Annotated in this window: 76 protein-coding genes and 1 pseudogene; 46 read left to right on the forward strand and 31 right to left on the reverse strand. The window is 56.1% G+C overall.

All coding sequences use genetic code 11. From position 1 onward, the window contains the following. Positions 1-283: 283 nt before the first annotated feature. From asnB to nagB, 5 genes are all read right to left on the reverse strand, one after another. Complete coding sequence (gene asnB / locus SIK97_RS10310; RefSeq protein WP_025106390.1) at positions 284-1,945, reverse strand: asparagine synthase B; 1,662 nt, start codon at positions 1,943-1,945, stop codon at positions 284-286. A gap of 278 nt (positions 1,946-2,223) precedes the next feature. Next, on the reverse strand, positions 2,224-2,976 hold the full coding sequence (locus SIK97_RS10315; protein ID WP_004100215.1) for an HAD-IIA family hydrolase: 753 nt from the start codon (positions 2,974-2,976) through the stop codon (positions 2,224-2,226). A 45-nt stretch (positions 2,977-3,021) separates the two neighbouring features. Further along, on the reverse strand, positions 3,022-4,242 hold the full coding sequence (nagC, locus tag SIK97_RS10320; protein ID WP_025106389.1) for a DNA-binding transcriptional regulator NagC: 1,221 nt from the start codon (positions 4,240-4,242) through the stop codon (positions 3,022-3,024). Between the two features lie 8 nt (positions 4,243-4,250). After that, entirely contained in the window at positions 4,251-5,399 is a 1,149-nt protein-coding gene (gene nagA / locus SIK97_RS10325) for an N-acetylglucosamine-6-phosphate deacetylase (protein ID WP_014228413.1), read from the reverse strand. A gap of 60 nt (positions 5,400-5,459) precedes the next feature. Further along, on the reverse strand, positions 5,460-6,260 hold the full coding sequence (nagB, locus tag SIK97_RS10330; RefSeq protein WP_004130458.1) for a glucosamine-6-phosphate deaminase: 801 nt from the start codon (positions 6,258-6,260) through the stop codon (positions 5,460-5,462). Between the two features lie 312 nt (positions 6,261-6,572). Here nagB and nagE point away from each other — a divergent pair, with 312 nt between their 5' ends. The 4 genes from nagE to chiQ all read left to right on the forward strand — a co-directional run bounded on the left by nagE (position 6,573) and on the right by chiQ (position 12,591). Then, entirely contained in the window at positions 6,573-8,525 is a 1,953-nt protein-coding gene (nagE, locus tag SIK97_RS10335) for a PTS N-acetyl glucosamine transporter subunit IIABC (protein ID WP_057173509.1), read from the forward strand. Between the two features lie 178 nt (positions 8,526-8,703). Continuing rightward, positions 8,704-10,371: a glutamine--tRNA ligase gene (glnS, locus tag SIK97_RS10340; RefSeq protein WP_004848839.1), complete on the forward strand. Its 1,668-nt coding sequence runs from the start codon at positions 8,704-8,706 to the stop codon at positions 10,369-10,371. Between the two features lie 437 nt (positions 10,372-10,808). Further along, entirely contained in the window at positions 10,809-12,212 is a 1,404-nt protein-coding gene (gene chiP / locus SIK97_RS10345; RefSeq protein WP_004130464.1) for a chitoporin ChiP, read from the forward strand. 46 nt (positions 12,213-12,258) lie between these two features. Next, complete coding sequence (gene chiQ, locus SIK97_RS10350) at positions 12,259-12,591, forward strand: ChiQ/YbfN family lipoprotein (RefSeq protein WP_004848843.1); 333 nt, start codon at positions 12,259-12,261, stop codon at positions 12,589-12,591. 52 nt (positions 12,592-12,643) lie between these two features. Here chiQ and SIK97_RS10355 read toward each other — a convergent pair whose 3' ends face one another. From SIK97_RS10355 to ybfF, 8 genes are all read right to left on the reverse strand, one after another. Beyond that, positions 12,644-13,939 carry an MFS transporter gene (locus tag SIK97_RS10355; RefSeq protein ID WP_049104006.1) on the reverse strand — a complete coding sequence of 432 codons (1,296 nt, stop codon included), beginning with the start codon at positions 13,937-13,939 and terminating at the stop codon, positions 12,644-12,646. Between the two features lie 54 nt (positions 13,940-13,993). Next, entirely contained in the window at positions 13,994-15,133 is a 1,140-nt protein-coding gene (gene tcuB / locus SIK97_RS10360; protein WP_014837817.1) for a tricarballylate utilization 4Fe-4S protein TcuB, read from the reverse strand. Further along, positions 15,120-16,523, reverse strand: coding sequence for an FAD-dependent tricarballylate dehydrogenase TcuA (tcuA, locus tag SIK97_RS10365; protein WP_057173511.1), 1,404 nt, complete (start codon positions 16,521-16,523; stop codon positions 15,120-15,122). The genes tcuB and tcuA overlap by 14 nt, the downstream gene beginning before the upstream one ends. 97 nt (positions 16,524-16,620) lie before the next feature. Continuing rightward, positions 16,621-17,547, reverse strand: coding sequence for a tricarballylate utilization LysR family transcriptional regulator TcuR (tcuR, locus tag SIK97_RS10370; protein WP_025106387.1), 927 nt, complete (start codon positions 17,545-17,547; stop codon positions 16,621-16,623). 129 nt (positions 17,548-17,676) lie between these two features. Then, entirely contained in the window at positions 17,677-18,129 is a 453-nt protein-coding gene (gene fur, locus SIK97_RS10375; protein ID WP_004130476.1) for a ferric iron uptake transcriptional regulator, read from the reverse strand. 291 nt (positions 18,130-18,420) lie between these two features. Then, positions 18,421-18,951: a flavodoxin FldA gene (gene fldA / locus SIK97_RS10380; protein ID WP_004100234.1), complete on the reverse strand. Its 531-nt coding sequence runs from the start codon at positions 18,949-18,951 to the stop codon at positions 18,421-18,423. A gap of 149 nt (positions 18,952-19,100) precedes the next feature. Further along, positions 19,101-19,394, reverse strand: coding sequence for a LexA regulated protein (gene ybfE, locus SIK97_RS10385; protein ID WP_004848855.1), 294 nt, complete (start codon positions 19,392-19,394; stop codon positions 19,101-19,103). 133 nt (positions 19,395-19,527) lie between these two features. Further along, positions 19,528-20,301 carry an esterase gene (gene ybfF, locus SIK97_RS10390; RefSeq protein WP_014837821.1) on the reverse strand — a complete coding sequence of 258 codons (774 nt, stop codon included), beginning with the start codon at positions 20,299-20,301 and terminating at the stop codon, positions 19,528-19,530. A 184-nt stretch (positions 20,302-20,485) separates the two neighbouring features. Between ybfF and seqA the strand changes: the two genes are divergently transcribed. The 11 genes from seqA to araD all read left to right on the forward strand — a co-directional run bounded on the left by seqA (position 20,486) and on the right by araD (position 32,313). Then, on the forward strand, positions 20,486-21,034 hold the full coding sequence (seqA, locus tag SIK97_RS10395) for a replication initiation negative regulator SeqA (RefSeq protein WP_057173513.1): 549 nt from the start codon (positions 20,486-20,488) through the stop codon (positions 21,032-21,034). 31 nt (positions 21,035-21,065) lie between these two features. Beyond that, positions 21,066-22,706, forward strand: coding sequence for a phosphoglucomutase (alpha-D-glucose-1,6-bisphosphate-dependent) (gene pgm / locus SIK97_RS10400; protein WP_014228422.1), 1,641 nt, complete (start codon positions 21,066-21,068; stop codon positions 22,704-22,706). Positions 22,707-22,762: 56 nt separating this feature from the next. Further along, positions 22,763-23,182 carry a hypothetical protein gene (locus SIK97_RS10405; protein ID WP_057173515.1) on the forward strand — a complete coding sequence of 140 codons (420 nt, stop codon included), beginning with the start codon at positions 22,763-22,765 and terminating at the stop codon, positions 23,180-23,182. A 322-nt stretch (positions 23,183-23,504) separates the two neighbouring features. Beyond that, entirely contained in the window at positions 23,505-24,302 is a 798-nt protein-coding gene (locus SIK97_RS10410; RefSeq protein WP_057173517.1) for a DeoR/GlpR family DNA-binding transcription regulator, read from the forward strand. Between the two features lie 116 nt (positions 24,303-24,418). Beyond that, on the forward strand, positions 24,419-25,492 hold the full coding sequence (locus SIK97_RS10415) for an alcohol dehydrogenase catalytic domain-containing protein (protein ID WP_049104015.1): 1,074 nt from the start codon (positions 24,419-24,421) through the stop codon (positions 25,490-25,492). 280 nt (positions 25,493-25,772) lie between these two features. Further along, on the forward strand, positions 25,773-26,639 hold the full coding sequence (locus tag SIK97_RS10420) for an ABC transporter substrate-binding protein (RefSeq protein ID WP_014228426.1): 867 nt from the start codon (positions 25,773-25,775) through the stop codon (positions 26,637-26,639). A 105-nt stretch (positions 26,640-26,744) separates the two neighbouring features. Then, positions 26,745-28,229 carry a sugar ABC transporter ATP-binding protein gene (locus SIK97_RS10425; protein ID WP_032750108.1) on the forward strand — a complete coding sequence of 495 codons (1,485 nt, stop codon included), beginning with the start codon at positions 26,745-26,747 and terminating at the stop codon, positions 28,227-28,229. 67 nt (positions 28,230-28,296) lie between these two features. Further along, positions 28,297-29,226 (forward strand): ABC transporter permease, encoded by a 930-nt coding sequence (locus SIK97_RS10430; RefSeq protein ID WP_046878552.1) that lies wholly within the window; start codon positions 28,297-28,299, stop codon positions 29,224-29,226. A 27-nt stretch (positions 29,227-29,253) separates the two neighbouring features. Beyond that, positions 29,254-30,732 (forward strand): FGGY-family carbohydrate kinase, encoded by a 1,479-nt coding sequence (locus tag SIK97_RS10435; RefSeq protein WP_032748732.1) that lies wholly within the window; start codon positions 29,254-29,256, stop codon positions 30,730-30,732. Continuing rightward, the gene (locus tag SIK97_RS10440) at positions 30,729-31,628 is read left to right on the forward strand and encodes an L-ribulose-5-phosphate 3-epimerase (RefSeq protein ID WP_032748734.1); all 900 of its coding nucleotides are present in this window, start codon (positions 30,729-30,731) and stop codon (positions 31,626-31,628) included. The genes SIK97_RS10435 and SIK97_RS10440 overlap by 4 nt, the downstream gene beginning before the upstream one ends. Beyond that, a complete protein-coding gene (gene araD, locus SIK97_RS10445) occupies positions 31,618-32,313 on the forward strand; it encodes an L-ribulose-5-phosphate 4-epimerase (RefSeq protein ID WP_032748736.1) in 696 nt (231 codons plus the stop codon). Before SIK97_RS10440 ends, araD begins: the two co-directional genes overlap by 11 nt. 109 nt (positions 32,314-32,422) lie before the next feature. Here the strand turns inward: araD and kdpE are convergent, their stop codons facing one another. The 6 genes from kdpE to kdpF are packed head-to-tail and all read right to left on the reverse strand — an operon-like array spanning position 32,423 to position 40,211. After that, positions 32,423-33,100 (reverse strand): two-component system response regulator KdpE, encoded by a 678-nt coding sequence (gene kdpE / locus SIK97_RS10450; RefSeq protein WP_014837830.1) that lies wholly within the window; start codon positions 33,098-33,100, stop codon positions 32,423-32,425. Beyond that, positions 33,097-35,784 carry a two-component system sensor histidine kinase KdpD gene (gene kdpD, locus SIK97_RS10455; RefSeq protein WP_032748737.1) on the reverse strand — a complete coding sequence of 896 codons (2,688 nt, stop codon included), beginning with the start codon at positions 35,782-35,784 and terminating at the stop codon, positions 33,097-33,099. The genes kdpE and kdpD overlap by 4 nt, the downstream gene beginning before the upstream one ends. Before the next feature lie 2 nt (positions 35,785-35,786). Then, a complete protein-coding gene (kdpC, locus tag SIK97_RS10460) occupies positions 35,787-36,362 on the reverse strand; it encodes a potassium-transporting ATPase subunit KdpC (RefSeq protein ID WP_025106377.1) in 576 nt (191 codons plus the stop codon). A gap of 10 nt (positions 36,363-36,372) precedes the next feature. Next, on the reverse strand, positions 36,373-38,421 hold the full coding sequence (kdpB, locus tag SIK97_RS10465) for a potassium-transporting ATPase subunit KdpB (protein WP_004848888.1): 2,049 nt from the start codon (positions 38,419-38,421) through the stop codon (positions 36,373-36,375). 21 nt (positions 38,422-38,442) lie between these two features. Further along, the gene (gene kdpA, locus SIK97_RS10470) at positions 38,443-40,122 is read right to left on the reverse strand and encodes a potassium-transporting ATPase subunit KdpA (RefSeq protein ID WP_032748739.1); all 1,680 of its coding nucleotides are present in this window, start codon (positions 40,120-40,122) and stop codon (positions 38,443-38,445) included. After that, positions 40,122-40,211, reverse strand: a complete 90-nt coding sequence (kdpF, locus tag SIK97_RS10475) for a K(+)-transporting ATPase subunit F (protein ID WP_077254487.1) — start codon at positions 40,209-40,211, stop codon at positions 40,122-40,124. Before kdpF ends, kdpA begins: the two co-directional genes overlap by 1 nt. A gap of 309 nt (positions 40,212-40,520) precedes the next feature. Between kdpF and SIK97_RS10480 the strand changes: the two genes are divergently transcribed. Together SIK97_RS10480 and phrB are read left to right on the forward strand one after the other, a co-directional pair. Next, positions 40,521-40,727 carry a DUF2517 family protein gene (locus SIK97_RS10480; RefSeq protein ID WP_004848892.1) on the forward strand — a complete coding sequence of 69 codons (207 nt, stop codon included), beginning with the start codon at positions 40,521-40,523 and terminating at the stop codon, positions 40,725-40,727. Between the two features lie 244 nt (positions 40,728-40,971). Continuing rightward, positions 40,972-42,420, forward strand: a complete 1,449-nt coding sequence (gene phrB, locus SIK97_RS10485; protein ID WP_032748743.1) for a deoxyribodipyrimidine photo-lyase — start codon at positions 40,972-40,974, stop codon at positions 42,418-42,420. On the opposite strand, the gene dtpD is transcribed toward phrB, so the two are convergent. Next, complete coding sequence (dtpD, locus tag SIK97_RS10490; protein ID WP_032694307.1) at positions 42,383-43,864, reverse strand: dipeptide permease DtpD; 1,482 nt, start codon at positions 43,862-43,864, stop codon at positions 42,383-42,385. The genes phrB and dtpD overlap by 38 nt on opposite strands. A 270-nt stretch (positions 43,865-44,134) precedes the next feature. Between dtpD and SIK97_RS10495 the strand changes: the two genes are divergently transcribed. The 8 genes from SIK97_RS10495 (at position 44,135) to nei (ending at position 50,453) form a co-directional block, all read left to right on the forward strand. Continuing rightward, positions 44,135-44,878: a type 2 GTP cyclohydrolase I gene (locus SIK97_RS10495; RefSeq protein ID WP_014228436.1), complete on the forward strand. Its 744-nt coding sequence runs from the start codon at positions 44,135-44,137 to the stop codon at positions 44,876-44,878. Positions 44,879-44,893: 15 nt separating this feature from the next. Beyond that, positions 44,894-45,550 carry a 5-oxoprolinase subunit PxpB gene (pxpB, locus tag SIK97_RS10500; RefSeq protein ID WP_004848901.1) on the forward strand — a complete coding sequence of 219 codons (657 nt, stop codon included), beginning with the start codon at positions 44,894-44,896 and terminating at the stop codon, positions 45,548-45,550. Further along, positions 45,544-46,476: a 5-oxoprolinase subunit PxpC gene (pxpC, locus tag SIK97_RS10505; protein WP_009651642.1), complete on the forward strand. Its 933-nt coding sequence runs from the start codon at positions 45,544-45,546 to the stop codon at positions 46,474-46,476. Before pxpB ends, pxpC begins: the two co-directional genes overlap by 7 nt. After that, the gene (gene pxpA, locus SIK97_RS10510) at positions 46,466-47,212 is read left to right on the forward strand and encodes a 5-oxoprolinase subunit PxpA (protein WP_004848906.1); all 747 of its coding nucleotides are present in this window, start codon (positions 46,466-46,468) and stop codon (positions 47,210-47,212) included. The genes pxpC and pxpA overlap by 11 nt, the downstream gene beginning before the upstream one ends. Positions 47,213-47,274: 62 nt before the next feature. Next, on the forward strand, positions 47,275-48,000 hold the full coding sequence (locus tag SIK97_RS10515; protein WP_004130515.1) for a DUF969 domain-containing protein: 726 nt from the start codon (positions 47,275-47,277) through the stop codon (positions 47,998-48,000). Next, on the forward strand, positions 47,997-48,992 hold the full coding sequence (locus SIK97_RS10520) for a DUF979 domain-containing protein (protein WP_025106370.1): 996 nt from the start codon (positions 47,997-47,999) through the stop codon (positions 48,990-48,992). Before SIK97_RS10515 ends, SIK97_RS10520 begins: the two co-directional genes overlap by 4 nt. Positions 48,993-49,001: 9 nt before the next feature. Continuing rightward, entirely contained in the window at positions 49,002-49,646 is a 645-nt protein-coding gene (pcp, locus tag SIK97_RS10525) for a pyroglutamyl-peptidase I (RefSeq protein ID WP_032748750.1), read from the forward strand. A 15-nt stretch (positions 49,647-49,661) separates the two neighbouring features. Then, positions 49,662-50,453, forward strand: coding sequence for an endonuclease VIII (nei, locus tag SIK97_RS10530; protein ID WP_025106369.1), 792 nt, complete (start codon positions 49,662-49,664; stop codon positions 50,451-50,453). A gap of 45 nt (positions 50,454-50,498) precedes the next feature. Here nei and gltA read toward each other — a convergent pair whose 3' ends face one another. Beyond that, entirely contained in the window at positions 50,499-51,782 is a 1,284-nt protein-coding gene (gene gltA, locus SIK97_RS10535) for a citrate synthase (RefSeq protein WP_004100276.1), read from the reverse strand. Positions 51,783-52,421: 639 nt separating this feature from the next. On the opposite strand from gltA, the gene sdhC reads away from it, so the two are divergent. The 10 genes from sdhC (at position 52,422) to SIK97_RS10585 (ending at position 64,458) form a co-directional block, all read left to right on the forward strand. Beyond that, complete coding sequence (gene sdhC / locus SIK97_RS10540; RefSeq protein ID WP_014837839.1) at positions 52,422-52,826, forward strand: succinate dehydrogenase cytochrome b556 subunit; 405 nt, start codon at positions 52,422-52,424, stop codon at positions 52,824-52,826. Then, the gene (sdhD, locus tag SIK97_RS10545) at positions 52,820-53,167 is read left to right on the forward strand and encodes a succinate dehydrogenase membrane anchor subunit (RefSeq protein WP_004100278.1); all 348 of its coding nucleotides are present in this window, start codon (positions 52,820-52,822) and stop codon (positions 53,165-53,167) included. The genes sdhC and sdhD overlap by 7 nt, the downstream gene beginning before the upstream one ends. Beyond that, complete coding sequence (gene sdhA, locus SIK97_RS10550) at positions 53,167-54,933, forward strand: succinate dehydrogenase flavoprotein subunit (RefSeq protein ID WP_025106368.1); 1,767 nt, start codon at positions 53,167-53,169, stop codon at positions 54,931-54,933. The genes sdhD and sdhA overlap by 1 nt, the downstream gene beginning before the upstream one ends. 15 nt (positions 54,934-54,948) lie before the next feature. Continuing rightward, the gene (gene sdhB, locus SIK97_RS10555; protein ID WP_004130526.1) at positions 54,949-55,665 is read left to right on the forward strand and encodes a succinate dehydrogenase iron-sulfur subunit SdhB; all 717 of its coding nucleotides are present in this window, start codon (positions 54,949-54,951) and stop codon (positions 55,663-55,665) included. 379 nt (positions 55,666-56,044) lie between these two features. Next, complete coding sequence (sucA, locus tag SIK97_RS10560; protein WP_004130528.1) at positions 56,045-58,852, forward strand: 2-oxoglutarate dehydrogenase E1 component; 2,808 nt, start codon at positions 56,045-56,047, stop codon at positions 58,850-58,852. Between the two features lie 14 nt (positions 58,853-58,866). Next, positions 58,867-60,090 carry a 2-oxoglutarate dehydrogenase complex dihydrolipoyllysine-residue succinyltransferase gene (gene odhB, locus SIK97_RS10565; protein WP_032748754.1) on the forward strand — a complete coding sequence of 408 codons (1,224 nt, stop codon included), beginning with the start codon at positions 58,867-58,869 and terminating at the stop codon, positions 60,088-60,090. A 99-nt stretch (positions 60,091-60,189) separates the two neighbouring features. After that, entirely contained in the window at positions 60,190-61,356 is a 1,167-nt protein-coding gene (gene sucC, locus SIK97_RS10570; RefSeq protein ID WP_004848923.1) for an ADP-forming succinate--CoA ligase subunit beta, read from the forward strand. Then, entirely contained in the window at positions 61,356-62,225 is an 870-nt protein-coding gene (gene sucD, locus SIK97_RS10575; RefSeq protein WP_004100288.1) for a succinate--CoA ligase subunit alpha, read from the forward strand. Before sucC ends, sucD begins: the two co-directional genes overlap by 1 nt. Before the next feature lie 164 nt (positions 62,226-62,389). Beyond that, positions 62,390-63,160 carry a helix-turn-helix transcriptional regulator gene (locus SIK97_RS10580; RefSeq protein ID WP_057173518.1) on the forward strand — a complete coding sequence of 257 codons (771 nt, stop codon included), beginning with the start codon at positions 62,390-62,392 and terminating at the stop codon, positions 63,158-63,160. A 395-nt stretch (positions 63,161-63,555) separates the two neighbouring features. Then, on the forward strand, positions 63,556-64,458 hold the full coding sequence (locus tag SIK97_RS10585) for a LysR family transcriptional regulator (protein WP_057173520.1): 903 nt from the start codon (positions 63,556-63,558) through the stop codon (positions 64,456-64,458). A 266-nt stretch (positions 64,459-64,724) separates the two neighbouring features. Here SIK97_RS10585 and cobO read toward each other — a convergent pair whose 3' ends face one another. The 10 genes and pseudogenes from cobO to glmS all read right to left on the reverse strand — a co-directional run bounded on the left by cobO (position 64,725) and on the right by glmS (position 75,781). After that, the gene (gene cobO, locus SIK97_RS10590; protein ID WP_032748761.1) at positions 64,725-65,327 is read right to left on the reverse strand and encodes a cob(I)yrinic acid a,c-diamide adenosyltransferase; all 603 of its coding nucleotides are present in this window, start codon (positions 65,325-65,327) and stop codon (positions 64,725-64,727) included. Between the two features lie 9 nt (positions 65,328-65,336). Further along, positions 65,337-66,989: a class I fumarate hydratase gene (locus tag SIK97_RS10595; protein WP_057173521.1), complete on the reverse strand. Its 1,653-nt coding sequence runs from the start codon at positions 66,987-66,989 to the stop codon at positions 65,337-65,339. 11 nt (positions 66,990-67,000) lie between these two features. Next, positions 67,001-68,002 (reverse strand): glutaminase A, encoded by a 1,002-nt coding sequence (gene glsA, locus SIK97_RS10600; protein WP_057173523.1) that lies wholly within the window; start codon positions 68,000-68,002, stop codon positions 67,001-67,003. 103 nt (positions 68,003-68,105) lie between these two features. Further along, positions 68,106-69,384, reverse strand: a pseudogene (locus SIK97_RS10605) (dicarboxylate/amino acid:cation symporter); the annotation flags it as partial. Positions 69,385-69,552: 168 nt separating this feature from the next. Then, positions 69,553-69,870 (reverse strand): DUF4387 domain-containing protein, encoded by a 318-nt coding sequence (locus SIK97_RS10610; RefSeq protein WP_025108137.1) that lies wholly within the window; start codon positions 69,868-69,870, stop codon positions 69,553-69,555. Beyond that, entirely contained in the window at positions 69,867-71,237 is a 1,371-nt protein-coding gene (locus tag SIK97_RS10615) for an acyclic terpene utilization AtuA family protein (RefSeq protein ID WP_057173527.1), read from the reverse strand. The genes SIK97_RS10610 and SIK97_RS10615 overlap by 4 nt, the downstream gene beginning before the upstream one ends. 3 nt (positions 71,238-71,240) lie before the next feature. Then, positions 71,241-72,482 (reverse strand): methylaspartate ammonia-lyase, encoded by a 1,242-nt coding sequence (locus SIK97_RS10620; RefSeq protein ID WP_025108135.1) that lies wholly within the window; start codon positions 72,480-72,482, stop codon positions 71,241-71,243. Then, positions 72,482-73,927 (reverse strand): methylaspartate mutase subunit E, encoded by a 1,446-nt coding sequence (locus tag SIK97_RS10625; protein WP_047724238.1) that lies wholly within the window; start codon positions 73,925-73,927, stop codon positions 72,482-72,484. The genes SIK97_RS10620 and SIK97_RS10625 overlap by 1 nt, the downstream gene beginning before the upstream one ends. A 16-nt stretch (positions 73,928-73,943) precedes the next feature. Beyond that, positions 73,944-75,332 carry a methylaspartate mutase accessory protein GlmL gene (glmL, locus tag SIK97_RS10630; RefSeq protein ID WP_032748772.1) on the reverse strand — a complete coding sequence of 463 codons (1,389 nt, stop codon included), beginning with the start codon at positions 75,330-75,332 and terminating at the stop codon, positions 73,944-73,946. Continuing rightward, entirely contained in the window at positions 75,332-75,781 is a 450-nt protein-coding gene (gene glmS, locus SIK97_RS10635) for a methylaspartate mutase subunit S (RefSeq protein WP_004848951.1), read from the reverse strand. The genes glmL and glmS overlap by 1 nt, the downstream gene beginning before the upstream one ends. A 1,225-nt stretch (positions 75,782-77,006) precedes the next feature. Here glmS and cydA point away from each other — a divergent pair. The 11 genes from cydA to cpoB all read left to right on the forward strand — a co-directional run bounded on the left by cydA (position 77,007) and on the right by cpoB (position 85,995). Beyond that, positions 77,007-78,575, forward strand: a complete 1,569-nt coding sequence (gene cydA, locus SIK97_RS10640; protein ID WP_004130574.1) for a cytochrome ubiquinol oxidase subunit I — start codon at positions 77,007-77,009, stop codon at positions 78,573-78,575. Between the two features lie 15 nt (positions 78,576-78,590). After that, a complete protein-coding gene (gene cydB / locus SIK97_RS10645; protein WP_004848954.1) occupies positions 78,591-79,730 on the forward strand; it encodes a cytochrome d ubiquinol oxidase subunit II in 1,140 nt (379 codons plus the stop codon). Between the two features lie 15 nt (positions 79,731-79,745). After that, on the forward strand, positions 79,746-79,859 hold the full coding sequence (gene cydX, locus SIK97_RS10650) for a cytochrome bd-I oxidase subunit CydX (RefSeq protein WP_004100325.1): 114 nt from the start codon (positions 79,746-79,748) through the stop codon (positions 79,857-79,859). Next, positions 79,859-80,149: a cyd operon protein YbgE gene (ybgE, locus tag SIK97_RS10655; protein WP_004100327.1), complete on the forward strand. Its 291-nt coding sequence runs from the start codon at positions 79,859-79,861 to the stop codon at positions 80,147-80,149. The genes cydX and ybgE overlap by 1 nt, the downstream gene beginning before the upstream one ends. 149 nt (positions 80,150-80,298) lie before the next feature. Further along, the gene (gene ybgC, locus SIK97_RS10660) at positions 80,299-80,703 is read left to right on the forward strand and encodes a tol-pal system-associated acyl-CoA thioesterase (RefSeq protein ID WP_004100330.1); all 405 of its coding nucleotides are present in this window, start codon (positions 80,299-80,301) and stop codon (positions 80,701-80,703) included. Continuing rightward, entirely contained in the window at positions 80,700-81,392 is a 693-nt protein-coding gene (tolQ, locus tag SIK97_RS10665) for a Tol-Pal system protein TolQ (RefSeq protein ID WP_014228456.1), read from the forward strand. Before ybgC ends, tolQ begins: the two co-directional genes overlap by 4 nt. A gap of 3 nt (positions 81,393-81,395) precedes the next feature. Next, positions 81,396-81,824, forward strand: a complete 429-nt coding sequence (tolR, locus tag SIK97_RS10670) for a colicin uptake protein TolR (protein ID WP_004130580.1) — start codon at positions 81,396-81,398, stop codon at positions 81,822-81,824. A 105-nt stretch (positions 81,825-81,929) separates the two neighbouring features. Next, a complete protein-coding gene (gene tolA, locus SIK97_RS10675) occupies positions 81,930-83,252 on the forward strand; it encodes a cell envelope integrity protein TolA (protein ID WP_057173529.1) in 1,323 nt (440 codons plus the stop codon). A gap of 90 nt (positions 83,253-83,342) precedes the next feature. Then, positions 83,343-84,635, forward strand: coding sequence for a Tol-Pal system beta propeller repeat protein TolB (tolB, locus tag SIK97_RS10680; RefSeq protein WP_004130584.1), 1,293 nt, complete (start codon positions 83,343-83,345; stop codon positions 84,633-84,635). A 34-nt stretch (positions 84,636-84,669) separates the two neighbouring features. Continuing rightward, a complete protein-coding gene (gene pal / locus SIK97_RS10685) occupies positions 84,670-85,194 on the forward strand; it encodes a peptidoglycan-associated lipoprotein Pal (RefSeq protein ID WP_004100337.1) in 525 nt (174 codons plus the stop codon). 9 nt (positions 85,195-85,203) lie between these two features. Next, entirely contained in the window at positions 85,204-85,995 is a 792-nt protein-coding gene (gene cpoB, locus SIK97_RS10690) for a cell division protein CpoB (RefSeq protein ID WP_032748780.1), read from the forward strand. Positions 85,996-86,212 lie beyond the last annotated feature (217 nt).

Consider the following 86,212-nt stretch of genomic DNA (forward strand, 5'->3'; position numbering starts at 1 on the left):
CCTGTGACCCCATCATTATGAGTGATGTGCTCTAACCAGCTGAGCTACGTAGCCATCTTTTTGCGCGTTACCTTATCGGCGTTGCGGGGCGCATTATGCGTATTGAGCCTTGAAGCGTCAACCCCTTTTTCATCGAAAATGGACTGAACGTAACTGTTTGGTTAGGTTGCGAACAGCGTGGTGCAATAATCGGCAATTATTGGTTATTTATCGTTTTTAACGGCTTAAATAAGGCACAAAACAAAAACGGACCCCGAAGAGTCCGTTTTGAAAACAGCGTCGGTTAGTAGGCCGACTGGTGTACGCCAACCGCGCGTCCCGACGGATCGTTCATTTTTTTGAAAGATTCGTCCCACTCAATCGCTTTTGCTGAAGAGCATGCGACGGAAGGGCCGCCAGGAACGCATTCGGCCGCGCTCGGTACCGGGAACAGCTCTTCGAAAATCTCACGGTACAGATACGCTTCTTTCGAGGAAGGCGTGTTGTACGGGAAGCGGAAGCTGGCGGTTTCCAGCTGCCGATCGGAAATCTGTTCAGCGGCCACTTCTTTTAAGGTGTCGATCCAGCTGTAACCAACGCCATCAGAGAACTGTTCTTTCTGGCGCCAGGCGACGCTCGCCGGCAGGTAAGATTCAAAACATTCACGCAAGACATGTTTTTCCATTTTACCGTTGCCGCACATTTTATCCTGCGGGTTGATACGCATCGCCACGTCGAGGAATTTCTTATCCAGGAACGGAACGCGCGCTTCAACGCCCCAGGCGGACATCGCTTTGTTGGCGCGAGCGCAGTCAAACATATGCAGCGCCTGCAGTTTGCGCACGGTCTCTTCGTGCAGCTCTTTGGCGTTGGGCGCTTTATGGAAATAGAGGTAGCCGCCAAATACTTCGTCAGAACCTTCGCCGGACAGCACCATTTTGATGCCCATGGCTTTGATTTTACGCGACATCAGATACATTGGCGTTGACGCGCGAATCGTCGTCACGTCGTAGGTTTCAATGTGATAGATAACATCGCGAATCGCGTCCAGGCCTTCCTGCACCGTAAAGTGGATCTCGTGGTGTACGGTACCCAGATGGTTAGCCACTTCCTGCGCGGCTTTCAGGTCGGGGGCGCCCTCCAGGCCGACGGCGAAGGAGTGCAGCTGCGGCCACCAGGCTTCTGATTTTTCCTGATCTTCGACGCGGCGCGCGGCATATTTTTTGGTGATGGCGGAAATCACCGATGAATCCAGGCCGCCGGAGAGCAGTACGCCGTACGGAACATCGGACATCAGGTGGCTTTTCACCGACTCTTCCAGCGCCTGACGCAGTTCGTTTTTGTCCGTGACGTTGTCTTTGACCGCGTCGTAGTCGAACCAGTCGCGCTGGTAGTACTCGCGGATTTCGCCATCTTTGCTCCACAGGTAGCTGCCTGCCGGGAACTCTTTAATCGTGCGGCAAACCGGAACCAGCGCTTTCATTTCAGAGGCAACGTAGAAGTTACCGTGTTCGTCGTGACCCATATACAGCGGGATGATGCCGATGTGGTCGCGACCAATCAGATACGCGTCTTTTTCGCTGTCGTAGAGAGCGAAAGCAAACATCCCCTGCAAATCGTCGAGGAAGTCCGGGCCTTTTTCCTGATACAGCGCGAGGATAACTTCGCAGTCGGAACCGGTCTGGAACGCATAGCGGTCGCCGTATTCCGCGCGCAGCGCCTGGTGGTTGTAGATTTCACCGTTGACGGCGAGAGCGTGAGTTTTAGCGGCGTTATACAGCGGCTGCGCGCCGGCGTTGACGTCGACGATCGACAGGCGTTCATGCGCCAGGATGGCTTTATCGCAGGCATAGACGCCGGACCAGTCCGGACCACGGTGGCGCATCAGTCGGGAAAGCTCCAGTGCCTTTTTACGCAGCTCACCCGCGTCAGTTTTAATATCCAGTACGCCAAAAATCGAACACATAGCCTTCTCCGTTACCCTGTCTTGTTTGATGTTGTGCAGACTTCGTCTTATTGCGAAGCCTCAGTGCATGCTTTAGAAAATGCCGCAAAGGCGCGGAGGGCGCAAGGGGTTTACGGCAGTAAAAGGAAATAATGCAATTGTGATTGTCGAATAGTGAAAAAAGAGTACGTTTTGAGCGCTTTTGTTGCTGAATATTTAGTGATGGCGCTTTTTTTTTAGATAAAAGCGTTCAGGAGAGGCTTAGAAATAAGAAACCACGTCGCAGGACGTGGTTTTATTTAGAAGATATCGATTTCCGCAACGGAGGGATAAATCCAGGAAGGGCGGAACGGCATGCTGTCGATATCATCGAGCGTGGCAACCCCGGAAAGTACCAGAATGGTTTCCAGACCGGCCTGGAAGCCTGCCAGAATATCCGTTCGCAGGTTATCGCCGACGATCACCGTCTGTTCCGAATGCGCCTGCATTTTATTGAGCGCGGAGCGGATAATCCACGGGCTCGGTTTCCCCACGTAGAACGGCTTACGACCGGAGATTTTTTCTATACCGGCGCACAGCGCCCCGCAGGCCGGGTAGTAGCCGCGACCGTGGGTATCCGGGTTAGTGGCGATAAAGCGCGCGCCGTTGGCGACAAAAAAAGCGGCCTTATGCATCATCTCCCAGTTAAAGGAGCGCGTCTCACCGACGATAACAAAATCCGGATTGACGTCGGTGATGGTAAAGCCGGCTTTGTACAGTTCGTGAATCAGCGCGCCTTCCCCGACCACATAGGCTTTTTTGCCTTCCTGGCGACGCAGAAAATCCGCCGTGGCCATTGCTGAGGTATAAAAGGCGGTATCAGGAACATCGATTCCCGCCGTCGCAAAGCGGTTTGCCAGATCCTGACCGGTTTGAGAAGGGTAGTTGGTCAGCATCACCAGCGGCATCTCTTTCTCGAGTATGCGTTTGATGAATTCAGCGGCGCCCGGCACGGCCACATTGTCGTGCATCAGCACGCCGTCAATATCACAAATTACGTTTTGAATGGTCATGAACTGTCCGACATCGTTGGAGAAAGGCGAAACTATAAAGCGGCTTTAGCTTTCCAGCAAACGCTGGAGCAGAGTCCCGTTGAGCATCGCACGCTTTACCAGGGCAAAAGCGCCAATGGCTGAGCGATGATCGAGCGTGGATCGCACTACCGGCAGGTTTTTGCGAAACGCCTTCAGCGCCTGGGTATTAATACAGCCTTCGATTGCCGGCAGAAGGACTTTTTCCGCTTCCACGATCTCCCCGGCAATCACCACTTTTTGCGGATTAAACAGGTTAATGGCGATAGCGATGGTTTTACCCAGATGGCGGCCAACGTGCTCGATCACCTCACAGGCCAGCGCATCGCCTTTATTCGCGGCTTTGCAGATCGTTTTGATCGAACAGTCATCGAGGGAGATTTTGCTCTGATAACCCTGTTCCAGCAGATGACGAACGCGATGTTCAATAGCGGCATTGGCGGCGACGGTTTCCAGACAGCCGAAGTTACCGCAGTGGCAGCGCTCGCCTAACGGGTCGACCTGGATATGGCCGATTTCCCCGACGTTACCGTTACGGCCAATAAAAATCCGCCCGTTGGAGATGATCCCTGCGCCGGTTCCGCGGTGTACGCGCACCAGAATGGAGTCTTCACAGTCGTGGCTCGCACCAAAATAGTGCTCCGCCAGCGCGAGGCTACGAATATCGTGGCCGACGTAGCAGGTAACTTTAAAGCGTTTTTCCAGCGCTTCAACCAGCCCCCAGTTTTCCACCTGAATGTGCGGCATATAGCGAATGACGCCGCTTTCCGGATCGACCAGCCCCGGCAGGATCACCGAAATAGCGATCAGCTCGCGGATTTTACGCTGACAGCTTTCCATAAAGGTGGCGATGATGTTAAGCAGGGCGTGTTCCAGCGTTTCCTGAGTTCTTTCCGGCAGCGGGTAGTGCTCTTCTTCAAGAGTCTTGCTGCTTAAATCATAGAGGGTCAGGGTGGCGTCGTAGCGGCCAAGGCGTACGCCGATGGCGTGGAAGCCGCGGGTTTCGGCAACAATGGAGATGGCGCGGCGGCCCCCGGTGGAGGCCTGCTGATCGACTTCTTTGATCAGTCCGCGTTCAATAAGCTGACGCGTAATTTTGGTTACGCTGGCAGGGGCAAGCTGGCTTTGTTCCGCAATCTGGATACGCGAGATGGGGCCGTGCTGATCGATGAGCCGATAGACGGCCGCGCTGTTCAGCTGTTTTACGAGATCGACGTTACCAATTTGAGCCTGTCCGCCTGCTGTCATACTTTTACTTACTCAGTGACGACCTCGTTACCATTAACGATGGTCTTGGTGATTTTATAATCACGGGTGAATGCGGTCAGGTTAGCGACCATCCCCGGGGCAATGCTGCCTAACTGTTTGTCTACGCCAATGGCGCGGGAAGGGTAGAGCGTCGCCATACGCAACACTTCATCCAGCGCGATGCCGCAATGCTCAACGAGGTTACGCACCCCTTCAATCATGGTCAATGAAGAGCCGCTGAGGGTACCGTTCTCATCTACGCACAGGCCGTTCCGGTAGTATATTGTTTTACCGGCAAAAATGAACTGCTCAATATTGGCACCCGCCGGCGCCGTCGCGTCGGTAACCAGACACAGCTTGTCGCCTTTCAAGCGTTTAGCGAGGCGCACGTTAGCGAAATCGACGTGCATACCATCGACGATGATGCCGCAGTAGACATCCGGCTCGTCGAAAATCGCGCCAGCCAGGCCCGGCTCACGGCCGGTAATATACGGCATGGCGTTAAACAGATGGGTAGCAAAGGTAATCCCGGCGCGGAAACCGATTTTCGCTTCTTTAAGCGTCGCGTTGGAGTGACCGGCGGAGACGATGATGCCGGCGGCCACCAGTTTGCGGATAACCTCCGGTTCCACCCGTTCCGGCGCAAGCGTGATTTTGGTTATCACGTCCGCGTTTTCGCACAGGAAATCCACCAGCGCGGCATCCGGTTTGCGTACGTAGTCCGGGTTGTGGGTGCCTTTTTTAACAATATTCAGCCACGGGCCTTCAAGATGCAGACCCAGCGCCTGGTTAGGATGTTTTTGCAGGTATTCGCGCATCACGCGTACGCCCTGTTTCATCAGGTCGTCGCTGGAGGTGATCAGCGTGGGCAGATAGCTGGTGCAGCCGGAGCGTTCATTGGCCTTCTGCATAATCTCCAGCGTTTCAACGGTGACCGCGTCCGCCGTGTCGTTGAACTGCACGCCGCCGCAGCCGTTAAGCTGGACGTCGATAAAACCGGGGGCAAGGATCGCGCCATCAACCGAGCGCTGTTCGATCCCGGTGGGCAGTTCAGTCTGAGGACAGATACGTTCGATAAGGCCATTGGCGATAACAATCGCATGGTCATCCAGAATTTCGTGACCGGTATAAATCCGGCCTTGGGTTAATGCATACATTACGACCCCCGGTTGTCAAAAATGGTTGTCCCGCGGGGGCAGCCGCGGGACGAGACTACATTACAGACCTTTGATATTTTCGGCTTCTAACTCGTTGAAATATTTCAGTGTCTTAACTTTCAGTTCCATGGTGGACGGCTCATCGCAGACCACCACCGCTTTCGGGTGCAGCTGCAGACAGGTAATGGTCCACATATGGTTTACGTTGCCTTCCACCGCCGCCTGCAGCGCCAGCGCTTTCTGATGACCCAGCACCAGAATCATCACTTCCTCCGCGTCCAGCAGCGTGCCCACGCCAACGGTCAGCGCGTACTTAGGCACCTGGTCAACGTCACCGTCGAAGAAACGGGAATTCGCTACGCGAGTATCATGGGTCAGGGTTTTGATGCGTGTGCGTGAAGCCAAAGAAGAGGCTGGTTCGTTAAAAGCGATGTGGCCATCGTTACCCACGCCGCCCATAAACAGGTGGATTTTACCGTAAGAACGAATTTTTTCTTCATAGCGACGGCATTCTGCATCAATATCCGGCGCGTTACCATTCAGCAGGTTAATATTTTCCGCCGGGATATCAACGTGATCAAAGAAGTTGCGATGCATAAAGCTATGATAGCTTTCCGGATGCTCTTTCGGCAGCCCAACGTACTCATCCATGTTGAAGGTGACAACATGCTTAAAGCTAACCTGGCCTGCTTTGTGCATCTCAACCAGGGCTTTATAAGCGGTCAGAGGCGTACCGCCGGTAGGCAGGCCCAGGACAAACGGACGGTCCGCAGTCGGTTTGAACGCATTGATGCGGTTAACGATATGCCGGGCAGCCCATTTACCGACTTGTTCAGCTGTTACCAGGGGGATCAGTCTCATTGTTCACCTCTATAGTTAAATTAGAACCTGGCGGATTGGCGCCAGCATACTATTAAGAGTATCGCAGCAACTGCGCCGAGCGGGGTCAATCCGTGTTGATTTTTTGAATGATAAAATAAGTTTTCGTTGTTAGCCAGTCAAAGGCGGAGGTGAATACGATATTTGGTGACTATTGTCACAAAAAATACCCATTTAATTTGCGAGACGAATTAATTTTTCAGACACTTTGCAGGTAAGTTAAAAATTTAACCAGGTTACACAATAATAAAGTGGCTTTAATGAGCCTTATCGGGGTCTCATAGGGGGAATAAGATGAATATTTTAGGTTTTTTTCAGCGACTCGGTAGGGCGTTACAGCTCCCTATCGCAGTGCTGCCGGTCGCGGCGCTGCTGCTGCGATTCGGTCAACCGGATCTGCTTAACATTTCGTTTATCGCCCAGGCGGGCGGGGCAATCTTTGACAACCTGGCGCTGATTTTCGCTATCGGCGTCGCATCCAGCTGGTCGAAAGACAGCGCCGGTGCCGCAGCGCTGGCGGGGGCGGTAGGTTACTTCGTGTTGACGAAAGCGATGGTCACCATCAACCCGGCCATCAACATGGGCGTCCTGGCGGGTATCATTACCGGTCTGGTTGGCGGTGCCGTCTATAACCGCTGGTCGGGTATCAAACTGCCTGACTTCCTGAGCTTCTTCGGCGGCAAACGCTTTGTACCTATCGCAACCGGCTTCATCTGCCTGGTGCTGGCAGCCATCTTCGGCTACGTCTGGCCGCCGGTGCAGAACGCCATCCATGCAGGTGGTGAATGGATTGTGGGCGCGGGCGCGCTCGGCTCCGGTATCTTTGGTTTCATCAACCGTCTGCTGATCCCGACGGGTCTGCATCAGGTGCTGAACACCATCGCCTGGTTCCAGATTGGTGAATTCACCAACGCTGCTGGCGCCGTGTTCCACGGTGATATCAACCGCTTCTATGCGGGTGACGGCACCGCGGGGATGTTCATGTCCGGCTTCTTCCCGATCATGATGTTCGGTCTGCCGGGTGCGGCGCTGGCGATGTATTTCGCGGCCCCGAAAGAGCGTCGTCCGATGGTCGGCGGTATGCTGCTGTCGGTTGCCATCACCGCATTCCTGACCGGTGTGACTGAGCCGCTGGAATTCCTGTTCATGTTCCTGGCGCCGCTGCTGTATCTCCTGCACGCCATCCTGACCGGTATCAGCCTGTTCGTTGCGACGGCGCTGGGTATCCACGCGGGCTTCTCTTTCTCCGCAGGCGCCATCGACTATGTGCTGATGTACAGCCTGCCGGCAGCCAGTAAAAACGTCTGGATGCTGATTGTGATGGGCGTTGTGTTCTTCGTTATCTACTTCCTGTTGTTCAGCGCGGTAATCCGCATGTTCAATCTGAAAACGCCGGGTCGTGAAGATAAAGTGGATGACGTGGTCACTGAAGAGGCCAACAGCAATACCGAAGAAGGTTTAACCCAGTTGGCGACCAACTACATCGCGGCGGTCGGCGGTACGGATAACCTGAAAGCGATTGATGCCTGTATTACCCGTCTGCGTCTGACCGTGGCGGACTCTGCGCTGGTTAACGACGCGGCCTGTAAGCGCCTCGGCGCTTCCGGTGTGGTTAAACTGAACAAGCAGACCATCCAGGTTATCGTGGGTGCGAAAGCCGAATCCGTCGGCGATGAAATGAAGAAAGTGGTTGCCCGTGGCCCGGTTGCCGCGGCGGCTGCAGCGTCTCACAGCGCACCCGTAGCCGCTCAGGCTGCTAAACCGCAGGCTGTTGCTAACGCGAAAACCGTCGAAGCGCTGGTTTCGCCGATTACCGGCGACATTGTAGCGCTGGAGCAGGTACCGGATGAAGCGTTCGCCAGCAAAGCCGTCGGCGACGGCGTGGCGGTGAAACCGACCGATAAGATTGTTGTTGCGCCGGCGGCAGGCACCGTGGTGAAGATTTTCAACACCAACCATGCTTTCTGTCTGGAAACTGAAAACGGTGCGGAAATCGTCGTCCATATGGGTATCGATACCGTCGCGCTTAACGGCCAGGGCTTTAAACGTCTGGTGGAAGAGGGCGCGGAAGTGAAAGCGGGTCAGCCGATTCTGGAACTGGATCTTGAGTTCCTGAACGCTAACGCGCGCTCGATGATTAGCCCGGTCGTATGCAGCAATAGCGACGACTACAGCGCGCTGGTTATCCAGGCAACCGGTAAAGTGGTTGCTGGCCAGACGCCGCTGTACGAAATTAAAGGCAAATAAGACTCCTGAGTGGCGTTTATGCCTCAGCGGCGCAGCGAAACCTGCGCCGCTTTTTTTTACCGCAAACACCCCCATAATCTCCTTCCGATCGCTATTTTGCGTAACTAATAGTTGTCTCTACGCCCTGCTTGTAAGATCATGTGCCGTTATACGTTGTTTACGCTTTGAGGAACCCACGATGAGTGAGGCAGAAGCCCGCCCGACTAACTTTATTCGTCAGATCATTGATGAAGATCTGGCTACTGGTAAGCACACCACCGTTCATACCCGTTTTCCACCGGAACCGAACGGCTATCTGCACATTGGCCACGCGAAGTCTATTTGCCTGAACTTTGGTATCGCTCAGGATTACCAGGGCCAATGCAACCTGCGTTTCGATGACACCAACCCGGTGAAGGAAGATATCGAATACGTTGAGTCGATTAAAAACGACGTGCAGTGGTTAGGTTTCCACTGGTCCGGGGATGTTTGCTACTCGTCTGATTATTTCGATCAGCTGCACCAGTATGCGGTTGAACTGATCAATAAAGGTCTGGCCTACGTTGACGAACTGTCAGCGGAAGAGATCCGTGAGTACCGCGGCACGCTGAAAGAGCCGGGTAAAAATAGCCCGTATCGCGATCGCAGCGTGGAAGAGAACCTGGCGCTGTTTGAAAAAATGCGCAGCGGTGGATTTGCCGAAGGTAAAGCCTGCCTGCGCGCGAAAATCGACATGGCCTCTCCGTTTATCGTGATGCGCGATCCGGTGCTGTACCGCATTAAGTTTGCCGACCATCACCAGACCGGAAGCAAGTGGTGCATCTACCCGATGTACGACTTTACCCACTGCATCAGCGATGCGCTGGAAGGGATTACCCACTCGCTGTGTACTCTCGAGTTCCAGGATAACCGCCGCCTGTACGATTGGGTGCTGGATAACATCAGCATCCCCGTGCATCCGCGCCAGTATGAATTCTCGCGCCTCAACCTCGAATACACCGTGATGTCCAAGCGTAAGCTGAATCAGCTGGTGACCGAGAAGCACGTTGAGGGCTGGGATGACCCGCGTATGCCGACCATTTCCGGTCTGCGCCGTCGCGGCTATACCGCTGAATCCATCCGCGAGTTCTGCAAACGCATCGGCGTGACCAAGCAGGACAACACTATCGAAATCGCTTCGCTGGAATCCTGCATCCGTGAAGATCTGAACGAAAACGCCCCGCGCGCGATGGCCGTTATCGACCCGGTTAAGCTGGTTATCGAAAACTATCCGCAGGGCGGCAGCGAAATCGTGACCATGCCGAATCATCCGAATAAACCGGAGATGGGCAGCCGCGAGGTGCCGTTCAGCGGCGAAATCTGGATCGATCGCGCCGACTTCCGCGAGGAAGCGAACAAGCAGTACAAGCGTCTGGTGCTGGGTAAAGAAGTTCGCCTGCGTAACGCTTACGTGATCAAAGCGGAGCGCGTGGAGAAAGATGCGGAAGGCAACATCACCACTATCTTCTGCACCTACGATGCCGATACCCTGAGCAAAGATCCGGCCGACGGCCGCAAGGTGAAGGGCGTGATTCACTGGGTGAGCGCGGCGCACGCGCTGCCGGTAGAAATCCGCCTGTACGATCGCCTGTTCAGCGTACCGAACCCGGGCGCGGCGGAGGACTTCCTCTCGGTGATGAATCCGGAGTCGCTGGTGATCAAGCAGGGTTTTGCCGAGCCGAGCCTGGCGCAGGCGCAGCCGGAAAAAGCGTATCAGTTCGAGCGCGAAGGTTATTTTTGCCTGGATAGCCGCTATGCAACCGCAACCCAGCTGGTGTTTAACCGCACCGTCGGTCTGCGCGACACATGGGCGAAAGTCGGCGCGTAGCTACCCGCCGTTATTGAGAACGCCGCTTACTGCGGCGTTTTTTTTATTCAGAATCAGAGAATTAAATCCTCATATTTTTTCGATGCGAATTAATCTTGTTTACAGATTGTAATAACCGCTTTTTTTAACCCTTTCCATCCATTGCATATAAATATGTAATCGCTTTCATTTCCCCTAATTTTCTCTTTTTTTGCAAGCACTTCACCCGAAAAAAGTGTGACATCTACGACTGAAACAAAAAGACATAAATTATGTGCGCTTTGTCATAATCTTCATCTTTGGTCGGCGAAAGAGATTGATAATTCGCGTCACGAAAAATAGTCTATACCTAGTGGTTATGCGAATTTTTACCGCACCACTTTTTAAGCAGTCTTATTTTATTTTTTTGCGCGTTGCCATTGGTAACCGCACTTTAAAACGTCAAAGAGGATATGCATATGCGTACGTTTAGTGGCAAACGTAGTACGCTGGCGCTGGCTATTGCCGGTGTCACAGCCCTGTCAGGATTTGCAATGGTGCCGGATGCAAAAGCAGAAGGGTTCATTGATGATTCAACGTTAACCGGCGGTATCTATTACTGGCAGCGTGAGCGCGACCGTAAAGATGTGACCGACGGCGATAAATATAAAACTAACCTGTCGCACTCCACCTGGAACGCCAACCTCGATTTCCAGTCCGGCTATGCCGCCGACATGTTCGGTATTGACGTTGCTGCCTTTACCGCCATCGAAATGGGCGAAAGCAGCGAGAGCGGTCACCCGAACGAAATCGCTTTCTCCTCGCGCAATAAAACCTACGATGAAGACTATTCCGGCGATAAGAGCGGGATCAGCCTGTATAAAGCAGCCGCAAAATTTAAATTTGGCCCGACCTGGGCGCGCGCGGGCTATATTCAGCCAACCGGCCAGACGCTGCTGGCGCCGCACTGGAGCTTTATGCCGGGTACCTATCAGGGGGCTGAAGCCGGTGCGAACTTTGACTACGGCGATGCGGGCGCGCTGAGTTTCTCCTATATGTGGACGAACGAATATAAAGCGCCGTGGCACATTGAGATGGATGAGTTCTACCAGAACGACAAGAAAACCAAGGTGGATTACCTTCACTCTCTTGGCGCCAAATATGATTTTAAAAACGACCTTGTGCTGGAAGCGGCGTTTGGTCAGGCACAGGGTTATATCGACCAGTATTTTGCCAAGGCCAGCTATAAGTTTGATGTTGCAGGCACGCCGTTAACCACCAGCTATCAGTTCTACGGCACCCGCGATAAGGTCAGCAACGGCGGGGTTAACGATATCTATGACGGCACCGCGTGGCTGCAGGCATTGACCTTTGGCTATAAGGTTGCCGACGTTCTGGACCTGCGTCTGGAAGGAACCTGGGTTAAAGCTGATGGTCAGCAGGGCTACTTCCTGCAGCGTATGACGCCAACTTACGCATCGTCTAACGGGCGACTGGATATCTGGTGGGATAACCGTTCGGACTTCAACGCCAACGGTGAAAAAGCGGTGTTCTTCGGCGCGATGTATGACATGAAGAACTGGAACATGCCGGGCTGGGCCTTCGGCGCCTCCTACGTTTATGCCTGGGATGCGAAGCCGGGGAGAATGTCCTCGCCTGATGCGTACTACAACCCGGATAAACGCCTGGAAGAGTCCGCCTATAGCCTGGATGCCATGTACACCGTTCAGGAAGGACGCGCTAAGGGCACGCTGTTCAAACTCCACTTTACGCAATACGACAACCACTCCGATATCCCAAGCTGGAGCGGTGGTTACGGCAACATCTTCCAGGATGAGCGCGACGTGAAGTTCATGGTTATCGCTCCGTTCACCATTTTCTGATGCCACTGCGGCGGGGGAAACCCGCCGCAATTTCCCGAGGTTCATGATGAAAAAGTTAATACTTGTCGCCATTATGGCAGCAGGTCTGGTTGCCTGTACCCAGTCGCCAGCGCCTAAGGAAGACTCAAAGTTAAAAGATGCCTACAGCGCCTGCATTAATACCGCAGAGGGCAATCCGGATAAAGTTGAAGCCTGTCAGAGCGTACTGAACGTGCTGAAGCAGGAGAAACAGCATCAGCAGTTCGCGACCCAGGAAAGCGTGCGGGTGCTGGATTATCAGCAGTGTATCCAGGCGCGCAAAACCGGGAACGATCAGGCTGTAGAGGCGCGCTGCGACCAGATCTGGAAAGAGATCCACAGCAACAATACGCCGCGTTAAGCCAGACGGCGGCAAGCAAACGGGCGGAGCGTCAACTCCGCCCGTTGCTATTTTAGCGGGGTATTTCTGCCGGCTGGTAGCCGCGGCTCAGGCGTACGAAGAGCATCGCGGTAGCGGCCAGGCCGCATAGCGCGGCGCACATCAGCCACCAGCCCGGCGAGCTTTTGTCGCCCGTTATCTCGACCAGCGCGGTGGAAATGGCTGGCGTCAGGCCGCCGAAGATCGCGGTGGCGAGGCTAAAGGCCAGTGAAAAGCCCACGGTGCGGACGTAGACCGGCATCACTTCCGTCAGAGCGGCCACCATCGCGCCGTTATACATACCAAAGAAGAACGAGAACCAGAGCAGGACCAGCGTCATGCGGGTGAAATCCGGCGCGGCGGTGAGCCAGTGCATGACCGGCCAGGTAGTGAGCAGCGCCAGCAGGGTTATGCCCATCAGCACCGGCCGACGGCCTATTCTGTCAGAAATTGCCCCGCCAATCGGTAACCAGATAAAGTTAGAGATGCCGACCAGCATGGTCACCAGCAGACTGTCGCGGGCGCTCAGATGCAGAACGGCTCTACCGTAGGTCGGCGTATAGACGGTAATAAAATAAAAGGTGGTGGTGGTCATCGCCACCAGCAAGGTCCCCGCCGTGATGATGCGCCAGTTTTTGGCAATCGTGCTCAGGATCTCCCGCGTGTCAGGGCGATGCTTGCGCTGCAGAAAGGCTTCGGTTTCCTGCAACGAACGCCGCAGCACAAAAATCAGCGGAATAATCATACAGCCAATAAAGAAGGGAATACGCCAGCCCCATTCGGCAATCTCATCGTGGCCGAGCGTTTCATTCAGCGCGTAGCCAATCAGCGCCGCGACGACGATAGCCACCTGCTGGCTGGCGGATTGCCAGCTGGTATAGAACCCTTTTTTCCCCGGCGTGGCGATTTCCGACAGATAGACCGACACGCCGCCGAGCTCGACGCCCGCCGAGAATCCCTGCAGCAGGCGACCCACTAATACCAGAACGGGGGCGAGAACGCCGATGGTTTGATAGCCGGGAACCAGCGCTATCAGCAGCGTCCCGCAGCCCATAATTGCCAGCGTCACCATCAGCCCTTTACGCCGTCCGATCCTGTCAATATAGGCCCCCAGCACTATCGCGCCGATGGGGCGCATCAGAAAGCCCGAACCAAACACAGCGAAGGTCAGCATTAACGCCGCAAACTCGCTCTCCGCCGGAAAGAACGTTCTGGCGATATAGGTGGCGTAAAAGCCAAACAGAAAAAAGTCGAATTGTTCGAGAAAATTACCGCTGGTCACGCGGAGAATGGCGCCAAAGGTACCGGCGCGCGATGAGGGTTGCGTCATAGGGGTTGCTCTCCATTGTCTTTATCTTGTTTTTATAGAGGTAAGAGGAGCGGACTAGTCGCCTGCGACTGCCGCCTGTTTTCCGCGTCGTTTCTCAATCGCCCACTTGAGTAACGCCGCACAGCGATAAAATCCGTGGGCGAATTTTCCGTATGGCAGGGTCAAAAACAGCGCCATCACCACGCCGAGGTGAATGGCAAGCAGAATGCCCATCCACGAGGTGTCTCGTCCCGCCAGCAGGGCGAGGCCGGTGAAGCTGGTCAGCAGCAGCAGCAGAATAAAGCCGCGATCCATCGGTTTTTGCCGCGGGTCGCCGTGCAGCGGCGAGCGGCGCAGGTTCAGCCATAGCAAACCCGCCGGGCCCACCAGCAGGCCGATGCCGCCGAGCGTGCCCAGCACAACCGGTACGCTGAAGAACGGGTAGGGGGCCTCCCAGCCGGCGATATAGTGATACCCCGTGGCCACCACGGTGGCGGCGAAACAGAGCAGAAACCCGTAGAAGGTAAAGTGATGGAAACGGCGGCGCAGCAGGGTAAACGCGTCATCGGCCTCGTTGCAGCCCTTACCGTGCCCGCCGTCGAGATACTTCAGCGTGAGCGCATTATGCGAGGCTTTAGCGATGTCGATGGCCTGAGGCTGACCCGGCGAGATCTCGCGCCAGAAGCGGATCACCCCGGCCATTAGTAACCCCATGGCCAGTATGAAGACCGTGCCAAACATCCACGCCAGCAGGTTATGGGGAAAAATCTGGTAGAAATCGCCGGCCAGCGGTGGATGAAGCAGGGAGCCTTTGAGCCCCATCGCCAGCAGCAGAAAGAGGATCAGCCCGCCGACCAGCGCCAGTACCGTGGTTACGCCGGCCCGACGATACAGGCTGCCGAAAGCCGCGGGCTGAGCATAGTGTTGATAGGTCTCCAGGCGCACTTCCGCCATCGCCTTCGGGACATTAATGGCAAACTCGTGCGGCGGCGCGTACTGGCAGGCATGCAGGCAGGCGCCGCAGTTATGGCACAGGTTGGCCAGGTAGTTTATATCCGCTTTGCCAAAAGCCAGGCGCTGGGTCATGGCCGGAAACACGGCGCAAAACCCTTCGCAATAGCGGCAGGCGTTACAGACCTGCATCACCCGTTCAACTTCCGCTTCCGACTCGGTGATGATTTGCGCGTCAATGATCAGCTTTTCAAGCGATTTCATGGTATGTCTCCTGCTGCGCCGCGCGGGCGGCCTGCTGGCCGGCAATGCGGCCGAACGTCGTACCGATGGACATGCCCACGCCGGCGGTATACCCCTTGCCCAGCACGTTGCCGGCCATCATTTCGCCGGCGACGAACAGGTTGCGGCTCGGCTTGCCCGCAAAATGGACGGCGGCGCGTTCATTGACGTACAGCCCAAGGTAGGTAAAGGTGATCCCCGGCCGTAGGGCATAGCCGTAGTAGGGCGGGGTATCGATGGGCCGCGCCCAGTGGGTTTTCGGCGGCGTCAGGCCGGATGTCGCGCAGTTATCAAGCCGGGTATGATCGAACTGGCCCGGCGTACAGGCGGCATTGTAGCGGGCGATGGTTTGCGCCAGGCGTTCCGCGTCCAGCCCCAGCTGGCGAGCCAGCTCTTCAATGGTATTAGCCTGGGCGCCGGGGAAAACGGGCGGCATAAAGTGGCCGATCGCTTTGCTGTCGATGATCGAGTAGCCGATTTGCCCCGGCTGGTGGGCGACCAGCCTGCCCCAGATGGCATAGCGTTTGGGCCAGAAATCTTCCCCTTCATCATAAAAGCGCCCGGCGTCGCGGTTGACGACCACCCCCAGCGACACGCAGTCCACGCGCGTGCAGATCCCGCCATCGTAGAGCGGCGCCCGGGCGTCAATGGCGACGCAGTGGGATTGCGAGGGGTCGCCAATAATGTCAGCCCCGGCGTCAATCATAAACTTGAGCAGCACGCCCTGATTGAAGCGGGTGCCGCGGATGAGAAAGTTATCGGCTGGCCATTCACCGCGCTCATTCTGTCCCCATGCTTCACGCAGCCACTCGCGGTTAGATTCAAATCCGCCGGCGGCGAGGACGCAGGTTTTGGCGACGATCCTCTCTTCGCCCGCCAGCGCGGCGACGAATTCGCCGTTATCTAATTCGAGCGCCTGTACCGGCGTGTTGTAGCGGATCTTTACGCCCATCTGCTCCGCGCTGCGGTAATAGGCATTTATAAGAGCCTTGCCGCCGCCCATAAAAAAGGCGTTGGTGCGGGCCACGTGCAGGGCGCCGGAGAGCGGCGGCTGAAAGTTAACCCCGTGCTGGCGCATCCAGTCCCGGCACTGCGATGAGGTGCGGATCACCAGGCGCGCCAGCGCTTCGTTGGTGTTGCCCTCGGTGACGCGCAGCAGGTCCTGCCAGTACTCTTCTTCCGGATAGCTGTCGACCAAAACATCCTGCGGAGCATCGTGCATACAGCGAAGATTCCGCGTGTGCTGAGAGTTGCCGCCTCGCCATTCCCGCGGCGCGGCCTCCAGCAGCAGTACGGACGCGCCAGCTTCCCGGGCGGTTAAGGCGGCGCATAGCGCGGCATTGCCGCCGCCAATGACCAGTACATCCACCATTTATGGCTCCATTACGCTTTGCTTGATTGTTAAATTTGTAATGGAAATGTATGCGTTACGGCCGGCTGGACGCTATGGCGTATTGCTAAAGGGGGGTTTAGTTTGCGTAAAGGCTGGCGCCGGGCCAGCGACCTGACTCAACCAGCTGACGCATGACTTTCGCCAGTATTACGCGGGCCGCAAGGCCTGCCGGAGTCAGTTCATCATCGGAAAGGCTGACGAGAAAATTAGGTCGACTGAGTATCGGATTGTCGACGCCGATCACTCTCAGGGACTCGCTGTCGAGATGGGAAATTGCCGCCCCCGGCTGCAAAGTGGCGCCGAGCCCGTCGCGGACGGCGCGCATCAGCAGGGCCAGGCCGTCGATTTCAGCCACCACATCGACGCTCAGGGCATGCTCCTGGCAGATCGCCTCCAGCCTGCCGCGCAGTCCATGCCCCAGGCTTGGCATAATAAGCGGGATAGCGGCCAGCTGGCCAGGCGAGATGCTCGCTTCGGGAAGGGGAGAGAGCACGTCATGGGTGCCAATCAGAAACAGACGCTCTTCGAGAATAGGCCTGGCGCTCCAGCGCACAAGCTTCTCCTTCTGGAACACGATAGCTAAATCAAGCTGGCGGGTGTTGATCATGCGTTCAAGGTTACCGGAGAGGCTCTCGACCAAATGCAGGCGGACGTCGGCATAGCTTTCGCGCATCGCGTGAATAAAAGGCACCCCGAGAACGGAGGCGGTGCTGGGGGCCATACCGACGCTGACGTGGCCGGAAAGGCGCGCCTCGCGCGCGGCGAGAACCGCATCATCGGCGTGACGCAGCGCGAGCTGCGCCTGGGAGTAGAAGGCGAGGCCGGCGCTGGTCGGCATGACGCCGCGAGACGTCCGCTGCAGCAGGCGAATGGCGAGTTCGTTCTCCAGGCGCGCCATCTGTTGGCTAAGCGCGGAGACGCCGATATCCAGGTCAAGCGCGGCGCGGCCCATACTGCCGGTTTCAATAATGCGCACAAAATAGCGTAGCTGGCGAAGCTCCATGTCGACTCTCCGTACACGTCAGGATGCACTGACAGTAAACGTATTGCAGCGCGAGAGAAAGAGGCGGCAGATTCCGGGCAAAAAAAAGCCAACCTTCAGGTTGGCTTTTGGCGGTATACGATGCGGTGATTATTTTTCTGCCGCGTCGTGGGCATGTTCATCTTCGCGGCAGTCGCCTTCTGCGCAGTGGCCGTACAGGTACAGGCTGTGGTTAGTCAGGCGAATACCGTGCCTTGCGGCAATTTCACGCTGGCGCGCTTCAATGGAATCATCGCTAAATTCGATCACTTTGCCGCAGTCGAGGCAAATCAGGTGATCGTGATGATGCTGCTGCGTCAGTTCAAAAACGGATTTACCGCCTTCGAAATTATGACGGGTGACGATGCCGGCGTCGTCGAACTGGTTCAGTACGCGGTAGACGGTGGCCAGGCCAATCTCTTCACCCATATCAATCAGGCGTTTGTATAAGTCTTCCGCACTGACATGATGGTTATCCGGTCCTTGCAGCACTTCCAGGATTTTTAATCTCGGAAGCGTCACTTTCAGGCCAGCTTTCTTTAATGCGGTATTGTTGTCAGTCATGCGGAATCTGTCCTGTTGCTAAACGATCTACTTCCTTCAGCGGAAGTAATACAGAGAATCACCCGATGTAATGCGTCTCATTATAGAACTGCCATGGTGAAATGAAAACTGCAAGCATCGGGCCTTGTATGCTGTCAAAAACGAGGCACTCGCTACAAAGTGCTTCACGCGACCCCGTTAAATCAGAGGACATTGTACAGATATGTGATTAAAAGTTAAAAACTTGTAGCTATAACTTTGATTGCTTTTATCTATCAATTCGGCGAAACCTGATGATTACGCCGTTCAGACTCAGGCATTCTTGATTTCTTCGAGGTGCAGCTCTTCAGAAATCTGTTTTACCCATTTTTCCACGCGTTCGTTAGTCAGCTCAGGCTGACGGTCTTCGTCAATGGCCAGGCCAACAAAGTGATCGTCATCGGCCAGGCCTTTAGAGGCTTCAAAATGGTAGCCGGCGGTCGGCCAATGGCCAACGATAGTTGCGCCGCGCGGTTCGATGATATCGCGGATAGTCCCCAGCGCATCACAGAAGTATTCAGCATAGTCCTCCTGATCGCCACAGCCAAACAGAGCCACCAGTTTGCCATTGAAATCGATCTCTTCCAGCGTCGGGAAAAAATCGTCCCAGTCGCACTGGGCTTCGCCGTAGTACCAGGTGGGAATGCCGAGCAGCAGGATATCGTGAGCTTCCAGATCCTCTTTGCTGCTTTTGGCAATGTCGTGAACATCAGCAACGTCTTTACCAAGCTGCTTTTGGATCATTTTTGCAATATTTTCGGTGTTGCCGGTGTCGCTGCCAAAAAAGATGCCGATGATTGCCATGAGTAAAATAACCTCTTGAAACTTAATGATGTGGTAGTGGCGTAATGCCCGCAGATAGGGGCAATGATAGCAGAACTGAGAAGGGCGCGGAAACAGCAATCACGCCCAACTGCACACTCTGCTACACGAAAGCTTATTTTTTGAGGGTTTTAGGCTTTATCCTGGCCGCGCAGGGCTGCCAGCTGGTTCATCAGCATCTCTTCGATGAGATCGCTGCGGTTCATGTTACGGGCTTCGGCCAGCTCATTAAGCGCATCGACAGCATCGGCATTGAGCTTTAGCTCCACGCGCTTCAGACCGCGACTCTTATCGCGTTTAAGCTGATTGCGTTTGTTGATGCGCAGCTGTTCATCGCGCGAAAGCGGATTCGTTTTCGGTCTACCCGGCCGACGCTCAGTTGCGAACAAATCTAATGTCGTACGGTCCGTTTGTTCTTTTGCCATGATTCAGAGTGACTTCGGGGGAAACAAGCTATCGGGCATAGCCGACGCAGACAGCGCGCCATAATACATCAGGCGACGGGCTGCGCCAACGGCCGCGGGCATTAAGCCGCGCGGTCGAGTATATTTTAGGCAGTTACGCGGCGATAGAGGTCAAATAACGACGGATCGCGCGGATAACGGCCTCCGGTTTTTCTGCATGCACCCAGTGCCCGGCGCCGGCGATAACGTGCGCGCGCGCCTGGGGAAACTGAGCTAATAAAGTCTCGCGGTAGGCATCGGTGACGTAGGGGGAGTTGCCGCCCGGAATAAACAGCGCCGGATGCGGCCAGGGCGGAACGGTTTGCCAGCCGACGATATTATCGTACTGCTCCCACAGCACCGGTACGTTAAACCGCCACTGGCCGTCCACGAAAGATTTTAACAGAAACTGAATCACGCCCTCTTCGTTAAGGTGCTGGCGCATGACCGTCGCCGCCTGCTGACGCGTAGCGGCCCCCGCGTCGGTGACGGCATTGATGGCGGCGAAGATTTCATCATGGCGGCGGACGTGATAATCCACCGGGGCGATATCAATGGCGACCAGGCCCGCGATGCGCTCCGGGGCCAGCGCGCTCAGCGCCATCACCGCTTTACCGCCCATTGAGTGACCAATAAAGGTGGCTTTCTCAATCTGTGATTCATTGAGAATATCAAGCAGATCCTGGGCCATCGCGGGATAGGTCATGTCAGGCGAGCGTGGCGAAAGGCCGTGGTTTCGCATGTCGACCTGGATAATATCGCGATCGAGAACCAGATCGCGGGCGAGGATCCCAAGATTATCCAGGCTGCCAAAAAGGCCGTGGACCAGGACGATAGGGGGATTATTGTGCGGATTCTGTGCAGATTGCGCTCGGCTATTTAATTTCATGGCAAAGTTCTTTTTTTCGCTCCGTCGGGTTAGGGTATTATGTTGGACATTCTGCCATCCGGCTGCAAGACCCGGAAGATATCCGAGTTTTACCGCCATCCTGGTTTGACGCTATCCGCGGTTGGGATTTGTCCCTATAATCCCGACAACTTGTATTCAGAAAAAGATATCGCACTGGATTAAGATGAAAACAATTGAAGTTGATGATGAACTCTATAGCTATATTGCCAGCCACACCAAGCATATTGGCGAGAGCGCATCCGACATTTTACGGCGCATGTTGAAGTTTTCCGCCGTTTCCCAGCCTGTCGTACCGGTAGCGAAAGCCGCTCCGGCCCCTGCGCCAACGCCTGTCGTTGAAGTGAAACCCGCTAATCCTCTGAAAGATAAAGTTCGCGCCATGCGTGAGCTGCTGTTATCTGATGAGTACGCTGAACAAAAGCGCGCGGTAAACCGTTTCATGCTGGTTCTGACCACCCTCTACGCCTTAGACAGCAAAGCGTTTGCCGAGGCGACCGAGTCCCTGCACGGGCGCACCCGCGTTTATTTCGCTGAGGATGAACGCACGCTGCAGAAAAACGGTAATCAGACGAAACCTAAGCAGGTACCGGGAACGCCGTGGTGGGTCATTACAAATACCAATACCGGTCGCAAATGCAGCATGATCGAACATATCATGCAGTCAATGCAGTTCCCTGCGGAATTGATCGAAAAGGTTTGCGGTACGATCTAGTTAGTTAACTTTGCACCAGAAGGATCAGGCAATGGCAATCGATAAGCGCGCGGGTCAACCTGCGCAACAGAGTGATTTGATTAACGTCGCCCAACTGACTGCCCAGTACTATGTGCTGAAGCCGGAAGTTGGCAACGCGGAACATGCAGTGAAGTTTGGCACCTCCGGTCACCGCGGCAGCGCGGCGCGCCACAACTTCAACGAGCAGCATATTCTGGCGATTGCTCAGGCAATTGCTGAAGATCGCGCGAAGAACGGGATCACCGGCCCATGCTATGTCGGTAAGGACACTCACGCACTCTCCGAACCGGCTTTCATTTCCGTACTGGAAGTGCTGGCGGCGAACGGCGTTGACGTCATCGTTCAGGAAAACAACGGCTTCACCCCGACGCCGGCGATTTCCAATGCGATTCTGGTGCACAACAAGAAGGGCGGCCCGCTGGCTGACGGTATTGTTATCACGCCGTCCCACAACCCGCCGGAAGACGGTGGTATCAAGTACAACCCGCCTAACGGTGGCCCGGCGGATACCAACGTGACTAAGGTAGTAGAGAATCGCGCCAACGAACTGCTGGCTGCCGGTCTGCAGGGCGTGAAGCGTATTTCTCTTGATGCGGCGCTGGCCTCCGGCCACGTCACAGAGCAGGATCTGGTGCAGCCGTTTATTGAAGGGCTGGCGGATATCGTCGATATGGCGGCGATCCAGAAAGCCGGACTAACGCTGGGCGTCGATCCGCTGGGCGGCTCCGGTATCGAATACTGGAAGCGTATCGCTGAGCATTACAATCTCAACCTGACCATCGTTAACGACCACGTCGATCAGACCTTCCGCTTTATGCACCTCGATAAAGACGGCGCAATCCGCATGGACTGCTCCTCCGAGTGCGCGATGGCGGGCTTGCTGGCGCTGCGCGACAAGTTTGACCTGGCCTTCGCCAATGACCCGGATTACGACCGTCACGGTATCGTCACGCCGGCCGGGTTAATGAACCCGAACCACTACCTGGCGGTGGCGATTAACTACCTGTTCCAGCATCGCCCGCAGTGGGGCAAAGATGTGGCTGTCGGTAAAACCCTGGTCTCCTCGGCGATGATTGACCGCGTAGTCAACGATCTGGGGCGCAAACTGGTGGAAGTACCGGTTGGCTTTAAGTGGTTTGTTGACGGCCTGTTTGACGGCAGCTTCGGCTTCGGCGGCGAAGAGAGCGCGGGGGCGTCGTTCCTGCGCTTTGACGGCACGCCGTGGTCTACCGACAAAGACGGCATCATCATGTGCCTGCTGGCGGCGGAAATCACCGCAGTCACCGGCAAAAACCCGCAGCAGCACTACGACGAGCTGGCAGAGCGCTTTGGCGCGCCAAGCTACAACCGTCTGCAGGCTTCCGCGACGTCTGCCCAGAAAGCGGCGCTGTCTAAGCTCTCTCCGGAAATGGTGAGCGCCAGCACCCTGGCAGGCGATCCGATTACCGCGCGTCTGACCGCGGCGCCGGGCAACGGGGCGGCGATTGGCGGTCTGAAGGTGATGACCGACAACGGCTGGTTCGCCGCGCGTCCGTCAGGTACCGAAGATGCCTATAAAATCTACTGCGAAAGCTTCCTCGGCGCTGAACATCGTCAGCAGATTGAGAAAGAAGCGGTAGAGATTGTCAGCGAAGTGTTGAAAAACGCGTAATTGACCGCACGATAAACAGGCCCTTTTCAGGGCCTGTTTTTTTCGCAGGGATAGCGATGAATCTGGAACGAAAGAAGGTTTTTTGGTTTTGGGGTGGGATGGATCTCTTTTATCTCTTGCAGTTTATTGGCTGGAACATCTACCGCCGGCGAGTACCGCTTTACGACGATATCCTCTCATTTTTACCGCTGCTGCAAACCTGGGGCTCCGCGGCCGCCTGGCTGTTTACCCTTCATTTTATTCTGACTATCAGCATTCCCGCGTCGATGATTCTCTTCTGGCGCCAGAGCCGCTATGCGCCGTGGCTGGCCTATGCGCAGACGCCGCTGCGTCTGGCCTTTATGCTCCCGTCGCTTTCGCTGGTGGTCTGGCTGGCGCAGGCGGTGGCGTTGAAAAGCGCGGCCTTCTTTATTGCTCTGCTGCTGGTCTCAGAGGCGGCAAAAGTCGTGACACTATGGCGATGCCGCAAGGTTTGACGTTATGTGTTATCCAGACGGCACAGGCCTGGCGGATATTACGCTGACTGAATCGGGCATAAACGGGTATTATTGCTTTGACCGGGTTTGCCCGTTTTAGCGAATATACGGCTAAAGCAAACGAACAATCACGGCTAATTCTGCGATTTTAATCACAAATTTATTCCATCCAAAATGAAAGTTGCCTCATATATATGATCAACTTCAAACTAAAAAAAGCTAAAAACTTGTTTTGATTTTGTATGATTTATGTCACTTACTGATATGGACGATTTTGTTATATTTATGTCATTAAATCCTGAATGCTTTCTTGAGAACGTCTATGTTACAAGTTAAACGTCATTCATTAATTGTGGAATATGTCGTAGAAAAAGGATGCGCCAGAGTTAATGAGCTCTCACAGATATTCGGTGTATCTCCAGAAACCATTCGCCGGGATTTAACCGCGCTGGCGAGAAATAAAAAAATAGTTCGCAGCTTTGGCGGTGCAATGATTTCTGAAAATAACGCATCATTTTTAGCTGCCGATACGCCGACAAATCACGGGAACTTTGTCGATAAAGCCGAGGCCTTTATTAAGCGCACCAAAGAGCAGCCGGAACGTAAGATGCGTATTGCTAAAGGCGCGCTGCAGTTTATTCATGAGCATGAGTGCATTATCATGGATAATAGCAGCTCCTGCTGGTTTTTAGCGCGCCAGCTGCCTGACATCGAGCTGACCGTGATTACCAATTCTTTGAATATTATTCAAACCTTAGCCTGTCGTAAGAAAATAAGAATAGTCAGCGTTGGGGGTGAATATTCTGAGCGCCACGGTGATTTTCACGGTCCGGTCGCCGAGTTCATTATCAACAACTTTAAGGTCAATAAGCTGTTTTTTTCTTGCCAGGGTCTCGACGTCGGGCTGGAAATAAAAGACAGCAATGAAGTCAACGTCCGGCTGAAGCAGGAGATGCTGAAAGTTGCCGATCAAAAAATCCTGATGGTCGATAGCAGTAAGTTTGAACGCTATTCACTCTATAAAATATGCGATCTGGCGGATATTGATGTGTTGATCACTAACGAATTACCAGCTGATACCTATCGCCAGCACCAGGTACATATTGTCGAGACTAAATAGCCGCTCTGCCAGATATTCTACCGGCATTACTATTGAATAGCCCTTGTGCCCGATGGAGGGGTATTGCGCCAGCAATACCATCCCTCTTCATTATTTATCCGAAAAAGAGGTTTACGATGGAACAATTACCTGAAGATATGAAAGCGGTTGTCTGCCATGGTCCCCAGGATTATCGCTTTGAGAAAATTCCCCGCCCGGTCGCCAAAGAAAAGGAAGTGGTCATTAAGGTTGACGGGTGTGGAATCTGCGCCGGCGACTGCAAGGCCCAGGACGGCGCGCCGATGTTCTGGGGCGATAATCCGTGGGTGAAAACGCCGGTGGTGCCCGGCCATGAGTTTTACGGTCGGGTTGCCGAATTAGGTCCGGGCTCCGCTGAAAAATATCAATTAAAAATTGGCGATCGCATCCTGGCTGAACAGATTGTCCCCTGCCATGAGTGCCGTTTCTGTAAAACCGGCAAATACTGGATGTGCGAAACCCATGATATTTACGGCTTTCAGAAAAATGTTGCCGATGGCGGTATGGCTGAATATATGCGTTTCTCCGAGCGCGCGATTATTCACAAAATTCCTGAATCATTAAGCGAAGAAGATGCCGCGCTGATCGAACCTATGGCCTGCGCAATCCACACGGTACGCCGCGGAGATATCGAACTGGATGATGTGGTTGTTATCGCCGGCGCCGGGCCGCTGGGGCTGTGTATGGTGCAGGTCGCTCATCTGAAAACGCCGAAGAAACTGGTGGTCATCGACACGATGGACGACCGCCTGGCGCTGGCGAAAGCGTTTGGCGCCGACGTGGTCATCAATGCGGCGCAAGAGGACGCCATCGCTATCGTAAAATCCATGACCGATGGCTACGGCTGCGATGTGTATATCGAAGCGACGGGCGCCCCTATCGGCGTGACCCAGGGTCTGGAGATGATTCGTAAGCTGGGACGCTTCGTTGAGTTCAGCGTGTTTGGTAAAGAAACGACCGCCGACTGGTCGATTATTGGCGACCGTAAAGAGCTGGATATCCGCGGCGCGCATCTGGGGCCTTACAGCTATGAAATCGCCATCGATCTCTTTGCGCGCGGTCTGCTGACCGCCAAAGGCGTGGTGACGCATTTCTATTCTATTGATGAGTGGAAAGCCGCTTTTGAGATGGCTAAATCGCTCGATTCGATTAAGGTCGTCATTAAGCCATAAATTTTTTAACTAGCTAAGTTCGCCATTTTTAATTATTACGCAAATGACCGCTGATGGCTGTTCATTAAATACTGGATTTCAATCATGGGGATAACTGAGAACAATATCAGTGGCTTCTGGCTATCTGCCAGCGGCGTATTTATTGCTCAGTATATCAGGCAGCATCCGTACCATGAAAACGCTGATAAATAAATTTTATTTCTCAGCGCATTACTCAATAAGGAGATAGTGAATGCCTGTAAAATTTAAGACTAAAGCAATACTCTCAGGACTTCTTGCGATGAGCATGGTTGCCTGCGTTAATGCCAAACCTTTGACTATCGGTATGTCGTTCCAGGAATTGAATAACGAATATTTCGTCACCATGAAAGAGTCGCTTGAGCAGTCGGCAAAAGATATTAACGCCACCGTCTATACAGCGGATGCGGCGCATGATGTTTCCAAGCAGATTAGCGACGTTGAGGATATGCTGCAAAAGAAAATAGATATTTTGCTGATTAACCCAGCTGATAGCGTCGGTGCGGAAACCGCCGTGCTGGCCGCTAAAAAAGCCGGCGTGGTGGTGGTGGCGATAGATGCTCAGGCTAATGGCCCGATAGATTCTTTTGTCGGCTCAAAAAACTATGATGCGGGCTTTATTGCCGGAGAACACTTAGCCAAAGCGCTGGGTGATAAAGGCAACGTAGCGATTCTCGACGGGATTCCGGTGGTACCTATTCTGGAGCGCGTGCGCGGCTTTGAAGATGCGATGAAAAAGCATCCCAATATTAAAGTGATTACCAAACTGAATGGTAAACAAGAGCGCGATACCTCCATGAGCGTGACGGAAAATATGCTGCAATCCAACCCGACGCTCAACGGTATTTTTAGCGTGAATGATGTTGGCTCACTCGGCGCTCTGGCGGCGATTCAGGCATCAGGGCGCGATGTGAAGCTGGTGAGCGTTGATGGTTCTCCGGAAGCGGTCGCTGAAATTGCTAAAGGTAATACGCCGTTTATTGCCACCGCCGCTCAGTTCCCGCGCGATCAGCTGCGTATTGGTTTAGGTATTGCCCTGGCCAAACATTGGGGGGCGAATATTCCTAAAGAGATCCCTGTTGATGTGAAGCTTATCGATAAAACCAACGCCAAAGATTTCCACTGGTAATCGCATTATTACGCCATAGCGGCTCTCGCTTATTCAGGTGAGCCGTGCCGGATTCTTATTAAAGTATGGCTCGCTATTTTATCGAGCCATTATGGAGCGATGTTTATGCCCAGCTTACTGGAAGTCAAAAACGTCAGTAAAAGCTTCCCCGGGGTCAAGGCGCTGGATAATGTCAATGTCACCCTTGGCCGAGGGGAGGTGCATGCTTTATTAGGTGAAAACGGTGCGGGTAAATCGACGTTAATGAAAATCCTTTGCGGGATATATCAACCTGACGCCGGTAATATTTTTATTGACGGTAAGCAGCAGCATTTTCATAACTATCGTGACGCGATTGCCTGCGGCGTAGGGATTATCTTTCAGGAGTTTTCTCTTATTCCCTATCTGAACGCTTATGAGAATATTTTCCTTAATCGCGAAAAGGTAAATCGTTTTGGCCTGCTAGATCGTAAAGCGATGCGCCGCGAGGCGTTACGCATTTTTAAAGATCTTGGCGTGACCCTCGATCCCGATGAGCAAATTTGCCATCTCAGCGTCGCCGAACAGCAGTTCGTGGAAATTGCCAAAGCGCTGTCGCTGGATGCGCGAATTCTCATTCTGGATGAACCCACCGCGACCTTAACCCCGAGCGAGGCGGAGCATCTTTTCCGCGTGATGCGCGATTTAAAGGCCAAAGGCGTCGGGATGTTCTTTATCTCACACCATCTTGAGGAGATATATGAGATCTGCGACAGCCTGAGCATTCTCCGCGACGGCAAATATATCGGGTCGGCAAAGGTCGACAATATCGACATCGCCGAGATGATCCAGATGATGGTCGGCCGTGAGGTGGAGAATATCTATCCCGAGCGGCGGACGCTGGCGCATGATGAGATACTGCTGGAGGCCGAAATTCAGCTTACCGAGAGTAGCCAGCTCAATCGGCTGACGCTGCGCAAAGGGGAGATCCTGGGCCTCGCCGGGCTGGTGGGGTCGGGGCGTTCCGAAGCGATCCTGGCCCTGACCGGCGCGGATAAATGCTTCAAAAAGCGCGTCCGCCTGGCCGGAAAAGAGGTGACGATAAAATCCACCGACCGGGCTCTGCGTTTGGGCATTGGTCTGTTGCCGGAAAGCCGCAAAACGCAGGGACTGGTGCTGCCTTTTTCGGTCAAAGACAATATCTGGCTTAACAAACACGCCTGCCAGTTCTCGCTTATCCGCGATAACGAAGAGCGCCTGACCGCCGAGCGCTTAATTAGTCACGTTGGCGTGAAAACGCCGGATGCCGGGACCGCGGTGGGGACGTTGAGCGGCGGTAACCAGCAGAAAGTCGTTATTTCCCGTTGGTTGAATCATGATGTCAATATTCTTATTTTTGACGAACCGACTCGCGGTATTGATGTCGGAGCGAAATCAGAAATCTATCAGATTATGCGCGACCTCACTGCCCAGGGTATTTCAATAATTATGATTTCATCTGAGCTACCAGAGGTGATTGGCGTTAGCGACCGGGTAATGGTTTTTCGCGACGGGAATATTGTTGCCGAACTCGAGAACGACCAAATCAATTCCACTGTGATTATGCTGCACGCTGCCGGTAATATTATTTAGGGAGTATTAAATGAGTAATGAAAACGTGTCATTAGCGCTCGCCGCATCTCCTGATAAAAATAAAAAGATGCTCCATGGTTTATTAAAAATGCCCGCGTTCCTGCCGTTTGTTGGTCTGGTACTCCTGTTCTCCTGTATGGCTATTTTTAATGACTACTTTTTAACGGTCGATAACTTATCGACCGTCGCTCGTCAGGTCTCGATTAATGCCATCATTGCCATTGGGATGACCTTTGCCATTCTGACCGGCGGGATCGACCTCTCCGTCGGCGCGGTCATGGCCCTGGCCGGTACCCTGATGGCGGGATTAATGAAGTACTATGGTTTAGATCCGTGGTTAGCCATTCTTATCGGTCTGTGCTCCGGCGTCGCCTTTGGCGCGCTGAACGGCTTTTTAACCGCCTACGGTAAAATGCCGCCGATTATCGTGACCCTCGGGGCAATGATTATTGCGAAGGGGCTGGCGCTGATCTATACCGGCGGCTACCCCATCTCCGGCTTACCGGATTCATTCGCTTTTTGGGGCCGTGAATATCTGTTCGGTATTCAGGTGCCTATTATTCTGATGGTGGTTTTATATCTCATCTTTTATATCGTCCTGAATCATATGCCGTTTGGTCGCTATGTTTATTCCCTCGGCGGTAATGAAGAAGCGGCGCGCCTGAGCGGCCTGCGGGTGAAATATTATAAATTGCTGGTTTACGTGATCAGCGGTTTTACCGCCAGTTTTGCCGGTCTTATTTTCACCTCGCGGGTGATGAGCGGCCAGCCGAATGCCGGCGTCGGATTTGAACTGGATGCCATTGCCGCCGTGGTGCTCGGCGGGGCATCCATTGCCGGCGGCCGCGGAATGATTATCGGCACCCTGATTGGCGCCATGATGCTCGGCGTACTGAATAATGGTTTAAACCTTCTGGGGATCTCACCTTACGTTCAGTACGTGGTGAAAGGGCTTATTATTTGGGGCGCCACCTTTATTAGCTCAGCCAGACGTTAACTTATTTTAAATATGAGGCGAAGGGATATGAATTTTATCGGGGTTGATATCGGTGGTACGGTCACCAAAGCCGGTATATATAATGAGTTAGGGCAAGAGATTCACGTGGCGTCGCAATATGCGCAGGTATTATCCGAACAGCCGGGCTTTACCGAGCGGAACATGCATGAGCTATGGGACACCGTTTGCAGCGTGATAAAAAAAGTGCTGTATGAAAGCCAGGTGCCGCCGCTAAGCATCGGCGGGATCGGTTTCTCCTCGCACGGCAAAGGGCTCTACGCGATTGACAAAAAAGGCGAGCCGGTGCGCAACGGGATTATCTCATCCGATACCCGGGCGCTGGCGTTTGTCAAAAAATGGTATCGCGAAGGTATAGACAAGCTGGCATACCCAAAAGGATTGCAGCAGCTGTGGACCGGACATCCGGTGTCGCTACTGGCGTGGCTGAAAGCGCATGAGCCGGCCAATTACGACAGGATCGACGCCGTTTTAATGGTGCACGACTACGTTCGTTTCCGCCTGACCGGCGAGGCGACGGCGGAGATCACCAATATTTCCGGCAGCAATTTTTATAACCAGTTTACCTCCCGCTATGACCGCGACATGATGGCGCTGTTTGGCATTGAGGAAGTGGCGGATAAAACCGCGCCGGTGGTGAACTCGACGGACTGCGTGGGCCACATTACCCTGCAGGCCTCGCTGGATTGCGGTTTGTGCCCGGGGACGCCGGTTTTCGGCGGCTTTTTCGACGTGGTGGCCTCCGCCGTCTCCTCGGGGATTGACCGGGCGGATACCCTGAGCGCGGTAGCCGGCACCTGGAGTATCGCCACCTCGGTGACGGATAGCATTATTGCCAGCGACTTTCCCTACATCTGGGGGAAATACTGCATTCCGGGCAAATACTTCGTTCACGAGGGCAGCCCCACTTCGGCGAGCAATCTCTCCTGGTTTGTGAAGCAGTTTTTCCCTGACGATGACCGCTGCTACGACCATTTCGAAAGCTGGATCGCGCAAGATACCGACAGCAGCCTCATTTTTTTACCCTATTTGTTCGGTTCCAATCTGGCGATGGATCTGCCCGGCGCGCTGGTGGGCCTCGCGGGGCATCATACGAAAAAGGATATTATTGCGGCTATCTATCGCGGCATCGTTTTTTCTCACCTGGTGCATCAGGACCGCATTATTGAACTCAATCGGGATATTCAAAAAATTCGCTTTACCGGCGGGCCGAGCCAGTCGAGAGGCTGGACGCAGATGTACGCCGATGCGGCCAATCTTCCGCTGGAAGTGGTGGATATCGAACAGGCCGGCTGTCGAGCCGCCGCGCTGTGCGCCGCGGCCGGCAGCGGCGCCTACGCTAACTTCAGCGAAGCGATTGCCGCCACGCAGCCCGAGGTGGTCTGCTATCAACCCGACAGCAATCGGCATCAGCAGCTGCGTGAAGGCTACGCCCGTTACTTAGCGGTCGCGCAAAGCCTCTCCAGGGCGACGGGAGCGGCGCAATGAAACCCAGACTTGGCATCTACGAAAAAGCGCTCCCCGCGGCGCTGGACTGGCCGAAACGCTTTGAAATGGCGGCGGGCCTGGCGTTTGATTTTATTGAAATCTCCGTTGACGAAAGCCCCGAGCGCCAGGCCAGGCTGCGCTGGAACCGGGGGCAGCGGCTGGCGTTCGTGGCCGACAAAATTAACAGCGGCATTGATGTGCCGAGCATGTGCCTCTCCGCGCACCGCAGCCATCCCTTTGGTAGCGTCAATCGCGATACCCGGCTTAAGGCGCGGGAACTGATGCTTGATGCGCTGGATTTTGCCAGCCACGTCGGCATTCGCAACATCCAGCTGGCAGGCTATGACGTCTATTACGAATCCTCTTCGGCGCAGACCCGGGAATACTTTATCGAGGGCATCAACTGGGCGGTGGCCGAAGCGGCGAAAGCGCAGGTGATGCTGTCAATGGAGATTATGGATACCGCCTTTATGAGCAATATCTCCCGCTGGCTGGATCTTGAACGGAAGGTTTGCAGCCCGTGGTTTTGCGTCTACCCGGACGTTGGCAACTTAAGCGCCTGGCAAAACGACGTTCCCGAAGAGTTGAGGAAGGGCATTCATAAAATCACCGCCATTCATTTGAAGGATACCCAGCCCGTTTCCCACGCTTCGCTGGGGCAGTTCCGCGATGTGCCATTCGGGACCGGCTGCGTCGATTTTACCGAGATATTTCGTACGCTCTCGGCGCTGAACTATCGCGGCGCCTGGCTGATTGAGATGTGGGCCAAAAATGACGGGCGGGACAGCGAGAGAATCGCCGACGCTAAAGCGTGGCTAACGGATAAATACCAGCAGGCGTTTCGCCCGCCTCAGTATGAAGGCATTGTGAATTCAGGAGTGAAGTATGTTGGATAACCTCAAGCAGGCGGTTCTTGACGCCAATCTGGCGCTGCCGAAATTTCATCTTGTGACCTTTACCTGGGGCAACGTCAGCGGTATCGATCGCGAGGCCGGGCTGGTGGTAATCAAACCCTCCGGCGTGGAATACGCCGTGATGACGGCCGAGGATATGGTGGTGGTGGAGCTGGCGACCGGCAGGGTGGTGGAGGGGCGCTATAAGCCCTCGTCGGATACGCCGACCCATCTGGAGCTGTATAAGGCGTTTAGCGGCGTGGGCGGAATTGTGCACACCCATTCGCGCCACGCGACGATTTGGGCGCAGTCGGGCAGGCCGCTGCTGGCGATGGGCACCACTCACGCCGACTATTTTTATGGGCCGATCCCCTGTACCCGCCCGCTCAGCGATGTTGAAATCCGCGGTGATTATGAAACCAATACCGGTCACGTGATTATTGAAACGCTGGGCGCGCAGCATACCGATCCGCTCAGCGTGCCCGCCGCGCTGGTCCACGGCCACGGCCCGTTTGCATGGGGAAAAGATCCGGCGAACGCGGTGCATAATGCGGTGGTGCTGGAGGAGATTGCCTATATGAATATGTGGACCCGTCAGCTGAGCATTGACGAACAGCCGGTCTCTGCCACGCTGCTGGATAAACACTATTTGCGTAAACACGGGGCAGGGGCCTACTACGGACAATAATCGCCTGCCTTCCCCGGATTGCGGCGTAAACGCCTTATCCGGGCTACCGGCCCGCAGTCGACGGTGAACACGTAGCCCGGCTAAGCGAAGCGCGAGCCGGGGACAACGGCTAGGGCATAAACCGATAGCCGATCCCCGTTTCGGTCAGCAAATGCTGCGGACGCGCCGGATCGGCCTCCAGCTTTTGCCGCAGGTGCCCCATATAAATGCGCAGATAGTGGCTGTGCTCCACCGCATTCGGCCCCCAGACCTGATTGAGCAGCTGCCGCTGGGTCAGCACCTTGCCGGGATTATTGAGCAGTACCGCCAGCAGGCGAAATTCAATCGGCGTCAGGTGGATCTCCTGATCGCCGCGTACGATGCGGCGGGCGGGGATATCAACATCAATATCGGCAAAACGCACCTGCGGTTCGTCGGCCTGGGCGCCGGCATGGCGGCGCATCGCCACCCTCAGCCGCGCCTGCAGCTCGCCAATACCAAAGGGTTTACTGAGATAGTCATCGGCACCAGCGTCAAGCGCGGCGATTTTGTCCTGCTCCTCGGTGCGCGCCGACAGCACGATAATCGGCATCTGGCTCCACTGGCGAACCTCGCGAATAAACGCGTTGCCGTCACCATCGGGTAGTCCAAGATCGAGAATGGTTAAATCCGGCTTGCGGGTCGCGGCTTCGATCAGCCCGCGCTGCAGGGTCTCCGCTTCAAATACGCGCATGCCGTCGGCTTCCAGCGCGGTGCGCAGAAAGCGGCGGATAGCATTTTCGTCTTCAACGATCAGAACGTTAATCACATTTCCTCGGCTAACTCTTCCAGTTCAGGGGGCGTTTCCCTCGGCAGTGTAACACGGAAGCAGGCGCCGCCCTGCGGGCGCGTCGCGGCGCTAATGGTCCCGCCGTGCACCTCAACGATCGCCTGGCAAATGGCCAGCCCCAGCCCGACGCCGGGGATCGCCGACTCTTTATTGCCGCGAGCGAATTTATCAAAGATAGCCTGTTCTTGCCCGGTGGGGATACCCGGTCCGTTATCCCATACCTCAAGCACTAAAGTGTGCGGATCGACGTCCGCGGTAATGCCGATTTGCGCCTGTGCTCCCGCGTATTTCACCGCATTTTCCAGAAGATTAATCAGTACCCGCTCAAAAAGCGGACCGTCGACGTGAACCAGCAGTAGCGGGTCCGGCAGCGCAAGCTGAATATGCCGCCCGCCGAGCCCCGGCTCCAGCATACGCAGCGCGCTGCCGACGACCTCTTCCAGGGTTAGCCACTCTTTATGCAAATTAAAGCCGCCGGACTGGATCCGCGCCATATCCAGCAGATTATTCACCAGGCGGGTGGTATTGAGCACGTGCTGGCGTATCTCGTTGGCCTGCGGCGCGTGCTTCGATCCTTCGCTGGCGAGATCGAGCGTCAGGATTTCCGCCTGGCCAAACAGCACCGTAAGCGGAGTCCGTAGATCGTGGGACAGCGCCGCCAGCAGCGAGTTGCGCAGGCTTTCCCGTTCGCTGTTCAGCCGGGCCTGCTCTTCGCTGGCGGTGAGCGCCAGCCGTTCCAGAGCGCTGGCGACCAGCAGGGTGAAGGTTTCCAGCAGGCGCTGCTGTTCGGGGATCATCAGCTGGCGCAGGTTGGCCGGCTCCACGACCAGCAGTCCCCAGGTGCGGGTGGCGCTTTTCAGCGGCAGGATCTGGTAGGGCACTCCGGGAAGCGTATCGGTGCCCGCACCGGCGGGTTGTCCTTTATCAAAGCTCCAGCGGGCAATCGCGTCATCCCAGGTGATTGCCGCCGCGGGCTTTGTCAGCGGCGTGAGTCTTAATGTTTCATCGGGCAGCAGCAGCTGGCTGCGCGCCTGAAACGTTGAGGCGATAAACCGCTCGCTGGTGGCGGCGATATCTTCACGACTGCGGCCCACCGCCAGCGCTTTTGACATTTCGTACAGATGCCGGGTGCGCTGTTCACGATAGCGCGCCACCCGCGCCTGGTAGCGTACGCCGGCGGTGAGGTTGCCGATAAGCAGCCCGACGGTCAACATCACGCCAAAGGTCAGCAGATACTGCACGTCAGAAACCGCCAGCGTGCCGCGCGGCGCGACAAAAAACAGGTCGAAGCTGACCACGTTAATCACCGTCGCCAGTACCGACGGCCAGCGGCCGTACAGAAGGGCGATAATCACCACGCCGAGCAGGTACAGCATCACCAGGTTGGCGGCCTCAAAGGCCATCAGCCACTGCATGGCGACGACGGTAATAACCGCGCACAGGGCGATGGCGACGACGCACCCCTGGAGCTGCAAACGCCATTTTTCCATCGCCGACCGGCTATCGCTGGCGCGCGCCGGCAGGGAGGCGGCCTTTTCATCCAGCGCGATCACCACCAGGTCGAGATCCGGCGCGTGACGGGCCAGGCGATCGGCGAAGCCACTGCGATCCCACCAGCGCCTTTTCTGCTGGCGGCCAATCACTATCTTGCCGAGATTATGTTCGCGGGCGTAGTGGAGAACGGCCTTCTCTTCAGAAGGATCGGCGAGGGTGGCGGTTTCCGCGCCCAGCTCCTGCGCCAGCCTGAGCGCGGCGAGAATCGCCCGCCGTTTCGCCTCCGGCAGGCGGTGCAGAGAGGGGGTTTCAACATACACCGCATGCCAGACGCTCCCCAGCCGGGCCGCCAGCCGGGCGGCGGCGCGGACCAGCTTTTCGCTGCCGGTGTTATGGCCGATGCACAGCAAAATGGCGTCGCGGGTATGCCAGACCTTTTCCTGGCCCTGACGGTCGCGCCAGGCGCGCATCTGCTCATCGACCCGATCGGCGGTACGGCGCAGCGCCAGCTCGCGCAGGGCGATGAGGTTGCCCTTGCGAAAGAAGTTCTCGATGGCCCGCTCGGCCTGGCCGCCGATATAGACTTTTCCCTCATTGAGCCGCTGACGCAGATCGTCGGGGGGCAGGTCCACCAGCACCACATCGTCGGCGGCGTCGAAAAACGGATCCGGGACGGTTTCGCGAACCTGCACGCCGGTGATGCCGCTGACGACATCGTTCAGGCTCTCGAGGTGCTGGACGTTAACGGTGGTAAATACGTCAATGCCGGCTTCCAGCAGCTCTTCGACGTCCTGCCAGCGTTTAGGATGACGCGAGCCGGGCGCGTTGCTGTGCGCCAGCTCATCGACCAGAATCAGCGCCGGGCGACGGGCCAGCGCGCCGTCAAGGTCAAACTCCTTTACGTAGCGCCCGCGGTGGGAAAGGCGGCGCTGGGGCAGGGTACTGAGCCCCTCAAGCATTGCGGCCGTCTCTTTGCGTCCGTGGGTTTCCGCCACGCCAATCAGAATATCCAGCCCCTGGGCGCGCAGCCGCTGCGCTTCCGCCAGCATCGCCCAGGTTTTACCGACCCCGGCGCAGGCGCCAAAAAATATCTTTAGCTTACCGCGATGCGGGGCGGCGGCGTGTTGCAGCAGACGGTCAGGGTCCGGACGCAGCGGCTCGTCACTCATTTTTACTTATCCTTCAGGGCATCCAGCGACATATTCAGCTGCAGTATATTTACCACAGGTTGGCCGAGAAAACTGAGCAACGGTTTTTGCGTTGCCTCGTTCACCAACTGCGTGACTTGCTCCACGCTAAGCTGGCGCGCTTTGGCGACGCGCGGCGCCTGCCACAGAGCGGCGGCAGGCGTCAGACTGTAATCCAGTCCGCTCGCCGAGGCGGTCACCAGCTCCACCGGAACCGTTGCGCTGGCGTCCGGATTGGCGGCGCGCAGGGTCTGCACCCGTTCGCTGATGGCTTTGTCCAGCGCCGGATTGCTGGCGGCGAGGTTGCTGCCGCCGGACGCCAGCGGGTTATCAGGCATCTCCGCCGTCGCGGAAGGGCGGCCCTGGAAGTAGCCCGGCGCGGTAAAGTTCTGCCCGATAAGGCGGGAACCGCGCACTTCGCCGTCAATCCGCACCAGCGAGCCGTTGGCCTGCTGCGGGAACCACCACTGTCCCAGCGCGGTGGTTAACAGCGGATAGACGCCGCCGGTGAGCAGCGTTAACAGAATAAACAGCACAACAGCAGGACGAATGAATGACATGGTTTTTTCCTCACAGCAGCCCGGTCAGGGTCAATAACAGGTCGATCGCTTTGATACCGATAAAGGGCACCAGCAGTCCGCCCAGGCCGTAGACCCACAGGTTGCGGCGCAGCATCGCCGAGGCCGTCAGCGGCTTATAGCTCACGCCCTTCAGCGCTAGCGGGATCAGGAAGATGATAATCAGCGCATTAAAAATCACCGCGCTCAGGATCGCCGAAGAAGGCGAGTGCAGATGCATCACGTTAAGCATCGCCAGCGGCGGATAGACGGCGGCAAAGGCGGCCGGAATGATGGCAAAGTACTTCGCCACGTCGTTGGCGATACTGAAAGTGGTTAACGAACCGCGGGTCATCAGCATCTGTTTACCGATATGTACGACCTCGATCAGTTTGGTGGGGTTAGAGTCGAGATCCACCATATTGCCCGCCTCTTTCGCCGCCTGGGTACCGGAGTTCATCGCAACCGCCACGTCGGCCTGCGCCAGCGCCGGGGCGTCGTTGGTACCGTCGCCGGTCATCGCCACCAGCCGTCCTTCCGCTTGATACTGGCGGATCAACGCCAGCTTGGCCTCCGGCGTCGCTTCGGCGAGAAAGTCGTCCACGCCCGCTTCCGCGGCAATAGCGGCGGCGGTCAGGCGGTTATCGCCGGTGATCATCACCGTCTTAATCCCCATTTTACGCAGCTGGGCAAAACGCTCTTTGATGCCGCCTTTGACGATATCTTTCAGCGAGATAATCCCCAACACGCGTTCGCCTTCGGCGACCACCAGCGGCGTAGCGCCAAGACGCGCCACGTCTTCAACCTGTTTATCGACGTCGGCCGGGAAGTGGCCGCCGTTGGCCTCAACGTGGCGGCGAATGGCATCCACGGAACCTTTGCGGATCATCCGCTGGTCGATGTTGATGCCGCTCATCCGGGTCTGGGCGGTAAACGGCACGAAGGTGGCATGCAGCGATTGCAGATCGCGCTCGCGCAGATTAAAGCGCTGTTTTGCCAGCACCACGATGCTGCGGCCTTCCGGCGTTTCGTCGGCCAGCGACGACAGTTGGGCGGCATCGGCAAGGGTTTTCTCTTCCACGCCCTGCGCAGGCAGGAATGCCGAAGCCTGGCGGTTGCCGAGGGTAATGGTGCCGGTTTTGTCCAGCAGCAGGACGTCGACGTCGCCCGCCGCTTCAACCGCGCGGCCGCTGGTGGCGATCACGTTCGCGCCGAGCATGCGGCTCATCCCGGCGACGCCGATGGCCGACAGCAGGCCGCCGATAGTGGTGGGGATCAGGCACACCAGCAGCGCCACCAGCACCGTGACGCTGACCGCGTTACCGCTCCAGGCGGAGAAGGGCCAGATGGTGGCGGTGGCCAGCAGGAACACCAGGGTCAGGGCGATAAGCAGGATAGTCAGCGCGATTTCGTTCGGCGTCTTGCGGCGCTGGGCGCCTTCAACCATGGCGATCATCCGGTCAAGGAAGGTTTCGCCGGGGTTGACGCTGCAGCGGATCACCAGCCAGTCGGAGAGAATACGCGTCCCGCCGGTCACCGAGGCGAAGTCGCCGCCGGACTCGCGGATAACCGGCGCGGATTCACCGGTAATGGCGCTCTCATCCACCGACGCGCCGCCTTCGATAACTTCGCCATCGCAGGGAATAATATCCCCCGCTTCGACCAGCACCACGTCGCCTTTACGCAGCTCTTCGGCGGGGACGTGGTCAATTTGCGCATCGTGCTGCGGCGCGCGCAGCTTACGGGCAAAGGCGGTCTTTTTGACCCCTTTGAGGCTGTTAGCCTGCGCTTTACTGCGGCCTTCCGCCATCGCTTCGGCGAAGTTGGCGAACAGGACGGTGAACCACAGCCAGAGACTCACGGCGGCGGTAAATCCGGCGCTGCCGGCGATCTGCCCGCTTGCCATGGCAAGAGCCAGCAGGGTGGTGAGCAGACTGCCAATCCAGACGATAAACATCACCGGGTTACGCCACTGTACGGCAGGGCTCAGTTTTTTCACGGCGTCCAGCAGGGCCTGACGCACCAGCGTCGGCTCCAGCAGGGCTAATGATTTGCGACTCATAACAGGTTGCTCCGCAATCGCTTAAAGTAAGGAAAAGTGTTCCGCCAGCGGGCCGAGCGCCAGCGCGGGAATAAAGGTCAGGGCGCCAACCAACAGCACGGTGCCGATCAGCAGGCCGATAAACAGCGCGTCATGGGTGGCTAGCGTGCCGCTGCCGGCGGGCTGAATTTTCTTCGTTACCAGCGAACCGGCAATCGCCATCACCGGGATAATGACCGCGAAGCGGCCAACCAGCATGCAGAACGCCAGCAGCAGGTTCCAGAACGGCGTCGCCGCGCTGAGGCCGCCAAAGGCGCTGCCGTTGTTGTTGGCCGCCGAGGTGACGGCGTACAGCACTTCGCTGAAGCCGTGCGGCCCGGGGTTGAACATGCCCGCGCGACCGGCTTCGGTCATCATCGCCAGCGCCGTGCCGAGGAGCACCAGCGTCGGGGTCACGAGGATCGCCAGCGCAATCATTTTCATTTCGCGGACGTCAATTTTCTTCCCGAGGTACTCCGGGGTGCGGCCAATCATCAGCCCGGCGATAAATACCGCCAGCATCACGAACAGCAGCATGCCATACAGACCCGAGCCGACGCCGCCGAAGACCACTTCGCCTATCTGCATCAGCCACATGGGGACCATTCCGCCCAGCGCGGTAAAGGAGTCGTGCATGGCGTTGACCGCCCCGCAGGACGCGGCGGTGGTGACCACGGCAAACAGGCTGCTGGCGAGAATACCGAACCGGCTCTCTTTGCCTTCCATATTGATACTGCTGTCGGCGCCAAGGCTCAGCAGATGCGGGTTACCGCGGGTTTCCGCCCACATCACCACCGCCACGCAGACGATGAAGATGAGCGTCATCGCCCATAGAATGGCCCGTCCCTGACGGCGATCGCCCACCACCTCGCCGAAAGCGAAGCACAGCGCCGCCGGGATGAGAAAGATCGCCAGCATCTGCACCAGGTTGGTCAGCGCGGTCGGGTTTTCAAACGGATGCGCTGAGTTGGCGTTAAAGAAGCCGCCGCCGTTAGTACCCAGCATTTTGATCGCTTCCTGTGAAGCCACCGGCCCCATCGGCAGCATCTGGCGTACCCCTTCAAGCGAGGTAAAGCCCTGATTCGGGGCAAAACTCTGCGGCACTCCCTGCTGAATAAAGAACAGCGCGATGAGCAGCGAAATGGGCAGCAGCAGCCAGAGGGTGATGCGGGTCAGATCGACCCAGGCGTTGCCCAGGGTGCTGACTTTCTGCCGGGCGTAAGCGCGGGTAAGGGCAAAGATCACCGCGATGCCGGTGGCGGCGGAGAGGAAGTTTTGCACCGCCAGCCCGGCCATCTGGCTAAGGCTACTCATGGTGGTTTCACCGGCATAGGCCTGCCAGTTGGTGTTGCTGACAAAGCTCACCGCCGTATTCAGCGCCAGGTCCCACGACAGGCCGGGCAGGTGCTGCGGATTGAGCGGCAGCGAGCCCTGGAACATCAGCAGCGTGAACAGGACCAGCAGACCCAGCGCGTTAAACAGCAGAATAGCGAATAAATATTGATACCAGTTCATCTCCTGCGAACGAATGCCCGCCGCCCGCCATAAACCGCGTTCGATACCGGCCAGGCCCGGTAGCGGGGCATCATTGATCATCGTCGCCAGCGCCGTGCCCAGCGGACGAGCCAGGATCATCAGCAGCAGAATAAAGCTCGCGATGAGTAAAAATCCTTGAGCGGCCATCAGAATGCCTCCGCGTGCATCAGGGCATAAACCAGATAAACCAGCAACAGGAACACCAGCGCTACGCCAGCGATTACGCCTGCACTCACAATCCACCTCCGGGTGTCTTTTTGATTTACGAGGAGAATAGGCAGTCGGGCGCAAAGATTTCGCAAAAATCAGCGGCGGGGGTGTAAAAAAAATATAAAAATCGCCAAGACCACAATTTAACTAATGATTAGTATTAATTTAACCTTTTTGTAACTAAGTTACCGGTTGAATGTAAATAAAGGCTAAATACGTGCTTTTTAGTGGTCGGATGAGTAGTAAAATTACAGCCAAAGCGGTACTATTTTAAGCAGAGAAACAGATTAACTTTACCGGCTTTGCTTGCCGGCCTGACAAAGGGGAGAGAAATTATGGCGTTGTACAAAACTTATCCTGCTCATATCATCTTTGCGCGTCGCGCTTTCGCCGTGGCGGCTGGCGTGCTGGCGCTGCCGGTAATGCTGTTCTGGAAAGATCGCGCCCGTTTTTACAGCTGGCTGCACCGCGTGTGGGCGAAAACCAGCGAACAGCCGGTATGGCTGGCGCAGGCTGAAAAAGTCTCCGCAGATTTTTATTAATAACGGTTTATGGCTCAGCGGGCGCGCGCTGCGAAAACGGGCTAATGGCTTGATATCCTGGTTTATTTACCCTGTTTTCCCCGGCACAGCGTGCCAACAGATTACCTTATCATCATGCCGCCGGTTTACCCGGCGGTTTTTTTTTGCCATGAGTGGCTTACACTTATTCACTCCCCGAAGGTTAAGCCTGCGGGAGGGTTAAATATAAGTCGAACTTATCAATTTTCATGATGAAAGGAATGCTATGGCCACCCATCTGGTCTGGTTTCGCGCGGATTTGCGCATCCACGATAACCTGGCGCTCGCCGCCGCCTGCCGCGATCCCCATGCCGAGGTGCTGGGATTATTTATCGCCACGCCAGGGCAATGGCGCCAGCACGGTATGGCGCCGCGCCAGGCGGCGTTTATGGTCAGCCACCTTCACAGCCTGCAAGCGGCGCTGGCCGAAAAGGGGATCCCGCTGCAGATTGAACATGCCGCAGATTTCACCGCCAGCGTGGCGCTGCTCGCCAGCATTTGCCGGCAGCGGCAGGTGACCCATCTGTTTTACAACTACCAGTACGAAATCAATGAACGCCAGCGCGATGCGGCGGTGGAGAAATCCTTAGCGGAGGTGACCTGTCAGGGCTTTGATGACAGCGTTCTGCTGCCGCCGGGCAGCGTACTGACAGGCAGTCGTGAAATGTATAAGGTCTTTACGCCGTTTAAAAATGCCTTTATTCGCCGTTTGCAGGAAGCGCTGCCGGAGTGCGTCGCCGCGCCGAAAGTCCGCGCGGGCGGCCCCATCGCTGCGGCGTCTGAAGTGAAAATAGATTATCCGCAGACGCCATTTGATAGCGAGCTGTTCGCCGCGGATGAAAAAAGCGCCATCGCCCGGCTTCGCGGCTTCTGCCAGCAAAAGGCCGCCGACTATGAGCAGCAGCGCGATCTTCCCGCCATCGAGGGGACCAGCCGACTGTCGCCGTGCCTGGCGGTGGGCGCGCTCTCACCGCGCCAGTGCCTGCACCGTTTGCGGGTTGAGCAGCCGCGGGCGCTGGATGGCGAAGCCGGATCGGTATGGCTCAACGAGCTTATCTGGCGCGAGTTTTATCGTCACCTGATGGTTTACTACCCAAACTTGTGTAAGGGGCGGCCTTTTATCGACTGGACCGATAACGTGGCGTGGCTGGACGATAAATCCGCGCTTCAGGCCTGGCAGCGCGGGCAAACCGGCTTCCCGATTGTCGACGCCGCGATGCGTCAGCTTAATGCGACCGGCTGGATGCATAACCGCCTGCGAATGATTGTCGCCAGTTTTCTGGTGAAAGACCTGCGCATCGACTGGCGGCTGGGCGAGCGCTACTTTATCGAACAGCTTATTGATGGCGATCTGGCGGCGAATAACGGCGGCTGGCAGTGGGCGGCTTCAACGGGTACCGATGCCGCGCCCTATTTTCGTATTTTTAACCCGACGACCCAGGGAGAGCGCTTCGACAAAGCGGGGCAGTTTATTCGTCAATGGCTGCCGGAACTGGCCGGGGTACCTGAAAAAGCGGTGCATCAACCGTGGCTGTGGGCGGAGAAACAGGGCGTAACGCTGGATTATCCGCGCCCGATTGTTGACCACAAGCAGGCGCGGCTGGCGACGCTGGCGGCCTGGGAAGCCGCCAGAGAGCTTAAGACTCCATCGCCAGGCGACGAGTCCGGATCTTAACGGCGTGATACAGCCAGATAGCCAGCACCAGGCCGACGCAGGCCAGCGCGCCCCAGGTTATCTGGCTGAATACCTCAATGTAGGCGTTGATCGAGTAGTTGACGGCCCCGGCGGCATCGAACGACCCCTGCGAGGTTTGATCGGCAATCACGCCTGCCAGATAGTTAGCGATAGCGCCGGAGAGCAGCATATAAATACCGGTCAGCACCCCGGTCACGCCGGGGATCTCAATACGGGTAATCTGCGACATCGCCACCGGGTCGATAAACAGCTCGGCGAAGCCCATCACCGCCAGGCCCAGCACCATCAGCGGCATTGAAGATTGTCCGTAAGCCGCCGACCAGCGTGCGCTGAGGGTCAGGATACAGAAACCGGCGCTCATCAGGCCGAGGCCCAGCGCGAATTTGCCCCAGATACGCACGGTACGGTTGCCGTTAATATTCTCCTTCACCAGCCACGCCAGCACCACCCCACAGAGCATCACTGCAAAGGCGTTCACCGACTGGAACATCGCGGTCGGTATCTCATAGCCCATAAAATGACGATTAACAAAACGGTCGATATAGAGGCTGATGGAGCTGCCGCCCTGCTGCGCAAAGGCCCAGAACAGCAGGCTGAAGCAGGTGAGCACCATAATCAGCCGCAGCTCTTTACGCTGCCTGGCGGTCTCCGCCCGCAGGTAGATCCGCGTCAGTACCGCCAGGCCGATAACCGTCGCCACAATCAGCGCGTAAACCGACCACTCCTGCCAGAACAGCACGGTGATCAGCAGCGGCGCGGCGATCAGCAGCACCAGCAGCCAGCCCCAGTTTGGTAAGACGAAACTCCGCGCCCGCAGCGCTTCGCGATTGACGCCCCGGGTGTGGCGGAAATGGTGATTGCCGCTGAGGAAAATCACCAGCCCGGCGATCATGCCGACGGCCGCCAGCGCGAAGCCCATCGCCCAGCTGTACTCCTCCTGCACGTAGCCGCAGGCGATTGGCGCAACGATAGACCCGACGTTACCCGCCGCGTACATCAGCGAAAAACCGCCGTCGCGGCGCGGGTCGGTGGGTTCATACAGCTCGCCGAGCAGGCAGCTGACGTTGGATTTAAACAGCCCGTAGCCGCAGACAATAATCGCCAGCGACAGATAGAGGAAGGTAGGGGCGATTTCGCTGGCGCCGAGCACCAGATGGCCGATGGCCATCAGCAACGCGCCGAGCATCACCGCCATGCGGTTGCCCAGCAGCTTATCGGCCAGGAAGCCGCCGAGAATCGGCGTGACGTAGACTAAAGAACAGTAGGCGCTGAACAGCGCATAAGCATGATTATCGTCATACTTGAGCTGGTTGGTGAGATAAAGAATCAGCAGCGCGCGCATGCCGTAAAAACTGAAATATTCCCAGATTTGCAGCGCGACGACGTAATAAATCGCCCGCGGCTGTGAGGATTGTGTGTTCATGTAATGCCTTGTCCTGCCGTAAAAAAGAAAGTCGATCTTTCTGCATGAATAGCCATTAACTAGCGATATTCATGGCCTTATGGGCTTTCTGGTTATTTAATATGCTGTAATAGTGCATAAATATACACGAATGCGCGAACGAGGGAGTAGACAAATTGCGGGATTTCGCGAAAAGTCAAAATGGACGGCGAAGCGGCAGAACTATCGACTGACCGGACGGATACCGTTATGTTATTCCTCTGCATAGAACGATGACCTGGTGGAACGGCAATGAAAAATAGTGAACTGGAACAACTGATTAATGAAAAACTCAATAGCGCGGCCATCAGTGATTACGCCCCCAACGGGCTCCAGGTGGAAGGGCGCGAAACGATACAAAAAGTCGTCACCGGCGTGACCGCCAGCCAGGCGCTACTGGATGAAGCCGTCCGCCTGGAGGCCGATGCGGTGATCGTCCATCACGGTTACTTCTGGAAAGGCGAATCGCCGGTCATTCGCGGCATGAAGCGCAATCGCCTCAAAACGCTGCTGGCTAACGACATTAACCTCTATGGCTGGCACCTGCCGCTAGACGCTCACCCGGAACTGGGCAATAACGCTCAGCTGGCGTCGCTGCTCGGCATTAATGTGATGGGGGAAATTGAACCGCTGGTACCGTGGGGCGAACTGTCGATGGCGGTATCGGGCCTGGAGCTGGCTTCATGGATTGAAGCGCGGCTGGGTCGCAAACCGCTGTGGTGCGGCGACACCGGGCCGGATAAAGTCGCCCGCGTGGCCTGGTGCACCGGCGGTGGGCAAAGCTTTATCGACAGCGCGGCCCGCTTTGGCGTCGATGCGTTTATTACCGGTGAAGTTTCAGAGCAAACCATACACTCGGCGCGCGAGCAGGGGCTGCATTTCTACGCCGCCGGGCACCATGCCACCGAGCGCGGCGGCATTCGCGCGTTAAGCGAATGGCTGACGGAAAATACCGAACTGGACGTCACGTTTATTGATATCCCGAACCCGGCCTGATGAACGGAGGCAAAAGTGCAGCGAGCGCGTTGTTATTTATTAGGTGAAACGGCAGTCGTACTAGAGCTTGAGCCTCCGGTGACGCTGGAAAGCCAGAAGCGGATCTGGCGGTTAGCCCAGCGGCTGGTAGGCCATACCGAGGTGGTGGAAGCCATCCCGGGCATGAACAACATTACCGTGATATTGCGCAACCCGCAGCAGACGGCGTGGGACGCGATTGAACGCCTGCAGCTCTGGTGGGAGGAGTGCGATACGCTCGAACCGGAATCGCGGGAGGTCTCGGTCCCGGTAGTTTATGGCGGCGAATACGGACCGGATCTGGGAGAAATTGCCCGCCACAGCGGCCTGAGCGAAAAGCAGGTGGTTGAGCTGCATTCGTCGGTGGAGTACGTGGTGTGGTTCCTCGGCTTCCAGCCGGGGTTCCCGTACTTCGGCGGCCTGCCGGAGCAGCTGGCGATGCCGCGACGGGCGGAGCCGCGCCTGCTGGTGCCCGCCGGGTCCGTCGGTATTGGCGGGGCGCAAACCGGGATCTATCCGCTGGCGACGCCGGGGGGATGGCAGCTGCTGGGGCGTACGCCGCTGGCGCTGTTTGATCCGAAGCGCAAGGAGCCGGTGCTGCTGCGTTCCGGCGACAGAGTGCGTTTCGTGCCGCAAAAGGAGGGCGTATGTTAAAAATTATCCGCGCCGGAATGTATACCTCGGTGCAGGACGGCGGGCGTGAAGGGCTGCGTCAGCTGGGCATCAGCCGCTGTGGCGCTATGGATAAGCCGGCGCTGGTCACCGCTAATCTGCTGGTGGGTAACGGTGCCAACGCCGCGGCGCTGGAGATAACGCTGGGCCAGGTGGATATTCAGTTTGAACGCAGCGGCTGGTTTGCGCTGACCGGCGCCGCCTGCGAGGCGAAGCTAGATGGCGAGCCGGTATGGGTGGGCTGGCGAACGGCGGTCAAGGCCGGGCAGCATCTGGTGCTCAAGAATCCGCAGCACGGCGTGCGCAGCTACCTGGCGGTGGCGGGGGGGATTGCGGTACCGAAGGTGCTGGGTTCGCGCAGCACCGATCTGAAAGTGGGGATTGGCGGTCTGGAAGGTCGACGTTTGCAGGACGGAGACCGACTGAAGCTGGGGAAATCGGATAAGCAGTTCCGCGGGCCGCGCGGCGTGAAGCAGCTCCCCATCGGTAACCGCATCCGCGCGCTGCCCGGGCCCGAATACCAGGAGTTTGATAGCGTGTCGCAGGACACGTTCTGGCGCTCGCCGTGGCAGCTTAGCCCGCAGAGCAATCGTATGGGCTATCGCCTGCAGGGGCAACCGCTGAAGCGGACGACCGACCGCGAGATGCTTTCGCACGGCCTGCTGCCCGGCGTGGTACAGGTTCCGCATAATGGCCAGCCCATCGTACTGATGAACGACGCGCAGACCACCGGCGGCTATCCGCGGATTGCGACCATTATCGAAGCCGACATGTACCAGCTGGCGCAGATCCCGCTGGGACAGCCGATCCACTTTGTTCCCTGCTCCCTGGAGGAGGCGCTGAAGGCGCGCGCCGACAGACAACGTTATTTTGAACAGCTGGCATGGAGACTGAACGATGAAGATTGATTTAAACGCCGACCTGGGCGAAGGCTGCGCCAACGATAGCGCGCTGCTGCAGCTGGTCTCTTCCGCCAATATCGCCTGCGGTTTCCATGCGGGCGATGCGGTGATGATGCTGCAGTGCGTCCGCGAAGCGCTAAAATATGGCGTCGCGGTGGGCGCGCATCCCAGCTTTCCTGACCGGGAAAATTTTGGCCGTACGGCGATGCAGCTGCCGCCGGAAACGGTTTATGCGCAAACGCTGTATCAGGTCGGCGCGCTGGCGGCGCTGGTGCGCGCGCAGGGCGGCGAGCTGCAGCACGTCAAGCCGCACGGCATGCTCTATAACCAGGCGGCAAAAGATCCGCAGCTTGCTGACGCTATCGCCAAAGCGGTATATGACGTTGACGCGGGTCTGGTGCTGGTAGGCCTGGCGGGCAGCGAGCTGATTCGCGCCGGGCAGCGTTATCAGCTGACCACCCGCCAGGAGGTCTTCGCCGACCGCGGCTATCTGGCGGACGGCAGCCTGGTGCCGCGCACCCAGCCCGGCGCGCTGATCGAGAGCGAAGAGCAGTCGCTGGCGCAAACCCTGGAAATGGTGCAGCACAGCCGGGTGCGCAGCATCACCGGCGAATGGGCGCACGTGGTGGCGGAAACCGTCTGCCTGCACGGCGACGGCGAGCACGCGCTGGATTTTGCGCGCCGCTTGCGCGCGGCGTTTGCCGGGCGCAATATACAGGTCAGTGCGGAAGTAGAAGAATAAAAACAATATTATCAAGCAATTAACATTAGACAACAATTCACAACAACATACAGGATGTAACTATGGGAGAGTCATTATCTCTCTGGCCACTGATCGGCATTGCTGCGATCGTGGTCGGATTTGTTCTGCGTTTTAACCCGGTACTGGTGGTTATTGTGTCCGGGATCATCACGGGTCTGACGGCGCATATGCCGATCGCGACCATTCTGGAAAAGCTGGGAGAAGGATTTCTTAATACCCGCAACCTGCCGTTTATTCTGCTGCTGCCGCTGGCGGTGATTGGCCTGCTGGAGCGGCACGGTCTGAAAGAGCGCGCGCAGACGTGGATCGCGAAGATCCGCAGCGCCACCGCCGGTCGTCTGCTTATCGTCTATCTGTTCGTTCGTGAAGTGACCGCGGCGATGGGCCTCACCAGCCTGGGTGGTCATCCGCAGATGGTGCGCCCGCTGCTGGCGCCGATGGCGGAAGGGGCGGCGGAGAAAAACTTCGGCGCCTTGCCCGGCGAGGTGCGCTATCGTCTGCGCGCGATGTCGGCGGCGACCGACAACGTGGGCCTGTTCTTCGGGGAAGATATTTTCGTTGCCTTCGGGGCGATTATCTTTATGCATAACTTTATGCTGGAGTCGGGCGGCATTCAGACCGAGCCGCTGCATATCGCCCTGTGGGGGATCCCAACGGCGGTCTGCGCCTTCCTGATCCACTCCGCCCGCCTGTGGCGCCTCGACCGCCATCTCCAGCGCGAGCTGGACAAGGTTAACGCCGGGCAGGCGAAAGGCGGTGCCGCATGAATTTTCAGCAAACCTGGCTGTACTGGCTGGCGGGCGCGGTTCTGCTGGTGGTGGCGGTGATGTCATGGCGCGATAAGGCCAACCCGCGCAGGCTGACAACCGGCCTGTTCTGGGGGCTGTATGGCCTGGTGTTTCTGTTTGGCGACTGGACCTATGAGCTGGTCGGCGACAAGCGGGCCGTTAATATCGGCGTTGGCGTGGTGGTGGTGGTGCTGGCGCTGATCGCCGGTTTTGGCGGCGTGCGCCTCGGTCGCTATCATCAGCGCTCGCAGGAAGAACGTACCGCCAGCGCCGCGCGTCTTGGCAACCGGCTGTTTTTCCCGGCGCTGGCGATCCCGGTGGTGACGGTGATCGGCGTGCTGCTGTTTAATAATCTCCCCTCGCTGCAGGTCGCTATCTTTGGCCCGGGCAATCACGCCACGCTGATCACGCTGTTTTCGATGACCGCGGGCACGCTGCTCGGTCTGGTGATGGCTATCCGCATGACCCATGAAACGGCGGCGCAGCCGTTACAGGAAGCCCGCCGCCTGCTGGATTCGGTGGGCTGGGCGTTTATTTTGCCGCAGATCCTCGCGGTGCTCGGGCTGCTGTTTACCGCCGCCGGCGTTGGCAACAGCATCTCCCTGCTGACGCAGCACTACCTGGCGGTAGACAGCCGGTTTATCGCCGTTGCCGTCTATACCCTGGGAATGGCGCTGCTGACGATGGTGATGGGCAACGCTTTCGCCGCGTTTCCTATCGTGACGGCGGGAGTCGGGATCCCGATTCTGGTGCTGCAGCACGGGGGGAACCCGGCGGTGATGGCGGCCATTGGCATGTTCTCCGGCTACTGCGGAACGCTGATGACGCCTATGGCGGCGAACTTCAATATCGTGCCGGCTGCGCTGCTGGAGCTGCCGGATAAAAACGCGGTCATAAAAGCCCAGGTGCCGACCGGCGTTATGCTGCTTATCGTGAACGTATTTTTGCTCTATTTCCTGATGTTCCTGTAAGGAGGGATCATGGCTGGCGTGTTAATTACCGGTTTTGAGCCGTTCGGCGGCGAAGCGGTTAACCCTTCGTGGGAAGTGGTAAAGCGGCTGGATGGCGCTATTATCGGCGGACAGCCGGTGGCGGCGCGGCAGCTGCCGTGCGTCTTTGGCGACGCCCTGACGGCGCTGAACGCCGCGCTGGATGAGCTGGATCCCGTCCTGACCCTGGCGATTGGCCAGGCGGGCGGTCGCGTCGACATCACCGTTGAGCGGGTGGCGATCAACGTCGATGATGCGCGGATCCCGGACAATAAAGGCCTGCAGCCGATCGACGTACCGATCGCTGCCGGCGGGCCGGCGGCGTACTTCAGCACGCTGCCGATCAAAGCGATCGTAACCGCCCTGCGCAGCCGGGGGATCCCGGCGTCGGTGTCGCAGACGGCGGGGACGTTTGTCTGTAATCACGTGATGTACGGCCTGCTGCACAGCCTGCGTCATCTCAGCGGCGCGAAGGGCGGGTTTATCCATATTCCGTATTTGCCGGAGCAGGCCGCGGCTCACCCCGGCGAAGCCAGTATGGCGGTAGAGACGGTGCAGGCCGCGCTGGAGACGGCCATCGCCGTTGCCCTGCAGCAGGATGGCGATGTGAAAGTCGGCGGTGGGGCAACGCATTAACACAAGGACAAGATTATGCCGGAAGGTCCGGAAATTCGCCGCGCGGCGGATAGCCTGGAAGCGGCGATTAAAGGCGAACCCCTGACCGGGGCGTGGTTCGCCTTCCCGCAGTTACAACATTACCAATCTCAGTTGGTCGGCCAGCGAGTGACGCACATTGAAACTCGCGGTAAGGCGCTGCTGACCCACTTCTCCGGCGGGTTAACGCTGTATAGCCACAATCAGCTGTACGGCGTCTGGCGAGTGGTGGACGCGGGGGAGCAGCCTGAAACGACGCGCGTTCTGCGCGTTCGGCTGCAGACCGCGCGCAGGGCGATTTTGCTCTACAGCGCCTCTGATATTGAGATGCTGACGCCCGAGCAGCTCGCCCGCCATCCGTTTTTGCTGCGGGTCGGGCCGGATGTGCTCGATATGCGCCTTAGCGTTGAACAGGTCAAAGCGCGGCTGCTGTCGGCGAAATTCCGCAACCGCCAGTTCTCCGGTCTGCTGCTGGATCAGGCGTTTCTTGCCGGATTAGGCAACTATCTGCGCGTGGAGATCCTCTGGCAGGTGGGGCTGACCGGGCGGCATAAAGCCTCTGAACTGGATGAAAAACAGCTCGATGCGCTGGCGCATGCGCTGCTGGAGATCCCGCGCTTGTCCTACAACACCCGCGGTCTGGTGGACGAGAATAAGCACCACGGCGCGCTGTTTCGCTTTAAGGTTTTTCATCGCGAAGGGGAGGCCTGCGAGCGCTGCGGCGGAATAATCGAGAGAACGATGCTATCGTCGCGGCCGTTTTACTGGTGCCCGGGATGTCAGCAATAAAAAAACGCGCCTTCAGGCGCGTTTTTTGTCGCTGCGATAGCCCTCTTAACGGGCGATATCGTTTTTGAAATCGCGCTTTTCGTAGCCGGTATACAGCTGACGCGGACGGGCGATTTTCATGCCGTCGCTGTGCATTTCGTTCCAGTGCGCAATCCAGCCCACGGTACGCGCCATCGCGAAGATAACGGTAAACATAGAAGACGGAATGCCCATCGCTTTGAGGATGATACCGGAGTAGAAATCGACGTTCGGGTAGAGTTTCTTCTCGATGAAGTACGGGTCGTTGAGCGCGATGTGCTCAAGCTCCATGGCCACTTCCAGCAGATCGTCTTTGGTACCGAGCTCTTTCAGCACTTCGTGGCAGGTCTCACGCATCACGGTGGCGCGCGGGTCGTAGTTTTTGTACACGCGGTGGCCAAAGCCCATCAGGCGGAAAGAGTCGTTTTTGTCTTTCGCGCGACGGACGAATTCCGGAATGTGTTCAACGGAGCTGATCTCTTCGAGCATCTTCAGCGCCGCTTCGTTGGCGCCGCCGTGTGCCGGTCCCCACAGGGAGGCAATACCCGCAGCGATGCAGGCAAACGGGTTCGCGCCGGAAGAGCCGGCGGTACGTACGGTGGACGTTGAAGCGTTCTGTTCGTGGTCGGCGTGCAGGATCAGGATACGGTCCATGGCGCGTTCCAGAATCGGATTCACTTCATATTTTTCACACGGCGTGGAGAACATCATATTCAGGAAGTTACCCGCGTAGGAGAGGTCGTTGCGCGGATAAACGAAAGGCTGGCCGATAGAGTACTTGTAACACATTGCCGCCATCGTCGGCATTTTGGAGAGCAGGCGGAATGCGGCGATATCGCGGTGGCGTGGGTTATTCACATCCAGCGAATCGTGATAGAACGCGGCCAGCGCACCGGTGATACCGCACATGACGGCCATCGGGTGAGAATCGCGGCGGAACGCGTGGAACAGACGGGTAATCTGTTCGTGAATCATGGTGTGGCGGGTAACGATGGTTTTGAATTCGTCGTACTGGGCCTGGGTCGGCTTCTCACCGTTCAGCAGGATGTAGCATACTTCCAGATAGTTGGAGTCGGTTGCTAACTGATCGATCGGGAAACCGCGGTGCAGCAGGATACCTTCATCACCGTCGATAAAGGTGATTTTAGATTCGCAGGATGCGGTGGAGGTAAAACCAGGGTCAAAAGTAAACACGCCTTTTGAACCAAGACTACGAATATCAATAACATCCTGACCGAGCGTGCCCTTTAGCACATCCAGTTCGATAGCAGTATCACCACCCAGGGTGATTTTTGCTTTAGCATCAGACATTTATGGTCTCCTTAGCGCCTTTATTGCTTAAGGCTGCCGGGTGGTGGATTTGCATTCAGCCCGTAGCAGATGACATTACCAGTTTGTTATGTTGCACATCGCTCTGCGTCGCGAAAAGGGCAGGGTACAGAGCAAGGGCGCTTGATGGTACGTCTTCAGCCTACGACGAAACAACAGCAAATCAGCGTTTTAGCAGCCCGAATATTATAAAACTATATACCACTAATAACTGTCCTGATTACATCGGTCAATACTCTCTCACTGTTGCATAACTTATTCTCAGGTAAAAGAGTGACCCCATAACTTTTGCGTATTATTGCATTTATCTGGTAATGGTTGTAACAATAATGTTTAATATTTGTCAAATCAGATGATTAAAAATTAAAAATATGTTGTTATCGTGACATGGATCACTGTTCGGGAGAAAACCCGACAAACTATATGTAGGTTAATTGTAATGATTTTGTGAACGGCCTATACTGCCGCCAGGTCTCCGGAACACCCTGCAATCCCGAGCCACCCAGCGTTATTTTGTCACGCTTTAACTCCTGGAAAGGCGTTTTAACATGACTTTTAGTTATAGATAAGGACGCTGTCTGACCCGCAAGCAGACCGGAGGAAGGAAACAATAAGAACAGCATGTGGGCGTTATTCATGGTAAGAAATGTGAAAAAACAAAGACCTGTCAATCTGGATCTGCAAACGATCCGGTTCCCAATCACGGCGATAGCGTCCATTCTCCATCGCGTATCCGGAGTGATCACCTTCGTGGCGATCGGGATTCTGCTTTGGCTGCTGGGCACCAGCCTTTCCTCTCCCGAAGGTTTTCTCACTGCGGCATCCATTATGGATAGCTTCTTTGTGAAGTTCATCATGTGGGGCATCCTGACCGCGCTGGCGTATCACGCGGTGGTCGGTATTCGCCACCTGCTGATGGATTTTGGCTACCTTGAAGAAACCCTCGAAGTAGGGACACGCTCCGCCAAAATTTCTTTTGTTATTACTGTCGTGCTTTCACTTCTCGCAGGAGTCCTCGTATGGTAAGCAACGCCTCAGCACTAGGACGCAACGGCGTACATGACTTTATTCTGGTCCGTGCTACCGCTATCGTTCTGACCCTCTACATCATCTATATGGTTGGCTTCTTTGCCACCACCGGTGAAATTTCATGGGAAGTCTGGACGGGCTTTTTCTCCTCCGCGTTCACTAAAGTCTTCACCCTGCTGGCTCTCGTTTCCATTCTGATCCACGCCTGGATCGGGATGTGGCAGGTATTAACGGACTACGTTAAACCACTGGCCGTGCGCTTAATTCTGCAACTGCTGATCGTTGTTGCGCTGGTGGCTTACGTTCTTTATGGATTTGTTGTGGTGTGGGGTGTGTAATGAAATTGCCTGTCAGAGAATTTGATGCTGTTGTCATTGGTGCCGGCGGCGCAGGTATGCGCGCGGCGCTGCAGATTTCCCAGAGCGGCCAGACCTGTGCGCTGCTCTCTAAAGTTTTTCCGACCCGTTCCCATACCGTTTCCGCGCAGGGTGGTATCACCGTCGCGCTCGGTAATACCCATGAAGATAACTGGGAATGGCATATGTACGACACCGTTAAGGGGTCGGACTACATTGGCGATCAGGACGCCATCGAATACATGTGTAAAACCGGCCCGGAAGCGATTCTGGAGCTGGATCATATGGGTCTGCCGTTCTCGCGCCTCGAAAATGGCACGATTTATCAGCGTCCGTTCGGCGGCCAGTCGAAAAACTTCGGCGGCGAGCAGGCGGCACGTACCGCTGCGGCGGCTGACCGTACCGGTCACGCCCTGCTGCACACCCTCTATCAGCAGAACCTGAAGAATCACACCACTATTTTCTCCGAGTGGTACGCGCTGGATCTGGTGAAAAACGCCGATGGCGCGGTGGTCGGTTGTACCGCCCTGTGTATCGAAACCGGTGAAGTGGTTTACTTCAAGGCTCGCGCCACCGTGCTGGCTACCGGCGGCGCCGGTCGTATCTACCAGTCCACCACCAATGCCCATATCAATACCGGCGACGGCGTTGGTATGGCGATCCGCGCCGGCGTGCCGGTGCAGGATATGGAAATGTGGCAGTTCCACCCGACCGGTATCGCCGGGGCGGGCGTTCTGGTGACAGAAGGCTGCCGTGGTGAAGGCGGCTACCTGCTGAACAAACACGGCGAACGTTTCATGGAACGTTATGCCCCGAATGCGAAAGACCTGGCGGGTCGCGACGTGGTGGCGCGTTCCATCATGATCGAAATCCGTGAAGGTCGCGGCTGCGATGGTCCGTGGGGCCCGCACGCCAAGCTGAAGCTCGATCACCTCGGTAAAGAAGTGCTGGAATCCCGCCTGCCGGGTATCCTGGAGCTCTCCCGCACCTTTGCCCACGTCGACCCGGTAAAAGAGCCGATTCCGGTTATCCCAACCTGCCACTATATGATGGGCGGTATTCCGACCAAAGTGAGCGGACAGGCGCTGACCGTCAACGAGCAGGGCGAAGATGTGGTTATTCCGGGACTGTTCGCGGTAGGCGAAATCGCCTGCGTATCGGTACACGGCGCGAACCGTCTGGGCGGCAACTCGCTGCTTGACCTGGTGGTCTTTGGCCGCGCGGTGGGTCTGCACCTGCAAGAGTCTATCGCCGAGCAGGGCGTACTGCGCGACGCGACGGATGAAGAGATCGACGCTTCTCTGGAACGTTTGAACCGCTGGAACGGCAACCGGAATGGTGAAGACCCGGTCGAAATCCGCAAAGCGCTGCAAGAGTGTATGCAGCATAACTTCTCGGTCTTCCGCGAAGGGGATGCAATGGCGAAGGGCCTTGAGCAGCTGAAAGCCATCCGCGAGCGTCTGAAAAACGCCCGCCTGGATGATACTTCCAGCGAGTTCAACACCCAGCGCGTTGAGTGCCTGGAGCTGGATAACCTGATGGAAACCGCTTACGCCACCGCGATGTCTGCGAACTACCGTACCGAAAGCCGCGGCGCGCATAGCCGCTTCGACTTCCCGGATCGTGATGATGAAAACTGGCTGTGCCATTCCCTGTATCTGCCAGAGTCGGAATCCATGACGCGTCGTAGCGTCAATATGGAACCGAAGCTGCGTCCGGCATTCCCGCCGAAGATTCGTACTTATTAATGCGGAGACAGGAATATGAAACTCGAGTTTTCAGTTTATCGTTATAACCCGGACGTAGACGATGCTCCGCGCATGCAGGATTACACCCTGGAAGCGGAAGAGGGTCGCGACATGATGCTGCTGGACGCGTTAATCCAGCTGAAAGAGAAAGACCCGTCGCTGTCGTTCCGCCGCTCCTGCCGTGAAGGGGTTTGTGGCTCCGACGGTCTGAACATGAACGGGAAAAATGGTCTGGCGTGCATCACGCCGATCTCCGCGCTGAATCAGCCGGGTAAGAAAATTGTTATCCGTCCGCTGCCAGGATTACCGGTTATCCGTGATTTGGTGGTAGACATGGGGCAATTCTATGCACAATATGAGAAGATTAAGCCTTACTTGTTGAATAATGGGCAAAATCCTCCGGCTCGCGAGCATCTACAGTCGCCAGAGCAGCGTGAGAAACTCGATGGTTTGTACGAGTGTATTCTCTGCGCATGTTGTTCAACGTCTTGCCCGTCGTTCTGGTGGAACCCGGACAAGTTTATCGGCCCGGCCGGCCTGCTGGCCGCGTATCGCTTCCTGATCGACAGCCGCGATACCGAAACCAGCGAGCGCCTCGAAGGGCTGAGCGATGCTTTCAGCGTATTCCGCTGTCACAGCATTATGAACTGCGTCAGTGTGTGTCCTAAGGGGCTGAACCCGACGCGCGCCATCGGCCATATTAAGTCGATGCTGCTGCAGCGCAGTGCGTAAGTAACCCGGTCTGCCCCGGATGGCGCTAGAGCTTATCCGGGCTACCAAAAGCAGTCGCCCCGGCAGCGTTCGCGCCGCCGGGGGATATAGCAGGAAATCTTTAAAAACCGCCAAATATGTACCAGTAATCAAGGCGTTCAGAGCGAGGTAAGGCGGCAACTGAACGCATCTCCGGGAGCATAGTGAACTATGTGACCGGGGTAAGTGAAGGCAGCTGACGCAACCGCAGCCTGAACGCCGAAGATTAATGGCAGTTTTTAAAGGTTCCTTAGCGGACGAAACCACAACTCATCCGCAACAAGTGAACCCCGGCACGTACAACTTCTGTGCGTGGTAGTTTCTACGGCGAAATAAGCATATAAATGCTTAAGGGATCACGATGCAGAACGGCGCAATGAAAGCCTGGCTGGACTCTTCTTACCTCTCTGGTTCGAACCAGAGCTGGATAGAACAGCTCTATGAAGACTTCTTAACCGATCCTGACTCTGTTGACGCCAACTGGCGTTCTATGTTCCAGCAGTTACCTGGCACCGGAGTCAAACCGGATCAATTTCATTCCAAAACGCGTGATTATTTCCGCCGCCTGGCGAAGGATGCCTCGCGTTACACTTCTTCGATTTCCGACCCTGACACCAATGTGAAGCAGGTTAAAGTCCTGCAGCTCATCAACGCATACCGCTTCCGTGGTCACCAGCATGCGAATCTCGATCCGCTGGGACTGTGGCAGCAAGAGAGAGTGGCGGATCTCGATCCGGCTTACCACGATCTGACCGAGGCCGATTTCCAGGAGATCTATAACGTAGGTTCTTTTGCCATCGGTAAAGACACGATGAAGCTGGGCGATCTGATCTCTGCCCTGAAGCAAACCTATTGCGGCTCCATCGGCGCGGAATATATGCACATTACTTCTACCGAAGAAAAACGCTGGATCCAGCAGCGTATCGAGTCGGTAGCAGGCAAAGCGAGCTTTAGCGCCGAAGAGAAAAAACGCTTCCTGAGCGAGCTGACCGCGGCGGAAGGCCTCGAACGCTACCTCGGGGCGAAATTCCCGGGCGCAAAACGCTTCTCGCTGGAAGGCGGCGATGCGCTGATCCCGATGCTCAAAGAGATTATCCGCCACGCGGGTAAGAGCGGCACCCGCGAAGTGGTGCTGGGCATGGCGCACCGCGGTCGTCTGAACGTACTGGTCAACGTGCTGGGTAAAAAACCGCAGGACCTGTTCGACGAATTTGCCGGTAAACATAAAGAACACCTCGGTACCGGTGACGTGAAGTACCACATGGGCTTCTCGTCCGACATGGAAACCGAAGGCGGCCTGGTGCACCTGGCGCTGGCGTTTAACCCGTCGCACCTGGAAATCGTCAGCCCGGTGGTTATCGGCTCCGTACGCGCTCGCCTCGATCGTCTCGACGAACCGAGCAGCAACAAAGTTCTGCCGATCACCATTCACGGCGACGCCGCGGTCACCGGCCAGGGCGTGGTTCAGGAAACCCTGAACATGTCCAAAGCGCGCGGTTACGAAGTGGGCGGTACCGTACGCATCGTGATTAACAACCAGGTGGGATTCACCACGTCTAACCCGCTGGATGCGCGTTCTACCCCGTACTGCACCGACATCGGTAAGATGGTGCAGTCGCCGATTTTCCACGTCAACGCCGATGACCCGGAAGCGGTCGCTTTCGTGACCCGCCTGGCGCTGGATTTCCGTAATACCTTCAAACGTGATGTCTTCATCGACCTGGTGTGCTACCGCCGTCACGGCCACAACGAAGCCGACGAGCCGAGCGCAACCCAGCCGCTGATGTATCAGAAAATCAAAAAGCATCCGACCCCGCGCAAAATCTACGCTGACAAGCTGGAAGCCGATAAGGTCGCGACGCTGGAAGACGCTACCGAGCAGGTTAACCTCTACCGCGACGCGCTGGATGCCGGCGAATGCGTGGTGCAGGAGTGGCGTCCGATGAACATGCACTCCTTTACCTGGTCCCCGTACCTCAACCACGAGTGGGATGAGAGCTATCCGGACAAAGTTGAACCTAAGCGTCTGCAGGAGCTGGCGAAACGCATCAGTACGGTGCCGGAAGCCGTTGAGATGCAGTCGCGCGTCGCGAAAATCTATGGCGATCGTCAGGCAATGGCCGCCGGCGAGAAGCTGTTCGACTGGGGCGGCGCGGAAAACCTCGCCTACGCCACGCTGGTCGATGAAGGTATTTCGGTGCGTCTGTCCGGCGAAGACTCCGGGCGCGGGACCTTCTTCCACCGCCACGCGGTGATCCATAACCAGAAAAATGGTTCAACCTATACGCCGCTGCAGCACGTCCACAACGGTCAGGGCCATTTTAAAGTCTGGGACTCCGTGCTGTCAGAAGAAGCGGTCCTGGCGTTTGAATACGGCTATGCCACCGCAGAGCCGCGTACCCTGACCATCTGGGAAGCGCAGTTCGGCGACTTCGCCAACGGCGCGCAGGTGGTTATCGACCAGTTCATCAGCTCCGGCGAGCAGAAGTGGGGCCGTATGTGCGGTCTGGTGATGCTGCTGCCGCACGGCTACGAAGGCCAGGGGCCGGAGCACTCCTCCGCGCGTCTGGAACGCTATCTGCAGCTCTGCGCCGAGCAGAACATGCAGGTTTGCGTACCGTCCACGCCGGCGCAGGTTTACCATATGCTGCGTCGTCAGGCGCTGCGCGGTATGCGTCGCCCGCTGATCGTGATGTCGCCGAAATCGCTGCTGCGTCACCCGCTGGCGGTATCGAGCATGGACGAACTGGCTAACGGCACCTTCCAGCCGGCAATCGGTGAAATCGACGATCTCGACCCGAAAGCCGTGAAGCGTGTTGTGCTGTGCTCTGGTAAGGTTTATTACGACCTGCTGGAACAGCGCCGCAAGAAAGAGCAAAAAGATGTCGCTATCGTTCGCATAGAGCAGCTCTACCCATTCCCGCACCAGGCGGTACAGGAAGCGCTGAAACCGTATGCGCACGTGCATGATTTTGTCTGGTGTCAGGAAGAACCGCTCAACCAGGGCGCGTGGTACTGCAGCCAGCATCACTTCCGTGAAGTGATTCCGTTTGGGGCCTCTCTGCGTTATGCAGGCCGCCCGGCCTCCGCCTCTCCGGCGGTAGGATACCTGTCCGTTCACCAGAAACAGCAACAAGATCTGGTCAATGACGCGCTGAACGTCGATTAATTAAAGGATACATAATGAGTAGCGTAGATATTCTGGTTCCCGACCTGCCTGAGTCCGTAGCTGACGCAACGGTTGCCACCTGGCATAAAAAACCGGGCGATGCGGTTGTTCGTGACGAAGTGCTGGTAGAAATCGAAACTGACAAAGTGGTACTGGAAGTACCGGCTTCAGCGGATGGCATTCTGGACGCGGTCATTGAAGACGAAGGCGCCACCGTGCTCTCTCGTCAGATCCTCGGCCGCCTGCGTGAAGGCAACAGCGCGGGCAAAGAGTCCGGCGCGAAAGCCGATGCCAAAGAGTCTACTCCGGCCCAGCGCCAGCAGGCTTCTCTGGAAGAACAAAACAACGATGCGCTGAGCCCGGCGATTCGCCGTCTTCTTGCGGAACACAGCCTCGACGCGGCGGCCATTAAAGGCACCGGCGTTGGCGGCCGCCTGACCCGCGAAGACGTGGAGAAGCATCTGGCGAGCGTTCCGGCTAAAGCTCAAGCCCCGGCGGCTGCGCCCGCTGCAGCTGCTCCGGCTCCGCAGCTGGGCCACCGCTCGGAAAAACGCGTGCCGATGACCCGTCTGCGCAAACGCGTTGCCGAGCGTCTGCTGGAAGCGAAAAACTCCACCGCCATGCTGACGACCTTCAACGAAGTCAACATGAAGCCGATTATGGATCTGCGTAAGCAGTACGGTGACGCGTTTGAAAAACGTCACGGTATCCGCCTGGGCTTCATGTCCTTCTACGTGAAGGCGGTCGTGGAAGCGCTGAAACGCTATCCGGAAGTGAACGCCTCTATCGATGGCGACGACGTGGTGTACCACAACTATTTCGACGTCAGCATGGCGGTCTCCACGCCTCGCGGCCTGGTCACCCCGGTTCTGCGCGACGTCGATCTGCTGGGCATGGCGGATATCGAGAAGAAAATTAAAGAGCTGGCAGTAAAAGGCCGCGACGGCAAGCTGACCGTAGACGACCTGACCGGCGGTAACTTCACCATTACCAACGGCGGCGTATTCGGTTCTCTGATGTCCACGCCGATCATCAACCCGCCGCAGAGCGCGATTCTGGGTATGCATGCCATCAAAGATCGTCCGATGGCGGTGAATGGTAAAGTGGAAATTCTGCCGATGATGTACCTGGCGCTCTCCTACGACCATCGTCTGATCGACGGACGTGAGTCGGTTGGCTACCTGGTTGCGATTAAAGAGCTGCTGGAAGACCCGACTCGTCTGCTGCTGGACGTGTAGTCAGCAAGAGTATGACCTACCGTAGGCCGGGTAAAGCGCGCGAGCGCCGTTATCAGGCCTACAGGTTTATAATTATTCCCTGAAGGATGGACTGAACACATGAACTTACATGAATATCAGGCAAAACAACTCTTTGCCCGCTATGGCTTACCGGCGCCGGTGGGTTATGCCTGTACTACTCCGCGTGAAGCAGAAGAAGCCGCTTCAAAAATCGGCGCGGGTCCGTGGGTAGTGAAATGTCAGGTTCACGCTGGTGGCCGCGGCAAAGCGGGCGGTGTGAAAGTAGTGAAGAGCAAAGAAGACATTCGCGCATTTGCTGAACACTGGCTGGGCAAACGCCTCGTCACCTATCAAACAGATGCGAACGGCCAGCCGGTTAACCAGATTCTGGTTGAAGCGGCGACCGATATTGATAAAGAGCTGTACCTGGGCGCGGTTGTTGACCGTAGCTCCCGTCGCGTGGTCTTTATGGCCTCTACCGAAGGCGGCGTGGAAATCGAAAAAGTGGCGGAAGAGACCCCGCACCTGATCCACAAAATCGCCATCGATCCGCTGGCGGGTCCGATGCCTTACCAGGGCCGCGAACTGGCGTTCAAACTGGGTCTGGAAGGTAAACAGGTTCAGCAGTTCACCAAAATCTTTATGGGCCTGGCGACCATTTTCCTTGAGCGCGACCTGGCGCTGATCGAAATCAACCCGCTGGTGATCACTAAGCAGGGCGACCTGATCTGTCTCGACGGTAAACTGGGCGCTGATGGCAACGCGCTGTTCCGCCAGCCGGATCTGCGCGAAATGCGCGACCAGTCGCAGGAAGACCCGCGCGAAGCTCAGGCGGCGCAGTGGGAGCTGAACTACGTCGCGCTGGACGGCAACATCGGCTGCATGGTGAACGGCGCGGGCCTGGCCATGGGCACCATGGACATCGTTAAGCTGCACGGCGGCGAACCGGCTAACTTCCTCGACGTTGGCGGCGGCGCAACCAAAGAGCGCGTCACCGAAGCGTTTAAAATCATCCTCTCTGACGACAACGTAAAAGCGGTTCTGGTTAACATTTTCGGCGGTATCGTACGCTGCGATCTGATTGCCGACGGCATCATCGGCGCGGTAGCCGAAGTGGGCGTTAACGTCCCGGTAGTGGTTCGTCTGGAAGGTAACAACGCCGAACTGGGCGCGAAGAAACTGGCTGACAGCGGCCTGAATATTATTGCAGCGAAAAGTCTGACGGATGCAGCTCAGCAGGTTGTTGCCGCAGTGGAGGGGAAATAATGTCCGTTTTAATTAATAAAGATACCAAGGTTATCTGCCAGGGCTTCACCGGTAGCCAGGGTACATTCCACTCTGAACAAGCCATCGCTTACGGTACGCAAATGGTTGGCGGCGTAACGCCGGGCAAAGGCGGCACCACCCATCTGGGCCTGCCGGTGTTCAACACCGTGCGCGAAGCGGTAGAAGCGACCGGCGCAACCGCATCCGTTATCTACGTTCCGGCGCCGTTCTGCAAAGACTCCATCCTGGAAGCTATCGATGCAGGCATTAAGCTGATTATCACCATCACCGAAGGCATCCCGACGCTGGATATGCTGACTGTGAAGGTGAAGCTGGATGAAGCGGGCGTGCGCATGATCGGGCCAAACTGCCCGGGCGTGATCACCCCAGGCGAATGCAAAATCGGCATCATGCCGGGCCACATTCACCAGCCGGGTAAAGTGGGCATCGTTTCCCGTTCCGGTACCCTGACCTATGAAGCGGTTAAGCAGACCACTGATTACGGCTTCGGCCAGTCCACCTGCGTGGGCATCGGCGGCGACCCGATCCCGGGCTCTAACTTCATCGATATCCTGAAGCTGTTCCAGGAAGATCCGCAGACCGAAGCGATCGTCATGATCGGTGAGATCGGCGGTAGCGCGGAAGAAGAAGCGGCCGCTTACATCAAAGATCACGTGACCAAACCGGTTGTCGGCTACATCGCCGGCGTGACCGCGCCGAAAGGCAAACGTATGGGTCACGCGGGCGCCATCATTGCCGGTGGTAAAGGGACGGCGGATGAGAAATTCGCCGCGCTGGAAGCCGCTGGCGTGAAGACCGTTCGCAGCCTGGCCGATATCGGCGAAGCGCTGAAAACCGTAATTAAGTAATAAGTAAAAAAACAGCCCTGACGTTCTGCATGGTTAAGGGCTGGTCCAATTTCGACATGGTTGGCCATCTGATGATGGCCTTTTTTTGCCTGCCGCTGCGCCATCAGGCGTTACGCCGTTTTCGCCCGCGATTTCATGCCGTTTAATCATATTCATCTGCGCAAATGAGATTATTTTTTGCGTCCGGCATCATCCTTTTTATCCGCGCTATTTTGCATATTAAGTGCTTGCAAAAGGCGGTGGGGAATAATGTGGTGCGAAAGAAAATGCATGAACAATGGGAGAGCTTTAGCTCGCTGGCAGCGCTTTTTTCGCGGGCTACCGGGCTGGAGACCACGGTGATTGAGGCGAATGACAATCGATTACCTGCTGGCTATGGTGGGTTAAATTTCTTTGCCTTACCGCTGATTCAGGACAATACATTATCCGGTTATATTATTTGCGACCATCATAACGCGACCGACAACCAGCATCGGGCGGCGGCGATACGATTACTGCATTTTATCGTTAATAATATGTCTGCGATTGCAGAAAACAGTGAAGTGGACGAGAAACCGTTGTGGCATAAGAGAGAGTTTTATTATTCGCAAAAATCGTCGCATGAAATAAAACTGCTGTCGGCATTACGCTATATTGATGAAAATTTATATGGTGAGCTGTCTTTAGAGGCCGTCGCCGCTCACGTTTGTTTAAGCGCAAATTATTTTAGTCGTTTTTTTAAAAAACGCCAGGGGGTGAATTTTAAAGTCTGGGTTAATCAGCGCAAAATGCAGCGTGCCGGAGAACTGCTTGGCGATCCGTCATATTCGGTAGACAGCGTAGCGCGTAAGCTTCAGTTTGCGCAAACCAGCTACTTTTGTCGGGTGTTTCGCGCCGCTCATCGCACCAGCCCGCAGTCGTTCCGCGATCGGCATCTCGCAGCCGCTTCACGGTAAGTCGATTAGCCGCCGTTTTATCGTTAATACAGATTTTTCCTGGAGCGCTCATAATGTGTGGCCGATCGCGGAAAAATTTTCATTTATGCTCACCAGCGGGCAATTAAATTTCATCGTCTCATCGACTGACTTCGCAAATAAACAAGTTAATGTGAAAAAATATTGACAACTTATTGCTGTTATTTGCATGGCAATCACATTGTTTAAATTGTGTTTATTGTAGTGCCTGGGTATTATTGGTTATTATTTGATCAATAACAGTGTGCATTTATCATGGAATAGATCAATGACATCTGAAGGTAAAATAAAATATAACACCCGGGGCTAATCTGATGTCCTTGCGCGCTTTTTTTATCTATTAAACAATTTTTTGCACGCCGTAAATGGAAGACGTTATGAGAGGAAAAATCCCCAAAACTGAATTACTGGTGACCTTTGAGGTTGTGGCTCGCCACGAAAGTTATACTCGAGCAGCGGAAGAGTTGGCTTTAACACAAAGCGCCGTGTTCCGACAGGTCACGGCGCTGGAGGATTTCCTCCATACGTCATTATTTAATCATGCTAAAAAAAGGATTTTTTTAAATGCGGCTGGCAAGCATTATTTGACTATCGTTAAGGAAACGCTTAACAAACTGGAACGTGATACCAACTCCATTATGACATGGCAACCGACGGTGCAGGTGCTTGAGCTGGCCGTCAATCCTACCTTTAGCACCCACTGGCTGATCCCCAACCTGCGCGAGTTTAATAAATTACATCCGGGCATTATCGTTAATATTCATTCGCTGGCTAATATTGGCGATTTTCTTAGCCGCGAGTACGATGCCGCCATTATGCGCGAGGATTTTTGCTCGCCGTGGGCGGAGGTTGAGTATCTGTTCGAAGAGGAAATTCTGCCGGTGTGCGGCTGCGGGCTGCTGTCCGAACCCGGGCAGAAGCTGGCGGTCGAGGAGCTGCTGGGCGAGTTTCCGCTGCTGCATCAAAGCACGCGAATTCACGGCTGGCAGGAGTGGTTTGCGCTGTCGAATATCACCAGCCCGCAGATCAACATCGGTCCGCGTTTTGACCTGCTCTCAATGCTGATTGTGGCGGTGCGTTCGAACCTGGGGGTGGCGCTGCTGCCGCGTTTTGCCATTCAGCATGACCTGGATAGCGGTGAGATGGTGATCCCCTGCGATGTGCCGATTCGCACCGGCAACCGCTTCATTATGACGTGGCAGGAGGATAAAGCGGAATCCCGACATTTACAGGTATTCCGCGAGTGGCTGCTGCAAAAATCGGTGGTCTCGGCAGCCTGACGGCGCGTTATCCGGGCCGCAGACGGCGGTGCCGGGCGCAGAACGGCATCATTTCCCGGAGGCGATGCTGCGCATCTGTCCGGGCTACCGGCCCGCAGACGGCGGTGAACCCGTAGCCCGGGCAAGGCGCGTCGAGCGCCGCCCCCGGGAGCATAGCGCAGAGTGGCTGAGTTTCCCGGAGGCGATGCTGCGCATCTGTCCGGCTACTGGCCCGCAGAACGCTGTGAACCCGTAGCCCGGCTAAGCGCAGCGCGAGCCGGGTAAAACTACCAGTCGATTCCCACCTGCGCCTGAATACCGCTGTCAAAGGCGTGCTTCACCGGACGCAGCTCACTAACCGTATCGGCAAGCTCCAGCAGCCGGGCGTGGCAGCCGCGGCCGGTGACAATCACGTTCTGCCGCGGCGGACGATTCTCTATCGCCGCGATCACTTCCTGAGTATCCAGATAGTGATACGCCAGCATATAGGTAAGTTCATCCAGCACCACCAGATCGTAGCTCGGGTCGGCCAGCATGCGCTTGCACTCCTGCCATACGGCCGACGCCGCCTCGATATCTGCCTCCCGGTTTTGCGTTTCCCAGGTAAAGCCGGTGCCCATAATGTGAAACTCAACGCCGAGCGGATGCAGCGTGTTGTACTCTCCATTATCCCACTGACCTTTGATGAACTGGGCAGCACCGACGCGCTTACCGTGGCCGACGGCGCGCGTTGCCGTACCGAAGGCGGCGGTGGATTTACCTTTGCCGTTGCCGGTGAAGACGATCAGAATGCCTTTTTGCTCCGTTGCCGCCGCCACGCGGGTAGCCACCTGCGTTTTCAGCTTCTGCTGGCGCTGACGATGGCGGTCGGGATTGCCTCGCGCGTGCATAAATGCTCCTTAGTGTCCTGCCGGACAGGTGGCGCAGCGGTGCTGCTGCTCGAACTGGCTAAAGAAGTTGTTGCCTTTGTCGTCAACCAGTACAAACGCGGGCAGATTTTCGACTTCCATCATCCATACCGCTTCCATGCCCAGCTCCGGATACTCCAGGCAGCGCAAACTTTTCACATACTGCTGCGCCAGCAGGGCCGCCGCGCCGCCGATGCTGCCGAGATTAAAGCCGCCGTGTTTATGGCAGGCCTCGGTCACCTGCTGGCTGCGGTTGCCTTTGGAAAGCATGATCAGACTGCCGCCCGCCGCCTGGAAAGCGTCAACATACCCATCCATGCGTCCGCCGGTGGTGGGGCCCAGCGAGCCGCAGGCCAGATTATTCGGCGTTTTCGCCGGGCCGGCATAGTAGACAATATGCTTGCGCATATACTCCGGCATCGGTTCGCCGTTATCCAGACGCGCTTTGATTTGGGCATGGGCGATGTCGCGGGCGACGACAATCGGACCGCTCAGCGACAGTCGGGTGCCCACGGGCAGGGCTGACAGGTCGTGGAGGATGTCGCGCAGCGGCCGGTTCAGATCGAGCTGGACGGTCTGCGCCCCGTTTTCTATGCGCTGAGAATCAGGGATAAACTTGCCCGGGTTATGTTCCAGCTTCTCCAGCCAGATGCCGTGTTTGTTGATTTTGGCTTTGATGTTTCGGTCGGCGGAGCAGGAAAGCGCCATTGCGATAGGGCAGGAGCCGCCGTGCCGCGGCAGGCGAATCACGCGAATGTCGTGGGCGAAGTATTTGCCGCCAAACTGTGCGCCGATGCCGAACTCGCGGCTGGCTTTGAGCAGCGCCGCTTCCAGCGACGTATCGCGAAACGCCTGGCCCAGTTCGTTTCCGCTGGTGGGCAGATTGTCGTAATATTTTGTCGAAGCCAGCTTCGCCACCTTCAACGCCTGGTCCGCCGACAGGCCCCCCACGACAAAGGCGATGTGGTACGGCGGGCAGGCGGCGGTGCCCAGCGCCTTCATTTTTTCAATCAGGAAGGCGGTGAGTTTTTCCGGCTGCAGAATAGATTTTGTTTCCTGAAATAGCGCGGCTTTGTTCGCCGAACCGCCGCCTTTATTGACGAAGAGGAAGCGGTATTCACTGCCCGGCACCGCGCTGATATCAATCTGCGCGGGCAGGTTGGTCTCGGTGTTGACCTCGGTATACATATCAAGGGGAGCATTTTGCGAATAGCGTAAATTGTTGTCCTGAAAGGTGGTGTAGATGCCCTGACTCAGAGCTTCCGCGTCGTTACCGCCGGTCCAGACGTTCTGGCCTTTGCTCGCGACGATGGTGGCGGTCCCGGTATCCTGGCAGTTTGGCAGCACGCCTTTTGCCGAGACTTCGGCGTTGCGCAGCAGCTGTAGCGCAACGTATTTATCGTTGCCGCTGGCCTGCGGGTCGTGCAGGATGCTGGCGATCTGCTTTAAGTGCCCGGCGCGCAGGAAAAACGACGCCTCATAAAATGCCTGCTGAGCCAGCAATGTTAACGCTTCCGGCGCAACCTTGATGACCTCTTCTCCATCTAACTCTGTCACCTTAACATGTTGATTCGTTAGCAGTTCATATTCGGTATTATCGTTGCTCTGAACAAAAAGTTCCTGCCAGACAAAGGGTTTCGACATTTTACTTCTCACTATTTCGCTAAAAAGAGATTGGCCCGCGTCGCATTCGCGACGTACTCGATGGTCTGCTGGGCGCGGACGCTGTTGCCGGCTGCATCCAGCGGAGGGGAGTAGACGGCGATAGCGTATTGCCCGGGAACGACGGCGACTATTCCGCCGCCAACGCCGGATTTTGCCGGGATACCGACGGTGTACAGCCATTTGCCGCTGCCGTCGTACAGCCCGGCGATCGCCATTTCCGCCAGCACCTGCGGGACGTAGCTGGCGGTGAGCAGCTGCTTGCCGTTGAACGGTGATCTGCCATTGTTGGCGAGTACGGCCCCCATTTTGGCGAGCTGCTCAACGGTGATATCCACCGAACACTGACGGGTGTAGATTTCGACGGCTTCCTGAGGGTCGCCATAGAAGCTGCGGTATGAATTCATCAGCATCGCCAGCGCCTGGTTATGCTGATTGGTCTCCATTTCGGATTGAAATACCGGCTCGTTAACGCTCAGGGAGCTGTCGGCCCAGGCGTTGAGGTTGTTGAGAATGTTGTTCCAGCGGTCGGTTTTGTCTTTCGCCGCAATCAGGCTCACGGTGCTCATGGCGCCGGCGTTGACTAACGGGTTCTCCGGCGCGCCTTGCGTGAGCTCCACGGCTAAGCCGGAATTGAAGGGCAGGCCGGTCGCGTTCGCGCCGAGTTTATCCAGCACCTCCTGCGGCCCGCGCTGCTCCATCGCCAGCGCCAGGGTGAAAACTTTACTTAAGGATTCCATCGGAAAGGCTTTTGTCACGTCGCCGGTCTGGTAAATTTTGCCTTCGACCGTCGCGAGCGTAATGGCGAAATTATTCGGGCTATAGCTCGCCAGGGCAGGGATATAATCGGCGACTTTACCGTCGTGATTACTCTTATATTTCTGATGCGCCTGCTCGATGATGCTGGCGTAGTCCGGCGCGTTTTGCGCCTGCGCGGCGGCGCTAAACAGTAAGCTGGCGGTTAAGATGCAGGTGCCAAGAAATTTCACGTTCATGGGGTGTCCCGTTGGGATGATTGGAGGGAACCGGGCCGGACGTATCCGGCCTGGGGCTCATAGCCATTTTGCTGTCAGGACATCGCCACTTCGGACGTTTCGCTGGCAGGGCGCTCCTGCTCCGGTTTTTTGACCGGGGCGGTGCCGCGGCAGCCTTCTCCGTAATGCTCGCCTTCCCAACGGCCAACGATGGCGGCGCCCATGGCGTTACTCATCACGTTGGTGGCGGAGCGACCCATATCGAGGAACGGGTCGACGCCCATCAGCAGGATCAGGCCCGCTTCCGGAATGTTGAACTGGTTCAGCGTCGCGGCGATAACCACCATTGAGGCGCGCGGCACGCCCGCCATCCCTTTGGAGGTCAGCATCAGGATCAGCAGCATGGTGATCTGCTCGCCCATGCTGAGGTGGACGTTACAGGCCTGGGCGATAAACACCGTGGCGAACGAGCAGTAGGCCATGGAGCCGACCAGGTTAAAGGAGTAACCGATGGGCAGAACGAAGCTGGCGATTTTGGAAGAGACGCCGAATTTTTCCAGCTTATCGAGGGTTCCTGGGAAGGCGGCTTCTGAGCTGGATGTGGTGAAGGCCAGCAGCGCGGGCTCGAAGATCGCTTTGGTCAGGCGGCTGATACATGGGCCGACAATCACCATCGACAGGCCAATCAGGATTGCCCACAGCATGCCCAGCGTCAGGTAGAACTCACCCATAAAGATCCCGGCGCTGACCATCACGCCCAGACCGCGCTCGGCAATCAGCCCGGAGATGGCGGCGAAAACGGTCAGCGGCGCGAACAGCATGACGTACCCTGTGAGCTTCAGCATCACGTGGACCAGCGAATCGAGCACCTTCACAATGGGCTCGGCTTTTTCGCCGATCGCCGCCAGGCTGCAGCCGAGGAAAATAGAGAACACCACGATTTGCAGAATTTCGTTGCGCGCCATCGCATCAACGATGCTGGTGGGTACCGCGTGCGAGATAAACACTTTCAGGGTGAAGGGCTCGGACTGAACGGCGGCCACGGCTCCGGCATCGTGGGGGACAAAGTTGATGCCCGCGCCTGGCTGGAACAGATTGACGATCACCAGACCCAGCGCAATCGACAGCAGCGAGGCGCAAATAAACAGGAAAAAGGTTTTAGAGAATATACGCCCGAGCGTTTTCGCATCGCCCATTTTGGCAATGCCGACCACCAGCGTTGATATTACCAGCGGGGCGATAATCATTTTTACCAGGCGTAAAAATATGGTGGTAAAAATGGAGATATCCTGCGCATAGGATTTTGCTGTATCTGCTGATGCCATATTATTAATGATCACCCCGGCAATCATGCCGAGTATCAGGCCTAATATGATCATTTTGGTTAAACTTATTTTTTTCATATTTACTCCATCGGAACAGGGTTAGTCGTGAAGTGGTGTAGGGCGGCGTACGCCTGCGCCAGGCAGCAGCGCAGACGTACCCCTGTGGTGACCAACCGCATAAATTGTCTGGAATACAGTGATACAGCGAAATCCTGTATACCAATGGATGTTGTTGTATTTTAGAAATTACAGGTCGAACTCAATACTTAATAACGGCGCATGCTGCTGAGCGCCATAAACATCATTGTCTCCGACGTTGCCGGAAATAATATCCCGCGGCATGACGATTTTTACCGCGTTGGCCGGATCGAACCAGATTATGCGATGAATAAAATCAGGCTTTACGTTATATAAGCCGGCAATAAGCTGCGGGGTTAATTGCTCAGAACGTTTGACCCGCTGATAATCTTCCCGGGTTTTAAATAAAATATCTAAAACCAGTTCATACGGTCCGGCGTTTTTGGAGCGGATCACCTGCGCCAGTGAGCATAGAGATTGTTTCATGCCTGAACTCCTTCTGGCGTCACCTGTTCGATATGGAAGTCAAAGCGCAGCGCGTCGCTGGCTTCGATCAGGTGATAGATTGAGAACTCATACACCGGACCGCTCTGAATATCGGAAGGTGAGAACGGGAAGGCGAGGTTGCCCGCGGTGGCAATGCGGTTTTCATAGCCGTAGTGCAGCAGGGTAGAGCGCACCAGCGAACAGACGCTGTTGGCGATATCCTGGGTTGGCGCAACGACATCAAGCAGGATACCCAGTTCGTGCCCGGCGGTTTTCATTGGTTCGTGATTGCCCATCACGCCGTTCTTTCCATACAGATGGAAGGTCATGCGGATGCTGTCATCGTTCAGGGAGAGGTTGCGTGCGACGCTGGTCTGTACCTCTTCAAGAATATTATCGATTCCGGCAATCATGATCGGGTCGCGCGTTCCGGCAATGGTCAGGCAGCGGAAGCCGACCCGCCGCGCGCCTTCCAGCTTCAGCGCGTACGGCGTCGCTTCATGACGAGAACCGCTGACGTAAACCTCGCCTTCGTTGACGGCTTTGAAGGTGCATCCTTTCAGGTTAAGCACGCCGCCCGGACCGGGCAGGAAATACGGATCGGACTTCTCGTACAGCGTATGCGCCGCCGCAGAGGTTTCGGTAAACTTACGCTTTGGATTAAACGCTTTCAGCGTAAAGCCGCTGTCGTCGATAATCCCCATGGCGCAGTCGGAACCGGAGCCCGGCGTGGCGGCAATGGCCGCGCATTCGAGGATCTTGCCGCAGTGCAGGGCGAGCCCCTCATCAAAGCCCTGCATAATCGGCAGCGCCGCGAAGCAGGCCGGATCGTACGCCCGGCCGCCAAGCACCACCTGGGCGCCGGCGGCGAGCGCCCGCTGAAAGGTTTCGATCCCCATCTGGGCGACGATATAGGTACTCTCTTCAATGGCCTCGTGGGTCAGTTCAGGCACAAAGTCCAGGGCGGTGATTTTGCCGTTATCCAGCGCCTGATGAATGATGGCTTTATCAACATCAGACGGGATCAGTGCCATGGAGAACGACAGTTTTTCTTCCTGCGCAATCTCATGGATAATCTGCCGACACCACTCCAGATGCGGCGCGGCGCCGGATCCTCCAGCGGTGCCGATCACCACCGGTATGTTGTTCTTCACGCCGGCGACGATCATATAGCGCAGATCGCGTTTCACCCCGGCCCGGTCGGTAAAAGGTTTGCCTGCCCCCAGATAGTGGGGGCCGGGATCGGATGAACCGGCGTCAACGGCAATCAGATCCGGGGACTCCGCCATGGCTTTAAGAAAGCTCTCTTCCGGGAAGCCATAGCCGAGGATTGCCGTCGGCGATAAGATCTTAAAGGTACGAGCCATCTCTTAATCCTTAGTCTGCAACAGCGCGATGGTGCGGTTCATTTCGTTAAACACGATGTTAAGACCTTCGTCGAAGCCCATGCCCGGCTTGATCAACATGCGCATCGGACGCGCGGCCAGCGCGACGTGAACGCAGGTGCGGGCGCTGATCTCGGTTTCGTTACAGGTACCGCCCTGATAGGCTTCCATCGCGTGTTTGTTGCAGTACAGCACCGCGTCCACGATGTTATGAATGCCGCCGAGATCCGGGGTTTTGATCTGCACCATGTGGCAGCTGCCGGCATCGGTAAAGTCAACGATATCCTGGTAGGTGTTACACCACTCGTCGGCGACAATTTTTACGCCGGAACCGAGGCGGGTCAGCTCTTTGGTAATGGCCGTGAGCATACGGATCTGGTCCGGTTTATTACCCGCATCCACCGGGCCTTCTATGTAGAGCGGCAGGCCCTGCGCCTCTTGCTCCAGGCTGGCGATATAGTCGGCGCAGCGAACCGGATCCATATCGAAAATCAGGCCGATGGTGCCGTACACGTCGATATGCAGCGTGGGGCGATAGCGGGGGCTGGTGCGCAGGCTTAAGATGCGGTCGGACAGCCAGCGGACATACTCACGCAGTTTTTCCCCTTTCAGACCCAGCTTCTCTTCGACGTTGTTAATGAGCGCATGCGGCAGGACGTCAACGCCTTTGAGGATCATTTTGTCCACGGCGATGTAGCGGTCGTCGCCGCTCTGACCAAATAACGGAATCGCTTCCGGTATGCAGGGCAGCTGCCATTCGTCGCAAACCACCTCCGCCTTCAGGCGGCCGCTGGCCAGCGCGGTGGCGTCGAGCAGCGCCTGGGAAAGACCGTAGCGGACGGCGGTATGCAGCAGATGACCGTCGATGCGCAGCTTGTCGAAGAAGCGGGCGTTCGGCAGGAAGGTATCGACATCGCGGCCCTCCAGCAGCGGTTTGATATGATCGTTGAGGAACGGGATAAAGTTCTCCGCCAGGAACAGCGGGTCGCGGCCGCCCGCGCCGGAGTACTGTACGGCGGCACAGTCACCGACCGCCACCGCGCCGTTTTCCAGAATCAGCTGGACGGATACGCATTCACCCGCCTGGCGTACCGAGGTGAAGCCTGGCGTTACCGGAGCACCGGTATAAATGAACCCATCATGACCCGCGCCGTTTTTGATCGCCTGCTGATCGTCAAAATAGAATGAAGAGTAGCCAGCGGTGAAAAGGGCCTGTTTAATTTTCATTATGGTCTTCCTATTAATTTACTGTGGGATACCGCGTTGATGTCATCAACAACCATCTGGAATGAGGGTTTGCGTCCTTCAAATTGCGCACGTTCAGCGACGTAATCGTGGTGCAGGGCGAGGATGTCCTTCGGCAGCGGAACCGCGCCGGCTTCAAGCACGCGAATGGCGCCGGCATTGTCGCGAACCGGCAAAATTTTGCCCGCGTTGCAGGATGCGGGGGCAAAAGGCACGTCCAGGACGCCCGCTTCAAAGGCCAGCACCGTACCGCGGGCGATGTCGCCGTTGCCCAGCTCGAATACTTTCTTCAGCACCGCGCGAACCTCGCTTTTTATCAGCTCCACTTCCTGCTCAACCGCGGCGCAGGGCGGGAACTTCTGATCGCTGACCATATTGAGCATCTGGCGGGATGCCCTCAGCCCCTGCGCGTTGGCCGCCGCGGTGGGAATACCGAACGCTTCATGCGGGCTCTTGGTGATCACTTTGGTGGCGCCGGACATCCCGGCTACCGCCGCGCCCCAGGAGATAATGGCAAAGGCTTTTGATTCATCTTCCGGAAAGCCGCCCATCCACTGGTGGAAGACGGTACTCAGCTCATAATCGTCGAATCCGTAATTGCCAAAGTATTCGTGGGAGAGTTCGCGAAGAGATTTAATCGCCGCGATGTCCTGGGTGAGGCTGCCGACCTGGCCGTAGCCGACGGTGATTGACTTGACGCCCTGTTCCAGCGCCAGCAGACCTTCGATAATGGCCACCGCGTGGGACATAAACGGTGGGATCAGGGTGCCGGTCAGCGGGCCGAACGGTTCGCGGTTAATACGAATGCCGTGTTCTTCATACAGGCCCATCAGGCGGTCGCAGTACTGCCAGTCGCGAATCGACTTCTCCAGGGTGACGCGCTTGGCGTAGGGAATGTTGTAGGAGATACCGCCGCCTTCGTAGCTAGTAAAGCCGCTGGCCATGGAGATTTCCGCCAGCAGGCGCGCGTCTGGCGTACCGTGACGTACCTGGACCGGTTTTTCCAGCGCTTCGGTCATCCGGCGGCAGGCGGCGACGCCGTGGTTAACCACCGGCAAACCATTCAGTTTGGAGGTTCCCGCCTCGATGGATTTCTGTATGCCGACCGCCGCTTCTTCGTAACGGTTGAGGCGGGTATAGGCATCGATGGTGCTGGGCAGCAGATCGCACTCTTCCTGCAGGGTTTTGAGCAGCGCAATATGTTCATCCATCAGCGCCACGCCCGCGCGCGGCTGGCTCAGGGTTTTACCCTCCTGGTCGGCCTTAAGCAGAGCGTGAGAAAAGCGTTTTTTCTCAGGAATGGTTTGCTGGTACTTCACGCCATCTTCGAAGTGCTCAACGTCCTTGCCGGTATGCCAGGTCTGCAATACCTGATGCCGCTCGGTCATGAATTCGTCGTGGGTTAATTTTTTATTTCGAAGTTCCATTCGTAGCTGCCTTCATTTATAGGGTTAAACAGTGAATGCTGGTGCGAGCGGCGAGCTCGGGGTAGAGCCTGGCAACGTTTGCCAGCAGCGGAAGCAGGCCTTTTGCATCGCGGTAATAATCAAACCGGGTTGGCAGAAGAATGCGTCTGCCGTCGTCATCCAGTTCGCGGTATTTCAGCCAGCGGTGGATGTCGAAGCCGCTGGCGCGGGAGAGCCATCCACCGGAACCGACGACTTTGCGCACGGGGGTCAGATCGCGGCCCATCTGTAAATCGACGTTGCCCACGCAGGTGCAGACCTGCTTTTTCGTGCCCGCGTGGCGTTCGCTGGCGTAGCCGACGCACAGCCCGGCCAGCACGGTGTCGAAATATTTTTCTTCCTCGTTGAGCGGCAGATAATCCGGCTGAGCGACCAGATGGCGCAGGTAGCGGTAAAAGGCCTCCTGATGCTGCGGCTGGTGGGCAAACACCACGTTCACCAGCTCCTGAGTACTTTCACCGACCACGACAGCTGAAACGCGCATGCCGAGATCGCCTTCTACCGTACGTTTAACAAACGGTTCCGGAACCCCGTGCAGAACGGTATCCGGAGAGAGCGTGTTGGCGCTGGCGGAGTAGACGTCGGTGGTGGCGCCGCCCATATCGATCAGCATGAACTCTTTCCACGCGCTGTCGTAATGGCTGATGGTTTTTACCAGCTCGTAGACGGTCCACGGCGTTGGCATCGGCTCTTCGCCGGTTTCCGCGACAATCACGTCCAGCCCTTTACCTTTGACGATTCGGGATAAGAAGACATCGCAAATCGCCTTGCGGGCAGCGTAGGGATTAGGGTGATCGAGATCGGGCAGAATGTTGTCTACCGTGGTCAAATCTTTGTGGCCAAGGATGGCCTGAACCTCGTCCTGAATATCCCGGTTTCCGGCATAGATAATGGCGCAGTCGAGCGTTGACTCCGCCAGCGCATGGGCGTTGGCCAGGCCGTAGCTCTCCTCGCCGCCGTCGGTTCCGCCGGTAAACAGCAGGATATCCGGCGGCGTGGCTTCCAGCGCCTGGATATCGTGGCGGTTGAGTTTGTAGGCGTAGTATTGGGCGATTTTGGCCCCCGCCGAGTGGGCGGTGACTTTTGCTGATTCCAGGGTGATGGACGGCACCAGACCCATCGCGGCAACGGCAAGACCGCCTTTTGCCGATGAAGAGTATTTCAGCGTGACGTCACCGCGGTGCAGCAACGGGCGCGCATCGGCAACGTTAAGCACCCGGTTCAGGCTGGCAAAAAAGCCTTCCGCCAGGTGATGGGTAGTGGTCGGGGTCAGAACGTGGTTTACCAGCGTCAGCTCATCCCCCTCCTGTGCGAAGAGGGCCGCTTTGGTCCACGTCGAGCCGATATCGACAGAGACGGTTTGCATCAGATAGCCTCTTCCAGACACTGCTGTTCAACGCCGTGGCGCTGGTTGATATCGTTCGCCATCAGCCTGCAGACGTCTTCCAGATCGTGGCTTGGGGCAAAGACGCGATTGAAGCCCATCTCTTTGAATTTGGCCTCGACGTCGGCAAAATCATGCTTACCGACCACCAGGTTGCCGCCAACGTAAAGAAGAATATCGCCGATACCCCGTTCGATGCAGCGTTCGCGCAGTCCCAGGCAGTCGATATCGCCGTGGCCGTAAATAGACGACACAACGATGGCGTCCGCGCCGGTTTCGATAGCGGCATCGATATATTCATCCTGACTGACCATCACCCCCAGATTGATTACGCGAAAATCATGGGCAGTAAAAACGCGGTCCAGGACTTTGTTGCCTACTGCATGGCAGTCAGCACCAATGACGCCAATAACAAGTGTTGATTTCTTCATGGGTAATCCTCTGTAAGGCTGATGGTATAAAAATAAAAACGACTTTCTAATATTTGCAGCGTTGATGATGGCCGCCTGTTAATAGGGCTGGAGTGTCTGTGGTTCGAAGGGGGGAAGCAATTGATCTATTTTCAGAATATCTTTCAAAAAAGTCTTGTTTTTGATTTTTCTTTAAAAAATCCTTTTGTATCATGATGTTGTTAGTTTTTTTTATTGTCTGGGGTTATTTCTGTTCAGATCTTTTTAATAAATAGATTGCGATGTTTGTGAGCAAGGTCTTATTTTATATTTTGCGTTTACTTTGCCTTGATAATAAGCGGTAAATACAATTCTTTAAATTTTTCTGTGAGCATAGTAACGGTATTTATGTGCTGTTTTTTATATGCGTCTCGGCGAATTTGTTAGATTAAAGATATAAAATGGTGATTTGTTTATTTAATATTTCATTTTTGTTGATGGCGGAGTGGGGCAGGAGAGCAGCTGTCCGGCGTGGATAAAAGCGCAGGAGAAAAGCCTGCTGCAGAAGAGCAGGGTGCGTTGCGTCACAAAACGACGAGAAAGAGAATGTACGCCGCATTTACTTGATAATGAGATAGTTACGCATCTGTGTTAATTGAAAGTAAAAGCAATGATAAATGTAATAAGCAAAAAAATTTAGGGCATTAACTTGATAAAAAAAATCTGTGAGCTACACGACATTGTCAGCTGGTGCCCGGATTAATGCGCCCAGCGCTCATCCCATTAAATTCCCCTCCGCGGCGAAATAAATGGACTATCATTTTCAGTAACCGTTGATACTCTTGAAAAACATATTGTTAACCTAGTGTTTACCTGTACGGTACACGGTATACATAATTAACATTTAAAATGAAAATTGATTTAAATCAATGTTTAAAACTTGGAAAAGGTCACGAAATGGAGTTAAATTGTCGCGGATCAAATTGACCGAAATCTGGTATTTTCGCTATAAATTGATCGCTGTCGAAAACTGCAAATTTATCACAATAAAAACCTATTTATTGTAAGGGTTTTGCAGCGTAATATAATCACGGGATCAATTTGGGTGTTTTGTTAACATGTTTGTAACTTCTCATTACTATCGTTTTCTTGCATGAGAAAACGGGCGTGACGAGAAGAAGCAAATAAATTTGTATTGGGGCATGCGTGTGACCCTTTCTAACGGGGTTCACTCTCGGAGTCTTCATGCGATGAGCAAGGAGTCATGATGTTAGATATAGTCGAACTGTCGCGCTTACAGTTTGCCTTGACCGCGATGTACCACTTCCTGTTTGTGCCGCTGACGCTAGGTATGGCGTTCCTGCTGGCCATCATGGAAACGGTCTACGTCCTTTCCGGCAAACAGATTTATAAAGATATGACCAAGTTCTGGGGCAAGTTGTTTGGTATCAACTTCGCGCTGGGTGTGGCAACCGGTCTGACCATGGAGTTCCAGTTCGGGACTAACTGGTCTTACTACTCTCACTATGTGGGCGATATCTTCGGTGCGCCGCTGGCCATTGAAGGTTTGATGGCCTTCTTCCTCGAATCTACCTTTGTCGGTCTGTTCTTCTTCGGTTGGGATCGTCTGGGCAAAGTTCAGCACATGGCCGTGACCTGGCTGGTGGCGCTGGGCTCCAACCTGTCGGCGCTGTGGATCCTCGTCGCTAACGGCTGGATGCAGAACCCGATTGCGTCGGACTTCAACTTTGAAACCATGCGTATGGAGATGGTCAGCTTCTCTGAGCTGGTCCTGAACCCGGTTGCTCAGGTTAAGTTCGTTCATACCGTGGCGTCAGGCTACGTGACCGGCGCGATGTTCATTCTTGCCATCAGCTCTTGGTATATGCTCAAAGGCCGCGACTTCGCTTTTGCAAAGCGCTCCTTCGCTATCGCAGCCAGCTTCGGTATGGCGGCGATTCTCTCCGTTATCGTTCTCGGTGATGAATCCGGCTACGAAATGGGCGACGTGCAGAAAACCAAACTGGCGGCTATCGAAGCTGAATGGGAAACTCAGCCTGCTCCGGCGGCCTTTACCCTGTTTGGTATTCCCGATCAGAAGGCGCAGGAGAACCGCTTCGCGATTCAAATTCCTTACGCGCTGGGCATCATTGCGACTCGCTCCGTGGATAAACAGGTTACCGGCCTGAAAGACCTCATGGTTCAGCACGAAGAGCGTATCCGTAACGGGATGAAAGCTTACGCGCTGCTGGAACAGCTGCGTGCCGGTTCAACCGACCAGGCCGTGCGCGATCGCTTTAACGACGTGAAGAAAGATCTGGGCTACGGTCTGCTGCTGAAACGCTATACCGACAACGTCTCTGACGCGACGGAAGAGCAGATTGCTCTGGCGACCAAGGACTCTATTCCTGCCGTGGCGCCGCTCTACTTCGCCTTCCGTATCATGGTAGCGTGCGGCGTGCTGATGCTGTTGATTATCGGCGCCTCCTTCTGGAGCGTGATTCGCAACCGCATCGGTGAGAAAAAATGGCTGCTGCGCGCCGCGTTCTATGGCCTGCCGCTGCCGTGGATTGCCGTTGAATCGGGCTGGTTTGTCGCCGAATATGGCCGTCAGCCGTGGGCTATTGGTGAGGTGCTGCCGACGGCCGTCGCGAACTCGTCGCTGACCGCGGGCGACCTGATCTTCTCTATGGTGCTGATTTGTGGCCTGTACACGCTGTTCCTGGTGGCTGAACTGTTCCTCATGTTCAAGTTTGCCCGTAAAGGACCAAGCAGCCTGAAAACCGGTCGCTATCACTTTGAACAGTCCTCTGCGGCTATTCAGTCGGCACGCTAAGACAGGAGTCGTCAAATGATCGATTATGAAGTATTGCGTTTTATCTGGTGGCTGCTGATTGGCATTTTGCTTATTGGTTTTGCCGTCGCCGATGGCTTCGACATGGGGGTGGGGATGCTCACCCGTTTCCTCGGTCGTAACGACACCGAGCGTCGAATTATGATTAACGCCATTGCCCCGCACTGGGACGGAAACCAGGTGTGGCTGATCACCGCCGGCGGCGCGCTGTTTGCCGCCTGGCCAATGGTCTACGCCGCCGCGTTTTCCGGCTTCTATGTGGCCATGATCCTGGTGCTGGCGTCTTTATTCTTCCGTCCGGTGGGTTTCGACTACCGCTCGAAGATTGAGGATAACCGCTGGCGTAACATGTGGGACTGGGGCATCTTCGTCGGCAGCTTCGTGCCGCCGCTGGTGATTGGCGTGGCGTTCGGCAACCTGCTGCAGGGCGTACCGTTCCACGTTGATGAATATCTGCGCCTGTACTACACCGGTAACTTCTTCCAGCTGCTGAATCCGTTTGGCCTGCTGGCCGGTATTGTTAGCGTGGCGATGATCCTGACGCAGGGCGCGACCTATCTGCAGATGCGTACCGTGGGTGAACTGCACCTGCGCACCCGCTCCGTGTCTACGGTGGCGGCGCTGGTGACGCTGGTCTGCTTCGCGCTGGCGGGCGTTTGGGTCTACTACGGTATCGACGGTTATGTTGTGAAATCGGTGATGGATCATACCGGCCCGTCTAACCCGCTGACCAAAGAAGTCGCGCGTGAAGCCGGCGCGTGGATGGTGAACTTTAATAACATGCCGGCGCTGTGGGCGATTCCTGCTCTGGGCGTGGCGCTGCCGCTGCTGACCGTCATCTCGACAAAAGCGGATAAAGGCGCATGGGCGTTTCTGTTCTCCTCGCTGACGCTGGCGTGCATCATTCTGACTGCCGGTATCGCCATGTTCCCGTTCATTATGCCATCAAGCACGGCGATGAACGCGAGCCTGACCATGTGGGATGCGACCTCCAGCCAGCTGACGCTGAACCTGATGACTTACGTGGCGATTGTCTTCGTACCGATTATTCTGGCCTACACCGCCTGGTGTTACTGGAAAATGTTCGGTCGCATCACTCGCGAAGACATCGAAAAGAACACCCACTCGCTGTACTAAGGTAAGGAGCTATATATGTGGTATTTCGCATGGATTTTGGGAACGCTTCTTGCCTGTGCTTTTGGGGTGATTACCGCGCTGGCGCTTGAGCACGTGGAAGCCACCAAAGCAGGTAAAGAAGAACACTGATGAGTATTATCGCGACTCTTTACGCGATAATGGACAAGCGCCCGTTAAGGGCGCTTTCCTTATTGATGGCGCTGGCGCTAGCGGGCTGCATCTTCTGGGATCCGTCGCGCTTTGCGGCCAAAACCAGCGAGCTGGAAATCTGGCACGGCTTCCTGCTGATGTGGGCGGTTTGTACCGGCGTTATCCACGGCGTGGGCTTCCGCCCGCGCGCCATTCACTGGCAGGGAATTTTTTGTCCGCTTATCGCTGATATTGTGCTCGTTTTGGGCCTGTTCTTTTTCTTCTTTTGAATAAGAAATCTCTGTTAACTATATGGGCTTGCATAAGCCCATAAAAATTTACTCCTCGTTTACTTTCTCCCATTCCAAACCACGATTCCCGCGCGTATAGTAGCGAAGTTTGAAAGCACTAACCTTTTGTTGCATTACCGGGATGTAAAGTGAATACAACGCTGTTTCGATGGCCGGTTCGGGTCTATTACGAAGACACCGACGCCGGTGGTGTGGTTTACCACGCCAGCTACGTCGCTTTCTATGAAAGAGCACGCACAGAGATGCTGCGCCATCATCACTTCAGCCAACAGGTTTTGCTGGCTGAACGAGTTGCCTTTGTGGTTCGCAAAATGACGCTGGAGTATTTTGCGCCCGCCAGACTCGACGACATGCTCGAAATCCAGACGGAGATAACCTCAATGCGAGGAGCTACCCTGGTTTTCACGCAGCGAATCGTCAACGCCGAGAACGTCGTTTTGAATGAAGCTGAGGTTCTTATCGTGTGCGTTGATCCACTCTTAATGAAGCCTCGTGCGCTTCCCAAGTCTATTGTCGCGGAGTTTAAGCAGTGACTGAGATGAATATCCTTGATTTGTTCCTGAAGGCGAGCCTTCTGGTTAAACTTATCATGTTGATTTTAGTTTGTTTTTCCATCGCCTCCTGGGCCATCATTATTCAGAGAACGCGTATCCTCAATTCGGCGTCACGTGAGGCCGAAGCGTTTGAAGATAAGTTCTGGTCCGGTATCGAGCTTTCTCGTTTGTACCAGGAAAGCCAGGGTCGTCGCGATAATCTGACCGGTTCGGAACAAATCTTCTACAGCGGCTTCAAAGAGTTTGCGCGTCTGCATCGTGCGAACAGCCATGCGCCGGAAGCGATTGTCGAAGGGGCGTCGCGCGCCATGCGTATTTCGATGAACCGCGAGCTGGAAACCCTGGAAACCCACATCCCGTTCCTCGGTACGGTGGGTTCTATCAGCCCATATATCGGTCTGTTTGGTACCGTATGGGGGATCATGCATGCCTTTATCGCGCTGGGCGCGGTAAAACAGGCGACGCTGCAAATGGTCGCGCCGGGTATCGCAGAAGCGCTCATCGCGACGGCAATTGGTCTTTTTGCCGCTATCCCGGCGGTTATGGCCTATAACCGTCTGAACCAGCGCGTGAACAAACTTGAGCTGAACTACGACAACTTTATGGAAGAGTTCACCGCCATTCTGCACCGTCAGGCGTTTACCAGCAGCGAAAGCAATAAGGGGTAAGCCATGGCCAGAGCACGTGGACGCGGACGTCGCGAACTGAAGTCCGAGATCAACATCGTTCCGCTGCTGGATGTCCTGTTGGTGCTGTTGCTGATCTTTATGGCGACAGCGCCGATCATTACGCAGAGCGTAGAGGTCGACCTACCGGACGCAACGGAGTCGCAGGCGGTGAAAAGCAACGATGAGCCGCCGGTGATCGTTGAAGTCTCCGGCGTCGGGCAGTACAGCGTGAAAGTTGGCCCGGAAACGTTATCGCAGCTGCCGCCGGAACAGGTTATTGCGGAAGCCAGGCGTCGACTTGAGGCGAATGAGAAAACGGTGTTCCTGATCGGCGGTGCTAAAGAGGTGCCATACGATGAGATTATTAAAGCGCTTAACCTGTTGCACAGCGCAGGGGTTAAATCGGTTGGCTTGATGACCAAGCCGATCTAATCGCTCGCAATATGCACGCCCGTCAGCACGTCGGCTTTGGGACAACAGCGTCTCGTGGCCGACGTCATATAACGGGAACAGGCGAACAGTTTTTGGGAACCGATAGTGTCAAAGGCAACCGAACAAAACGACAAGCTTAAACGAGCGATCATAGTATCAGTCGCGCTGCACATCGTATTGATAGCGCTGCTGATCTGGAGTTCGTTTGACGAGCATCTGGATGCTTCTGCCGGGGGTGGCGGAGGTTCCTCTATCGATGCGGTAATGGTCGATCCGGGGGCGGTTGTGAAGAATTATGACCGCCAACAGCAGCAGCAGGCCAGCGCCCGCCGCGCCGCCGAGCAGCGTGAAAAGCAGGCTCAGCAGCAGGCGGAAGAGCTACGTGAAAAACAGGCCGCCGAGCAGGAACGGCTGAAACAGCTGGAACAGGATCGTCTACAGGCGCAGGAAGCGGCTAAAGAGGCGAAAGAACAGCAGAAACAGGCGGAAGAAGCCGCGGCGAAAGCCGCCGCAGCGGCAAAAGCCAAAGCGGACGCACAGGCGAAAGAGGCGCAGGAAGCTGCCGCCAAAGCCGCCGCTGATGCAAAAGCGAAGGCCGATGCGCAGGCGAAAGCAGCCGAAGCCGCCGCGGCGAAAGCGGCGGCGGATGCGAAGAAACAGGCGGAAGCAGAAGCCGCGAAAGCGGCCGCGGACGCGCAGAAAAAAGCCGAAGCCGATGCGGCGAAGAAAGCTCAGCAGGACGCCGAGAAGAAAGCGCAGCAGCAGGCAGAGAAAAAAGCGCAGCAGGAAGCGGCGAAACAGGCCGCTGCTGAAAAAGCTGCCGCCGAAAAAGCGGCAGAAAAAGCCGCCGCGCAGAAAGCCGCTGCTGAGAAAGCGGCAGCCGAGAAAGCCGCCGCAGCGGAAAAAGCCGCCGCCGAGAAAGCCGCGGCAGCCAAAGCAGCAGCAGCAGAGAAGGCCGCCGCAGACAAAGCGGCGAAAGCCGCCGCCGCTAAGGCAGCAGCCGCGAAGAAAGCCGCTGCGGCCAAAGAGGCCAACGGCGTTGACGATCTGCTCGGCGACCTGAGCTCCGGTAAGAATGCTCCGAAAACCGGAAACCCATCAAAAGGGAGTGGTGCTAATTCAGGCAAATCCTCTTCGGCTGGGGCGGCAACTGGTGCAGAACTTAGTGGGTATGCAAGCCAAATTACGGGGGCAATATCCAGGAATTTCCATGACTACAAGTCATATATCGGAAAGCAGTGTGTTCTTAGATTGAATCTAAATCCCGATGGATCGCTGATTGGTATCACATCCGAAGGTGGGGATGAGGCTCTATGTACAGCAGCTAAAACTGCGGCAAGGTTAGCTAATTTACCTAAGCCCCCAAGTGATGCGGTCTATAATGCAGTAAAAAATAATCAGCTTGTTGTGAAATTTATTCCGCAATAGAGCATGGTTTAACAAGTAGTTTTGTGTATTTGAGTTTGTTAACATTCTGCTAAATTATCGTGGGCTTTTCGCCTGGATAAGGGAGATATGATGAAGCAGGCATTACGAGTAGCATTTGGTTTTTTAATGCTGTGGGCGGCAGTGCTGCACGCAGAAGTACGCATCGAGATTACCCAAGGGGTCGACTCGGCACGCCCAATCGGCGTTGTGCCGTTCCAGTGGGCGGGGCAGGGTGCTGCTCCGGAAGATGTGGGCGGTATCGTGGCGGCTGACCTGCGCAACAGCGGCAAGTTTAACCCGCTCGATCGCTCTCGCCTGCCTCAGCAGCCAGGTAGCGCTCAGGAAGTGCAGCCGGCGGCATGGTCTGCGCTGGGCATTGACGCCGTCGTGGTTGGTCAGGTGACGCAAAACCCTGACGGTTCCTACAACGTGGCGTACCAGCTGGTTGATACCGGCGGCGCGCCGGGTACCGTACTTGCGCAGAACTCCTTTAAAGTCACGAAACAGTATCTGCGCTATGCCGCACATGCTGCCAGCGACGCCGTATTTGAGAAGCTGACCGGTATTAAGGGCGCCTTCCGTACCCGTATCGCCTACGTGGTACAGACCAACGGCGGTCAGTTCCCGTACGAGCTGCGCGTGTCCGACTACGACGGCTACAATCAGTTCCTCGTTCACCGTTCAACCCAGCCGCTGATGTCTCCGGCATGGTCTCCGGACGGCGCGAAGCTGGCCTACGTGACCTTTGAAAGCGGACGCTCTGCGCTGGTTGTGCAGACGCTGGCTAACGGCTCCGTTCGTCAGATTGCTTCGTTCCCGCAGCATAACGGCGCGCCGGCGTTCTCGCCGGACGGCAGCAAACTGGCTTTCGCTCTGTCGAAAACCGGTAGCCTGAACCTGTACGTGATGGACCTGGGATCTGGCCAGATTCGTCAGGTGACCAACGGTCGCAGCAATAACACCGAACCAAGCTGGTTCCCGGATAGCCAGAACCTGGCCTTTACTTCCGACCAGGCCGGTCGTCCGCAGGTGTATAAAGTCAATATTAATGGCGGCACGCCGCAGCGTATTACCTGGGAAGGTTCACAAAACCAGGACGCTGACGTGAGCGCTGATGGTAAAACTATGGTAATGGTAAGCTCGGCCGGTGGTCAGCAGCACATTGCCAAACAAGATCTGGAAGCGGGTGGTGTGCAGGTTCTGTCATCAACGTTTTTAGATGAAACGCCAAGTCTGGCACCTAACGGCACTATGGTAATCTACAGCTCTTCTCAGGGGATGGGATCCGTGCTGAATCTGGTTTCTACAGATGGGCGTTTCAAAGCGCGTCTTCCGGCAACTGATGGACAGGTAAAATCACCTGCCTGGTCGCCGTATCTGTGATAATAAATAATTGATTATTAAAGGAATCAAAGAAATGCAACTGAACAAAGTGCTGAAAGGGCTGTTGATCGCTCTGCCGGTTATGGCAATCGCGGCGTGTTCGTCTAACAAGAACGCCAGCAACGACCAGAGCGGTGAAGGCATGCTGGGTGCCGGCACTGGTATGGACGGTAACGCTAACGGCGGCAACATGTCTTCCGAAGAGCAGGCTCGTCTGCAGATGCAACAGCTGCAGCAGAACAATATCGTTTACTTCGATCTGGACAAATACGATATCCGTTCTGACTTCGCTGCCATGCTGGACGCGCACGCAAACTTCCTGCGCAGCAACCCGTCCTACAAAGTGACCGTAGAAGGTCATGCGGATGAGCGTGGTACGCCGGAATACAACATCGCTCTGGGTGAGCGTCGTGCTAACGCCGTTAAGATGTATCTGCAGGGCAAAGGTGTTTCTGCTGACCAGATCTCCATCGTTTCTTACGGTAAAGAAAAACCTGCAGTACTGGGCCACGACGAAGCGGCTTACGCCAAAAACCGTCGCGCCGTACTGGTTTACTAAGAGAATTGCATGAGCAGTAACTTCAGACATCATCTATTGAGTCTGTCGTTACTGGTTGGCATAGCGGCCCCCTGGGCCGCTTTTGCTCAGGCGCCAATCAGTAGTGTCGGCTCAGGCTCGGTCGAAGACCGCGTCACTCAACTCGAGCGTATTTCCAATGCGCACAGCCAGCTTTTAACCCAACTCCAGCAACAACTCTCCGATAATCAGTCCGATATTGATTCCCTGCGCGGTCAAATTCAGGAAAGCCAGTATCAGCTGAATCAGGTTGTTGAGCGCCAGAAGCAGATCCTGCTGCAGATCGACGGTCTGAGCAGCGGTGGCGGCGCAGCGGGAGCGCAAACCCAGACGCCAGCGGGCGATCAGGGCGCTGCGGCTAGCGGGACGGCGCCAGCGGCCTCGTCAGGCGCCCCGGCGCAGACCGGTGATGCCAATACCGATTACAACGCGGCTATCGCGCTGGTGAAGGATCCCTCTCGCCAGGACGATGCGATGACGGCTTTCCAGAACTTCGTCAAAAAGTACCCCGATTCAACGTATCAGCCGAACGCCAACTACTGGCTTGGTCAGCTGAATTACAACAAGGGTAAAAAGGACGATGCGGCGTACTATTTCGCTTCCGTGGTGAAAAACTACCCTAAATCCCCGAAGGCGCCCGACGCAATGTTTAAAGTCGGCGTGATCATGCAGGACAAAGGCGATACCGCAAAAGCGAAGGCGGTTTACCAGCAGGTGGTCAGTAAATTTCCTGGCACCGACGGGGCCAAACAAGCGCAAAAACGCCTTAACGCACTCGGATGATTATGGCATGACCAGAAATCGCATCATTTCTGGTCTTGTCGCATGAATCCTAAGCAGTTAAGCAATCTTTATCTAAATTGTTGTTGCGCTGAATTCTGAAATCAGTAATATATGCCGCCGTTGCCAAGGGATATCGAACAAGCCCAAAGCGGCGAAAATAGTGGGTCGTTAGCTCAGTTGGTAGAGCAGTTGACTTTTAATCAATTGGTCGCAGGTT

Origin of the sequence: Klebsiella sp. JN_Kp126 (genome assembly GCF_033843325.1) — a bacterium.
In the GTDB taxonomy this organism is placed as follows: Bacteria; Pseudomonadota; Gammaproteobacteria; order Enterobacterales; family Enterobacteriaceae; genus Klebsiella; species Klebsiella michiganensis.

Bases quoted from the DNA above. Each gene is read 5' to 3' on its own strand.
- odhB (WP_032748754.1), top strand. From the start codon at position 58,867: ATGAGTAGCGTAGATATTCTGGTTCCCGACCTGCCTGAGTCCGTAGCT.
- cobO (WP_032748761.1), bottom strand. From the start codon at position 65,327: ATGCACGCGCGAGGCAATCCCGACCGCCATCGTCAGCGCCAGCAGAAG.
- pxpC (WP_009651642.1), top strand. From the start codon at position 45,544: ATGTTAAAAATTATCCGCGCCGGAATGTATACCTCGGTGCAGGACGGC.
- glnS (WP_004848839.1), top strand. From the start codon at position 8,704: ATGAGTGAGGCAGAAGCCCGCCCGACTAACTTTATTCGTCAGATCATT.
- SIK97_RS10610 (WP_025108137.1), bottom strand. From the start codon at position 69,870: ATGAAACAATCTCTATGCTCACTGGCGCAGGTGATCCGCTCCAAAAAC.
- kdpA (WP_032748739.1), bottom strand. From the start codon at position 40,122: ATGGCCGCTCAAGGATTTTTACTCATCGCGAGCTTTATTCTGCTGCTG.
- SIK97_RS10355 (WP_049104006.1), bottom strand. From the start codon at position 13,939: ATGACGCAACCCTCATCGCGCGCCGGTACCTTTGGCGCCATTCTCCGC.
- nagB (WP_004130458.1), bottom strand. From the start codon at position 6,260: ATGAGACTGATCCCCCTGGTAACAGCTGAACAAGTCGGTAAATGGGCT.
- cpoB (WP_032748780.1), top strand. From the start codon at position 85,204: ATGAGCAGTAACTTCAGACATCATCTATTGAGTCTGTCGTTACTGGTT.
- cydA (WP_004130574.1), top strand. From the start codon at position 77,007: ATGTTAGATATAGTCGAACTGTCGCGCTTACAGTTTGCCTTGACCGCG.
- kdpD (WP_032748737.1), bottom strand. From the start codon at position 35,784: ATGAGTGACGAGCCGCTGCGTCCGGACCCTGACCGTCTGCTGCAACAC.
- dtpD (WP_032694307.1), bottom strand. From the start codon at position 43,864: ATGAACACACAATCCTCACAGCCGCGGGCGATTTATTACGTCGTCGCG.
- SIK97_RS10430 (WP_046878552.1), top strand. From the start codon at position 28,297: ATGCTCCATGGTTTATTAAAAATGCCCGCGTTCCTGCCGTTTGTTGGT.
- sdhD (WP_004100278.1), top strand. From the start codon at position 52,820: ATGGTAAGCAACGCCTCAGCACTAGGACGCAACGGCGTACATGACTTT.
- SIK97_RS10520 (WP_025106370.1), top strand. From the start codon at position 47,997: ATGAATTTTCAGCAAACCTGGCTGTACTGGCTGGCGGGCGCGGTTCTG.
- ybgE (WP_004100327.1), top strand. From the start codon at position 79,859: ATGAGTATTATCGCGACTCTTTACGCGATAATGGACAAGCGCCCGTTA.
- tcuR (WP_025106387.1), bottom strand. From the start codon at position 17,547: ATGGAGCTTCGCCAGCTACGCTATTTTGTGCGCATTATTGAAACCGGC.
- nagA (WP_014228413.1), bottom strand. From the start codon at position 5,399: ATGTATGCATTAACCCAAGGCCGGATTTATACCGGTCACGAAATTCTG.
- SIK97_RS10580 (WP_057173518.1), top strand. From the start codon at position 62,390: ATGAGATTATTTTTTGCGTCCGGCATCATCCTTTTTATCCGCGCTATT.
- glmS (WP_004848951.1), bottom strand. From the start codon at position 75,781: ATGAAGAAATCAACACTTGTTATTGGCGTCATTGGTGCTGACTGCCAT.
- cydB (WP_004848954.1), top strand. From the start codon at position 78,591: ATGATCGATTATGAAGTATTGCGTTTTATCTGGTGGCTGCTGATTGGC.
- glsA (WP_057173523.1), bottom strand. From the start codon at position 68,002: ATGAACGTGAAATTTCTTGGCACCTGCATCTTAACCGCCAGCTTACTG.
- SIK97_RS10480 (WP_004848892.1), top strand. From the start codon at position 40,521: ATGGCGTTGTACAAAACTTATCCTGCTCATATCATCTTTGCGCGTCGC.
- phrB (WP_032748743.1), top strand. From the start codon at position 40,972: ATGGCCACCCATCTGGTCTGGTTTCGCGCGGATTTGCGCATCCACGAT.
- sucD (WP_004100288.1), top strand. From the start codon at position 61,356: ATGTCCGTTTTAATTAATAAAGATACCAAGGTTATCTGCCAGGGCTTC.
- SIK97_RS10495 (WP_014228436.1), top strand. From the start codon at position 44,135: ATGAAAAATAGTGAACTGGAACAACTGATTAATGAAAAACTCAATAGC.
- SIK97_RS10620 (WP_025108135.1), bottom strand. From the start codon at position 72,482: ATGAAAATTAAACAGGCCCTTTTCACCGCTGGCTACTCTTCATTCTAT.
- SIK97_RS10420 (WP_014228426.1), top strand. From the start codon at position 25,773: ATGAGCATGGTTGCCTGCGTTAATGCCAAACCTTTGACTATCGGTATG.
- pxpA (WP_004848906.1), top strand. From the start codon at position 46,466: ATGAAGATTGATTTAAACGCCGACCTGGGCGAAGGCTGCGCCAACGAT.
- araD (WP_032748736.1), top strand. From the start codon at position 31,618: ATGTTGGATAACCTCAAGCAGGCGGTTCTTGACGCCAATCTGGCGCTG.
- SIK97_RS10435 (WP_032748732.1), top strand. From the start codon at position 29,254: ATGAATTTTATCGGGGTTGATATCGGTGGTACGGTCACCAAAGCCGGT.
- sucC (WP_004848923.1), top strand. From the start codon at position 60,190: ATGAACTTACATGAATATCAGGCAAAACAACTCTTTGCCCGCTATGGC.
- SIK97_RS10315 (WP_004100215.1), bottom strand. From the start codon at position 2,976: ATGACCATTCAAAACGTAATTTGTGATATTGACGGCGTGCTGATGCAC.
- SIK97_RS10405 (WP_057173515.1), top strand. From the start codon at position 22,763: ATGAATCTGGAACGAAAGAAGGTTTTTTGGTTTTGGGGTGGGATGGAT.
- tcuB (WP_014837817.1), bottom strand. From the start codon at position 15,133: ATGAAATCGCTTGAAAAGCTGATCATTGACGCGCAAATCATCACCGAG.
- sdhC (WP_014837839.1), top strand. From the start codon at position 52,422: ATGTGGGCGTTATTCATGGTAAGAAATGTGAAAAAACAAAGACCTGTC.
- glmL (WP_032748772.1), bottom strand. From the start codon at position 75,332: ATGCAAACCGTCTCTGTCGATATCGGCTCGACGTGGACCAAAGCGGCC.
- SIK97_RS10625 (WP_047724238.1), bottom strand. From the start codon at position 73,927: ATGGAACTTCGAAATAAAAAATTAACCCACGACGAATTCATGACCGAG.
- SIK97_RS10410 (WP_057173517.1), top strand. From the start codon at position 23,505: ATGTTACAAGTTAAACGTCATTCATTAATTGTGGAATATGTCGTAGAA.
- nagC (WP_025106389.1), bottom strand. From the start codon at position 4,242: ATGACAGCAGGCGGACAGGCTCAAATTGGTAACGTCGATCTCGTAAAA.
- kdpC (WP_025106377.1), bottom strand. From the start codon at position 36,362: ATGTCATTCATTCGTCCTGCTGTTGTGCTGTTTATTCTGTTAACGCTG.
- asnB (WP_025106390.1), bottom strand. From the start codon at position 1,945: ATGTGTTCGATTTTTGGCGTACTGGATATTAAAACTGACGCGGGTGAG.
- SIK97_RS10515 (WP_004130515.1), top strand. From the start codon at position 47,275: ATGGGAGAGTCATTATCTCTCTGGCCACTGATCGGCATTGCTGCGATC.
- pcp (WP_032748750.1), top strand. From the start codon at position 49,002: ATGGCTGGCGTGTTAATTACCGGTTTTGAGCCGTTCGGCGGCGAAGCG.
- fldA (WP_004100234.1), bottom strand. From the start codon at position 18,951: ATGGCAATCATCGGCATCTTTTTTGGCAGCGACACCGGCAACACCGAA.
- chiQ (WP_004848843.1), top strand. From the start codon at position 12,259: ATGAAAAAGTTAATACTTGTCGCCATTATGGCAGCAGGTCTGGTTGCC.
- tolB (WP_004130584.1), top strand. From the start codon at position 83,343: ATGAAGCAGGCATTACGAGTAGCATTTGGTTTTTTAATGCTGTGGGCG.
- ybfF (WP_014837821.1), bottom strand. From the start codon at position 20,301: ATGAAATTAAATAGCCGAGCGCAATCTGCACAGAATCCGCACAATAAT.
- nei (WP_025106369.1), top strand. From the start codon at position 49,662: ATGCCGGAAGGTCCGGAAATTCGCCGCGCGGCGGATAGCCTGGAAGCG.
- chiP (WP_004130464.1), top strand. From the start codon at position 10,809: ATGCGTACGTTTAGTGGCAAACGTAGTACGCTGGCGCTGGCTATTGCC.
- sdhA (WP_025106368.1), top strand. From the start codon at position 53,167: ATGAAATTGCCTGTCAGAGAATTTGATGCTGTTGTCATTGGTGCCGGC.
- pal (WP_004100337.1), top strand. From the start codon at position 84,670: ATGCAACTGAACAAAGTGCTGAAAGGGCTGTTGATCGCTCTGCCGGTT.
- sdhB (WP_004130526.1), top strand. From the start codon at position 54,949: ATGAAACTCGAGTTTTCAGTTTATCGTTATAACCCGGACGTAGACGAT.
- fur (WP_004130476.1), bottom strand. From the start codon at position 18,129: ATGACTGACAACAATACCGCATTAAAGAAAGCTGGCCTGAAAGTGACG.
- tolR (WP_004130580.1), top strand. From the start codon at position 81,396: ATGGCCAGAGCACGTGGACGCGGACGTCGCGAACTGAAGTCCGAGATC.
- tcuA (WP_057173511.1), bottom strand. From the start codon at position 16,523: ATGGTGGATGTACTGGTCATTGGCGGCGGCAATGCCGCGCTATGCGCC.
- gltA (WP_004100276.1), bottom strand. From the start codon at position 51,782: ATGTCTGATGCTAAAGCAAAAATCACCCTGGGTGGTGATACTGCTATC.
- pgm (WP_014228422.1), top strand. From the start codon at position 21,066: ATGGCAATCGATAAGCGCGCGGGTCAACCTGCGCAACAGAGTGATTTG.
- cydX (WP_004100325.1), top strand. From the start codon at position 79,746: ATGTGGTATTTCGCATGGATTTTGGGAACGCTTCTTGCCTGTGCTTTT.
- ybfE (WP_004848855.1), bottom strand. From the start codon at position 19,394: ATGGCAAAAGAACAAACGGACCGTACGACATTAGATTTGTTCGCAACT.
- kdpB (WP_004848888.1), bottom strand. From the start codon at position 38,421: ATGAGTCGCAAATCATTAGCCCTGCTGGAGCCGACGCTGGTGCGTCAG.
- seqA (WP_057173513.1), top strand. From the start codon at position 20,486: ATGAAAACAATTGAAGTTGATGATGAACTCTATAGCTATATTGCCAGC.
- sucA (WP_004130528.1), top strand. From the start codon at position 56,045: ATGCAGAACGGCGCAATGAAAGCCTGGCTGGACTCTTCTTACCTCTCT.
- SIK97_RS10415 (WP_049104015.1), top strand. From the start codon at position 24,419: ATGGAACAATTACCTGAAGATATGAAAGCGGTTGTCTGCCATGGTCCC.
- SIK97_RS10595 (WP_057173521.1), bottom strand. From the start codon at position 66,989: ATGTCGAAACCCTTTGTCTGGCAGGAACTTTTTGTTCAGAGCAACGAT.
- SIK97_RS10440 (WP_032748734.1), top strand. From the start codon at position 30,729: ATGAAACCCAGACTTGGCATCTACGAAAAAGCGCTCCCCGCGGCGCTG.
- SIK97_RS10425 (WP_032750108.1), top strand. From the start codon at position 26,745: ATGCCCAGCTTACTGGAAGTCAAAAACGTCAGTAAAAGCTTCCCCGGG.
- nagE (WP_057173509.1), top strand. From the start codon at position 6,573: ATGAATATTTTAGGTTTTTTTCAGCGACTCGGTAGGGCGTTACAGCTC.
- SIK97_RS10585 (WP_057173520.1), top strand. From the start codon at position 63,556: ATGAGAGGAAAAATCCCCAAAACTGAATTACTGGTGACCTTTGAGGTT.
- SIK97_RS10615 (WP_057173527.1), bottom strand. From the start codon at position 71,237: ATGGCTCGTACCTTTAAGATCTTATCGCCGACGGCAATCCTCGGCTAT.